Here is a 111,209-nt window from a genome sequence, read left to right as displayed (position 1 = left end):
CGGCCAGGCCAAGATCAGCCAGTACACCCGCTACCTGACCGTCGGCCTCGCCCTGCTCAACGCCGGCACCGTCGTCACCCTCGCCCGCGCAGGCCGGCTCCTGCCCGGCTGCGCCCGGCCGCTGCTGCGCGACCCGGGGCTGCTCAGCGTCACCGTGATCGTGCTGACCATGGTGGCGGGCGCCTGTGCGGTCATGTGGATGGGCGAGCTGATGACCGACCGGGGGATCGGGAACGGGATGTCGCTGCTGATGTTCACGCAGGTCGTGGCGGTCTTCCCGGGGTACATGTCGCGGATCTTCGTCATCAGCCCGGTGAGCTTCGCCGTCATGCTCGCGGCCGGGCTGTGCCTGGTGGCCGCCGTGGTCTTCGTCGAGCAGGCGCAGCGGCGGGTGCCCGTGCAGTACGCGCGGCGGGTGGTGGGGCGGCGGTCGTACGGGGGGACGAGCACGTACGTCCCGCTCAAGGTGAACCAGGCCGGCATCGTGCCCGTCATCTTCACCTCGTCCCTGCTGTACCTGCCGACGCTGGTCGCGCCGATGCTCCCGGACGCGGCGCGGACCTGGGTCGAGATCAACCTCACCTCCGGGGCGCATCCGCTCTACATGACGGCGTACGTGGTGCTCATCGCCGCCTTCGCCTACTTCTACGTGTCGATCACCTTCAATCCCGCCGAGGTGGCGGACAACCTGCGGAAGTTCGGGGGGTTCGTGCCCGGGATCCGGCCGGGGCGGCCGACCGCCCAATACCTCGGGTTCCTCGTCTCCCGGCTCACCGCGCCCGGGGCCGCGTACCTGGCGGTGCTGGCGCTGCTGCCACTGATCGCGTTCGCCATCCTGCGCGATCCTGGGACGCAGCAGAACTTCCCGTTCGGCGGGACGAGCGTGCTCATCATGGTGGGGGTCGGGCTCGACACGGTGAAGCAGATCGAGTCGCAGCTCCAGCAGCGCAACTACGAGGGCTTCCTGCGCTGACCCTTGCGCGGGGTCAGGTGGGCAGGGCGAGGCCGGCGCGCATCGCGAACACCACCAGCTGTGCCCTGTCCCTCGCGTGCAGCTTCACCATGGCGCGGCTGACGTGGGTGCGTACGGTGTCGGGGCTGATCGTCAGCTCCTTGGCGATCTCCTCGTTCGACCGGCCCGTCGCCACCCACGCCACCAGCTCTCGCTCGCGCGGCGTCAGCGTCTCGACCCCCTCCACCGGGCCGCCCCCGTGCCGCCCGAACAGGCCGATCACCTTCCTGGTGATGGCGGGCGACAGCAACGCCTCACCAGCGGCGACCACGCGTACGGCGTTGACCAGCTCGTCGGGGGCGCTGTCCTTGAGCACGAAACCGCTGGCGCCGGCCTGGAGTGCGGCGAAGACGTACTCGTCGACGGCGAACGTCGTCACCACGACCACCTTGGTGCCGCGCAGGCCGGGGTCGGCGGCGATGGCCCGCAGGGTGTCGAGGCCGTCCATGCCGGGCATGCGGATGTCGAGCAGCAGCACGTCGGGACGGACCCGCCGCAGCAACGCCAGCGCCTCCCGCCCGTCGGCCGCCTCCCCGGCCCAGCTCACCCCCTCGGCGCGGTCGAGCAACGCCCGCAACCCCATCCGCACGACAGCCTGATCATCAGCCACCGCCACCCGCACCACCGCAGCCGCCTCATCCGGCGCGGCGGTCATGAGGACACCTCAGCGGTCATGGGGGCGGGGCGAGGGTGCGGGCGCTTCGCCCAGCGGGAAGGTCGCGCGGACGCTTCACCCGAAGCGGCGGTCGCGCGGACGCCCGGGAGAGGCGGGCCACCATCCGGAAGCCGCCGCTCTCGCGAGAGCCCCAATGTGGAGATCATGTGGATGTCTGGGGGAAGTGGGCCAGCACCTGGAAGCCGCCGCCCTGTCGGGGGCCGGTTGTGAGGTGGCCGCCTGCCTCAAGCACGCGGGCGCGCATTCCGGACAGGCCGCGTCCTTTCACATCCCCCGTCCGTGGGCCGGTGCCCCGGTCGGCGATCTCCACCACGAACGTGTCCGCGCTCTCGCTCGCGCGGACGAGTGCGCGGGTGGGGCCGGCGTGGCGGAGCACGTTGGTGAGTGACTCGCGGACCACCTGATAGACGGTGTCCTGGAGGTGGGCGGGGACGGTCAGGCGTGGGGGATCGAGGTCCACCGGCAGGCCCGCCGCGCGTACGCCGTCGATGAGCCCGGCGAGGTCGCCGCCCGGTGGGTCGATGCCGTCGAGCGCCGCCCGAAGCTGCGCCAACGCGGTCGTGCTGGTCTCCTTGATCGCCAGCAGTGAGGCCCGCGCCTGCTCGGGGTCGTCGTCGAGCGTGACGAGCGCGACACCCGCCTGCATCGCGATCGCCGCCAGCCCGTGCCCGGCCACGTCGTGTACCACCCCGGCGATCCTGGCCCGCTCCACCGCGACGGCGTCCGACGGGGCTGCGGCGAAAAGGGCGGCGTCCGACGGGGTCGTGCCGGTAAGGGCGGTGTCCGACGGGGTCGTGCCGGCGAGGGCGGCGTGCGTCGGGGCGGCGCTCACCGCAGCGGCATCGGCTGTGCCCGCGGGCCGGTCGACTGCCCGGATGGTGCCGGCTTGTGCGGCGGTGTCGGCGGTGGGTGAGGGCGGGTCGAGCGCGCGGATGGTGCCGACCGGTGCCGTGTGCGCGGCCGGGATGCCCCAGGTCGCCTGCCGCGCGTCGGCATCCGCGAGGGACGCGTGCTCGGGGCGGGTCAGAGCGGCGACGGAAGGCGCGGAGCCCGCGGGGAAGCGGGATGCCGTGCTGCCGGCGGTCGCTACTTCCGAGTGGCCGGGGGAGCGGGATGCCGCGCCGCCGGCGGTCGCATTCTCCGAGGGGCGGGTGGCGGCGGGCTGGTGGTGGGAGGGGTCGGCGGCGGCTGCGGCGTAGGCGGCGCGGGCCTGGGCGAGGCCGCTGAACGACCACGGCACCGCGAGCCACCCGGCCCACGCCAGCATGACCACGACCGGCACGTCGCCCGCCCTGCGCAGGCGCGACAGCGCGGCGAGCGGCCTACGCCACCGCCCGTCGCCGCGCGTGTGCCGCAGCCGGGAGTCCTCGGTCGCCATCCCCCACCCGATCAGGCTTGTCGTAGCCCCGATCTTAGCGAGCTTTCAGGGGGTGCGGCTCTGCCGGTCGCCGTCCAGACCCCACGAGATGATCTTGGTCGGCGTGATCCTGATGACCTCGCGGGAGAAGAACGGCAGCGGCGGATCCACGTCGGCCAGCGCCTGCGCGGTGCCCCTGATCTCGATCCCGCGCACCACCCACGGGTCCACGGAGGCCAGGTCGTCCACCACGAGCGAAACCGTGCTGCCCCGCCGCACGTTGCCGAACTTCTTCGACGCGCCCATCGCGTGCCCGCCGATGGTGATCGTGCCGGTCCCGGCGTCCAGGAAGTAGCCGACCGGGTTGTTCTGCACCTGCCCGCCGGGGGCGACCGTGGCCAGCCGGCCGAGGTGCTGGCCGGTGAGATAGTCCTGTTCTGCGGCTGTGAAGATCATGCGCCTCAGTCTGCAACCTTGACATTGGTTGAGGTCAAGGGCGGGCCTTCAGGAGGCGCTCAGGGACTCGGTCAGCCAGCGCAGCGGGTTGGCGTGGGTGATCGTGTGGAGGACGTCGTCGCCGACGCCGGCCTCGCGCAGGCGGGGCAGCAGCGCCTCGAAGAGGTCGGCGTAGCCGGGGCCGCCGTACCTGCGCACCTGGGCGACCCGGCTCAGGCCGGTGCTGAGCAGCAGGCGGCCGGCGTGGCCGTCCTCGATGAGGCCGAGCGCGAGCCTGGCCGCCTCGTCGGCGCCCAGGGCGAGGGAGCCGAGGCCGACGTACGCCCCCGCCTCGGCGATCTTCCTTGCTGTGCCGAGGTCGCCGCCCGCGTAGCCGACGGCGACGCGGGAGGCGGGCAGGTTCTGGCCGAGCAGGATCTCCAGCAGCGCGAACGCGTTCCTGCCGTGCGTGGCGACCGGCAGCCTGGTACGCAGGGAGGCGCGCGCGGCGGCGACCAGGCAGCGTTCCTCGGCGGCGGTGGGCTCGGCGCCCCAGCAGCCGACTTCGCCGATCACGCCGGGGAAGACGCCGGTGCCGTCCACGCCGCTGAGGATCTCGTCCATGAGGCGGGCGGTGAGCGTGTCCACGTCGGCGTCACCGACGTGGCAGAACGGGCCGGCGTACAGGCCGGTGGCGGCGATCACGGGGACGCGGCTGCCGGCCGCGATGCGGGCGAGCGCGGCGGCGTCGCGGCCCATGCCGAGACAGGTGAGGTCCACGACGAGCCCGAGCCGTCCTGACTGGCGGAGTTCGCGGAGCTCGGCGGTGACGGTCTGCTCCTCGTCGAGCCACCGGTGCGGGTCGGAGTCGATGCCGACCGCCCACCGCATGTCGGTGCGCAGATGCTCATGGGCGAGTACGACGCCGTCGATGGCGGCCGCGCGTACAGGGCCGGTGACGGTACGGAGCAGAACCTCGGGCATAACAGACATTAACCGATGTTTGCCTGCCATAGCCTGCTTGAGCAGCAAATTTTACGGAGAATGGTGTTTGTTGACTTGTTAGTCGGCTGCAAGTGAGCCCGCAGACCGGGCCGTATCCTGGGGTGCACACCGACTGCCGGGGGGAAATGTGCAGATTCAGAACTCCGACACCGGCGAAGCCGACGTGATCAAGGACGAGGCCGCCGCGCGCTCCGGCATGCCCGCACGCCGCAGGGGCATCCAGGGCCGGCTCGACGGCATCAGGGCCACCCGCACCGGCGCGCTCACGCTGAAGATCGTGGTCGGCATCATCGGGGCGGTCATGGTGGTGGGCGGCCTGATCATGGTGCCGTTCCCCGGGCCCGGCTGGCTGGTCGTGTTCGCGGGGCTGGCGGTACTGTCGACGGAGTTCCACTGGGCGCGCAAGCTGCTGGAGTTCGGCAAGCGCACGCTGCACGCCTGGACGGAGTGGTACAAGCGGCAGGGCTGGACCGTCCGCATCCTCGTGCTCATCGTCACCCTGGCCGCCGCCGGGGCGATCGTCTACGCCGGGCTGCGCACGCTCGGCATCGACGTCATCGAGATCGGCCTGAACTTCGTCCAGACCCGATAGGCATCGCTCGGGAAGTCCGGCGATCGGCTGCATAGTCTGCGGGGCGTGATCGCTCACCTCGCCGCCGCCCTGTCCTTACTCGTACCCGCCGCTCCCGCGGTGACCGCCGCCGGTCTGCCCCTGCCCGGCACGGGCGGCATGACGTACCAGGAACGGAAGGGCGATCCCGTCCGCCTGTCGGCCTACGGGCTCGGCACCAAGCGCACCTACCTGCGATCGGCCACCGGCAACTCCTTCACCTGGGAGAAGAGCCTGTCGGAGGTGTCGGTGTCGCCGGGCGGCACGCTGACGGCGGGGGTGCCGGTGGCGTACCGGTCCGGCTACGACGCGCTGCAGGTCACCGACCGCGCCACCGGACGCATCACGACCATCCGCACCGTCAAGAAGCCCTTGACGGCCTCCTACGCCTCCTGGTCCCGCGACGCCAAGCGGGTCGCGCTGACCGTCGAGCAGAAGGTGCGCGGCGCCTGGCAGGTGCTCGGCTTCACGGTCGTCGACGTGGCCGCCAGGCGGGCCCGCACGGTCCGCGTCGCCGGGCTCAGCCGCAAGGCGGGCTTCTGGTGGAGCCCCGACGGCAATCTGGTCTCCAGGCACGGCGCCGGCCTGCGCGTCTACCGGCCGTCGGACGGGAAGGTGCTGCGCACGCTCGCCGGCGCCGGCCTGCCCACCGGCCCCGAGGACGCGTACTCGCCGTCGGGCCGGCGGCTGGCCACCTGGTGCCCGGCCCGCTTCAAGGAGCAGCTCTGCCTGGTCGACCCGGCCACCGGCGCGATCGCGCGCCGGGTGGCGGCCCGGCCGGAGGCGGTCTTCGGCTGGTGGGACGAGAGCCACCTCATCGCCGTCACCGCGCACGGGCGCGCCTACCGGCTGGCGGTCATCGACTTCAGCGGGAAGGTGACGCGGGTGCTGGCCGGCGTGCCCGCCGCGACGTGGCGCGCGGACCTGTGGCTCTCCTTCGCGCGTACGAGGGCGAAGACGTCGTAGGAGAGGGGCGGGTCAGAGGTAGAGGCCGGTGCCGTGGTCGGTCTCCTGGGTGGCCACCGCGTGCAGGTCGCGCTCGCGCATCACCAGATAGGTCTGGGCGTGCACCTCGACCTCGAACTGGTCCTCAGGGTTGAACAGCACCTTGTCGCCGACCTTGACCGAGCGCACGTTCGTGCCGACGCCGCAGACCTCGCCCCAGGCCAGGCGGTTGGCCATCTTGACCGTCGCGGGGATGACGATCCCGGAGCCGCTGCGCCGCTCCTCGGCCTCCTGCTCCAACCTGATCATCACCCGGTCGTGCAGCATCTGAATCTCGAACTTGGGCTCTACCACGCGCTCAAGTTTACGAGCAGACGGACGCGCCGGACTCCAGGACGATTCGTCGCGCACCCGTGAGAAGGTGTGCTCCATGCACGACGTGGAAGCCCGGGTCCTCGATGCCATCGACGCGCCCGAGACCGTGAACCTGCTGGCCGAGACCGTGAAGGTCCCCAGCGTGACCGGCACAGACGCCGAGTCCGAGCTGCAGCACCGCTTCGCTCGCCTGCTCACCGAAGCCGGCATGGACGTGGACGTCTGGAAGCTCGACCTGCCCGACCTGACCAGCCGCCCCGGCTTCCCCGGCACCGAGGCGCCGCGGAGCGAGGGGTACGGCGTGGTCGCCGTCACCTCCGGCGGCGAGGGCCCGCCCGCCCTCGCCCTCCAGGGCCACGTGGACGTGGTGCCGACCGGCGACCTCGCCAAGTGGGCGGGCAGCGACCCGTTCGCCGCCCGCATCACCGGCGACGTGCTGCACGGCAGGGGCGCCTGCGACATGAAGGCCGGCCTGGTCGCGAACCTGGCGGTGGCCCGCGCCGTGCACCGCGCCGGGATCCGGCTGGCCAGGCCGCTGGCCGTGCACTGCGTGATCAGCGAGGAGGACGGCGGGCTGGGCGCGTTCGCCACCCTGGCCAGAGGGCACACCGCCGAGGCCGCGGTGATCAGCGAGCCCACCTCGGGCGCGGTCATCACCGCGAACGCGGGCGCGCTGACGTTCCGGCTGGAGATCGCCGGGCGGGCCGCCCACGGCGCCACCAGGAACGAGGGGGTCAACGCGATCGAGGCGTTCTGGCCGGTGTTCGCCGCGATCAGGCGGCTGGAGGCCGAGCGCAACCGCGACGTGCCCGAGCTGTTCGCCGGGAACGCGCTGCCGTACCCGATCGAGGTCGGGACGGTCCGCGCCGGCGACTGGGCCAGCACCGTGCCCGACCTGCTGGTCGCCGAGGGGCGGCTCGGGGTGCGGCTGGACGAGGACCCGGCGCGGGCGCGGGCGGCCTTCGAGGAGGCGGTCGCCGACGTCGCCGACCCCTGGCTGCGGGCCAACCCGCCGGTCGTCACGTGGCCGGGCGGGCAGTTCGCCAGCGGGCGGCTGCCGGCCGGGCACGAGCTGCTCACGCAGGTGCGCGACGCGGTGGCCGCCACGACGGGCGCGACGCCCGCCGAGACGGCGGCGCCGTACGGGAGCGACCTGCGCCTCTACACGGCGGGCGGCATCCCGACCCTGCACTACGGCCCCGGCGACGTCCGGTTCGCGCACGCCCCCAGGGAGCAGGTGCGGCTGAGCGAGCTGCGCGACGTCACCCGCGCGCTGGCCCTGCTCGCGGTCCGCCGCTGCGCCGCCTACTGAGCCGCCTACCGAGCCGCCTACTGAGCCGCCTACCGACCAGGCCCGGGGCGGCCCCACGCCGCCCCGGCCACAACCGTCGAAGCCGCCCACCAGGCGGTGGCGGTCAGGCGGAGGCGGCGACGCGGAGGCGGCGGCGGGACTCGGGGACGATGAGCGGGGTGCCCGACTGCGGGTCCTGGATGATCTCGCAGCGCAGGTCGAACACCTCCCGCACCAGCTCGGACGTGACGATCTCGGCCGGATCGCCCGAAGCGACGATCTCGCCGCCGCACATCACGATCAGGTGCGTGGCGTACCGGCTGGCCTGGTTGAGGTCGTGCAGCACGGCCACCATGGTCCGCCCTGCCTCGTGCAGGTCGGCGCAGAGGTCGAGCACCTCGATCTGGTGGGAGATGTCCAGGAACGTGGTGGGCTCGTCCAGCAGCAGGATCGGCGTTTCCTGCGCCAGAGCCATGGCCAGCCACACCCGCTGCCGCTGCCCGCCCGACAGCTCGTCCACGATGCGGTCGGCGAGCCCGGCCACGTCGGTGGCGCGCATGGCCTCCGTCACCGCCGCCTCGTCGGCCTTCGACCACTGCCGCATGAGCTTCTGGTGCGGGTAGCGGCCACGGGCCACCAGGTCGGCCACGGTGATGCCGTCCGGCACGATCGAGCTCTGCGGCAGCAGGCCGAGCCGCCGCGCCACCTCCTTCGACGGCAGCGACGTGATCACACTGCCGTCCAGGTGCACGGCGCCGGACTTCGGCTTCAGCATCCGCGCGAGCGCCCGCAGCAGGGTGGACTTGCCGCACGCGTTCGGGCCGATGATCACGGTGAAGGACGCGTCGGGGATCGCCACGCTGAGGTCGGAGGCCACGACGCGCTGGTCGTAGGCGAGGGTGAGGCCGGTGCCGGACAGGCGGGAGGAGACCATCAGTGGCGGTCCTTTCGCAGGAGCAGGACGAGGTACGTGCCGCCGATCGCGGCGGTCAGCACGCCGACGGGAAGCTGGGTGGGGGCGAGCAGCCGCTGCGCGGCCAGGTCGGCGGCGATCAGCAGCACGGCGCCCATCAGCGCCGACGCCGCCAGGGTGACGCCGGGGGAGCGGGTGAGCCGCCGGGCGAGCTGCGGCGCGGCCAGCGCGACGAACACGACGGGCCCGGCGGCGGCCGTGGCCACCCCGGCCAGCAGCACCCCGGCCGCGATGGCCGCCGCGCGGACGACCTCGACCCTGATGCCCATGGCCTTGGCCGCGTCGTCGCCCATCTCGATCACGCGCATCGGCCGCGCGATGGCCGCGCACACCGGCAGCAGCACGACCAGCGCGAGCGCGACGGGCCCCGCGTGGTCCCAGCCGCGCCCGCTCAGGCTGCCGGTGAGCCAGGCGCCCGCGGTGGCCGCGTCGTTGATGTTGGCCCTGGTCAGGATGTACGAGTTGACGGCCAGCAGCAGCGCGTTGGCCCCGATGCCGACCAGGACGAGCCGGTAGCCGGCCACGCCGCCCCGGTAGGCCAGCGCGTACGCCAGGGTCGCCGTCACCACGCAGCCGAGCAGCGCGCCGCCGGCGATCATGATGGCGGAGCCGCCGGCGACGACGGCGATGATGCCGCCCGTGGAGGCCCCCGCGGTGAAGCCGATGAAGTCGGGGCTGCCGAGCGGGTTCCTCGTCAGGCTCTGGAAGATGGCCCCGCTCAGCCCGAACGCGGCCCCGACCAGCAGCCCGGTCACCACGCGCGGGGCGCGCAGCTTGCTCACGATCAGCTCGGCGACCGGCGTGCCCTGGCCGAACAGGGCGTCGATGATGTCGGGCACCGGCACGGTGAACTCGCCGGTGGACAGCGCCGCCACGCTCACGGCGAAGCCGGCGAGGACGAGGAGCGCGGTGACGAGCAGGGCGCGCGGCGCGAGCCGTACGGACCAGGATCCGACGCGGACGTTCACAGCGCCGCCACCCGCCTCCGCCTGGCCATCAGGATGAAGATCGGCGCGCCGATCACCGCCCACACGATGCCCACCTGCACCTCTCCCGGCCGGGCGATGAGCCGCCCGACCACGTCGGCGCCGAGCAGCAGCACGGGCGCGGCCAGCGCCGAGTACGGCAGCACCCACCGCTGGTCGGGCCCCACCGCGGCGCGCACCGCGTGCGGCACGATGAGTCCGACGAACCACAGCGGCCCCGCGGCGGCCGTCGCCGCGCCGCACAGCAGCGTGACGGCGATGCCGGTGAGTATCCGCGTGCGGTTGACCGCGACGCCGAGCGCCTTGCCCGCGTCGTCGCCGAGCGCCAGCATGTTGAGCGGCCTGGCCAGCAGCAGCCCCATCACCAGCCCGGCGACCATGAACGGCGCCAGCCGCACCAGCGTGTCGGCCGTCTGCCCGGCCAGGGAGCCGGTCAGCCAGAACCGCATGCGGTCGAAGGTCTGCGAGTCCATGCGCAGGATGGCCGAGGCGACCGCGGTGCACACCATGCCGAAGGCGACGCCGGCCAGGGCCAGGCGTACCGGGTTCGATCCCGAGCGGCCCGACGAGGCGAGCGCGTAGACGACGAACGAGGCCAGGGCGGCGCCGCCGAAGGCGAACCAGACGTACACGGTGGGGTCGCCGAGCCCGAACACGCCGATCGCCAGCGTGACGCCCAGCGCGGCGCCCTGGTTGATGCCCAGCAGGCCGGGGTCGGCGAGCGGGTTGCGGGTCAGGCTCTGCATGAGCGCGCCGGCCAGCCCGAGCGTGGCGCCGACGCCGAGGCCCAGCAGCGTACGGGGGACGCGCAGCTCGCGGATGACCGTGTGGTCGCTGGAGCCGTCGGGCGCCAGGAACGCGTCGATCACCGTGCCGAACGACACCGACCGCGCGCCCAGCGCCACGCTGGCCAGCGCGACCAGCACCAGAACGGCGAACGTGACCACCAGCCCGGCGACCAGCACGGACGGGCGCCCTCCGGCCCTCCCCTCGGCCCTCCTCGCGGCGGTTCCGCTCACGGCCACCTGGGCCGTGTCCTCTGCCGGGCGCACCCGACCCCCTCTCGTCGTCAGTCAAACTTAGGCAAGGCTAATCTAATGGTCCAGCAAGCAAGCAAGGCCAGGCAACCTTTAGGAGATGCACATGTCGGGACCGGTACTGCCTCGCAGGGGCTTCCTCGCGGGCGCGGCGGGACTCGCGGCGGCCCTGACACTGGCGGCGTGCGGCGACGGCGGCGGCGAGGCGGCACCGGCCGGGTCGCCCGCCGGGTCGCCCGCCGGGTCGGGCGCGCCGTCCGGGCAGGGCTGGACGTTCACCGACGACCGTGACAAGAAGCTCGACCTGCCCAAGGTCCCCGCCAGGATCGTCGCGCAGGTCGGCGCCGCCGCCGCGCTGTGGGACTTCGGCGTGCGCCCGATCGGCGTCTTCGGCCCCCACAAGCTCGCCGACGGCGGCAAGGACCCGCAGGTCGGCAACGTCGACATCACCAAGGTCACCGGCCTCGGCAACGTGTGGGACGAGTTCAACGTCGAGCAGTACATCGCGCTGCAGCCCGACCTCCTGGTCAGCAGCATGTACGTCAAGGGCACCCTCTGGTACGTGCCCGAGAAGTCGAAGGACACCATCGAGCAGGTCGCCCCGACCGTCGGCGTCATGCTCACCGGCAAGAGCGCGACCGAGGTCATCGGCACGTACGAGCGGCTCGCCCAGTCGCTCGGCGCCGACATGGCGGGCGTGCCGGAGGCCAAGGCCCGCATGGAGGCGGCCACCGCGAAGCTGGCCGAGTTCAAGAACCTCAAGGTGCTCATGGTGTCGGGCGGCGCCGACGCGTTCTGGATCGTCAACCCGCCCGAGTACCCCGACATCGTGCACCTGACCAGCGCCGGCCTCGACGTCGTCAAGCCCGACAAGGTGGACGACGGCGGCTTCTTCCAGACGCTGAGCTGGGAGAACGCCGACACCTACGACGCCGACGTGATCCTCTACGACACCCGCACGCAGGCGCTCAAGCCCGAGGAGATGATGAAGAAGCCCACCTTCGCCAAGCTCCCCGCGGTCGAGGCGGGCCAGCTCTACCCGTGGAACGCCGAGGCGCCCTTCAGCTACCAGGGCTACGCCGACTTCCTGGAGGGCCTGGTGGCCAACCTGGCGAAGGCCAAGCCGCTGAAGTAGCGGGGCTCAGTAGGCCCCCCGCACCTCGACGATCTCGGCGAGCGGGAACTCCAGGTAGTCGCCCGCCTCCTCGCACCAGGCGTCGAGCGCGCCGCCCTTGAGCTCGCCATGGCTGATCGTGGCCGTCAGCCCGTCGGCGAGCGTGATGCCGGCCCGCACGCCGCGATCGACCACGAACCCGAGCAGCGACTGCTGCGCGGTCGGCAGCCGGGTGGCCATGCGGCCGATGATGGCCCAGGTGCGGCCGCTCCTGTCGTCCTCGGGCCGGCCGGCGGCGAGCAGCCTGCGGGCGTGCTCGTACGGGTCGGGCGCGGGCTCGGCCAGCATGTAGGGGGGCGTCTCGATGATGCCGGGGAAGTCGGACAGCTCGGCCACCTGCCCGCCGGGCAGCAGGATGAGCTTGCCGCCCGCCGGCTCCTCCGGGCGCGCCCGGTGGATGGTGATCTCCCCGGTGTCGGAGACCGGCACGGGGGAGTAGCCGACCTCGCGCAGCGCCGACAGCGTGCGGTCGGCGGGCGCCCTGCTCACCAGCACCGTCGGCGCGAGCAGCCGCAGCCCGAGCCGGCCGAGGCGCCGGTGCGCGGCGATCTCGGCGAGCAGCGCGGTGTCGGTGGCCTGGACGACGCAGCCGACCGTGGTGACCGTCACCTCGCCGTGGCGCCGCGCGGTGTCGCGGACCAGGTATTCGAGCGGCTGCGGGATCGTGCCGACCGCGGCCAGCTCGTCGAGCAGCGTGTCGGCCTCGTAGCCCTGGTCGAGCGCGCGGCGCACGCTCTCGGTGGTGAAGCGCCACACCGAGGCCGCGCCGCGCGACTCGCGCTCGGCGGTGCGGTCGAGCAGCGCCGCGAGCTCGGCCGAGGGCGGGCCGGTGACGACGGCGGTCAGGTCGGGGCCGAACAGCGCGCTCCTGCGGACGCTGGCCAGCGCGCGGGTGGCCGCCTCGGCCAGCATGGGGTCGTGCTCGACCATGGGGACGGCGTCGTCGTTCTCGTCGCCGGGCCGCGCGGTGAGCCCGGCCAGCGCCCTGCCGAGGTCGGTCAGCGCGTTGTTGGCCAGCAGCCCGAGCAGGCGGGCCTCGTCGAGCACGGCGGGCGCGCACGAGCGCAGCAGCCGCACGTCGAGCAGCGGCGCGTGCCAGTGGACGCCCCCGATGAGGCTGTCGCGGTCGGCGTACGCGGTGCCGGCGGGCAGGCCGGCCAGCACCGACAGCACGGCTCTGCGGATTTCGGCCAGCGTGCCGCCGATGGGGTCGTCGCCGAGCACGGTGCCGTACTTGCCGTCGATCTTGCGCAGGGAGGAGCGCTCCATGCGCCACCAGGCGGCCAGCAGCACCCGCAGCCGGGCCGAGCCCTCGTCGAGCCGCCAGCGGTCGAAGCGCTCTGTGGGGATCATGCCGCCGGACGGCTCGTCCCAGGCCAGCAGCCTGGCCACGGCGCAGATCTCCAGCAGCAGGCGGGTCTCGTCCTCGTCGCAGCCGGTCTCCTTGGCCACCCTGCGGACCTCGCGCACGCCGACGCCGCCGGTCTTGAGCAGCGGCAGCGGCGTCTTGGAGGTGTTGTCGAGCAGTGCCGCGCAGCGCTCGACGACGTGCGGCGCGGCCAGCGTCATGAGGTGGTCGACCTCTTCTGGATCGACCGGGATGGTGGCGATCTCGGGGGCTTCCGGCCGGTAGGGCGGGTGGTAGCCGGGGCCGCGCAGCCGGATCGCCACCTCGCGGGGGATCTCGGCGACGTTCCAGCTCGGCCGGAAGAGCAGGCCGTGGTCGGCGCACCACTTCTCGGGCGTGCCGGGGGTGACGAACGTGCCGCCGTCGACGTCGAGTGCGGGGCCGTCCCAGGCGAAGCGGTCGAGCAGCGGGACGGTGCCGGTGGGGGCGCCGGCGATGAGCGTGCGCAGGCGCTCGGCGTCACTCAGCGTCTCGATGACGCGGGCGATCGTGCGGCGCTTGTTGCCCTGGGCGGGCAGGCCGAGCGAGCGGGCGAGCGCGTGGAGCGCGTCGTTGCTGATCGACCAGGAGTTGAGGTAGTGCTCAAGCGGCTCGCCCAGGCTGAGCGGGGCGGACCAGTAGCGGGTGACGCCCTCGGCGAAGTGGATGACGTCGTCGTCGCCCGGCCAGGCCAGGGCGTGGTCGCAGAGGTGTTCGAGCCAGGGGGTGACGTCTTCCGCGCCCCTGTTGAGGAAGCGGGCCAGCGAGCCGGGGGTGGGGCGGGTCATGGCCAGGGCGGCCTCGGCGAGCTGCAGGCAGGGCAGCGGCAGCCGGCGCAGGGTCTCCATCACGGCGAAACCGTTGCCCAGGCGCTGGGCGAGGGTGTCGAGGCGCCGGGGCCAGGGCGCGGCGATGGCGTCGGGCCTGTTCGCGAGGATGCGCCCAAGCCTGTCCTCGTCTAGTGTTCGTAGCCAGCCGAGCAGGTGATCTTCCATCTGTCAGCACTCTCATGGGGTCGCGCGCGGGACTCACCGTGAGCCATGACCATCCACGGTAATGCAGATCACCCCCGGTCAGGAGAGGACTGCCCAGACGATCTTTCCGTGGGGCGCGAGTGCGGACCAGCCCCAGCGGAGGCTGAGCGATTCGACGATGTGGAGTCCGAGGCCGCCGGTGTCAAGGGGGCCAGGGTATCGCAGCACCGGCACCGAGGAGCCTGGATCGGTGAAGGCGCTGGTGACGAGGGGGCCGCGGCGGACGAGTGACATGTGGACCGTGCGCTGCCTGCGCGGGTCGTCGAGGCACAGGCCGTGGCGCAGGGCGTTGGTGGCGAGCTCGGAGACCACCAGCTCCATGTTCTCGGCCAGCTCGGTCAGGCCCCAGCCGGCCAGCGTGCCGGCGGCGAAGCTGCGGGCGGAGTGGACCGAGGACGCCTCGGGCGGGAGCACGTACGTGGCGCTGGCCGACGGGCCCGGGACCAGGAGATCGCGAGCCGCCTCAGGCCACCAGCCGATCGGGGGCCACCAATCGAACGTGGTCCACTGGCCGTGCGCCGTGGTGGATTGCACGTGATCATTCTGCGACAAACTCTCGTGCAGGTGCAAGAGCGAATGCACGTGCAGACAACTCGTGCACGCGCTACGGTTTCCCCCAAAAGGTCAATATGGGGGAAAGGGGATCTTGTCCGCGGCCATGATCTTTCGGCCGTGAAGTGACACACTTGTGGCAAGGAAACGACCAAGGAGCAAGCACGTGTCGATTGATCCGCCCGGGACCGGTTCGACCGTTCGGCGCATCATGCTGGGGGCGAGCCTCAGGCGTCTCCGTGAGCGCAGCGGGCTCGACCGGGCACAGGCCGGATTCCACATCCGGGCGTCCGAGTCCAAGATCAGCCGCATGGAGCTCGGCCGCGTCGGCTTCAAGACACGTGACGTGGAAGACCTGCTCACCCTGTACGGCGTCGTCGACGATGCCGAACGCCGTGCCCTGCTGGAGATGGTGCGCGAGGCCAACACCCCCGGGTGGTGGCACAAGTACTCGGCCGTGCTGCCGACGTGGTTCACCACGTACATCGGCCTGGAGGAGGCCGCGAGCGTGATCCGCACCTATGAGGTGCAGTTCGTGCCCGGTCTGCTGCAGACGGCCGCCTACGCGCGTTCCGTCTATCAGCTCGGCAACCCCGATGCGACCCCCGAGAGCATCGAGCGGCGCGTGCACATGCGCATGCAGCGCCAGGAGCGCTTCACCCGGAAGGACGGGCCCAAGCTGTGGGCCGTCATCGACGAGGCGGCGCTCAAGCGGACCATCGGCGGGCGGGAGGTCATGTCCGAGCAGCTCCAGCATCTGCTGGAAGTCGCCGCCCTTCCCAACATCACCATCCAGGTGATGCCCTTCAGGTTCGGCAAGCACGCCGCTGAAGGGGGCGCGTTCAGCATCTTGCGGTTTCCCGAGTCCGACCTGTCGGACGTTGTCTACGTCGAGCAGCTCTGGGGTGCCCTGTACCTGGACAAGCGTGAGGACGTCGACCCGTACCTCACGGCCATGGAGCAGTTGTGCGTGGAGAGCACCACGCCAGGAGGCACCGTCGAGCTCATCGGCGGTCTTCTCAGAAAGATGTAGATGAACCAGACCTACAACGGCATGCCTGCGGCCGACCTGACCGAGGTCGCCTGGCGCAAGAGCCGCTACAGCAACTCGCAGGGCAACTGCGTCGAGCTCGCGGAGCTCCCCGACGGGGGCATCGCGGTGCGCAACTCACGCTTCCCCGACGGGCCTGCCCTGATCTATACCCGTGACGAGATCCGGGCTCTGGTGCTCGGGGTGAAGGACGGAGAGTTCGACGGCCTGCTCGTGTAACACCGTGTTAACCTCCGGCGCGTCCGCTTAACGGCGGCGCGCCGGGGGTGTAACCGCCCGGCCTCCTCCTCCGGCGAGGATCGGGGTCATGCTCGACCAGATGACCCTGTATCCGATCGCCGACGACGTGCTGTTCGCACCCGGCGGCAAGGTCGTGATCCGCACCTATGGTGTCGCGCCCGCGACCGGCGGGGCCACCACGACGACCCCGGCCAGCGTCTCCTACCGCACGTGGGTGACCGGCATCAGGGACCAGCCGCGCTACTGGCACTGGGGCCATTTCGAGGACGCCGCCTCCGGGCATCGCAAGGTCCTCGAGTGGCTCACCGGGCGCGGCCCGCAGCCTTCCCAGGCACTCGTCTGATCGCTATCCTCGAAGCCAAGCAATCGCTTGGTAGAGGAGGCGCCGTGCGGCGCGCGATCCACCTGATCGAGGAGGTCGACTTCCGGCCGATGAACTCCAGGCGGCCGCTCGACTACCTCACCTGGCTGACCCGCTACAAGCGCGAGGACGAGAGCCGCACCGCGCCCACGCTCACCTCCGGCATGTCCATCAGGTCCCGCGAGATCGACCTGGTGGGCGCCTTCTACGCGGTCGGCATCACCGGCCACCCGCAGTTCAAGGCCGTCACGCTGTGGGACTGCCACGGCGGCTGGGACGGCGGGTGGCGGCAGATGATGGAGATCTACCAGGGCGTCGATGCCCGGCTGTTCCTGTCCGACATCGACGACCTGCGCTTCTCCGCCTTCTCCCGGCCGCTCGGCGCCGTGCCGGGCTGCCCGCCGCTGTCCGCGGCGCCCGCCGCCGAGCTCTACCTCTTCGAAAGCGCCCGCGTACGCCCCGGCGCCGCCCTCGACTACCTGCACGCCGTACGCACGGAACGCGCCCCGCTGCTCGCCGAGCACGGCCACACCCTGGCCGGCCTGTACGAGGTGCTGTTCTGCGACACCGAGGCGGTCACCCTCTGGGCCGTCTCCCTCGACGACCACCTGGCCACGCAGCGCGCCCGCGACGCCGCACTCGGCCTCGACGACGAGGCGAAGCCCGACCCGCGGCTGCTCGCGTGGGCAAAACGCGCCCGCGACTATCTCGAAGGCCCCTGGCGTGAGACGCTGCTCGCACCCTTCCCCGGCTGCCGCCTGGCTCCGGGGGGCCCGCCGGGTTAGCGTCGGCTGCGGAGGTGGCCATGACGGACTCGTACCTCTTCGACGGGCGGCGCCCCGACGACCACGTCGCCTCGTGCCCTGACTGCACCGCGGCGATCGCGCTGCTCGATCAGCCCGAGGCCGCCGCCGAGCCGCCGCCCGGGCTGCGCGAGGCCGTGCTGTCCGGGGCGAGCCGCCGCCGCACCCCCGCCGCGATGGGCGTGGCCACCGTCGCCGTCCCGTACGCCGAGCAGGTCGCGCTCATGGACGACCTGCTGGCCGAGCTGAGCCCGGCCCAGTGGGAGTCGCCGGTCCCCAAGCACGGCACGGTCAGGGGCATGGTCGAGCACCTGACGGCCAACGATGCCACCGTGGCCAGGTTCATGGGCGTCCAGGGAGCCCTCGCGCGGACCGCGCACCGGCGCTGGCGCGAGCAGGCCGGCTCGCTGCTGTCGCGCGTGTCGGCGGGCAGCGAGGTGCTGCTCGGCGTGGAGGTGGCGCTGGCGGGCGCGCGGCCGGCCCGCGCGCCGCTGCGCCAGGCCATGATCCAGCGCACGTTCGAGACCTGGACGCACGCCGACGACATCAGGGCCGCCACCGACCGGGCCGGGGCCGCGCCGAAGCCCGAGCACGTGCACATGGTCGCCGAGTTCGGGCTGGCGCTGCTGCCGCGCGCGCTGCGCGGGCCGCGCCGCGACGTCTCGGCCACCATCGTGCTCACCGGGCCGGGCGGCGGCACCTGGACGATCCCGCTCTCGCCCGCCTCCGACCACGTCGCCGTGCTCATCTCGGCCGACGCCGCCGGCTTCTGCCGGCTGCTGGGCAACCGGTGGCCGCCCGGCGCCTTCCCGTACGCCGCCGAGGGCGACCCCGCGCTCGCCCGAGACCTGATCGCCGCCGCCGCGACCCTGGGATGCGACTGATGAGCGACGTGACTCCTCCGTTCCGTGAAGGGAGCGGCTTCTCGCTAGGCCGCTTCCGCAGCCCGGCGAAGGGCAAGCCCTGCCCTGAGGATGTTGATGGCCGCGTTGACGTCGGCGTGCGTGGCATGCCCGCACGCCGTGCAGGCGAACGCGGCCTGGGTGACGCGGTTCTCCTTCGCGCAGTGCCCACAACGGGCACACGTGCGGGAGGTGCCGGCAGGGTTGACTGCGATCAGCTCTCGACCGGCGCTTTCAGCCTTGTGCGCGAGGATCGTCAGGAACACCCCCCAGCCCGCGTCCAGGATGCTGCGATTCAAGCCGGACTTGGCCGCGACGTTGCGGCCGGGAGCGTCGATCGTGCCGGACGCCGAGCGGGTCATGTTCGTGATCCGCAGGTCCTCGTGCACGATCACGTCGTAGCCGCGGACCAGCACGAGCGCGGTCTTGTGCGCGTGGTCGAGGCGCTGGCGGCGGACCTTGCCGTGCATGGCGGCCACCCGTGCGACGGCCTTATGGCGGCGCTTGGAGCCGCGTTTCTTGCGGGCCAGGTCGCGCTGCGCGGCGGCGAGACGATCAGCGGTCGCGGCCAGGTGGCGCGGATTGGCCACGTGCGCACCACCGGAGGTGGTGACCAGCGAGGCGACGCCCAGGTCGATCCCGGCCACCGCACCCGTGGCGGGCAGCGGCCCGGTCGGCACGTCGTCGCACGACAGGACCACATACCAGCGCATGCCTTCCCGCTTCACGCTGATCGTCTTGACCCGGCCCCGGATCGGGCGGTGCTGGTGGACGCGGACGTGCCCGACACCCTGGAGCCGCACGAACGTGGCCGAGGGGTGTTCGGGCTGGGAGTCCCACCGGCAGCCGTCACCGTCCCTGGGCCACTCCACGCTGTCGAACCGGCCACGCCCCTTGAACCGTGGAAACCCCGGCGTACGCCCGGCCTTGACGCGGTCGAAGAACGCGCGGAACGCCTTGTCGAGCCGCCGCAGCGTGGCCTGCTGCGAGGAGAACGACCACCGGCCCTGCCCGCCCGCATCGTCGGCACGGATGTACTTCAACTCGGCCGACTGGTCTGCGTACCGGACGCTCACCCCCGCCTTGGCGTAGGCCGTACGCCGGTGCTCCAGCGCGGCGTTGTACAGCGTGCGATGATCCTCCAAGCAGGCGGCGAGTGCGGCGGCCTGCTTGACCGTGGGACGCAACAGGAACGTGAACGCCCTACGCACCGCCACCACCCTTGGACGGCCGCTCGCCCCGCCTCTCGATACAGCGCCGCACCGTCTCGGCCGACCCCGCGCCCGGCACCGCACCGGCCGTGGCCACGCAGCAGGATCGCGACCACAGCATGGGCAACCAGGAACGCACATGGCCGAACTCGGCACGCAGGTGATGGAGGTGAAGTGTTCGTCGGCCTTGACGCACACGATCGTTATAACAGCGCGGTCCACCTCATGCGCGACGAAACGGAGATCTCTCATGCGCAGACCAGGCAGATCAATGCACGCTGGGGACTTGACGGCCTTCCCGCTCCCGATTCCACCGTCGCCTGAAGGCGACGGGCCCCTCGGGAGAACCTGATGGACCTGTGCGCGCGCCTGACCGCCGGCGACCTCGACGCGCTGGCCGACGCCTACGACCGGCACGGCCCGTACGTGTACGGCGTCGCGGTCGCGGTCACCGGCAGCCAGGCGCACGCGGAGGAGGTGACGCAGAGCGTGTTCGTCGCCCTCTGGGAGCAGCCGCTGTCGTACGACCCGGCGCTCGGGTCGTTACGCGGCCGGCTGGTGAGCAGGGCGCTGCACGAGTCGGCCCTGCGCGCGAAGGTCGGTTAACTCACAGGGGCGTTCCAGGTCAGCAGCACCGGCTCGGCGTGCTCGTACCCGAGCCGCGAGTACGTGCCGGTGTCGAGCTTGAGCAGCCGTCCCTCCTCGGGCGCCAGGCCCAGCCAGCGGGCGGCCAGCACGCGCAGGAAGTGCCCGTGCGCCACCAGCGCCACCCGCCCGTCCACCGCGCGGGCCCGCTCGATCACCCGGTCGGCGCGCACCGCCACCTCGGAGGCGCTCTCGCCGGGATGGTCGGCGTCGCCGGGGATCACGCCGTCACGCCACAGGTACCAGCCGGGCCGCGTCTCGCGGATCTGCGGCGTGGTGATGCCCTCATAGCCGCCGTAGTCCCACTCCCACAGGTCGGGGTCCACCTCGTACCCGCTCAGCCCGGCCAGCTCGGCCGTGCGTCCCGCGCGCTGGGCGGGGGACACCAGCACCAGCTGGAAAGGCTCCTTGACCAGCGGCGCCAGCGCCCTGGCCTGCTCCTCGCCGTGCTCCGTCAAAGGCAGGTCCGTACGGCCGGTGTGCCTGCCCGCCTTGCTCCACTCGGTCTCTCCGTGCCGGAGCAGCAGCATCTCGTTCATGGCCCCCATCATCCGCTACGGCCCCGGGCCGCCCGCCGTCAGGTGCCCGCCAGCTCCTCGGCGACGGGCTCGAAGGCGGGCAGATCGCGCTCGTGGTGCAGCACGAAGTAGGACAGGTCGTGCTCGTCCCGCCAGTGGCGGAGCTGGTCAGCGATGTCCTGCCGGGTGCCGAGCAGGAGTTGCGGGGTGCCCTCCAGCGGCGCGGTCCGCGCGGCGCTCCACGACTCGTCGGCCTTGAGCTCGCCCACCGCCATCACGCTCGTGCCCAGCTCCAGGCGGGGGTAGCGGTCACCGGCCGCCTCCTTGACGACGGCCAGCCTGTTCTCGAGCGCGGCGGGGCCGCCGTCGCGTACGTCGGGGCCGCTCCCGTCGGGCAGCACCCGCAGGGCGAGGTTGACGACGTCGGCCTCCCGGGCGGCCAGGCGGAGCATCCTCGCGCCGCCCGCGCCGATCACCAGCGGCGGGCGGGGCCGCTGCACGGGCTTGGGGCGCTGGTCGAGGCCGGTGACGCGGTAGTGCCGCCCGTCGAAGCTGAACGGGCCGTCGCCCCAGAGCCCCTTGAGCACGGTCAGGGCCTCGCCCAGCCGCTCGACCCGTACGCCGGGAGGCTCCAGCCGCAGCCCCGCGCCCGCGTAGTCGGCGGCCATCCAGCCGGTGCCGATCCCCACCTCGAGCCGCCCGCCCGACAGCACGTCCAGCGTGGCGGCCTCCTTGGCGAGCACGGCGGGATGCCGGAAGTCGTTGGCGAACACCAGCGTGCCGACCCGCAGCCGCCCGGTGGCGCACGCGGCCGCCGTCAGGGCCGCGATCGGCGCGAACCTGTCGCCGGTGAGGTGGTCGGGCACCAGCAGCACGTCGAACCCGGCGCCCTCCAGCCGCCTGGCCTTCTCCGCCCACGCGCGCCCCGACTCCGCCTGCCTGATCACCGCGCCGAACCTGAACCGCCGCATGGCCCCGAGTGTAGACGGAGGTCTTACCAAGCGCTTGCTCTGGTGCGAGACTGTGCCCATGGAGATCCCGGTACGGGAGGCGACCGCCGCCGAGGCGGGCTTCTTCGCCGCGCACGGCTGGGTCAGGCTGAGCCGGCTGATCGACCCCGCCACCGCCGCCGCACTGCGCGAGCGCGCCCTGGAGCACCTGAGCGAGCGGTCCAGGGAGCATCGCGGCCCGGTGGACGCGGCGTTCGGCCAGTCCAGGGACGTCGCCGCGACCGACGAGGCGTTCGCCGCCCTCGCCCTGCACCCCCAGATGGGACGCAACGCCGTCCGGCTGCTGCACGGCGTGCGGGCCGTCCGCGTGCAGGTCACCAACCTGCTCGTCAAGGAGGCGGGCGAGCACGGCGCCACCGAGTTCCACCAGGACTTCCCCTGGATGCCGATGGACCGCTCGGCCATGCTCACCGTCTGGCTCGCCCTCGCCGACGTGCCCGCCGGCATGGGCGCGCTGCGCTTCTACGCGGGCTCGCACCGCCACGGCCTGCTCGGTCGCAGCTTCACCCGCCCGGATGACGACCAGCTCACCCAGCACCCCTGGCTGAAGGAGCTGGAGCTGTCGCCGCCGCTCGACCTCGAAGCCGGCGACGCGACCGTGCACCACGCGCTGACCGTGCACGGCGCGCCCGCCAACCGCCACGACCGCCCCCGCCTGTCCTTCACCGTCACCTACTTCGACGCCGACGCCCTCTACACCGGCCTGCCCTACGCCCAGACCGACGGGCTCGGCCTCCAGGTCAACCGGCCGTTCGAGCACGAGAGGTTCCCGTGCCTGCAACCGTGACGGGCCCGGTCGCCGAGCTCGGGGCGACGCTCATGCACGAGCACGTCTTCGGGCTCAGCCCCGAGATCCTGTGGAACTGGCCGGACATCCCCGAGGGCTGGGACCTGGAGACGCGCGCCCGCGAGGCCGCCGCCAAGCTCGACGCGCTCAAGGCGGCCGGGATCGACACCGTCGTGGACCTGACCGTGGTCGGCCTCGGCAGGTACGTCCCCGCCGTGCAGCGGGTGGCCGAGCTGACCTCGGTCACCATTGTGGCCGCCACCGGGCTCTACACCTACGACGCGCTGCCGCCGTACTTCGGCAACCGCGGGCCGGGCTCGCTGTTCGGCGGGCCCGACCGGCTGGCCGAGTTCTTCGTCCGCGACCTCACCGAGGGTATCGGCCGGACCGGCGTCAAGGCGGCCATGCTCAAGTGCGCCTCCGACCGGCAGGGCATGACCGACGGTTGCCGGCGGGTCTTCAGGGCGGTCGCCGAGGCCCACCTGACCACCGGGGCGCCCATCACCACCCACTCGCACAGCGCCTCCAGGGGCGGGCTTGAGCAGCAGAAGCTGCTCGCCTCGCTGGGCGTGGACCTCGGCCGGGTGGTCATCGGCCACGCCGGCGACTCCACCGACCTCGCCTACCTGGAGGAACTGGTGGCGAACGGCTCCTACCTCGGCATGGACAGGTTCGGGATCGACACGATCTGCCCGTTCGACGACCGGGTGGCGGTCGTGGCCGCGATGTGCGAGCGCGGCCACGCCGGGCGCATGGTGCTCGGCCACGACTCCTACTGCTTCAACGACCGGTTCGACGCCGCCGTCGTACGCCGCCGCCACCCCCGCTACCACCTGCTCCACATCTCCCAGGACGTGCTGCCCGCGCTGCGCGCCAGGGGTGTCACCGAGGAGCAGATCCACCAGATGCTCGTCGGCAACCCGCGGAGGATCTTCGGATGACCGAGCACGCGACCCTGGGCGACTTCGACGTGAGCGCCGCCTGGCACGTGGCCGGCCCGTACCCGTTCCTGGCCAGGCTGCGCAGGGAGGCGCCGGTGTTCCGCAGCGCGCAGCTGGGGGCGTACGTGCTGACCAGGTACGCCGACGTGCGCGCGGCCTACGGCGACCCGCGCCGCTTCTCCTCCAAGGGCTCGCTGACGATCTCCCGCAGCCTCACCCAGGAGACCCGCGACAAGCTGGGCGAGCACGGCTCGTTCCTGTCGAGCTTCGTGGCCAACGTGGATCCGCCCGACCACACCCGCCTGCGCGGGTCGGTGTCGCGGGCGTTCACGCCGCGCGCGGTGGCCGCGCTGGAGCAGGAGTTCCGGCGGCTCAACGAGGACCTGCTCGACCGCCTCGCCCCGTGCGGCGCCGCCGACTTCGTCACCGAGATCGGGCACGAGCCGTCGGTCAAGCTGACCGCCCGCTTCATCGGCGTGCCGGAGGAGGACGAGGCGTTCGTGCAGGCGCACGTCAAGGACTGGTTCCAGCTCTTCCTGTCGCCGCAGCCGCCGCAGCGCCAGCTCGAGCTGGCCGCGAGCTTCCTCGACTACCTCGCGTACGTGGACCGCCTGGTGGCCGAGCGCGCCGCGCGCCCGCGCGACGACTTCACGTCCCTGATGACCTCGCTCATCGGCGCCGAGCTGACCCACCGCGAGGTGGTCGAGCTGATCTCGACGATCCTGCTCGGCGGCAACGACACCGTGCCGAACCAGCTCGGCAACACCGTGCTGCGGCTGCTCAGGGAGGGCCGCTGGCCGGTGCCGGAGCCGCTGCTGGCGGGCGCGTCGGAGGAGTGCATGCGCATCGACGGAGCCTCGCTGGGCTCGTTCAGGTACGCCACCGACGACGTCGTCCTGCACGGCGTGACGATCCCGGCGGGCTCGCTCGTGCTGCTGTCCACCGACTCGGCGGGACACGACGAGAGCGTCTTCCCCGAGCCCGAGCGGTTCCTGATCGACCGGCCCAACGCGGCCGACCACCTGGTCTTCGGCTACGGCATCCACTTCTGCGTCGGCGCGGCGCTGGGCCGGCTGCAGCTGCGCACGGCGCTGGAGGTGCTCGGGCGGCGGCTGCCCGGCCTGCGGCTGGTTCCCGGGCAGGAGATCGCGTACCGCAGGTCGCTCGTGGGCCGCGGGCTGACGGGCCTGCTCGTGAAGTGGTGATCTTCTCCTCTATGGTGGGAAATATCCTGATTTCCTGAGGAGGACGTGCATGGAGCCGGTGGCGGTCGGACTGATCGGGGCGGGACCCTGGGCGCGCATGGCGCACGCGCCCATGCTGGCCGAGAGCCCGCACACGCGGCTGGCCGGCGTCTGGGCCCGCCGCCCCGAAGCCGCCGCCGAGCTGGGCGCGCCGGTGTTCGAGCGGGTCGAGGAGCTGTTCGAGCACTGCGAGGCCGTCGCGTTCTGCGTCCCGCCCGCCGTCCAGGCCGAGTACGCCGTCCGCGCCGCCCGCGCGGGCAAGGCGCTGCTGCTGGAGAAGCCGCTCGCCGACTCGCTCGACGCCGCCCAGCGCGTCGCGGACGCCGTCGCCGAGTCCGGCGTCGCCTCCCAGATGGTCTTCACCATGCGCTACACCGCCGCCACCCGCGCCTTCCTGGCCCGCTGCGCCGAGGTCGAGCCGTTCGGCGGCCACGCCGCCAACATCTCCGGCGCGCTGCTCGGCGACCACCCCTTCGCCACCCCCTGGCGGCTGGAGCGCGGCGCCCTGCTCGACGTGGGACCGCACGTGATCGACGTGCTCGACGCCGCGCTCGGCCCCGTCACCGGCGTGCGCGCGCACGGCCACCCGCTGCGCTGGATCGGCCTGCTGCTGGAGCACGAGGGCGGCGCGGTCAGCGAGGCGTCGCTGAGCATGGCCGCGGGCGGCGACGTGCCGCCGTCCACCATCGCCGTGTACGGCCGCACCGGCAACGCCGTCCTGCCGCCCCGCGACGGGGACGACGACCACTTCGCCAGGGTCGCCGAGGAGTTCGCCGCCACCGTCCGCAAGGGCGGCGGCCACCCCCTGGACGCCGCGCACGGGCTGCGCATCCAGCGGATCATCGCCGAGGCGGAGGCCCAACTCGCCCCTTGACGCGGCGGGCGTATGAGGGATTGATAGCGTTTGCCCGACGCGCAGAGCGCAGCGAAGTCCGGTGAGAGTCCGGCGCTGTCCCGCAACTGTCATAGCCAGGTCGCCTGCCTCCGCGCCGACGCACATCAACCCTCGTGGAAAAGGGTGATCCGTCACTACCAGCGGGTCTCTCGGTTCCAACAGTGTGAAAGGACTACTCGTGAGGCCCGTACGCACGGCCTTCGCGGGCGCGCTGCTGGGAACGCTCGTCCTGGCCGGTTGCGGCCAGACCGGCACCACAGCCGGCCCCGGCGCAGCCCCCACCTCAGCGTCCGCCGCCCCCTCCGCCGCCCCCTCGGCCGCCGGCTTCCCCGTCACCGTCGAAGCGGCCAACGGCAAGGTCACCATCCCCAAGCGGCCCGAGCGCATCGTCTCGCTCTCGGCCACCCACACCGAGACCCTCTACGCCATCGGCGCGGGCTCCCAGGTCGTCGCCGTCGACGACCGCTCCAACCACCCGCCTGAGGCCCCCAAGACCGACCTGTCCGGCTTCAAGCCGAACGTCGAGGCCATCGTCGCCCAGAAGCCCGACCTCGTCATCCTGTCCGACGACCTCGACGACGTCGTCTCCGAGCTGGGCAAGGTGAACGTGCCCGTGCTGCACCAGCCCGCCGCCACCGGGCTGGACGAGGCGTACGAGGAGATCTCCGAGCTGGGCGCGGCCACCGGGCACCAGGACGAGGCCGACAAGGTCGTCACCGGCATGAAGACCGCCATCGAGGACCTCGCCGCCAAGGCGCCCAAGGACACCGAGCTCACCTACTACCACGAGCTCGACCAGACCCCCTACGCCGTGACGTCCAAGACGTTCATCGGGCAGATCTACGGCCTGTTCGGGCTCACCAACATCGCCGACAAGGCGCCCGACGCGGCCGGCGGCTACCCCAAGCTGTCCGCCGAGTTCGTCGCCCAGGCCGACCCCGACCTGATCTTCCTCGCCGACGTCAAGTGCTGCCAGCAGAACAAGGACGCGCTGGCCGCCCGGCCCGGCTGGAAGAACCTGTCCGCCATCAAGGACGACCGGGTGACCGAGCTCGACGACGACATCGCCTCCCGGTGGGGGCCGCGCGTGGTCGACCTGGCCAGGAGCATCGGCGAGGCCGTCACCAAGGCCTCGGCGAAGACCGACGGCACGGGCTGACGATGGCGAAACCCGCCGGCCCCGCCCGACCCGACGGGGCGGCACCGGCCGGCTCCGCGCGGGCTGACGCGGCGGAGCGGGCCGGCCCCGCCCGGCCCCGCCCCGCCGGCGCCCGGCCCGCGCGGGCGCGGCCGCTCTGGATCGCCGGGGCGCTGGTCCTGCTGGCCGGGTGCATGATCGCCGGGCTGCTCGACGGGGCCGCCGACATCTCGCCCTGGCAGGTCGTGCTCCAGGTCGCGGACTGGCTGCCGTTCACCCACGTCGACTCGGGGCTGGCCCCGGTCGAGCAGGGGCTGCTGTTCGAGCTGCGGCTGCCGAGGGTGCTGGTCGCCGCCGTCGTCGGCGGGCTGCTCGCCATGGCGGGAGCCGGGTACCAGGGCGTCTTCCGCAACCCGCTCGCCGACCCTTACCTGCTGGGCGCGGCCGCCGGGGCCGGGCTGGCGGCGACGGCGGCCATCGTGCTGCTGCCGTCCGCCAGCGTGCCCGTGGCCGCGTTCGCGGGGGCGGTGGGCGGGGTGTTCCTGGCGTACACGCTGGGCAACACCGCGGGACGCAACGGCGGCACCGCCACGCTCGTCCTGGCCGGCGTCGCGGTCACCTCGTTCCTCACCGCGATCCAGACGTTCCTGCAGCAGTTCGAGGTCGAGAAGCTGCAGCGCATCTACGCCTGGATCCTCGGCGACGTCGGCGGCGGATGGGACCAGCTCCTGCTCGTCCTGCCGTACGCCGCCGTCTCCGCCGTCCTGCTCCTGCTGCACGGGCGCATGCTCGACGTGCTGTCCGTGGGCGACGAGGAGGCGGCGGGGCTCGGCGTACGGGCCGGGCGGGTGCGCTTCGTCGTGCTGCTCGCCGCCTCCCTGGCCACCGCCGCGGCCGTCGCGGTCAGCGGGCTCATCGGGTTCGTCGGCATCGTCGTCCCGCACGTCGTGCGGCGGCTGGCCGGCGGCTCGTACCGGATCGTGCTGCCGCTGTCGCTCATCGGCGGCGCGGCCTTCCTGGTGATGGCCGACCTCGTCGCCCGCACCGTGCTCGCGCCCGCCGAGCTGCCGATCGGGGTGGTCACGATGTTCGTGGGGGCGCCGTTCTTCGTCGCCGTCCTGCGCATGACCAGGCGGGTGGTCACGTGATCGGGGCACGCGGGCTCACCGTACGGCTGGGCGAGCGCGAGGTGCTCTCCCAGGTGGACCTGCACGTGCGGCGCGGCGAGTGGACCGCCGTCATCGGGCCCAACGGGGCCGGCAAGTCCACGCTGCTCAAGGCCGTCATGGGGCTCGTCGCGCACCGGGGCGAGGTCACGCTCGGCGGGCGGCCCGCCGCCGCGCTCAAGCCGCGCGAGCGGGCCAGGCTCGTCGCGTACGCGCCCCAGACGCCCGCCCTGCCGCCCGACATGACGGTCTTCGACTACGCGCTGCTCGGGCGCACGCCGTACATCCCCTACCTGGGGCGCGAGAGCGGGCACGACCGGGCCGTCGCCGAGTCCGTCCTGGAGCGGCTCGACCTGACCGGGCTCGCGATGCGGCCGGTCGGCGAGCTGTCCGGCGGCGAGCGGCAGCGCGCCGTGTTGGCCAGGGCGCTCGCGCAGGAGGCGCCCGTGCTGTTGCTCGACGAGCCCACCACCGCGCTCGACCTCGGCCACCAGCAGCAGGTGCTGGAGCTGGTCGATCGGCTGCGCCGTGCCGACGGCCTGACCGTCGTCACCACCCTGCACGACCTCACCGTCGCCGGCCTGTACGCCGACTCGCTCCTGCTGCTCGCCGAGGGCCGCGCCGCCGCCACCGGCGAGCCCGCCGCCGTGCTCACCGAGGAACTCGTCGGACGGCACTTCGACGCGCAGGTCAAAATCGAGCCGGGCCCCGACGGGCGGCCTGTCGTGCATCTCGTCAGGGGAGGGACATGAAGCTCACCTACCGCGTCGAGGACGGCGCCAGGCTCGGGGCGCTGCTGTGGGAGTTCGGCCCCGGGTGGCGGATGATCTCCTCCGCGCCGCTCGGCGGGGGCATCGGCGAGCGCGAGTGGGTGCTGAACGCCCAGGTCGTGGCCGGGTACGCGCGCATGGACCCGGCCGACCACCTCATCTCGCTCGGGCCCTCCCGCGGAGCCGGGGTCGGCATGATGACGGCCGCCTCCGTCGACCGGTACGTCCGCGCCACCGACGGCGGCGTACGGGCCTGGGCCACGGTCGGGCTCCGCGTCCCCACCTGGGCCGCCGCCCCTGAGGGCCACCAGGACCCGGAGCTGGCCCCCATCCGCGTCGGCACCATCAACATCGTGGTCGCCCTGCCCGTCGCCATGACGGACGCGGCCCTGGTCAACACCGTGATGACGGTCACCGAGGCGAAGACCCAGGCCATGCTCGAAGCCGGCTTCGCAGGCACCGGCACCGCCTCGGACGCCGTCTGCGTCGCGGCCCGCGCGGACGGCCCGCAGGAGCTGTTCGGCGGCCCCCGCTCGGACTGGGGCGCCCGCGCGGCCCGCGCCGTCCACACCGCCGTCCTACGCGGCGCCGAAGCGTGGCGAGACCATCACTCAAGGTCAACCTTCTTGGGTAAGTAGCATGTGCACGAGGGTCTGACTCCCGATACTGAGTGGGTGACCGCAATGGCGACGATCGAACCGGCCAAGCACGTCGCGCGGACCGAGGCGCTCAGCGCGCCGTTCACCGTCGACGACCTGCTCGAGATCCCGGATGACGGGTTCCGATACGAGCTCTTCAACGGGAGCCTGCTAGTGAGTCCTGCCCCCACCCCCGTCCATCAGGACATCATCTTCGCGCTGCAGATGATTCTGCATGCAGCCAAGCCCGCCCACCTGAAGGTGCTGTCGACAGTCAACGTGCGGGCGAGCGACAGCGACTTCTACATTCCCGATCTCGTCGTCGTGCCGAAAGTTGCGGCCAAGTCCGTGAGACTGATGTTTCGGCCGGAGGATGTGCTGCTGGCGGTGGAGGTCGTCAGTCCGGGGACTGCGGCGGTGGATCGGAACCTGAAGAATGCGGCTTTCGCAGCGGCGGGTATCCCTGCTCACTGGCGGCTTGAGCCTGGGCAGGGGCCCGCGTTGCATGTCTATGAGCTTGATGGCGACTCCTATGCCGAGCCGGTCGTGTTCCGGGCAGGTGCGCGAGCCGATCTGTCCGAGCCCTTCCCCGTCAGTTTCGATCCCGGTGATCTGACTGATCTGGCGTGAAGCCGTAGTCCTTTTCGGCGCCTCGTCGGGTGAGGTGGCCGGTGGCGAGGTCTGTTTCGATGGCCGACCTCTCGCGGGCCGTGGGTGGGCCGAGGCCGGCGCCGCCGGTTGTCTCCACGATGAAGGCTTCGCCGGCCGTGAACCGCACGTTGTTCGCCTTTGAGGGGAGGCGTTCCACGGTGCCGTCCCGGTGGCGGCGGTAGAAGCCGCCCACCCGGCCTGGCTGCCCGCCGTCGCGGCCCGGTGGCGGGAGGCGGAGGCGGTCGCCGCGCGTGGTGACGTGGCAGTCGGCCAGGAAGCGGTAGACCGTGCGGGAGCCCAGGCCGCCCCTGTAGCGGCCGGGGCCGCCCGAGTCGGGGACGGTCTCGATGGACTCCACGATGATCGGGCAGCGGCTCTCCACCGGCTCGGCCTGGGGCACCGAGTTGCGGCCGATGCCGAAGTGCACGCCGGTCGCGTCGGGCCCGTCCAGGCCGCGCCGGGCGCCGGCGCCGCCGAAGTCGTACGACAGATGGATCCAGTACGGCGCCCCGACGGCCGCGATCGAGAACGGCTGCAGGATCCCGCCGGCCGCGATGGCACGCTCGGGCACCGCGTCGGACAGCGCCTGGAAGACGGCCTCCATGGCGGCGTAGACGGGCACGTACCGGCCGCCGCAGGGGTAGGGGGAGCGGGCGTTGAGCAGGCTGCCCTCGGGCAGGTGCACGTCGATGGCGCGCAGGCAGCCGTCGTTCATGGGGATCGCGGGGTCGAGGAAGCAGCGGACGGCGAACACGGCGGCGGCCAGCGACTGCGACGCGGAGGCGTTGATCGCGGCCGGGACCTGCGGGCCGGTACCGGTGAAGTCGAGCCGCGCGGCCCCGTCGCCGAGGACGACGGCCACCCGGACGTGATGCGATTTCTCGGGATCGATGCCGTCGTCGTCGATCGGGTACGCCGCCTCCCACCGACCCGAGGGCAGCTCCGCGAGCGCCGCCCTGGTCCGCGCCTCGGTGTGGTCGAGGTAGTGGTCCACGCCTTCGGCCAGGCCGCGCACGCCGTACTCGGTGATCAGCGCCTCCAGGCGGGTCGCGGCGACGGCGGTGCCCGCCACGAGGGCCCGTACGTCGCCCACGACCTTGCCGGGGGTGCGGCTGTTGGCCCGCAGGATGGCCTCGATGGCCGGGTCGAGGCCGTCGCGGGTGGCCAGGCGCACCGGCGGGAGCTGGAGGCCCTCCAGGAAGATGTCCGTGGCCAGCGGGGCCATGCCGCCCGCCGAGAGGCCGCCGAGGTCGGAGACGTGGATCATGGTGGCGGTGAGGTACGCGGGGACGCCGTCCACGAAGACCGGGCGGTAGACGAGCAGGTCGTTGGTGTGCACGCCGCCCCGGTAGGCGTCGTTGAGCGCGTACACGTCGCCCGGTGTCATGGTCTCGGGCGGGAAGTCGCGCAGCAGCTCGGGGAGCGCGACCTTGAGCGCCATGCTGTTCATCAGCGTGGTGGCCATGGAGTGGGCGATCAGCCGCCCCCGTACGTCGAGGATCGCGGCCGAGGCGTCGGAGCCCTCCACGATGAACGTCGAGTACGCCGACCGCACGACCACGATGCCCGCCTCCTCGGCGGCGACGACGAGCGCGTTGCGCAGCACCTCGGCGGTCAGGGGGTCCATCACGGCTCGCTCCTCCTGGTGAGGTGGACGGCGCGGGTGCCGGTGAGTGCCGCGGTCCAGCCGGGCGGTACGACGATGGCCGACTCGGGGTCCTCGACGATGGCGGGACCACAGAGCGCGCCCGCGCCCCCGAGTGTCTCCCTGGTGTGCACGGGCACCTCGGCACGGCCCCCGCACTCGGGAAAGTACGCCCGCCGCGAGCCCGGCGTCCCACCCGTCGTCGCCACGGGCTCTTCCGCACTCTCCATGGGAGGGGGTGGCAGGGTGACGCGTACGCGGTAGCTGACCAGTTCGATCTCGCCCCGTTGCGCGATCCCGTACACCTCCTCGCAGCGCCGCGCGAACCGCGACTCCAGCGTGGCGCGGTCGGGGGTCCACGGGATGGTGAGCTCGTGCGCCTGGCCGCGGAAGCGGGCGTCGACCGAGCGGGTCACGGTGGCGGCGGCGAGCGGGACGTCCAGGTCGTCGGCGGCGTCGGCGGCGAGCGCGGTGAAGACGGACTCGGGGTCCGGCGCGTCGAGCCGGGTCAGCACCCGGTCGGCCGACAGCGTGCCCGCGAGCAGCCCGGCCGCCGAGGCCACCCCGCAGTACGGCGGCACCACCACGGTCGCGATCCCGAACCGCTCCGCCACCCGCGCCGCGTGCATGGGCCCGGCCCCGCCGAAGGCGACCAGCGCGAACCCGCGCGGGTCGATGCCCCGCTGCACGGTGACCACGTGCACCGCCGACGCCATGGAGGCGCTGACGATCGTGTGCACGGCGTACGCCGCCTCCTCCCGCGACACCCCGAGCGGCCCGGCGAGCCGGTCCAGGGCGGCCCCGGCGAGGCCGGGGGAGAGCGGGATGGAGGCCGACGACAGGTAGCCGAGGACGAGGTTCGCGTCCGTGACGGTCGGCTCGTCCCCGCCCAGGCCGTAGCAGGCGGGGCCGGGGGAGGAGCCGGCCGAGCGGGGCCCGACGCGCAGCGCGCCCGCCGGGTCGAGCCAGGCCACGCTGCCGCCGCCCGCTCCCACCTCGGCCAGGTCGATGGCGGGCGTCTTGATCGGCACGCCGGTGCCCGCCCGCCGCCCGCCGAAGCTGCCCTTGCCGCCGACGTGGAACTCGTGCGTGATCTCCGGCCGCCCGCCCCTGATGACGCAGGTCTTGGCGGTGGTGCCGCCCATGTCGAACGAGATCGCGTCCGCGAACCCGGCTCCCGCCGCCGCCAGCACCCCGGCGGCGGGCCCCGACTCGATGGTGGCGACCGCCCGCCGCGCTGCCAGCTCGGCGGAGAGCACCCCGCCGCCGGACTCCATCACGTGGACGGGCGCGTGGATCCCGATGCCGGCCAGCCGCTCGCGCAGCCGCGACAGGTACGCCGCCATCAGCGGCCCGACGTAGGCCGAGACGATCGTGGTGGTGGCCCGCTCGTACTCGCGGATCTCCGGCCAGACCTCGGAGGAGACGACCACGTTCTTGACCGACTCGCGCAGGATCGCCGCGGCCTGCCGCTCGTGGGCCGGGTTGGCGTAGGAGTGCAGGAAGCACACGGCGACCGACTCGATGCCGCGGCCGGCGATCTCGGCGGCGACCCGGCGTACCGAGTCGGGGTCGAGCGGCGTGAGCACCTCGCCGCGGGCCGAGACGCGCTCGGTCACCTCGAAGCAGTCGCCGGGGGAGACGGGCGGGGGCGGCGGGGTGAAGCGGAGGTCGTAGCGGTCCTCCTCGACGCGGGCGTACCGGCCGAGCGGGATCGTGGCACGAAAGCCGCAGGTCGTGACGAACGCGACGCGCACCCCGGTGCGTTCCAGTACCGCGTTGGTGGCCAGGGTCGTGGCGTGCACCACCCTCGTGACCTGGGCTGGGTCGCTCCCCGCGAGCGCGCGCGTAACGCCGGTGACGATCCCCGCGATGGGGTCGTAGTGGGTGCTCAGACATTTGGCCACGGAGATCGAGCCGGACGTGCTGCGAACGACCACGTCGGTGAAGGTGCCGCCGACATCGACGCCGATCGTGATGCCCATTCAGGTACGTTATGTCCCCGAGCAAGCGCTTGTCTACGTAGCGGTCTATTGACTTACGGCACCTGATTGGGACGCTGGTCCTAGTCGTGCGTTTGGAGCGGAGAGATGGCGCGCTTCAGAGCCCTTGCCGGTGGCATCGCGGTGGCGGTGGTCCTCATCGCACTGCCGGCGTCGGCGCACGAACATCCGAGCGGGATCACCGACCTGGTGAGCCCCGCCGTCGTACGTCTAGAGGCCGTCTCCCATGTGGAGATCACCCTGCTCGACCACGTCGGCGAGCTCAAACACGTGGAGCGGTCCTACGACATCCCGTTCGCCGCCGGGACGGGCACGGTCATCAGCCCCGACGGCACGATCGTCGCCCTGCGCCGGCTGGCCGTGAACCCCGACGACGTCGAGGTCTACGCGGCCAACAAGATCTTCGCGGAACACCACAAGGTCAAGATCCCCGCCGACTACAAGAAGCACCGCCTCGACGACGACATACTCGACCGCCACCTCCAGCAGTGCTACACGCCCGAGAGCGACACCGCCACCTGCATCATCGACGTCACCACCGAGATCACCGCCTTCCCCAACGTCTCACCGGCCAGCCCCGACGGCTTCAAGGTCACGTGCATCAAGGCAGGGCCGAAGCCCGACTCCCCGGCCGTCCTGGTGCCGGAGACCCCGTCCGCCGGCGGCGTCGGCATGCCGACCGCGCCGCTCGCCGACAAGGTGCCCGATCAGCCGGGCTCGCCCACCAACGTGGCGGGCTTCCTCGGCCGTCCTGGGCCCAAGGTCACGCACACCGTCGAGATCGCCCACCTCGGCAAGGGCGGCGCGGCGGGCGACGGCGGCCGGCCGTTCGCCGATCCCGACAACAAGGTGGACGAGCCGGTCAAGCTCGGCGGCCTGGCCGACAAGGGCATGGTCGGCGCCCCCGTGATCGGCGACAAGGACGGCCACGTCATCGGCCTGCTGGTCGGCGGCGGCAAGGAGGGCCGGATGATCGGCATCAGGGAGGTCACCGGCATCCTGGCCGAGGCCAAGGTCGTGCCGCGCAGAGGCGCGATCGACACGGCCTTCGAGGCCGCGCTCACCCGCTACCACACGCAGTACTACACCGAGGCCGCGCCCGGCTTCCAGCGCGTGCTCGAGCTCTACCCGGGCAACGTGGTGGCCGCCGAGCTGCTGAAGACCTCGCTGGCCAAGCGGGGCGGCCCCGAGGACCAGGGCACCAGGCGGACGGCGCGGCAGATGGAGCCCTCGTCCCCGCTGTGGCCGCTGATCCTGGCCGCCGCGATACTTTTCGCCGCCGCCGGCGGCGGGGCGTATCTGCTGTGGCGCCGCCGCACTCCTGAAATACCGACAGAACCGCCACAGCCCCTGGCGGCCGGCCCACCACTCGACCAAGGCTCCGACCAGACCGTGGTCGTGCGGCGGTCCCAGCCGTTCCACGTGGTCCCGCAGCAGCAGCAGGTGATGACCGCGCCCGACCCGGCGATCAAGTACTGCACCTCGTGCGGCATGAGACTCGGCCCGGCGCACCGCTTCTGCGGCTACTGCGGCCACCCCATCGAGACGTGATGCCATTGAACGAAAGATCGCTCATCGGCCAGGAGGTGGCCGGGTACTACATCGAGGACATCGTCGGCAAGGGCGGCATGGCCGTCGTCTACCTGGCGCTCGACCCCAGGCTGAGCCGCCGCGTGGCCCTCAAGATCCTCAACCCGGTGCTCAGCGTCGACGACAGGTTCAGGCAGCGCTTCATCCTGGAGTCCAGGACGGTCGCCAGCATCGAGCACCCCAACATCATCCCGATCTACGAGGCCAACGCCGACGCCGACGGCGTGCTCTACATCGCCATGCGCTACGTCGACGGCCTCGACCTGCGCCGCCTCATCCACGACCGCGGCCCGCTGCCGCTCGGCCCGGCCAACCAGATCTTCGCCCAGACGGCCGCCGCGCTCGACGCCGCGCACGCCCACGACCTCATCCACCGCGACATCAAACCGGCCAACATCCTGCTGGCCGGCGACCACGTCTACCTGACCGACTTCGGCATCACCAAGCACCGCTCGTCCATCTCGGGGCTGACGCAGACCGACCAGTTCATCGGCACGCCCCGCTACATGTCGCCCGAGCAGATCAACAAGGAGCACATCGACGGCCGCTGCGACCAGTACGCGCTGGCCTGCGTGGTCTACGAGGCGCTGTCGGGGCGGCTGCCGTTCCAGCGCGAGAACGACATCGCGCTGCTCTGGGCCCACCTGGCCGAGCAGCCGGTGCCGCTGTCGCAGATCAGGCCCGAGCTGCCGCCCCAGGTGGACGCCGTCATGAGCAGGGCCCTGGCCAAGTCGCCCGAGCAGCGCTACGCCACGTGCTCGGAGTTCGTGGCCGCGCTGCGCGACGCGATCAGCGGGCCGGCGTACGACCCGTACGGCGGGCCGGGCTCGGGGCCGCACCTCATCCCGAGGCCCAGCCCCAGCCCGCACTCGGGCCCCCACTCCGTGCCGTCGTTCGCGGCCCCCGCCCCTCGCGCCACCGCGACGGCGGGACCGGCCACGGGGCCCGGCGCCGCTCCGCCCACGAAGCCCGCCGCCGCCAGGAAGCGGCCCGGCCGGCTGCCCGTCGTGGTGGCCACGCTGGTCGCCGCCGTGGCCGCGCTCGCGCTGGTCGCCGTCGTCATCATGAACAACCGCGGCGAGACCTGGACCCGCTACAAGACCAGCGCCGCCGCCCCGCTCACCTTCGACTACCCGGGCGACTGGACCGTCCGCACCCACCAGGACCTCTTCGCCGTCGCCTCGCCGCACGCGCAGGAGCTGGAGCAGCTGTTCGTGGCCGGTCCTGGGGCCGACTGGTCGCGCATCGCGGAGATCTTCGCCGACGACCCGGAGAGCCTGTCCGGCGTGTACGTCCAGGTCTCCGACACCCTCGACGCCAGCGGCACGTCCGAGCTGATGAAACCCAAGATGGAGGCCCTGCTGCCGGGCCAGGTCGACCTCGGCAAGCCGGTGCTCGACCAGGCCGGCAACAGCCCGGCCACCCGCTTCGACGGCTCGCTGCACGACCCCGGCACCGGCACCAGGCTGGGCTTCGTCAGCTACGTGATCGACCGCGAGCCCAAGACCATGCTCGTCATGTACTTCTGTCCCCGCACCACCTGCGACGACGCCGTGCAGGCCCGCATCAGGCAGAGCGTCCACGTGCCCTGATCTTGGAACCCGCTTGCGACCGGCTTGGCACGCCCGTCCGGCGGGTGTTCAGGGGGACGCCCGGCGTCTACCCTCCGCCTGTGGGCATTCGCATCGTGATCGCCGACGACCAGGCGATGGTCAGGGCCGGGCTGCGCATGGTCGTCGAGAGCGACCCCGGAATGGAGGTCGTCGGTGAGGCCGCCGACGGGCGGGAGGCCGTCGCCGTCGCGCGGCGCACCCGGCCGGACATCGTCCTCATGGACATCTCCATGCCGCGCCAGGACGGGCTGTCGGCGGCCAGGGAGCTCCTCGGCGCGCCGTCGCCGCCGAAGATCATCACGCTCACCACGTTCGACACCGACGAGAACCTCTACGCCGCGCTGCGCGCCGGCACCAGCGGGTTCCTGCTCAAGGTGTCGCCGCCCGAGCAGCTCATCGAGGCCATCAAGGTCGTCCACGCCGGTGACGCGCTGCTCGACCCGGCCGTGACCAGCCGGGTGATCGCCACGTTCGCCGGGCGGGCCGAGCCGGTGCACTCGCCCGCGCTGGACGAGCTGACGCCGCGCGAGCTGGAGGTGCTGCGGCTGATGGCGCGCGGGCTGACCAACGCGGAGATCGCCGGGAAGCTGTACGTCGGCGAGGCCACGGTCAAGACGCACGTGGCGCGGGTGCTGATGAAGCTGTCGCTGCGGGACCGGGCGCAGGCGGTCGTGTTCGCGTACGAGACGGGCGTCGTACGGCCGGGAGCCGCGTAAGTGTCTCGCCATTCGGGAGGGATTGGCGGAGCATGCGAGAGGTGTGTGTATATTTTTCGGCATAAGGCGGTAGATACAGGAGATATTTCATGGAGTCGTTCCCCAGGGTGCTGTTCGACGAGGCGCACAGTGAGTCGTGGACCATCCGCCGTGAGCTCGCGGAGGCCGTCAATCCCGCCCATCCCGACGACACGAGCTACGCCCGCGCGGCCGGGCTGCTGCGGCACCTGGGGCACACCGTCGCCGCCCACACCGGTGGCCCGCTCGACGCGGAGACGCTGGCCGCCCAGGACGTCCTGGTGATCGCGCACCCGTCGGATCCGCGCTGGGAGCGCACGACCGGCCACGGGAGCCCGGTCTTCACCTCCGCCGAGCTGGACGCGATCGAGGCGTACGTCGGCGACGGCGGCGGCCTGGTGGTGCTGGCCGAGGAGGAGCAGGACAAGTACGGCAACAACCTCGCCGGCCTGCTGGCCCGCTTCGGCGTGCGCGTGGAGCACGCCACCGTGCGCGACCCCGGTCACGCCTACCGCGGCGTGGCGACCTGGGTGCTGGCGGAACGTTCCACGGATTCGGGGCTGCTGGCCGGCGTGCGTACGGCCTGCTTCTACCGTTCGGGTGTGCTGAGCGCGGAGGACGCCGAGGTCCTGTTCAGCAGCTCGCCGTCGGCCGCGCCGGCGAACGCGCCGCTGGCCGTCGCGCTGCGGCACGGCAAAGGCCGGGTCGTCGTGTTCGCCGACTCCGACCTGTTCGGCGACGACTCGATCGAGGACCACGACCACCGCAGGCTCTGGGGCAACGTGATCACCTGGGCCGCCCGCGTCCCCGGCGACGAGGCCGGCCGCGCCGAGCGCGACGAGGTCAAGGCCGCGAAGTTCGCCCGGCTCAAGGAGGCCGTGGAGGAGCTGCGCCCGCTGCAGGTCAAGGACGGCTCGGTGCCCGATGAGCACAAGGAGCGGGCCGGCGAGCTGGTCGCGGCCGTCGCCGAGCGGGTGGCCGGCCTCGCCCCGCACTTCCCGCACGACGCCGCCTACCTCCAGGCCGTACGCGACGACCTCGCCAAGTGGGCCGCCCAGGGCCTCGGCGTGCCCGACTTCCTCGACTCGCTCGACCTGTTCCACCCCGACACCCAGCGCGAGGACGGGCTGGAACACCTCGTCGTCTTCCCCATGTACACCCAGAACGGCAACCCCAACAGGAACCTGGAGGCCGTCTGGATCCGGACCATCTGGCCGGGCTGGCTCGCCGAGCTGGAGGCGGGCGGCTACGACAACCCGATGTTCGTGCCGATCGCGTTCGAGGACTTCACCTCCGGTTACGACACCCACTCGGCCGTGCTGTTCCCCGAGACGGTCGCCGTGCGCACCACCCCGGCCCGCTTCACCTGGGGCGGCATCTTCGCCGACCGCGAGGCCGCGCGCTTCCGCCGGGTCGCCAAGGCCGCGACCGAGACGCTCAGGCTCGACCTGCCGCCGGACGCCGAGCGGCTGCTCGACTCGCAGCGGCTGGCCCAGGACACGTACGTGCTGTGGGACCTCGTCCACGACCGCACCCACAGCCACGGGGACCTGCCGTTCGACCCGTTCATGATCAAGCAGCGGATGCCGTACTGGCTGTACTCGCTGGAGGAGCTGCGCTGCGACCTGACCGCGTTCGGCGAGGCCGTGCAGCTGGAGCGGCGCGGGGTGCCGTACGCCCGGTACGTCCAGCTCGCGATCCTGTTCGACCGGCTGTTCCGCTTCCCGATCACGGGGGAGCGGGTGCGCAACTACGACGGGCTGGGCGGCCAGCTGCTCTTCGCCTACCTGCACCGCAACGACATCGTGCGCTGGACCGACAACCGGCTCTCGATCGACTGGGAGCGGGTCGCCATCGGCGTCGCCGACCTGCGCGGCGAGGTGGAGAAGCTCTACCGCGACAGCATCGACCGGTCCAAGCTGGCGCACTGGCTGGCGGCGTACGAGCTGGTCACCGCGTACGTGGCCCCGCACCCCGCCTCCACCTGGGCCAAGGGGATCGCGGCGCTGCCCGAGGAGCAGAAGGCCAAGGTGGACGCGGTGCTGCCGGACGAGTTCCCCCTGAGCATGTTCTACGAGGCCCTGCGCCGTAAGCTGACGGACGTGGTCGAATCGACTAGGGGGCTCCGCGCATGATCATCTTGGTGACCGGGGCCGGTGGCCCCACCGGCGCGGCGGTGTCGGCTCATTTCCGCAACGGCGGGCACACCGTCATCGAGGTCGGCAGGAAGGACTGCGACCTGCTCGACCGCGCCGCCGTCAACGAGCTGGCCGTTCGCGTCGAGCGTGAGCACGGCCACGTCGACGGCGTCGTCCACCTGGTGGGCGGCTGGCGCGGCGCGCCCTCGTTCACTGAGACCAGTCTCGACGACTGGAACGATCTGCACGATCTGCTCGTCCGCACGCTCCAGCACGTCTCGCTGGCGTTCGAGCCGCTGCTGCGGCGCAGCGCCAACGGCCGGTTCGTGATCGTCTCCGCCCGGGCCGCGCAGGCGCCCGAGGCCGGCGGCGCCGCGTACGCCGCCGCCAAGGCCGCGGCCGAGGCGTGGACGCTCTCCCTGGCCGACGCGCTGCGCGGCACCGGCAGCGCGGCCGTCATCCTCGTGGTGAAGGCCCTGGTCAACGCCGCCATGCGAGCGGCGAAGCCGGAGGCGAGGTTCGCGGGGTTCACCGACGTCGACGACCTGGCAGCGGCCATCGGCGGCCTCTACGACCGCCCGGCAGAAGAGATCAACGGCACGCGATTGGACCTCACCTCTTGATTCCCCGGCACGACCCCCGGCTCAAGGCGTTCGGCAGCGACAACTACGCCGGGGTGCACCCCGACATCCTCCAGGCCATCGCCGCGGCCAACGGCGGCCACCAGGTCGCCTACGGCGACGACGTCTACACCGAGGCGATGCGGCAGGTCTTCCAGCGGCACTTCGGCGAGACGGCGCAGGCGTGGCCGGTGTTCAACGGCACCGCCGCCAACGTCGTCTCCCTGCGGGCCATGACCGCGCCCTGGGAGGCGGTCATCTGCGCCGAGTCCGCCCACATCAACACCGACGAGGGCGGCGCCCCCGAGGTGGCGGGCGGCATCAAGCTGCTGACGGTGCCCACGCCCGACGGCAAGCTCACGCCCGAGCTGATCGACCGGCAGGCGTGGGGGTTCGGCGACGTGCACCGCGCCCAGCCGAAGGTGGTCTCGGTGTCCAACGTCACCGAGCTGGGCACCGTCTACACGCCCGACGAGCTGGCCGAGGTCTGCGCGCACGCCCACGGGCTCGGGCTGACCGTGCACCTCGACGGCTCGCGCCTCACCAACGCCGCGGCGGCGCTGGACGTGCCGCTGCGGGCGCTGAGCACCGACGCGGGTGTCGACGTGCTCTCCTTCGGCGGCACCAAGATCGGCCTGCTGTACGGCGAGGCGGTCGTCGTGCTCGACCCTGACGCGGCCACCGGCGTCGACTACCTGCGCAAGACGTACATGCAGCTGTCGTCGAAGATGCGGTTCGTGTCCGTGCAGTTCGAGGCGCTGCTCTCCGGCGACCTCTGGCTGCGCAACGCCCGCCACGCCAACGCCATGGCCAGGCGGCTCGCCGCGGCCGTCGAAGGCGTCCCCGGCGTGCGGCTGAGCAGGGCCGTCGAGGCGAACGCGGTCTTCGCCGTGCTGCCCGCCGACGTCGCCGACCGGCTGAGGAAGCGCTTCCGCTTCTACACCTGGGACGAGTCCACGGGCGAGGTGCGCTGGATGTGCGCGTTCGACACCACGGAGGAGGACGTGGACGCCTTCGCCGCGGCCCTCGCCGAGGAAGCCGCCGCCTCGCCCTCCTGAGGCGTCACCGCCCGGTGCGCCGCCCGCCCCGCCGCTGTCGTCCTGGCCGGGACGGGACGGTCAGGGCCGCAGGGCCAGGCGGGCGGCCTGCCAGCCGCCCATGCCGTGCACCCCAGGCCCCGGCGGCGTGGCCGACGAGCACAGGAACACCCCCGGCAGCGGGGTGCGCCACGGCGCCGGGGACCAGACCGGGCGGCGGACGAACTGGCCGAGGCTCGCGAGCCCGCCCGAGATGTCGCCGCCCACGAGATTGGCGTCGGCCGCCTCCAGCGCGGCCGGGCCCATCGCGTGGCGGGCCAGCACCCGGTCGCGGAAGCCCGGCGCGTAGCGCTCGATCTGCGTCTCGATGGCGTCGGTCATGTCCCTGGCAGAGCCGTTGGGGACGTGGCAGTAGGCCCACAACGTGTGGCCGCCGCGCGCCGGGTCGGCCGTGTGCGGCTGGACGAGCAGCACGTACGGGCGGGGCGAGTGCCGCCCGGCGGCCGTCTCCGCCTCGCTCAGCGCGATCTCCTCCAGCGTGCCGCCCAGGTGCACGGTGCCCGCGCCCGCGACGGCCGGATCGCGCCACGGCACCGGGCCGTCGAGTGCCCAGTCCATCTTGAACACGCCCGGCCCGTGGCGATAGCGGGCCAGCCGCCGCCGGTAGCCGCCGGGCAGGTCATCGGTCATGGCGAGGAACTGCCGGGGCGTCACGTCGAGGACGACGACGGGCGCGTCGAGCTCGGCCAGCCGGCGTACGCGATGACCGCTCACCGCCTCGCCTCCGAGCGCCCGCAGCTCGGCCACCAGCGCGTCGGCCAGCACCTGGGATCCGCCGCGCACCACCGGCCACCCCACGAGGTGCGCCAGCGAGGCCAGCATGAGCCCGTAGCCCGTGGTGAGCGGCGCACGCAGGTCGAGCAGCGAGTGCGCCGCCATGCCGGCCAGCAGCGCCCGCCCCTCGACCGTACGGAACGCCGTCCGCGCGAACGTGGTCGCCGGCAGCGCCGCGACGGCCCCGAAGGCGGCCGCTCGTACGAACGCGGACAGCGGCAGGGACCCCCACGGACCCAGGGGTTTGAGAAGCAGCTCGGCGAGGGGGAGACCGCCGCGGGCCACCGCGCCCGCACTCGCCAGCCAGGCGGGCCCGTCGCGGCCGAGCCCCCGCGCCGTACACCGCACGTCGCGGTGCACCAGCACGGCGGGCCGGTCGTCGAGCGGGTGTGCGGCGGGCAGCGGCGGGTGCGCGAACTCCACCCCCTTGAGCCCCAGCTCACGGAAGGCCGGCGAGGCCAGCGCCATCGCCATCACGGTCGCCCCGACGTCGTGGACGCGCCCCGGCAGCGTCAGCTCGGCGGACCGCAGCCCGCCGCCGAACCGATCGGCCGCCTCCAGCAGCGTCACCCGCAGCCCGGCGCGGGCCAGCAGGACGGCGGCCACCAGCCCGTTGGGCCCCGACCCCACGACGACCGCGTCGGGACGCATCGCGCCTACTGCGGCTTCAGTATCGAAGGCAGAGGCTGGGCGCCCCGCTTGCCGAGCAGGTCGGTCATCAGCTTGATCTCCCCGGTCTGCCCGTCGATGATCTTTTGCGCCATGCCGACGACCTCGCTGCGCGTGGACAGCTGCCGCAGCCCCTCGGCCATCTGCACCCCGCCCTCATGGTGGCGGATCATGAGCTGCAGGAACAGCACCTCGGCCTGCTGCCCCTGAGCCTGCTTGAGCTGCGTCAGCTCCTGCGTGGAGGCCATGCCGGGCATCAGGCCGCCCTGCAGGCCGGGCACGGCGGCGGCGTTGTGGCCGTGGCCGCTCATCCAGGCCATCGGCCGCTGGTCGGTGGCCTGGCCCAGCCCCCACTGCTGCAACCAGCCGAGGAACATGCCCCGCTGGTTGGCCTGGGTGTTGATGATGTCGAAGGCCAGGCTGGAGATCTCTTTGGCGGGCCCCTTGTCCCTGATGGTGAACGCCATGTCGACGGCCTGCGCGTGATGCGCGGCCATGTCGCGGGCGAACCCGGCCTCGGGCGAGGTGTCGCCCGGCGTGCCGGAACGGCCGAACAGCAGGAACGCGGCCGCGGCGAGCACCAGCACACCGCAGATGATCAGGACGGGTTTCCTCACGGGCTTTTCCATGGCCCGTCCAGCGTACCCACCTGCGCGCGGAGCTGTGATCGCATGCTTATGCGGGCCTTATTCTCCACATACGCCCGGAGGGCATAGGGTGACCCGGAGTTGGTACGCCGATGGAGGAACGATGACGAAGGAGAAGGCGCAGGCGCGGCGCGAGCATCTGCAGAAGATGCGGGCCGAGCAGCGGCGCAAGCAGCGCCGCGCGGCGCTGCTCATGTGGGGCACAGGCGGGCTCATCATCGTGGTGCTTGTCGGCGTGGTCGGCTTCTACCTCGTCAAACGCGCCCAGGAGACCTCGCTCGACGCGGTGAGCAGCGTCAAGTACGACGCCGGCCAGCACGTCTGGAACGCGGTCTCCTACAAGGAGACGCCGCCGGTGGGCGGCGAGCACAACAACTACTGGCAGCAGTGCGCCATCTACGACAAGCCCATCCACAGCGAGCACGCGGTGCACTCGCTGGAGCACGGCGCGGTCTGGATCACCTACCGCCCCGACCTCGCCAAGGCCCAGGTCGACAAGCTCAAGGAGGTCGCGGGCTCGACGGGCCAGCAGGACTACATGCTGATGAGCCCGTTCCCCAACCTGCCGGCGCCGATCGTGGTGTCCTCCTGGGGCCACCAGCTCAAGCTGACCGACCCGGCGGACCCGAAGCTCGAGGCGTTCATCAAGCGCTACCAGAACGGCCCCGACACGCCTGAGCCCGGCGCCACCTGCGGCGGCCCCGACGCGATCACCACGACCGCCGACCAGGCCCCGCTGCCGCCCGAGCCCACCGGCCAGCAGCAGACGCCGATGGAGACCCTGGCGCCGTCGCCCAGCGAGTCCCAGCAGTAAGAGGCGTCACCCGAGCACCTCGCCGAGGGCCGTCCACTCCAGCCCGTGCGCCTGCGCGACCGGGCGGCTGGTGAGACGGCCCTCGTGCGTGTTCAGGCCCAGCGCGAGCGCGGGGTCGGCGCGCATCGCCCGCTGCCAGCCCTGGTCGGCGATGGCCAGCGCGTACGGCAGCGTCACGTTCGTCAGCGCGAACGTCGAGGTGTGCGGCACCGCCCCCGGCATGTTGGCCACGCAGTAGAAGATCGAGTCGTGCACCCGGTACGTCGGCTCCTCGTGCGTGGTGGGCCGCGAGTCCTCGAAGCAGCCGCCCTGGTCGATGGAGACGTCGACCAGCACCGAGCCCGGCTTCATCCGGCTCACCAGGTCGTTGCTCACCAGCTTCGGCGCCTTCGCGCCCGGCACCAGCACCGCGCCGATGACCAGGTCGGCCTCCAGCACGGCCCGCTCGATCTCGAACGTGTTGGACGCCACGGTCTGGCAGTGGCCCTGGTAGATGAGGTCGGCCTGGCGCAGCTTGTCGATGTTCTTGTCGAGCAGCAGCACCTCGGCCTGCATGCCGAGGGCGACGGCGGCGGCGTTCATGCCGGACACCCCGGCGCCGATCACCACGACGTGCGCCGCGTGCACGCCCGGCACGCCGCCCATCAGCACGCCCCTGCCGCCTGACGAGCGCATCAGGTGGTAGGCGCCGACCTGCGCGGCCAGCCGTCCCGCCACCTCCGACATGGGCGCGAGCAGCGGCAGCGCGCCGCCCGGCGCCTGCACGGTCTCGTACGCGACGGCGGTGCACCCCGAATCGAGCAGCGCCCGCGTGCAGCCGCGCGAGGCCGCCAGATGCAGGTACGTGAACAGCACCTGCCCCTTGCGCAGCCGGTGGTACTCCTCGGGCTCCGGCTCCTTGACCTTCATCACCAGGTCGGCCTCGCCCCACAGCTCGTCGGGCTCGGGCACCAGGACGGCGCCCGCCGCGGCGTACTGCTCGTCGGGAATGGCGGACCCGGCACCCGCGTCGCGCTCCACGAACACCTGGTGCCCGTGGCGGACGAGCTCGTGCACCCCGGCCGGGGTCAGCGCCACTCGATACTCGCTGTTCTTGACCTCTCGCGGCACTCCGACCTTCATCGCGCAACTCTTTCGCCGAACGTGCGATCCTGCCCCCATTCTTGCTCCCTTCCCCCGGTTAGGCGTGGAACATCCGCTTGATTACCCCGGTGTGGCTTCCTCTCGATAGGCTCACCCGCAGCCCGACCCGTCAGAATGGGCCGTCAGGATGGGAACGTCATCGATGGACAAGCCGGAAGAGCCGCCGATCGCGGATCCGGGGGAGCCGAAGGCCAGCAGACTCACCACCATCGTGCTGATCGTGTCGCTCGTCCTCGTCGTGCTCGTCGCGGGCGTGCTCGGCACGGTCGCCGTCCTGATGACGCAAAACCCTGACACGCCGCTGTTAGGCGGCAAGCCGCCGCAGCATCTCGCGGTGCCGATCCACTTCGCGCCCGTCACCGAGACCAAGCCCGCGCCCTGCCCGGGCGACCCGGCCGTGCTCGACAGCGCCAAGACCACCTGCTATCTCCTCGAAGACGGCATCACCGTGCAGTCGGTGCAGCGCATCGAGCCGCTGCGCGAGCGCGACGGCCAATACTCCGTCCGCATCGCGGTCGCGCCGGCGTTCAAGGAGCGGCTGATGGAGCTGATCGACGAGCTGGCGCTCGACCAGCGGTCGGTCGCGATCGTGCTGGCGCCCGAGCAGGCCGACCAGCCCAAGACGGTGCTGGCCGCGCCCATCGTCACCCAGCCGATGGAGGGCGACAGCGTCAGCATCGCGGGCTTCACCAAGGAGGACGCCGAGTCGCTGGTGGCCCGCATGCTCGGCGGCTCTCCGACCGGCGCCCCCACGGACCCGGCGTCCCCCGGCGCGACGGACCCCGGCACCCAGCAGCAGACGCCGCCTGGGACGCAGCAGACGCCTCCCGGCACCGGTCAGACCCAGCCAGGCACGAACCAGACGCAGCCAGGCACGAATCAGACGCAACCGGGTCAGACCCAGACCGGTACGGGCCAGACCCAGCCCGGCGCCCAGCAGACGGGCGTCTCGGGCCGGGTCCCCGACAAGCGCTTCCCGAGCTGCAAGGAGGCCGGGGCGGCCGGCTACGGCCCCTACCACAAGGGCCGCCACGAGGAGTACGCCTGGTACACCGACCTCGACGGCAACGGCGTGGCCTGCAACAGCGGCGACATCCGCTAGGCGAACAGCTCCTGCAGCCAGTCGATGGCGAAGTAGGCGAAGAAGACCAGCGAGACGATCCAGAGCAGCACCGGGATCTCGGAGAAGCGCCCCCTGACGGCCTTGATGAGCGTGTAGACGATCACCCCTGCCCCCACGCCGTTGGTGATCGAGTAGGTGAACGGCATCAGCGCGATGGTCAGGAACGCCGGCACGGCCAGCTCCAGGTCGTCCCAGGGCACGTTCCTGCTCTGCGTCATCATGAGCGCGCCGACCAGCACCAGCGCGGGCGCGGCGGCAGCGGCGGGCACCACGCCGGCGAGCGGCGTGAACAGCAGCGTCAGCCCCATCAGCGCGCCGGTCACCACGCTGGCGAGCCCGGTACGCGCCCCCTCGCCGACACCGGCCGCCGACTCGACGAAGACGGTGTTGGCCGAGGAGCTGACCGTGCCGCCCACCACGCCGGCCACGCCGTCCACCGTGAGGATGCGGCCCAGCCTGGGCACCCGGCCCTTGTCGTCCACCATCCCGGCCTCGTCGCTGACGCCGATGATCGTGCCCATCGCGTCGAAGAACCCCGACAGCACCAGCGTGAACAGCACGACCGTGGCCGTCAGCGCCCCGGCGGTGGCGAACCCGCCGAACAGGTCGAACCGCCCGACCAGCCCGAAGTCGGGCGCGGCGATCAGGGACTCGGGCAGGTGCGGGGTGACCACGCCCCACGCGCCCGGCTCGACCGTGGCCGTCTCGTTGACGATGATGGCGAGCAGTGCGGTGATCGCGATGCTGATGAGGATGGCGGCGGGGACCCTGCGCACGTACAGCAGGATCATCAGCAGCAGGCCGAAGCTGAACACCGCGACGGGCCAGCCCGTGAGGTGGCCCGTCGCGCCGAGCTGCACGGGCGTGCCGGAGCCCGGCGCGACGAAACCGGCGTCCACGAGCCCGATGAGCGCGATGAACAGCCCGATCCCCACGCTGATCGCGTGCTTGAGCGCCAGCGGGATCGCGTTCATGATCAGCGTACGCAGTCCCGACACGGCCAGCACGATGATGACGACGCCTTCGAGCACCACCAGGCCCATGGCCTCGGGCCAGGTCATGCGCGGGGCGGCCTGGTAGGCGACCACGGCGTTGAGCCCCAGCCCGGCCGCCAGCCCGAACGGCGCGTTGCCGACGAACGCCATCAGCAGCGTCGAGATCGCGGCGGCCAGGGCCGTGGAGGTGGTCAGCTCCACGATCGACAGGCGGGCACCGGTGACGTCCCTCGCGCCGGCCAGGATGATCGGGTTGAGCAGGATGATGTAGGCCATCGCCATGAACGTGGTCAGACCACCACGCACCTCGCGGCCGACGGTGCTCCCCCGCCCGGTCAGCTCGAAGAACCTGTCGAGCACCGGCACCACTCCCTCGTGATCGACGGGGGAGTGCCCGGTTGCTACCCAAGGGCGGGTGAGATCACGCCTTCTCGTGGCGGCCGTGACCGACCAGCGCGATGAACTCCTCCAGCTTGATGGAGCCGTCGCCGTCGCTGTCGGCGGAGGAGATGAACGCCTCGATCTCGCTCTCGGAGGCGCCCTGCCCGCCCAGCGCCTCGTTGGCCTTCCTGATCTCCTCGGCGGTCAGCAGGCCGTCGCCGTCGGTGTCGAAGCGCCGGAACTCCGCCTCGGCCGCCTCGCGCGCGCTTGCCATGAAATGCCCCCTCGTCATGCCGTCATTCGGACAAGGCGATATCTTCCGGCCTGATGGGAACGCGAGTCAACCGAAGCCCCGTGGCCGCTCTGACGGCGGCGGCGACGGCCGGGGTGGAGGAGAGCGTGGGCGGCTCGCCGGCGCCGCGCAGCCCGTACGGGGCCGCCGGGTCGGCATTTTCCAGGATCTCCAGCTTCATGGGCGGCATGTCGAGGATCGTGGGGATGAGGTAGTCGGTGAACGACGGGTTCAGCACCCGCCCGTCGCGCACCTGGATCTCCTCCATCAGCGCCAGCCCCAGCCCCTGAGCCGTGCCGCCGTGGATCTGGCCCTCCAGCGCCTGCGGGTTCAGGATGCGCCCCACGTCCTGCACCGCCGCCAGCTCGACCACCTTGGCCAGGCCCAGCTCGACGTCCACGTCCACGACCGCCCGGTGCACGCACAGCGCGAGCTGCGTGTGCGAGTCGCCCTGCCCGGTGACCGGGTCCAGCGGGTACGTCGGCCGGTGCCGGTACTCCCGCGTCTCCTCGATCGGCCCGAACCGCTCAAGCGCCTGCTTCGCCGGCAGCCCCTGGAACCGCTCGCGCACGGCCTGGCAGGCGGCCCTGACCGCGCCGCCCGTCACGTACGACTGCCGCGACGCCGACGACGAGCCCGCCGAGCCGACCGAGGTGTCGGCCGTGGCCACGGTGACGTTCGCGACCCCCAGCTCGGTCCGCGCGATCTGCGCCTGCACGGTCACCAGACCCTGCCCCACCTCGGCCGCCGCCGTGTGCACGGTGACGTGCGGCTCGCCGCCGACCAGCTCGGCCCGCACCCGCGCGGTCGAGTAGTCGTCGAAGCCCTCGGAGAAGCAGATGTTCTTGATCCCCACGCCGTAGCCGACGCCGCGCCGCACGGACTCGCCGTGCGTGGTCTGCGAGACGCCGCCGGGCAGTGACCGCAGGTCGGCGTCCGTGCGCTCCGGCGGCAGCGGCATCGACTCCAGCCGCTTCAGCATGTCCGCCAGCGGGGCCGGCGCGTCGATCACCTGCCCGGTCGCCAGCCGCGAGCCCTGGGAGACCGCGTTGCGCATCCTGATCTCGACCGGCGACAGCCCGCACGCCTGCGCGAGCAGGTCCATCTGCGACTCGTAGGCGTAGCACGCCTGCACCGCGCCGAAGCCGCGCATCGCGCCGCACGGCGGGTTGTTGGTGTAGACGCCGGTGGCGTCGACGTGCACGTTCGGCACCTCGTACGGCCCCACCCCCAGCGACGCCGCGTTGCCCACCACCGCGAGCGAGGACGAGCAGTACGCGCCGCCGTCCAGCAGGATGTCCGCCTTGACGTAGACCAGCCGGCCGTCGCGGGTGGCGCCGTGCTCGTAGCGCATCCGCGCCGGATGGCGGTGCACGTGGCCGAAGAACGACTCCTCGCGGCCGTAGGAGATCTTGACCGGGCGGTTCAGCCGCAGGGCCAGCATGCAGGCGTGGATCTGCATCGACAGGTCCTCGCGGGCCCCGAACGCGCCGCCGACCCCGGACAGCGTCAGCCGTACCTTCTCCGGCGGCAGGCCCAGGCAGGGCGCGAGCTGGTCGCGGTCCACGTGCAGCCACTGGGTGGCGATGAACAGGTCCACGCCGCCGTCCTCGGCCGGCACCGCGAGGCCCGCCTCGGGGCCCAGGAACGCCTGGTCCTGCATGCCGACCTCGTACTCGCCGCGGACCACGACCTCCGCCTCGAACGTGTCGCCGCGGCGTACCGGCTGGTGGCGGACGAACCGCTGCGACTCGCGCGGGTCGGTCACCGCCGGGCGGACCTCGTAGCCGACCTCGATCGCCGCCGCCGCCCTGCGCGCCGTCTCCGGATGGTCGGCCGCCACCAGCGCCACCGGCTCGCCCTGGTAGCGGACCTCGTCGACGGCCAGCACCGGCTGGTCCTTGTGGTCCAGCCCGAAGTACTTCTCACCCGGCACGTCCTCGTGCGTCAGCACCGCGCGCACGCCCGGCATCCGCAGCGCGGGGCCCACGTCGATCGAGCGGATCCACGCCGACGGGTGCGGGCTGCGCAGCGTCGCGCCCCACACCATGCCCTCCAGCCACAGGTCGGAGGCGTAGGCGAACTCGCCGGTCACCTTCAGCGTGGCGTCGGGCCGCCGCGCGCTCGCGCCGATCCCGTGCAGGATCTCGCCGGCCCTCTCGTCAGCCGTCTGCGTCATCCTCCGAGTAGAGCACCGGCCGCCCGGCCGCTCCTATGCGCACGACGTGAAATGTCGGTCAGCGGTTGTCCTGCCCGCCTTGTACATTCCTACAGGTGCGCCTCTCCGACCTGCTGGCCATCGAGGACCTGCGCCTGACCCTGCTCACCGGCGACCCCGCCCGTGAGTTCGCCGGCGTGTACGTCACCGACCTGCCCGAGCCGGGCCGCTACCTGGCCGGCGGCGAGCTGGTGCTGACCGGGCTGACCTGGTGGCGCGAGCCGGGCGACTCCGACCGGTTCGTGGCGGCGCTGGCCGAGTCGGGCGTCGCCGCGCTGGGCGCCGGGCAGGCGCTGCTCGGCCACGTGCCGGACGACCTGGTCGCCGCCTGCGAGCGGGCTGGGCTGCCGCTGCTGGAGGTGCCCGTCGAGGTGTCGTTCCGCACCCTGGCCGAGCTGGCGGCGGGCCGGCAGGCCGGCGACGCGCGCGACGCGCTCGGCCGCCACCATAGGCTCGTCGCCGCGCTCGCCGAGGGCGCCGGGCTGGCCGAGCTGTTCGAGCTGACCGCCGCCGAGCTGGGCGTCACCGGCGCCGTCCTGTCCGCGTCGGGCGAGGTCGTGGTGGGCGCCGCCGACGATCCCGCGGGCCTGGCCAGGACGTACCTGACCGCGCCACGGCTGCCCGTCCTGGCCGGGAAGCACACGATCTTCGCCGTCGGACGCGGACACCGCGCCGCCGGCTGGGCGCTGGCCTGCGACGGCGACCTGATGGACCGGGCCGACGTCGGCTACGAGCTGGCCGCCTGCGTCGGGCTCGAACGCAGCCGCGTCGAGGAGGGCCGCCGCGTCGAGCGCCGCCTGGCCGAGCAGCTCATCGTCGCCGCGCTGGCCGGCGCCGACCCGGCCGAGCTCAACGCCAGGCTGCGGACCTGCGGGATCGGGGCGTCGGAGCCGTACGCGGTGGTCAACGCCGTCGCCGTCAGACCCGGCGCCACCCGCGGCCCCGACCCCGCCACCCTCGGCGGCCGGATCGTGGAGGAGCTGCTCGGCCGCGAGATCGTCGCCGCGGCCGGCGCCGACGGCGCGGTGGCCGTCGTGCCCCTGCGCGAGGGTAGCAACGGGAGCGGAGACGGGAGCGGAGACGGGAGCGGCACCGGGGGCGGCACAGGGGGCGGAACCGCCGAGCTGGCCGCCCGCCTGCGCGCCGGGGCCGAGGTGGTGGCCGCGCTGCCGGACACCCGCCTGTGCGTCGGCCTCAGCGGCGCCCTGACCGGCGCCGCCGCCGTCAAGGGCGGCGTCGAGGAGGCCGGGCACGCCCGCCGCCTGGCCGAGGACCGCGCCGGCGGCGTCGTCACCAGCGACGAGATCTACACGCACGCGCTGCTGCTCGCCACCGTGCCCTCCGACGTGCGCCGCTCCTTCTCCCGCCGGCTGCTGTCGCCGCTGCTCGACTACGACCGCAGGCACCAGTCCGACCTGGTACGCACGCTCGGCGTCTTCCTCGACCGGGCCGGCTCATGGAACTCCTGCGCCGAGCAGCTCCACGTGCACGTCAACACCGTGCGCTACCGCGTACGCAGGATCGAGGAGCTGACCGGCCGCGACCTGTCCACGATGGCCGACCGCGTGGACTTCTTCCTGGCGCTCAGAGACACCGCGCCGCCGCTGTGAGTCAGCCGCGGCGACGCGTCCGGGCCGGGCGCTGCCCTGACGCGGCCTCGTCGCGCTCGGCGATCGCCCGTTCGAGCCAGTACGAGCTGCCGGCCCGCTCGGCCACCGCCACCGCCTCCGCGCTGCGCCGCACGGCCTCGCCGAGCTGCCCCAGCAGGCGGTGCACCCGCGTCAGGTGCACCAGGCACGCCATCTCCGTCGTCCTCGACGTGCTCCTCGCCGGCTCCAGCGTCTCGCTGAGCACCGAGAACGCCGTGTCGAGCCGCCCCATGTCGATCAGCGCCCTGCCCTGCCACACCGCGAACTCCACCCGGCTGTGCGGGTCGCCCGCCCGCTCGGCCATCGCCGCGCCCTCCTCCAGCACGCCCGCGGCCTCGTCGAACCGCCCGAGCTCCAGGTAGGCCCGCCCGGCCACCAGCAGCGCGTAGCGCTCGCCGACGTCCGAGCCGATCTCGCAGGCGATCACGCGCTGCGCCAGCGCGTGGTCCAGCGCCTCCTCGAAGCGCTCCCACTTCAGCAGCGTGGAGGACAGGTTGCCGTGCGCCCGCTGCTCGTTGAAGCGGTCGCCGAGCCGCTTCGCGAGTGCCAGGTGCCGCTCGTTGTGCGTGACGGAGGCCGGGTCGCCCTTGAAGTAGAGGCCCGTCGCCAGGTGCGCGTGGCCGTGCATCGCGATGACCTGGTCCTGGAGACGCTCGCCGGTGGCGACCAGCCGCTCGCCCGTCGCGACGAGGTGACGTACCCGGTAGGACTTCTGCTGGTACCACCACAGCGCCGCGCCGATCGCCGCGCCCGCCCTGGCCACGCCGTCGTCGGGGTCCGCCATGGCCTGGACCGCGGCGGCCAGCAGCGTGGCCTCCTCCGTACGCAGCCAGTCGTCCGCCTCCGCCGCGTCCCGGAACGAACGCCCGGCCGCCTGGACCGGCGGATGCAGGCAGTGGACGCGGTGCGGGTCGCTGGTCCGCGCCGCGGTCCTGACCGACTCGGCGTAGAAGCCGAACGCCCGCAGCAGCGGCGCCGTCCGCTCGCCCGCGGGCAGCAGGTCGCTCGCGAACAGCCGGACCAGGTCGTGCGGGTGGTAGCGGCCCGGCTCCCCGGCCTCCAGCAGGTGGGCGTCGCACAGGCGCTCAAGCGCCCGCTCCACGTCGGTCTCCGAGCCCCCCGACAGCGCCGCGGCCGCCTCCAAGGTGATGTCGGGCACGTGCAGGAGGCCCAGCAGGGCCAGCAGCCGGGCCGCCGCCGCGTCGATCTCGCGGGCGCTGCCGCTGAGCGCCGTCCAGCTGGCCGCCAGGCTCGACCGTACGGCCAGCTCGCCCGCCTCCAGCTCCCGCAGCCTGCGCCGCTCGTCGGTGAGCCGCTCCGTCAGCGCCCCCACGCTCCAGTCGGGACGGTCGGCCAGCCGGGCCCCCGCGATGCGCAGCGCCAGCGGGAACCCGTCGCACAGCCGGACCAGCCTGCCGGTCTGTCCGAGGTCCGCGGCCACCCGGTCGGCGCCCGCCAGGTTGGCCAGCATGGCCGTGGCCTCCGCGTCCGACAGCGGGCCCAGGCGCACCTGCGCACGGTCGGCGCCGGTCACCAGGGACTCCCGGCTCGTGACCAGGACCGTGGTGCCGGGCGGCGCCGCCGTGAACGGCCTGACCTGCGCGAGCCCGGCGGCGTCGTCGAGGAGCACGAGCAGCCGGCGGCCGTGCAGCGCGCTGCGCAACAGGGCGGCGGCCTCGTCCTCGTCGGCGGGGACCGCGTTGTCGGGCGTGCCCAGGCCGCGCAGCAGCCGGCTCAGCACCTCGTACGCGGAGGGGCGGGGCACGTTCGGCGTGCCGCCGCGCAGGTTGACGTAGAGCTGGCCGTCGGGGAAGCGGTGGCGTACGGCGTGGGCGACCCGTACCGCCAGCGTCGACTTGCCGACCCCCGGCGCCCCGCAGATCACCACGAACGGATGCGGCGCCTCATCACCCCACGGATCCAGCAACGACGTGAGCCGCACGATCTCCCGCGTCCGCCCCACGAACCCCGCCAGCGCCCGGGGAAGCTGCCGCGGCACGAACTCCTCGCGCGAAGGAGAGGACGCCCGCGCATCGGCCTCATGCGATGGAGCGGCTCCGTGCTCGCCGGCCCCGCGTGGGGGAGCGGCTCCGTGCTCGCCGGTCTCGCGTGGGGGAGAGGCCCCCTCCGCACCGCTCTGCCCGTGGGGCTCGTTCCGGGGAGAGGCGGGCTGCGCGCCGGGTGGCGCTTGCCGGGGGCGGGTGGGGTGCGGCTGGCGGCGGTCCTGGGGCGGGGGACCCTGCGCGGGCATTCGGCCGCCGTCCGGCGCAGGGGGCTCCTCGGGGGGCGTCAGGGCGAGCCGGTGGGCGCGGCGCAGGCCCTCGCCGGGGTCGGCGCCCAGTTCGTCGGCCAGGACGCGCCTGGCCTCCTCGAAGACCTGCAGCGCCTGCGCCTGGCGGCCGGACGCGTGCAGGGCCAGCATGAGCAGTTCGCGGGGGCGTTCGCGGAGAGGGTGGCGGCGGGTCAGGTCGTGCAACGCGGCCAGCGCGTCCTCGGGGCGGCCGAGCCCGGTCAGGACCTCGGCCCTGGCCTCGACGGCGAGCACGTGGAGCTCGTCGAGCCTGGCCCGCTCACCGTCCGCGAACAGCCCCGGAACGCCGCTGAGCGCCGGCCCGCGCCATAACACGAGCGCCTCGTCGAGGGTGCGTAACGCGGAGGGCAGGTCGCCGGACCTGCGGGCCTGGTCCGCCGCCTCCAGGCGGGCGGCGAAGAGGTGCACGTCGGTCCGCAGGGGATCGAGCCGTAAGAGGTAGCCGCCCGGCGCCTTGACGACCGTACGGGGCGGCTCACGCCGGCCGCGGCCCGGCTCGAAGGCGCGCCGCAGCCCGGCGACGTAGGTGTAGACGCTCTGCTGGGCGCTGGGGGGAGGATCGTCACCCCAAAGGCCCTCGATCAGCTGCGGCAGGGTCACCACCCGGCCGGATCGCGTGGCGAGCATCGCCGCGATCGCCTGCTGGAGCGGCGGGCCCAGATCGAGCGGCACGCCGTCGCGCACCCCCACCACCGGCCCCAGCAGACCTAAGACCAGGCCGGATGCCAGAAGAGCACGGTGATCGTCGGAGGGATGCACGGGGGGACGCACGGGGGAAGCCTCATCGCGATGCCGGGAGGGGGGAGGGCCCACGTGGCGTGTAGCTGGAATGTAGATGCGGCCGGTAGCTTGTCAACCGGCCGTCTCTGGTGTGTATTGATTCACGTGGGCCCCTGATCAGTGACTCAGGCGGTGACGCGCGGCCTGCGGGTGACGGGACCACACGAGTCCGACACCAGCGTTACGAGCGTGCCCGCACGACGACCGGGCCAGGCGTGTGCGGTGCCTGCCCGAAAATCGTGCGCTGCCCGAGCGTTCTACTTCGACGGCCCGCTTCGGCGCCGTCGTGACGTCAGCAGCAGCCGACGTCGGCGGTCGCGCTCGTGATGGAGCTCGTGAGGGAAGACGTAGAGGCACTCGCGGTCGTAACATTACCTGCAAGGGCTACCGCGGCGCCGATCGCGACGGCCAGGACTGACAGGGCAATGCGCTTACGCATGGGGGTTCTCCCTCGCCTATGTGGGTTGCTCGGACTTCATCTTCTCAGGGAGTGGCAGCTGTGACCACATCGGACCTAGTCGGACTCCGTATCAAGACGGTTAGGCGGCAACGCGGCCTTTCTCAGGCTCAGCTGGCACATCCCGAGTTGTCGGACAGTTACGTCTCGTTGATCGAGAGCGGCAAGCGTACTCCCACCCCTGCGGTCTTGGAGCTGCTGGCCACGAAACTGGACTGCTCGCTGTCCTATCTGATCAACGGGGTCACCGCCGAGCAGATGGAGGACATCGAGCTGGCCCTCGGCTACGCGCGGCTGGCACTCGAGAACGGCGAGGTCGCCGAGGCCCGCACGCGTTTCGCGGAACTCCTGGGAAACAGTAACTTGGCAGGTTTGACATCGCTTCGTCAAGAAGCCGAGTTCGGCCTGGCGCTGGCCACGGAGGCCGCGGGAGACCTCGACGAGGCGATCGCGATCATGCTGCGGCTGCGCGAGGAGGAGCTGCCCTCCGAGCGCGCCCTGGAGGTGGCCGTCGCGCTGTGCCGGGCCTACCGCGAGAGCGAGCAGCTGCACCTCGCCGTCGAGGTGGGCGAGCAGCTGCTGATCGGCAACGCCCGCGAGCCCTGGACCGATCAGCGGGTCGAGCTGGCCGCCACCCTGCTCATGGCCTACTACGAGCGCGGCGACATGCTGCGCGCCAGGCAGTTCGCCGCCGAGCTGCTCAACGCCGCCGACGCGCTGGGCACCCCACGCTCCATCGTGGCGGCCAACTGGAACGCCGCCATCGTCGCCCGCGCCACCGGCCACCACGACGAGGCGGTCGCGTTCATCGAGCGGGCCCTGGCCGTCCAGCTTGAGCACGGGCAGCCGCGCAACACCGCGCGCATGCGCCTGCAGGCCGCCCGCACCCGGCTGCGCACCGGCGCCCAGGACCCGGCGAGCGTCCGCAACCTGCTGCGCTCGGCGATCGAGGAGTTCGAGCAGACCTCGACCAGCACCATCGACCAGGCCACCCTCTACCTCGAGCTGGCCTGCGCCGAATACATGAGCAACGACCTCGACGACGCCGGCCGCCACGCCGTGGCCTGCCGCAACCTGCTGCCCCAATACGGCCACGTGGCAGGCGCCGAGGCCAACCTGCTGCTCGGCCGCATCTACGGCGCCGCCGGCAAGACGGAGGAGGGCCGCGACCACGCCGCCGCCGTCGAGCGGTGGCTGCAGCCGCTGCCCGACACCCGCCGCTCGGCCTCCCACTGGTACGCCACGGCCGAGACGATGGAGCAGCTCGGCGACACCGACGGCGCGATCGACGCCTACCAGCGGGCGCTGGCCTGCGCCGGCCTCTGAGGCCGTTGCCGTCGCCTCCCGTCCCCATCCCCGGCCTGTCCCTAAGGCCGGGGATGAGCCAGAAAGGGGCAGGGTGGGCGAATTGTAGACCCGGGTTCGAGGAGCGGGGTCCGGACCGGGCGGGGGCGTCGGTAGCCTGGGGGTTGCCATGAACAGATCCCCGCTCGCGGCCCTCACCGCGATTCTCGCCGCCGCCCTGTTCGTGTTCGGCACCGCCGCCCCCGCGCTGGCGCACGACACGCTCAAGAGCAGCAGCCCGGCCAAGAACGCCGAGGTGGAGTCCCTCGACGAGATCAGGCTCGAATTCAGCGCCAAGGTGCGGCTGCCGTTCGTCATCGTCCGCGGCGACGGCGACGCCCAGCATCAGAGCGGCAAGCCCGAGGCTGACGGCGCCGTGGTGACGCAGGCGGTCAAGGGGCCGCTGCCCGACGGGAAATACACGATCGCCTATCGCGTCGTGTCGTCGGACGGGCACCCGATCGAGGGGGAGATCCCGTTCCGGGTGAAGGGCGCGGAAAAGGCCGCTCCCAGCGCCGAGCCGTCCGATACCGCGTCCGATACCGCGTCCGACGCCGCGACGGCGGGCGCCGGTGAGACGCCCGCGCCCGCCGAGACCGCGGCCTCGCCACCGCCTGAGCAGTCATCCGAGCAGCCGGCGGCGGCGCCGAGCGGCGACGCCACGATCGAGGCCGACACGGCCGCGGCCGAGCAGGACGTCACGTTCCCCGTCTGGCTGATCATCGTCGTCGGCGCGCTCGTCGGCATCGGCATCGGCTTCCTGCTCAGCGCGCGGAGAAAGCAGCCATGACCCGATCGGTGCGCCTCGCGCTCGTGACCACGGTGGCCGCCGTCGCCGCCCTGGTCATCGGCATGATCGCGGGCGGCAGGGCGTTCCCCAGGATCATCCCAGGGCTGCCCGACTCCGGCGCGGTCGTCCGGTGGGGGCTGCCGATCTCGAAGCTGCTCATGGACGCCGCCGGCGTCGTCACCGTCGGCCTGCTGCTCATGGCCGCCCTGCTGCTGCCCAACGACAAGGGCGTGCTCGGCAAGAGCGCGGTCGACTACGTCAAGGCCAGCTCGTGGGCGGCGCTGACGTGGGCCGGGGCGGCGTTCCTCGCGATCCTGTTCGGCGCGGCCGAGACCATCGGCCGCACCCTGCCCCAGATCCTCGACCGCGTGATCCTCACCAGCTACGCCACCCAGACCACGCAGGGCGTGGCGCTGACGCTCGTGGTGCTGTTCGGGGTGGCCATCGCGCTGTTCTCGCGCGGCGCGATCACGGCGGGCGCGGCGGCGGGGCTGCTGGTGTTCGCGCTGGTGACGATGCTGCCCGCGCCGCTGACCGGCCACACCTCCTCCTCGCCCAACCACGACCTCGCCACCTCGTCGGTCGCGCTGCACCTGCTCTCGCTCGCCCTGTGGGTGGGCGGGCTCGGCGTGCTCGCGCTGCACGCGCTGCGCAAGCAGCCGCAGCTGGAGCTCGCGGCCGAGCGCTTCTCCCGGCTGGCGCTGTTCTGCTACGCGGGCGTAGGGCTGTCCGGCGTGTTCGCGCTGGTCGCCCGCCTCGGCGCGGTCTCCGACCTGTGGACCACCGAGTACGGCCTGCTCGCCCTGGCCAAGATCGTGGCCTTCGTGCTGCTCGGCTACGTCGGCTACTGGCACCGCCAGCGCACGCTGGCCGACCTCAAGGCGGGCAAGCCCCGGGCGTTCACCCGGCTGGCCGGCGGCGAGACCGTGCTCATGTTCGCCACCATCGGCGTGGCCGTGGCGCTGTCGCGGACGCCGCCGCCCGACTTCAGCATCCCGGCCGACCGGGCGTACGAGCTGCTCGGCTTCCCCATGCCGCCCGCCCTCACGCTGGGCAACGTGTTCACCCTGTGGTGGTTCGACCTGTTCTTCGCCGTGGTGGCCGCCGTGCTGGCCGGCCTCTACGCGCTCGGCGTGATCCGCCTGCGGCGGCGCGGCGACACCTGGTCGTGGGGGCGCACCGCCTCCTGGTACGTCGGCGTCGCCCTGCTGGTGTTCGCCACCCAGAGCGGGCTGGCCCGCTACGCCAAGGTCATGTTCGACATCCACATGATCGAGCACATGACGCTGTCGATGGTGGTGCCGATCTTCCTGGTCCTCGGCGGGCCCGTCACGCTGGCCCTGCGCGCGCTCAAGCCGGCCGCCAGGCGGGGCGACAGGGGGCCGCGCGAGTGGATCACCACGATCCTGCACAGCCGGTTCACCAAGGTCATCACGCATCCCGTGGTCGCCACGGCGATCTTCGTCGCGTCCACGTACGCCCTCTACTTCACGCCGCTGTTCGAGTCGGCCATGAACGAGCACCTCGGCCACATCTGGATGACCCTGCACTTCCTGCTCAGCGGCGCGCTGTTCTTCTGGGTGATCATCGGCGTCGACCCGGGCCCCAACCGGCTGCCGCACGTCGGGCGGCTGCTGATGCTGTTCGTCACCATGCCGTTCCACGCCTTCTTCGGCATCGCGCTGATGATGATGGGCACCGTGATCGCGTCCGGCTGGTACGAGCAGCTCGGCCGCACCTGGGGCGACACCCTGCTGCAGACCCAGCGCGACGGCGGCGCCATCGCGTGGGGCTTCGGCGAGATCCCGACGCTCATCGTGCTGCTGGCCATCGCCATGCAGTGGTACCAGGACGACGACCGGCAGGCCCGCCGCGCCGACCGCAGGGCCGACCGCACCGGCGCGCGCGATCCCGAGCTCGACTCCTACAACGCCTACCTCGCCCGCCTCAACCGCGCCGACAAGGCCGACAGGGCCGACAGGGCGGACAAGGGCGAATAGGGGCTCTGGCCTCGGGTGCGTAGCCGATCGGACATGGCCTTCTACCTTCCCACTACAAGCCCATCGACCGGCAGGTAGCCTTTCTCCCAGGGGAGACGGGTATAACCCCGTCAGGCAGCGTGCGTGGCCTTGAGGGGGGATGCGCACCGCGTCGACGGGAGCGCCGGAGTGGGGACCGGCGTGTGGCCCGGGGTGCCGAGAAAGGCGATGACCATTGTCGGAAGAGACACGGATGCGCGGGGGGCAGAGCCTGGCCGAGGCGCTGGAGAGCTGCCTCGCCGAGTGGTCGGAGCGCACCGGAATCGCAGTGGAGACCTGGGCGCTGCCGGCGACCGACGTGCCGTCAGGCGTCTCCAGCTGCGTCATGGCCACCTTGCGTGAGGCGCTGTCCAACGTCGAGCGGCACAGCAGGGCCCGCACGGTGTCCATCGCCGTGACGGTGGGCAAGAGCGGGCTGCGCATGACCGTCAGCGACGACGGGCAGGGCTTCATCGCGTCGGGGCCCGGGGGCGGCATCGCCCGCATGCGCGCGGCGTTCGCCGAGGCCGGGGGGAGCCTGTCGGTCAACAGCGTGCTCGGCGAGGGCACCACGGTGTCCGGCGTGGTGCCGGCGTCGCGCCCCTGACCGCCCCGCCCGCACAGGGCGGCGTCCTCGCTGAGGCCGCCGGCCCGGACGAGGCGGCCGGTCCTGCGCGCCCCCGCCTGCGGGCCGGGACGAGGCGGCCGATCCTGTGGCGGCCCGCCCCCGTGACCGGGGCGGGTCAGGGCAGGGTGAGGATCTCGCTGCCGGTGTCGGTGACCACGATCGTGTGCTCGAACTGGGCGGTGCGCTTGCGGTCCTTCGTCACCGCCGTCCACTTGTCGGGCCAGATCTCGTATTCGATCGTGCCCAGCGTCAGCATCGGCTCGATGGTGAACGTCATGCCCGGCACCAGCTCCACCCGCAGCGACGGGTCGTCGTAGTGGGGCACCATGAGGCCGGAGTGGAAGGTGGCGCCGATGCCGTGTCCGGTGAAGTCGCGCACGACGCCGTAGCCGAAGCGCTTGGCGTACGCCTCGATGACGCGGCCCACGACGTTGAGCTGGCGGCCCGGCGCGACGGCCTTGATGGCCCGCATCATCGACTCGCGGGTGCGCTCGACCAGCAGCCGCGACTCCTCGTCGACCTCTCCGGCCAGGAACGTCGCGTCGGTGTCGCCGTGGACGCCGCCGATGTAGGCGGTGATGTCGACGTTGACGATGTCGCCGTCCCGCAGCACGGTGTCGTCGGGGATGCCGTGGCAGATGACCTCGTTGATCGAGGTGCACAGCGACTTCGGATAGCCCTTGTAGCCCAGCGTGCTGGGGTAGGCGCCGTGGTCGAGGAGGAACTCGTGGCCGATCCTGTCGAGCTCGTCGGTGGTGACGCCCGGCCGGACGTGTCTGCCGACCTCCTCGAGAGCCTGGGCGGCGATCCTGCCCGCCACGCGCATCCGCTCGATGATCTCGGGGGTCTTCACGTCGGACTCGCCGGTCTTGGGGCGCTTCTTGCCGACGTACTCCGGCCGCTCGATGTGGGCGGGAACCTTTCGCATGGGCGAAACTCGCCCTGGCTGGAGCAGTGTCGTCATGAAACACGAGTCTACGGGGCAGAATTGACCTCGTGAGCGAAGGCCAGTGGTGGTTCTGTCTCAAGCACATGCGGGTCGAGCCCGATCAGGGCTGCCCCAACAAGGATCGGATGGGCCCTTACGCGTCGGAGCAGGAGGCGGCAGGAGCGTTGCAGCGTGCCGCCGACCGCAACAAGGCGTGGGACGAGGCCGATCAGGACGACGACTGACGTCCTGCCGCCCTCGGCACCGCCCTGGCCAGCTTGACCAGGGCGGTGACCCCGATGGCCGCCCAGATCAGGTTGAGCGCCGCCGACGGCCAGGCGGCGCTGTACGCGCTGTTGATCATCAGCCCGACGGAGCCGCCGAGGTTGATCAGCTGGTACGCGACCCCGTCGCCCGACAGACGGGCGGACGAGACGAGGGCGTAGCCGGCCAGCAGCAGGGCCGCGCCGGCCCAGCCGACGGCGTCGAGCAGGAGATCCATGAGCGACATTCTGCGCACTACGGGCACTGAAGCACAATTAAAGAAACCTTCACTCCGGGCCTAAGCTGCCCTACATGGAGATCGACCCCCGGCGATTACGCGTCCTGCGTGAGGTGGCCAGGCGCGGCGGTGTCGCGCGGGCCGCCGAGGCGCTGCATCTCACCCCGTCCGCCGTCTCGCAGCAGCTGGCCCAGCTCGAACGCGAGGTCGGCCTGCCGCTCATCGACCGCTCCCAGCGCAGCGTCTCGCTGACCCCCGCGGGGCGGGTGCTGGCCGGGTACGCCGACCGGGTGGAGGAGGAGCTGACCGAGGCCAAGCGCGAGCTGACCCGCTTCACCGAACGCCTGGCCGGTCCCGTGCGCATCGCCGCGTTCCCCACGGTGATCACCCATGTGCTGGTGCCCGCGATGCGGGAGCTGGCGCGGCGCCATCCGCGCATCACGCCGGTCATCCGCGAGATCTACGGGCAACCGGCGCTGCAGGAGCTTCGGCTGGGGTCGGTGGACGTGCTCATCACCGAGCAGGACATGGGCCTGCCGCCGCTGTCGCTGCCGTCGCTCACCACCCGCCTGCTCTACGTCGACGAATACCGCGTCGTCGTGCCGCCCTCCTGGCCCGATCCGCCGTCCACGGTCGAGGACCTGATGCGCCGGCCGTGGGTGGCGGGCGACCCCGCGCAGGCGTGCGGGCAGGCGCTGGAGCGGCTGGCGGGGCTGCACGGGTCCGAGCCGCGCAAGGTGCACGTCATCACCGAGTTCGGGCCGACGCTCGCGCTGGTCGCGGCCGGGCACGGGGTGGCGATCGTGCCGGAGCTGGCGTTGCTCGACGTCCCCGAGGGCGAGGTACGCGTGAGCGACATCCGCGACATCGGCGCCCGCCGCCTGGACACCGTCACCCGCGTGAGCCGCACCCGCTCAGGCGAGCCCGACCCGGTCCAGGCCGTGGTCATCAAGGCCATCGAGGAGGCCACGGCCGCCCTCGCCCCGGCCCTGCGCGCCCGCCTCTCCGGCCACCCCGCCGCCGACCCCTCCACCCCGCCCCACGACCGCTGTCCCGGCGGTGGGGGGTCGTGAGGTGAGGGGAGCGCGACCGCCGTGCCGGCGGTTGGGCGAGGTGAGGTGGGGGAGCGCCACTGCTGTGCCGGCGGTGGGGGTGTGAGGTGGGGAGCACGACCGCTGTGTCGGCGGTGGGGGGTCGTGAGGTGAGGGGAGCGCGACCGCCGTGCCGGCGGTTGGGCGAGGTGAGGTGGGGGGAGCGCGACCGCCTCACGACGGTGAGGTGTTGTGAGGCGGCGGTCAGTCGGTGAGGCGGGGGCCGCTGACTTTGTCGAGGAGGCGGGCGAGGCGTTCGCGCAGCCCAGGGCGCTGGTCGGCCTCGCCGGCCGCCGCGCTCACCAGGTGCTGAGCCCCGTCGAACGTCACCAGCCCGTCGCGCGGCACCGCGATCGCGTCGTGGGCCAGCCCGGCCAGCTCGCGGTCGCCGCCCTCGATCGCCAGGATCGTCGCCCCCGTACGGCGCGCGTCGTCCACGCGTTCGAGCAGCGGCACCGGAGCCTGCTGCTCGGCCAGCACGAACAGCGTCTCCCCGCGCCCCGCCTGCTCCAGCCGGTCGAGCCCGACCCGCAGGTGCGGCGGCGCGTCGGGCGGCGGGGCCCAGCGCAGCAGCGTGGGCGTGAGCTGAGACAGCCCGGAGAACCTGGCCTCGTCGGCGAGGTGGGCGGTCAGGTGCCAGGGCTCGTCGTCGGGGGTGCCGACCAGCAGCAGCCCGCCGGGCGAGCGGGTGGCCCGCAGGGCCAGGCCCAGCTCGCGGGCGCGTTCGAGCCAGCCGGTCTCGGCCAGGAGTTCGCGCAGGAGGGCCACCGATCCTGAGTCCATGCCTCCATGGTGCCTGACGGACCAGGCGCGGGGTGTCTGGTTCCCCTGTGACGTATTGACATGGAACGTGTTTCTCCGTCATTTCGGGCCTTGACATGGAGTTACCCTCGGGTAACGATCGGGCTCGCGGCGCCGCCCTCCCCCAAGCGCAGACCTCACGGAGAGGGGCGGCACATGACCTTACGTGTGCGCGTCAGCATGTTCCTGACCCTGTTATCGATCATGTCGTTCGTCGCGGCGCCCGCCCGCGCCGCGGCACCGGGAGACGTCGTCTCCGCCCAGCCCACCACGGTCTACCTGCTGCCGGGCAAGCTGCTCGAAGTCCCGGTCAACGCCTGGCACCTGCGCTACACCTCCACCTCCGCCATCGGCACGCCCAACACGGTCTCCGGCACCCTGCTCGTGCCGAAGGCGTCGTATCCGCTCGGCCGCCGCCCGATCATCGGGTACGCCGTCGGCACCCACGGACTCGGCGACCAGTGCGCGCCGTCCGTCAGCATGAGCCAGGGCCGCGAGGCCGAGCTGGCGCTGGTCAGCCTGTTCCTGCTGAAGGGATACGCGGTCGCGATCACCGACTACGAGGGGCTCGGCACGCCGGGGCAGCACACGTACATGGCGGGCGTCTCGCAGGGGCACGCCGTGCTCGACTCGATCAGGGCCGCCACCCGGGTGCCCGCCGCGGGGCTGTCCGCCCAGGCGCCGGTCGGCATCATGGGCTACTCCCAGGGTGGCGCGTCCGCCGGGTGGGCGGCGCAGCTCCAGCCGTCGTACGCGCCCGAGCTGCGGCTGCGCGGCGTCGCCGCGGGCGGGGTGCCCGCCGACCTCGGCGCGGTGGCCCGCAATCTCGACGGCGGCCCGAACTTCGGGCTGGCCGCCGCGGCAGGGGTGGGGCTCGACGCCGCCTACCCCGAGCTGGACCTGGAGGCCGACCTCAACGACCGGGGCAGGGCGCTGCTCGCCGACGCGGCCGACGACTGCGTGGGCGACCTCAGCAAGCTCGCCGGGCTGCGCTTCGCCGACATCAGCCCGATCGACCTGATGAACCAGCCCAAGTGGCTCGCCCGCCTGGCCGAGAACCGGCTCGGCGGCACGCCGCCGCGGGTGCCGGTGTTCCTCTATCACGGGCGCGGCGACGAGATCATCCCGCTCGCGGTCGGGTCGGCGCTGCGCTCGGAGTACTGCCGGGCCGGCGTGAACGTGCGCTGGGCCTCGCTGCCCGCGCCGAACCACGTGACGGGCGCCATCGAAGGCGGCCCGCTGGCCACCGAGTGGCTGGCCCTGCGCATGCTGGGGCTGCCCGCGTTCGGCAACTGCTGATCCGATTCGTCCCGGCCCCCGCGCGGGGGCCGGGACACGGAGTGCCCGGCACGCCGACGGGAAGCGATCCTGACATGATCTGGTTATGGCAGACGTGAACAAGCTTTCCATTGGAATCCTCGGCGGCACCGGCGACCAGGGCAAGGGGCTCGCCCGCAGGTTCGCGCTGGCCGGGCACCCCGTGCTCATCGGCTCCCGCAACGCCCAGCGCGCCCAGGAGGCGGCCGAGTCCATCGGGGCCGGCGCGAGCGGAGGCGAGAACGCCGACGTGGCCACGAGGGCCGACATCGTGATCATCGCGGTGCCGTACGAGGGGCACAAGGCGCTGCTGGAGTCGTTGCGGAGCGAGCTGGCCGGGAAGATCGTCGTCGACTGCGTCAACCCGCTCGGCTTCGACAAGAAGGGCGCCTACGCGCTGCCGGTCGAGGAGGGCAGCGCCGCCGAGCAGGCCGCCGCCGTGCTGCCGGACAGCCGGGTGGTGGCCGCGTTCCACCACGTGTCCGCCGTGCTGCTGCTCGACCCGGCCGTCGAGAAGGTCGATCTCGACGTGCTGGTGCTGGGCGACGACCGCGAGGCCACGGACGCCGTACAGGCGCTGGCCGAGGCCATCCCCGGGGTGCGCGGCGTGTACGGCGGGCGGCTGCGCAACGCCTTCCAGATCGAGGCGTTCACCGCCAACCTCATCTCCATCAACCGCCGCTACAAGGCCCACGCCGGCATCCGCATCACCGACATCTGAGCCGACACATCCGGGTCGACATCTGAGCCGACATCCGGGCCGGCATCTGGGCCGGCGCCTCGCACGGCGCCTGGCACGGAGCCTGGCGCGGCGGTCTACAGCCAGCCGGCGTCCTGGGCGATGCGGATGGCGTCGATCTTGTTGCGGGCGCCGGTCTTGGTGATGGCGCCCGTGAGGTAGTTGCGCACGGTGCCGGGCGACAGGTGCAGGCGGGCGGCGATGTCCTCGGCGGAGGCGCCCCTCGCGGCCTCCTTCAGCACGGTCGTCTCCCTGGGCGTCAGGGGGCTCTCGCCGTACTCCATGGCGGCCGAGACCAGCTCGGCGTCCAGGACGCGCAGCCCGGCGGCGGTACGCCGGATCGCGTCGGCGAGCCGGTCGCCGGGGGCGTCCTTGACCAGGAACGCCTCGATGCCGGCGGCCAGCGCCCTGCGCACGTTGCCCGGCTGCCCCATGGCGGTCAGCACCAGGATCCGGCAGGACGGCAGCCGCTCCCTGAGCGTCGCGGCGGCGGTGATGCCGTCGACCACCGGCAGGTCGATGTCCACGACCGCGACGTCGGGCCGCACCCGCAGCGCCTCGGGGACGATCTCGTCGCCCTTGGTGACCTCCGCGACCACCTCGATGTCGCTCTCCAGCCGCAGCAGCGCGGTGAGCGCGGCGCGGATCATGTGCATGTCCTCGGCGAGCAGCACCCTGATCACGCGCTCACCTCCATCGCGAGGACGAAGCCGCCGTCGGTGGGCGCGGCGGTGCAGGTGCCGCCGGCCTGCGCGGCCCGCTCGGCGAGCCCCGTCAGCCCACCACCCGCACCCGTCAGCCCACCACCCGCACCCGTAGCCCCACTGGCAGTCCCACCGGCAGTCCCAGCCCCGGCACTAGCCCCAGTCCCGGCACCAGCCCCAGCCCCAGGCTCGGTCGCCGGAACAAGCCCGCCACCGGCCGCGCCGGGTCCTGGGGGCTCGGCGCCGTCGTTGGCGATCTCCAGCCGGGCCGTCCCCTCGTGGACGGACGTGGTGATCGTGCAGGTCGTGGCCCGGCTGTGCCGCAGGACGTTCGTGACCCCTTCGCGCACCCCCCACGCCAGCGCCTGCTCCGACCTGCCCGGCAGCGCCGCGTGCGCCAGGTGGGCCTGCACGCTCACCCCCGACGACTCCAGCAGCGCCACCGCCCGGTCCACCTCGCCGGACAGCGACATCGCCCGGTAGCCCCGCGCCACCTGCCGCACGTCCTGGGCCGCCTCCCTGGCCACCTGCACCAGCTCGCCGACCTCGGTGCGGGCGGAGGCGGGGTCGCGCTCGATGAGGCGGCCGGCCAGGTCACCCTTGAGCGCGATGGCGGTGAGGCTGCGGCCGAGCCCGTCGTGCAGGTCGCGGGAGATCCGCAGCCGCTCCTTGAGCACGGCGGCGTCCGCCAGCTCGGCCCTGGCCTCCTGCAGCTCGGCGGTGACGCGGGTGAGCCGGACCAGCGCGTACGTCATGGCCCCCGTGGTCGGCACGGTCATGACGTAGAACGCGGTGAGGAAGGCGAACCCGGGGCCCGCCCAGAGCGCCCAGCCCTCGTACAGCATCATGAGGACGATCAGCGCGCTGCCCCACGGCAGCGGCAGGAACACCAGCAGCGCCCCGGCCAGCAGCGGCGCGGCCAGCGCCGACCCGCCGCCGGGCAGGATCAGGTCGGGCAGGTAGGTGAGGACGGCCTGGAGCACCAGGGGCAGCGGATGGAGGGGCGGGCGTTCGTCGCGCAGGCCCGCCCGCATGTTGACGAAGTGGGCGGCGAGCACGGCGACCATCGTGGCGGCGGCCGGGAGTCCGTACGCCACACCGTTCTGGAAGTGGGTCAGCGTGATCACCGTGTAGGCGCAGGCGACGGCGGTGATGAGCCACCTCGCCAGCCGCTGGGCAGCGGAGGGGAGCACGCCTTAGACCTTAGGACCTCCGCGGTTCCCAGCGAAACCAGAGGCGCAGCACGACGAGCCCGAGCACCGTCCACGCGGTGAGGTCGAGCAGCGGCACGAGCAGGTCGCCCGTCCTGACGGCCTGCACGACGGCGGTGGTGGGCAGCAGGTCGAGGGCCGCGTACAGCCACCCGGGCAGCGGGATCGGCCCCATCGCGCCGGCCGCGACCCCGCAGAGCAGGAAGACCGGCATGGTGAAGACGGCGGCCAGCTCGGCGCGCGGCACGAGCACCGTGTACGCCGCTCCGAGCAGCGCCAGCACGACGGACCCCGCGAGCGTCGCGACGGCGAAGGCCACCGGATGGGCGGGCAGCGGGACGCCGGCGGTGAACCGCACGGCCACCGTGCACAGCACGATCATCGCCATGGTCTGCGTGGCCGTGCTGGCGATCTGGCCCGCCAGGATCTGGCCGTCGGTGAGCGAGGTCGCCCGCAGCCGCTTGAGCACGAGCTGGTCGCGGCGGGCGGTCAGCGCCACGGTGACGCTCATGAACGCGGTGATCGCCAGCAGCAGCGCGATCGTGCCCTGGAAGGTCGTGGTGGCGTGTTCCGCCGAGGCGACGCGCGTCATCAGGGTGGGCAGGCCGACGGCCAGGCCGACCGGCGTGACCACCGAGGCGAACAGGGTGGCGCGGTCGCGCCAGAACAGGCGGGTGCCGAGGCGGTAGGTGGCGGCCAGGCTCATCGCGGGTCCTCCACGCTGTTCTGCACGGCGTTCTGCACGGCGTTCTCCACGGCGTTCTCCACGGCGTTCTCCACGGCGGTCGTCACGGCGTTCTCCACGGCGGTCTCCACGGCGGTCGTCACGGTGCTCTTCACGCCGGTCTTCATGGTGCTCTTCACGGCGCTCTCCATGAACAGGTCTTCGAGCGTGGCCTGGCGCACCTCCAGGCCCTCCAGGCGCAGGCCGCGCCCCGCGGCCCAGGTCAGCAGCGTCTGCGCGGCCAGGTCGGGGTCATCGGCGCGGCAGACCGCCCGCCCGTCCTCGACGGTCACGGGCAGCGGCAGGTCATCGGGCGCCACGTGGGCGGGCAGCAGGAACGTCACCCGCCCGCCGGCCGCCGCCAGCGTCTCGGCCATGCCGCCGGCGGCGACGATGCGCCCGGCGTCCATGATGGCCAGCGCGGACGCCAGCCGCTGCGCCTCCTCCAGGTAGTGGGTGGTCAGCAGGATCGTGGTGCCCTGCCGGGCGAGGTCGCGGATGACGGCCCAGGTGGCGGCGCGCGCCTCCGGATCCATGCCGGTGGTGGGCTCGTCGAGGAACAGCAGGTCGGGGCGGCCCAGCAGGGCCAGCGCCAGGTCGAGCCTGCGTTTCTCGCCGCCGGAGAGCTGGCGGACGCGGGTGGCGGACCTGGCGGTCAGGCCCGCCAGCTCCAGCGCCTCGTCGCCGGGGCGGGGCGCGGCGGTGAAGTCGCGCCAGGTGTCGACGGTCTGGGCGACCGTCAGGTCAGGGAAGAACCCGGCCTCCTGGAGCATCACGCCGACCCGCCCGCGTACGGCCGCGCGGTCGGTGACGGGGTCGAGGCCGAGCACGCGTACGGTGCCCGCGTCGGGCCGCTGGAAGCCGGCCAGCACCTCGATCGTGGTGGTCTTGCCCGCGCCGTTCCTGCCCAGCAGCGCGAAGATCTCCCCCTCCGCCACCTCGAACGAGATGTCCTTCACCGCCTCGAAACCCTGGTGGCTCTTGCGGAGCCCGCGCACGTCGATCGCATTCATGCCGTCCACCTTCGCGGGCGGCCTGAGCGGGCGGCAGTGAGGAATTCACGACTTCCTGGAGAGCTTCAGCAGTGCGTCGGTGACCCCGTCGGGATCGATGAGCTGATGGAGGTGGAGGCCGGGCAGCCGGGTCACCGGCCAGCCGCGCTCGGCCGCGCGCTCGGCGGCGGCGGAGTAGCCGGGGCTGTACCACAGGCACGAGCATCTGACCTCGTCCCACCCGGCGGGGACGGGGATGGGCTGGGTGTAGTAGTCGAGCGGCAGGCGGGGCTGCTCGCCGGCCACCCGGATGCGGACGGCCGGGTCGGGCAGCATGGCCACGACGTCCTCCTCGTCCCACCAGTCGGTCCAGCGGGGGAGCACGCCGTCGGGGCCGGCGAGGTCGCGCAGGAACGGCAGGAACTCCTTCTCGGCCGTCGTGATCAGCCCCTCGCCCGGCGGGACGTGCGCGTCGGCGAACACGCAGGCCACCACCCGGTCGCCGAGCCCCTCCTTGATGACGGGGAGGAAGAACCCGGCGTTGCTGTGGGCGACGAGCACGACGGGCCCGTCGGACGGGGTCGCGGCGCGTACGGCATCGACCACGCGCGGCCAGTAGGGGGCGCCGCCCGCGCTGATGCCGGTCAGGTCGGGCACCACGGCCGCGTGCCCGCGCCGCTCCAGTGACTCGGCCACGGGCGCCCACGTCGAGGGGCCGACGGAGGGGCTGTGCACGAGTACGAACGTCGTCTGCATGCCCTCCACCCTTGCAGAGGCCCGGGACAGGGCGGGACGCCAGGACGGTGGACGCGCAGCGTGGGCAGGGTGTTCACCGCTCGCGAAAAGCAGCGGGACCACATCTCCCACCCCGGGTCTGCCATCGGCATGCCCGACAGGGGATCCTGCTGGTATGAACGATTTCCGCCCCGAGGCGCAGTCCCAGGCCGCATCTGCTGATAAGTCCGAAATGTCATCTGATATGCGGCCAGAGACGAGGACCGTGCACGTGCCGCACGTCCCCGTCGAAGGCAGCCGTCCCATCGCCGTGCCCATCTACCAGACCTCTGGGTTCGTCTTCGACGACCCGGCCCTGATGGCCGAGTCGATGGGCCGCCCGGACAAGTCCTTCTTCTACGGGCGCTACAGCAACCCGACCGTGCGCTCGCTGGAGGAGGCGGTGTCCGGGCTGGAGGGCGGCGCGGGCGCCATCGCCACCGGCTCCGGCATGGGCGCGATCAACACCGTGCTGCTCGGCCTGCTCAAGCCCGGTGACCACATGGTGGCCCAGAACTCGCTGTACGGCGGTACCGCCGCCATGCTCAACGAGCTGGTCGCCAGGTTCGGGATGGAGGTCTCGTACGTGCCGGAGAACGACCCGGCCGCGCTGCGGGCCGCCGTACGGCCGCAGACCAAGCTCCTCTACATGGAGACCATCAGCAACCCGATGACGCTGGTCGCCGACCTGCCCGCGATGTGCGCGACGGCCCGCGAGCTGGGCATCCTGTCGGTGGTGGACAACACGTTCGCCTCGCCGCTGCTGTGCCGGCCGATCGAGCACGGGGCCGACATCGTGGTGCACTCCTCGACCAAATACCTGTCCGGGCACACCGACGTGGTGGGCGGCATCGCGGTCTTCGCCGACGAGGAACTGTACCAGCGGGTCTGGCGGTTCAACATCGAGCTGGGCGCCTCGCCCGACCCGTTCGCGGCCTGGCTCACCCTGCGCGGCATGCAGACGCTGGCGCTGCGCATGGAACGCCACTGCGCCAACGCCCGCATCCTGGCGACCCGGCTGGAGGAGCACCCGGCGGTCGCCGCCGTGCACTGGCCCGGCCTCGCCTCGCATCCGTCGTACGAGCTGGCCGGCAAGCTGCTGTCCGGCTGCGGCGGCGTGTTCTCGTTCGACCTGACCGGCGGGCGGGAGGCGGGGGAGCGGTTCATGAGCTCCGTACGCCTGGCGCTGCTCGCCCCCTCGCTGGGCGGCGTCGAGACGCTGGTCCTGCACCCGGCGACCACCTCCCACCGCTCGCTCAACGCCGAGGAGCTGCGGCGCAGCGGCATCGGCGAGGGCACGGTCCGCATCGCCGTCGGCATCGAGCACCCCGAGGACCTGTGGGCGGACCTCCAGCGGGCCCTGGCATAGCCTGGAACGCGACGATCAAAGGGGGAATCGTGACCACAGTCACCCACGCGGACGTCGCGGCGGCCGCCGCCCGGATCTCCGGGCACGTCCTGCGCACACCCGTGATCGAGGTCGCTCCGCGGCTCTGGCTCAAGCTGGAGCTGCTGCAGCACTCCGGTTCCTTCAAGGTGCGCGGGGCCTTCAACCGCATCATGTCCGCCGGTGACCTGCCCGCCGCCGGGGTCATCGCGGCCAGCGGCGGCAACCACGGGCTCGCGGTGGCGTTCGCGGCGCGGGCGCTGGGCGTGCGGGCGGAGATCTTCGTCCCGACCGTGACCAGCCCGGTGAAGGTGGCCGGGCTCGAGCGGCTGGGCGCGCACATCACCCAGACCGGCGCCATCTACGCCGAGGCGGCCGAGGCCGCCGCCAAGCGGGCCGCCGAGACCGGCGCGCTGTCCGTGCACGCCTACGACCAGCCCGAGGTGGTGGCCGGTCAGGGCACGACCGGGCTGGAGCTGATCGAGCAGACCGGCGCCGTCGACACCGTGCTGGTGGCGGTCGGCGGCGGCGGTTTCGCGGCCGGCATCACGGTGGGCACGTCGGTGTCGGGGCCGCGCATCGTGGCCGTCGAGCCCGAGCGCATCCCCACGCTCAACGCGGCCCTGCGGGCCGGCGAGCCGGTGCCGGTCGAGGTCAGCGGCGTGGGGGCCGACGCATTGGGGGCCAGCAGGATCGGCGGGCTGGCGTTCCAGATCCTGAACGACCCCCGGGTGGAGAGCGTGCTGGTGAGCGACGAGGCCATCATCGCGGCGCGGCGCACCCTCTGGGAGCGCCACCGGGTGGCGGCCGAGCACGCCGGCGCGGCCGCCTACGCGGCGCTGCTGTCGGGCGCCTACCGGCCCGAGCCGGGGGAGCGCGTGGCGGTGGTGGTGTGCGGCTCCAACACCGACCCCGCCACGCTCACCGCCGAATAGAAGATCAGCTGTACGTGTGCTCGGGTGCCGGGAAGGCACCCGACACCACGTCGCCGGCGAACTCCCGCACCGCCCGGTCCAGCTCGGCGCCGAGGTCGGCGTAGCGCTTGACGAACTTGGCCGGGCGCGGCGTCAGCCCCATGAGGTCCTGCCAGACCAGCACCTGGGCGTCGGTGGCCGCACCCGCGCCGATGCCGATCGTCGGGATCGCGAGCGAGGTCGTCACCCGCTGCGCGAGGTCGGCCGGCACGCATTCGAGCACGATCGAGAACGCCCCGGCCCGCTCCAGGTCCTTGGCGTCCGCCATCAGCTCGTCACCCGCCTGGCCGCGCCCCTGGACGCGGTAGCCGCCCATCACGTTGACCGACTGCGGGGTCAGTCCGAGGTGCGCCATCACCGGGACGCCGGCCGAGACCAGCGCCTCGACCTGCGGCAGCACCCGGCGCCCGCCCTCCAGCTTGACCGCGTGCGCCCCCGCCTCCTTCATGAACCTGGCCGCCGACTCCAGCGCCTGCTGCGGCGAGCCCTGGTACGACCCGAACGGCAGGTCGGCCACCACGAGCGCGCGCGACGAGCCGCGGACCACGGCCGCCGTCAGCGGCAGCAGGTCGTCCATCGTCACCGGCAGCGTGGAGTCGTAGCCGTAGACGACCATCGCCGCCGAGTCGCCGACCAGCAGCACGGGGATGCCGGCCGCGTCGAACACCTTCGCCGTCATGGCGTCGTAGGCGGTGACCATGGGCCACCGCTCTCCGCGCTGCTTGGCGGCCGTGAGGTCGCGGACGGTGACGCGGCGGCCGGACGCGCCGCCGTACAGCGAGGTTGAAGAGGACATGTGACAACCCTCCAGAAACGTCTCGAGGCGCCCTGCTGCGTCCCCGGACTCCCTCGATGATGGCACGCGGAAAACCGGTGGCGGAAACGTCGGTGGCCTTTGCCAGAATCTGTGCGGAGGTAACGAACGTTCATGGCTCTCGACCCTTACCGAAATCTGCTCAAGATCCCTGGCGTGCCCACGCTGCTCCTGGTGGGGCTGCTGGCGCGGGTGCCGTCCACGGCCACCGCGATGGCACTGACCCTGCACGTCGCCACCACACTCGACCTGGGATACGGCAGAGCCGGGGTGATCACCGCGGTCTGCACGATCGGCATGGCCATCGGTTCCCCGCTGTCGGGCAGGTTCGTCGATCGTCACGGGCTGCGTCCCGTGCTCGTCGTCACGACCGTGGCGCAGGCCGCGTTCTGGGCGTGCGCGTGGGCGCTGCCGTTCCCCGCGCTGCTCGGCGCGGCGGCGCTCGCGGGGCTGCTCGGCATGCCGGTGTTCAGCGTGACCCGCCAGTGCCTGGCCGCGATGGTGCCGGTCGACCGGCGGCACAGCGGGTTCGCGCTCGACTCGATGCTGGTCGAGGTGTCCTACATGGTCGGGCCCGCGCTGGCCGTCGCGGGCATCACCACGTTCGGCAGCGGGGTGACGATGGCCGCGATCGGCGCCGGGCTCACCGTGGCCGGGCTGGGGCTGATCGCGCTCAACCCGCCCACCAGGTCGGCGGAGGAGGACGCCGCGGCGCAGGGCGTGCGGGTGCCCAGGCGGCAGTGGCTCACGCCGGGCTTCGTGGCGCTGCTCGGCACGGTCGCCGCCGCCACGTTCGTGCTCACCGCGTCCGAGCTGTCGCTGGTCGCCACCATCAACGAGGCGGGCCAGACCGCGTGGGTGGGCCTCGCGGTGGCCGTCTGGAGCGGCGCCTCGCTGGTCGGCGGCTTCGTCTACGGCGGGCTGTCGCGGGGGTTCTCGCCGCTGGTGCTGATCGGCGGCATGGGGGCGCTCACCATCCCGGTCGGGCTGGTCGGCGGCGGGTGGCACTGGGTGGTCCTGGCGCTGCTGCCGGCGGGGCTGCTGTGCGCGCCGTCGTTGTCGTCCACGGTCGACGCGCTCAGCCGGTGGGTGCCGAGCGCGGCCAGGGGTGAGGCGATGGGCCTGCACGGCACGGCGCTGCTGATCGGCGGCGCGGTCTCGGCGCCGATCGCGGGCGCCGTCATCGACGGGGTGGGCCCGTCGTGGGCCTTCGCGGTGGCCGGGCTGGCCGGCGTGGTGATGGTGCTCATCGCCCTGCCCTTCTGGCGCCGCCACCCGTCGGAGCCCACCGTGCTGACCGTTCCCATCTCGGAGATGTCGGTGGAGAAGGTCGTGGCCACCGAGCCCGATCCGGTGTGAGTGTTCTCACGCTCGCTGCCGCGGCCGGGGCCTCGTGAACCTCGGCCGCGCTCTTTCCCGGGGCTGTGACCTGCGACTTCACCCTTCGGCTCGCCGGGATGAGGGCCGCCGTTCACATGCTAGTTACGAAACGGGACCGTTGCGTATCGGAAATAGCTCGCGATACGGTGGCGTTGCGAAACTCTGTCGTATCGAAATTTAAGGACTTTCTTCATGGACCCGATGACGGGACATCCACGCCGATGGGGCATCCTCGGCGTGCTGGTGTTCAGCCTGCTGGCGGTCGTGCTGGACAACACGATCCTGAACGTCGCGATGAAGACCATCGCCGACGAGACCGTGGGGCTGGGCGCCACTCAGAGTGAGCTCGAATGGGCGATCAACTCCTACACCCTGGTGTTCGCCGGACTGTTGTTCACCTTCGGCGTGATCGGTGACAGGACCGGTCGCAAGCGCATGTTGTTCATCGGCATGGCGCTGTTCGGCCTGGCCTCACTCGCCAGCGCCTACGCCCAGGACCCGATGCAGCTGATCCTGGCCAGGGCGGCGATGGGCATCGGCGGCGCGGCCATCATGCCGGCCACCTTGGCGATCATCTCCAACGTGTTCCCGCCCGGCGAGCGCGGTAAGGCGATCGGCGTGTGGGCCGGCGGCGTGGGCCTCGCCGTCGCGATCGGGCCCATCACCGGCGGCCTGCTCATCGAGCACTTCTGGTGGGGCTCGGTCTTCCTCATCAACGTGCCGATCGTGATCGTCAGCATGATCCTCATCGCGACCCTCGTGCCGGAGTCGCGCGACCCCAAGCCGTCCAGGCTCGACCCCGTCGGCGTGGTGCTGTCGATCATCGGGCTCGTGGCCATCGTGTACGGCATCATCCGCGGCGGCGAGCTGGCCACCGTCGCCAGCGCCGAGGTGCTGGTCCCGACCCTGTTCGGCGTGGCGGTGCTGGCCGTCTTCGTCTGGTGGGAGCGGCGCATCGACCACCCCGTCTTCGACGTGCGCAGCTTCACCAACGTCCGGTTCAGCTCGGCCATCGGCATGATGGGCATCGTCTTCTTCGCGATGATGGGCGGGATGTTCTTCCTGACGTTCTACCTGCAGATCGTGCTGGGCTTCACGCCGGTGCAGGCGGGCGCGCTGATGATCCCGTTCGCGGCGGCGCAGCTCATCTTCGCCCCGCTCAGCCAGCGGGTCACCGAGCGGCTGGGCGCCAAGCTGTCGGCCACGCTGAGCATGATCGTGGTGACGTTCGCGCTCGGCAGCTACGCGTTCATGGACCAGAACACCCCGATCGTGCTCATCGAGGTCATCTTCTTCGTGCAGGGCGCCGCGATGGCCAACATCATGCCGCCGGCGACCACCGCCATCATGGAGTCGCTGCCCCGCGAGAAGGCCGGCGTCGGGTCGGCCATGAGCAACACCGTCCGCCAGGTGGCCGGCGCGCTCGGCGTGGCCGTGCTCGGCTCGGTGCTGTCGTCCAGCTACCGCGGCGAGATCGCGCCCGCGCTGGCCGTGCTGCCCGAAGGCGCGCGGCACGCCGCGGGCGAGTCCATCATGGCGACCATGGGCGTCGTGCAGGAGCTCGGCGAGCGCGGGCAGGCGCTGGTGCAGCCGGCCTTCACCGCCTTCGTCGACGGCATGCACGTGACCGCGCTGGTCTCGGCGGCGATCGGGCTGCTCGGCATCGTCGTGGTGGCCGTGTGGATGCCGGGAAAGCCGCGGCTCGCCAAGCACGCCGAGAACAGGGAGCCGGTGCTGTCGTCCTCGGGAGGATGACGGACATGTCGGTGGGCACGTACCGTTTATCACGGGAAGGGGTAGGAGGAGGCTTTTGTGCCTCCTCCTACCCCCGAGAGCGGCGCGGTGCTGATGGCGCCCGCGCCGGAGATGTATGGTGAGGCCGCGATGTCGATCCAGCAAACCGGGACCGCCCGCCCCGCGGGCCGTCCGCGCAGCGAGAAGGCCGAGAAGGCGATCATCGAGGCGACCCTCGACATGATCGCCGAGGGCCTGGGCATGTCCGATCTGACCATCGAGGCGATCGCCGCGCGGGCGGGAGTCGGCAAGACCACCATCTACCGGCGCTGGGCCAACAAAGAGGACCTCGTCGCCGACGCCCTGTCCACGCTCAAGACGCCGGTGCCGCCGCTGCCCGGCACGTCCGTGCGCGACGACCTGATCGCGCTGGTCGACAGCATGAGCAGAGACGGCAGCGACGCACGCAACCGGTGCGTGCTCAACATCGCGATGAGCGAGGCCGACCGCTACCCGCGCCTGATGGAGCGCTTCGTCAAGCGGGCCGTCGAGCCGCGGCGGGCGGCCATCCGCGCGGTCATCGAGCGCGGCATCGCCACCGGCGAGCTGCGCCGCGACCTCGATGTGCACATGGCGCTCGCCATCATCTCCGGCACGATGATGTACCAGACGAAGCGCAGCCCGGCCGAAGGGCTGCCGCCCGACCTCGGGCAGCGCGTCGTCGACACCGTGCTGGCCGGCCTCGCACCCTAGCGGCCGGCCGTCCTGCGGCGGAACAACACGGCCGCCACCGGCAGCGCCGCCGCCACCGCGCCCGCCAGCCACGCCGCCGCCACCCCGCCCGACGCGCCCATGGGCTGGTCGAGCAGCAGCGCCCGCAGGGCCGTGATGATCGGCGTGAGCGGCTGGGCGAGCGCGAAGTCGCGCAGCACCCCGGGCATCGTCTCGGCGGGCACGATGCCGTCCGACAGGTACGGCAGGAACAACACCACGAAGCTGAACGCTCCCGCCGCCTGCGACGACCTGACCAGCAGCCCCCACACGGCGGCCAGCGCCGACAGGGCCAGCACGTAACCCGTCACCAGGGCCAGCACCAGCGCCCAGTCGGCAGGGGAGGCGTCCGGGCGGAAGCCCAGCAGCAGCGCCGCGGCCAGCGCGATGGCCGACGCGGCCACGTTGCGGATCACCGAGGCCACCACGTGACCCGCCGGGACCACCCAGCCGCCGATCGGCAGGGTGCGGAAGCGGTCGATCATGCCGGCCGTCATGTCCTCGCAGATCGTCACCGCCGTGAGCGCGGCGCCGTAGCCGCCGGACATCAGCAGCACGGCGGGCACGACGAAGTCGACGTACTCCAGGCCGCTGGAGCCGGTGGTGATGGCGCCGCCGAAGACGTACACGAAGAGAATCATGATCATCACGGGCAGGGCCGTGCTGATGATGAGGCCGTCGAGCACGCGCAGGTCGCGGCGCAGGTCGCGGACCACCAGGCGGCGCAGGTCGCCCGCCGCGTCGATCATCGGGGTGCTCATGCGGCCTCCGTCAGTTCCAGGAAGACGTCGTCGAGGGTGGGGGTGCGCAGGCGTACGCGCTCGACGGCGACGCCGGCCCGGTGCAGCGCGTCCAGGGTGCGCCGCAGGTGGTCGGGGTCCTGGAGGGCCAGCGTCAGCTCGCCCGCCGCGTCAGGGTGCGCGCCGGGCAGCGCGGCGCACGCGCGGCCCAGGTCGGCGGGGTCCGCGGGACGCAGCGCCAGCCGTTCGACACCGACCTGACGCTTGAGCGCGGCGGGGGAGCCGTCGGCCACCACGCGCCCGCCGTTGAGCAGCACGACGCGCTCGGCGAGCTGGTCGGCCTCCTCCAGGTACTGCGTGGTGAGCAGGATGGTGGTGCCCTGGCCGAGCAGCTCCCTGATGACCGTCCACAGCTCGGCCCTGCTGCGCGGGTCGAGGCCGGTCGTGGGCTCGTCCAGGAACAGGATCGGCGGTGCCGACACCATCCCGGCGGCGAGGTCGAGGCGGCGGCGCATGCCTCCCGAGTACGTCCCTGTCCGCCGGTCCGCCGCCTCCACCAGGCCGAAGCGCTCCAGCAGCTCGGCCGTCCGCTCGCGTGCCCGTCGCCTGCCCAGGTGGTGCAGGCCGGCGAACAGCTCCAGGTTCTCCCTCCCCGTCAGCAGGTCGTCCACGGTGGCCTGCTGCGCGGTCAGCCCGATCGCGCGGCGCACCGCCGCCCCGTCGGTGCGCACGTCGTGGCCCGCCACCGTGGCCGTGCCCGCGTCGGGGGCGAGCAGCGTGGTCAGGATGCGCACGGTCGTCGTCTTGCCGGAGCCGTTCGGGCCGAGCAGCGCCACTAACGAGCCCGCCGGCACCGTCAGGTCGACGCCGTCCAGCACCCTCTTGCCTTCTCCGAAAGTCTTGACGAGTCCCCTCGCGCTAATTGTGTATGGCGTACTGTGTATGACGTTCATAGTTTTCAGAGTAATGCAGAATCCTAGGGAGGCGTCAAGGAGGAGGGCCGGATGGCGGAGGAGCGGTCGTTGCCGCCGATGCTGCGACGCATGTGGGGGCGCGAGCCGGTGCCCCGACGGGGGCCGCGTCCCCGGCTCGACCTGGCCACGATCACCGCCGCCGCCATCGAGATCGCCGACGCCGAGGGCCTGGCCGGCGTCTCCATGGCCGCCGTCGCCTCGCGGGTCGGGGTGGCGACCACGGCGCTCTACCGCTACGTCGACAGCAAGGAGGACCTGCTCACCTGCATGGCCGACGGCGTGGCCCCCGAGCCGCCCGACCCGGCGGGGCTTTCCTGGCGCGACTACCTCGCCCTGTGGACCCGCGCCCAGCGCGACATCCTGCTGCGCCACACGTGGCTGCTGTCGATCACCCAGTACGCGCCGCCGCTCGGCCCCAGGCGGCTGCTTTGGCTCGACCGGGCGCTGGCCGCGCTGGCCGGCACCGGGCTCGACGACGGCGAGAAGATGAACGTGGCCAGCACCCTGACCGGCTACGCGCTGACCGACGCGGCCCTCGCCAGGGCCGCCGAGTCCGGGTTCCCCGAGCTCGACCAGAGCGGCGTCGAGGGCGCGGACGACTACGGTGAGCTGCTGGCCGAGATGCTCGACCCCGCCACCTATCCGGCGCTGTCGGCCGCGATGCGGGGCGGGGCCATGCGGGGGGCCGCCGGGTGGACCGACGACGCGGACTTCACGTTCGGGCTGGGCCTGCTGCTTGATGGGGTGGAGCAGCTGATCAGCCGCCGCTCCTCCTGACCCACGCAGCTCTTCCACCTGCGCCTGGGGACCCCCGCGCCTGCGTCCGGTGGCCCTACCGCCTGAGCCGGTGGCCCTGCCGCCTGAGCCGGTGGCCCTGCCGCCCGCGTCTGCCCCGCTTGACGTCGGCGGGCGCGGGGGCTTGCGGCAGGGTGCCTTTTGCGAGGTCAGGTGAGGTCGGTCGGGAGGAGGTGTTCGGTGAGCAGGCGGCGTGTCCGCTTGGGGCCGGTCGCCCAGCGGCGCACCAGCTCCCATCCGTGGAAATATCCGAATATGTACGGACTCATCGGCGACGGCTGGAGGATGCCCAGCGCCCCCTTGGCCTCCTCCTCGGTGACGAGCGCCCAGCGCCGCAGGTAGGCCGCCAGCTCCGCCTCGCCACGTCCCTCCGCCGCCATGAACGCGACATTCCCCCACACACCCCACAGCACGTTCTTGGCGTGATGCACGGCGGCCAGGTCGCCGTCGATGGGCGGGAGCCCGGCCATGGGCAGGGCGATGGCGTTCAGCCAGTCGCGGGCCTCGTTCTCCGGGAACAGCAGCTCCTCGGCCGCCAGCCCCAGCCCCTCGCTGAGCGCGAACGACGGCGACAGCATGAACCGCACCTTCTCGCCCTTGAGCATCGACTCGGCGATGTGCCCGGGATGGCCCTCGTGCGCGACCAGATAGAGCAGGTCCGCGAGGTTGAACGGGATGTCGGTGTTGATGTGGATCGTGGACCTGTGCCCGCCCTCGTACGCCCCGGCCCCGTGAAAGGCCACCCCGCTCACCAGCCTGCACCGCACCACCTCGTCCGGCGGCAGCGGCACGATCCGGGCGTTCGTCCGCGCCCTGGTCTCGGCCACCGCCGGCTCCACCAGCTCGGGCAGGAGCTCGATCGGATCCAGCCGGTACGCCGCCTGCCAGCCCCGCCACCGCTCCGCCAGCGAGCCCCGCGTACCCGGCAGCGCCCGGTCCAGCTCGTCGTGCGCCCGCCCGAACACCTCCTCCGGCACCCACCGCGGCTCCAGGCCCAGGCACTCCCGCGCGTACTCGGCCAGCGGCGCCCGCTCCCCGCCCACGTACCGGGCGGCGGCGCGCATCGCCCGTACCTGGGCGGCCAGGTAGGCGTCAGGCGCCGACTCCAGCAGCCGCTCCGCCGCCTCCTCGAGCGCGCCGGCGGACGCGGGCGGCTCCCCGGCGACCTGCTCGCGCCATGCCTCAGGGCCCTCGTAGATGAGCGCGGTGCCCGTCACGCCGCCGGTCAGGAGCCGGTTGAGCCGCAGCGCCAGCAGGGCGTGCTCTCGCCGCCAATCCATGACGTCCCTTCCTTCCTGTCGGGATCTCACGAGGGCGGCCTACGCTAGCCGTACGGTTTTCCGTACAGTGCACGGAAGGACGTGCCGATGCCGGAGAGCATCTGGTTCCGCGACGACGCCCGCCCGCGCCGGCCCCGCCTGTCCCGCGAGCGCATCGTGACCGCCGCCGTCGGGCTCCTCGACGCCGAGGGCGTGGCCGGCTTCTCGATGCGGGCACTCGCCGCCCGTCTCGGGGCGGGGACGATGTCGCTGTACGAGTACGTCCGCAGCAAGGAGGACGTCCTCGACCTCGCCCTCGACGAGGCCGTCGGCGAGATCGGCGAACCTCCCGCGGACGGCCCGTGGCGCGACCTCCTGACCGATCACCTGGCCAGGAGCCGGGCCGTCATGCGCCGCCACCCGTGGATGCCCGCCCTCATCGCCACCCGACCTCTGCTGGGCCCGAATGCGCTCGCCGGCTCCCGCGCGATCTACGGCGCGCTCGCCCGCGAGGGCCTGCACGGCCCCGAGCTGACCGCCGCGATCGGCACGCTCTCCTCCTACCTGTACGGCTTCGTCGCGGCGGAGAACACCTGGTGGGCCACGGTCCGCACCCCGGCCGCCGACGCCGAGCTCCGCGCCCGCGTAGCCGACCACCTGCACCGCCACGAGGCCGAGCTCGGCCATCAGGCCCAGGTGGACGACGGCGACTTCGACACCCAGTTCCGCCTGGGCCTGAACCTGATCCTCGACGGCTTGTCCACCCGCCTGAAGGAAAACCCCCGTGAGTGACCGGAGCGCGGCCGCTACGCTGACGAGATCATGTGCACCTACGCGATGGTCCACTACAAGGTCCACTACGTGTGCCTGCCATGCCGGCGCAGCTTCAAGCAGCCCTGGCGGCGCCAGGACCCCCGCTGCTCCGGCTGCCAACGGCCGATGCACTACGCCGGCCACGACTTCGCCGCACCCCGCCGTGGTGACGAGCGCCGATGGCGAGCGGTGGAGGCAGTGCTGACGGCGGGCCTCCGCTACGACGGCTTCGAACCCTGCGGCTGCGGCCGCCAACCCAAGCCCCGCCCCCGCACGAGCGCCGAGGTCCGCACCCGCCGCCGCCTCGCCACCCGCACCACCCTCTCAGACCCCGAAGCCCTGTCCCTACGCCTGTAACCGCCCCCCCACGCCCGCGCCGAAAGCCCGCCACCCGCCGAGCGGGTGCCGCGCCAGGAGCCCGTCACCGCGAGCGGGTGCCGTGCCGAGAGCCGGTCACCGCGAGCGGGTGCCGTGTCGAGAGCCGGTCACCGCTGAGCGGGTGCCTGTGTCGTGGGGTGCGTCCACCGGTATGTGTGGAGTGCACCCACATGCGCGTGAAGGGTCGTTGCTCGGAGGAGGGGCGCCGGTGGGCGGGATGCTGTCGGTCCTGGCGCAGAGGCTGGGCGTCGGGGCTCGAAATGTTCGGTGGTCGGGGTCGCGAGCGAGGGTCAGGGAGTCAGTTTCCAGAGGTGGCCGATGAGGCGGAGGCCGAGGCGTTCGGCGACTCGTTGGGAGGAGCGGTTGTCGGCGCTCGTGCTGTAGTACAGCCGGACGCCCGGCAACAGGCTCGCCCAGGCGGCGGTGGTGGCGGCGGCGTGGCCTCGGCCGCGGTGGGCGGGGGAGGTCCACGTGCCGGCCTCGGCGCCTCCTGGGGTGTTGCGGGCGGTGTGGCAGATCGACACCACCTCGCCGTTCTCCACGATCATCGCCCACGGGGCTCCTTCGCCGCCCGCGACCAGCTCGTCCCACTCGTCGGGCGCCCATTCGGCGGGGCGCAGCGGACGTACGAGCCGGGCGTGCGCCCCCGACGCCGACGTGACCACCTCCGCGGGTACGTCGAACCGCACCGGCCCCTCCACCACATAGCTGAACCCCTCCGACAGGGTGACCCGGTCACCGCCGAGCATCGCCCTGCACGTGGCCAGCACCTCCGGAAAGCGCCCGCCTCCCGACGACACGACACCGAGCAGGCGCTCGGCCAGCTCGCCGGGGAGGTGGCCCGCCACGGCGGCGGTCAGCCCGCCCGTGTGGAGGTGCTCCGGCACGGCGGTGTCCGGGCTGTAGGAGGAGACGTCATCCGGCGCGGGGGTGGCCGCCGCCCCGTAGGGCTGGGCACGGTCTGCTGCGGGAGCGGTCGGATCGGTGACGGGCACGCCGGTGGTGGTCGGGCCGAGGGTGGTCGGGCTGGTGGCGGTTGGGCCGAAGGCGGTTGGGCCGGGGGCGGGCATGCTGGTGGTGGCCGGGCCCGTGGTGGGGACGCCGATCACCATGTCTTCGGGGCCCGGGAGGCGGCCGCGTGCGTCGAGGCGCCAGATGACGCCCAGTTCGATGCGGAGCAGGTCGGTGTCGGTCAGGTGGGGTGTCCGGGGAGCGTGGCCGGCCGAGCGTCTGTCGTCAGGGTCGCTGTCGTCTGAGGTCATGGCGTTCGAGCCTAGGCCGTCACGGGCGCGGGCGTCAGGGTGAAGGGGATGGTGGCGGCTACGCGGCCGTTGACGATGACGTCGAGCTCTCGGGCGCCCGGTGGCTCGTCGCGGGTGGTGACCGGACGGAACGAGTGGCTCTTGCGTACGGTGAACCGCGCTCCTGGTTCTTCGGCGTCGCGCTGACCCAAATGGAAGACGCGGCGCGAGCCCGCTCGCCTGATCGCGTATTTCAGCAGCACAGGACCCGACGCGCCCGCCGTCACCGTGATCGCGAAGGCCAGCTTGCCGCCCACCGCCACCGTGTCGGACTCCAGCACCAAGGTGTCCACCGAGCCGCTGCCCGGGGTGGCGCCCACCAGGGCCAGGGCCTCGGGGTGGCCGGCGCGGAGCAGGCCGCGTACGGCGTGACGCAGCACCCGCTCCACGTGCGAGCCGCCGTCGGAGCGCCAGCGGGCCAGCAGGCCGAGCGCGACCTCGGGATGGTCTTTGGCGAGGTCGTTGACGTGGTTGGCGACCGAGCGGCGGACGTATTCGCTCGGGTCGTCGCGCAGCCGGTCGAGGAGCGGGAGCGTCGGCCCCGGCGTCATCAGCCAGGACACCCGCGTGGCCCACGGCAGTCTCGGGCGGGAGCCCTCGGAGGCCAGGCGGCGCAGGTGCTCGTCGGGGGACTCGGCCCACCCGTGCATGATCGTGAGGGCGTCGTCGCGGTGACGCTCGAGGAAGGGGCGTACGGCGAACTCGCCCGTCGCGTACGGCGTCAGCACGGCCAGCGTGCGCATCCCGTCGTCGAGATGGCCGAGGCCCCGCTGGGCGGTGTGCTCGGTGGCGGGCCAGCCGCTCCACATGTCGAGCCTCACCCGCCCTGCCGCCTCGCGGACGATCTCCGCCGCCCGCGGGTAGGGCAGCGGCAGCGCCTCGTCGAGCGCGGCGGCGACGTGGGTGACCCGGGCCTTCAGCTCCAGGCCGTCGAGCCCGTGGACCGCCCGCTCTACGAACCGCTCGCGCGGGAACGCCGCCCATGCCGCGGACAGCCCGTCGGCCAGCACAGACACCGACCCATGGTTGATCATTTCCTTCAGAGGTTGAGCCACGGGAAGACCTTGCCAGGCGCCACCGACAATTCCCGGTCGAAGCGAGAGCACGGCCCCGCCGGCAGCGGGGCCGTGAGGGCCGGATCAGGTGGTCTCGCGCCAGCGGTTGGTGATGGGGAGGCGGCGGTCGCGGCCGAAGTTCTTCGGCGTGATCTTGGGGCCGGGCGGGTACTGGCGCCGCTTGTACTCCGCCAGGTCCACCAGCCGGATCACCCGCGTCACCAGCGCGGGATCGTGCCCGGCCGCGATGAGCTCCTGCGAGCCCATGTCCTTCTCCACGTAGTCGTCGAGCAGCCGGTCGAGCACCTCGTACGGCGGCAGCGAGTCGGTGTCGCGCTGGTCGGGGCGCAGCTCGGCGCTGGGCTCCTTGGTGATGGAGTTCTCGGGGATGGGCCGCTCGGCGTCGAGCAGGAACCCGGGGAGCGTGTGGGCGTTGCGCCACCTGGACAGCTCCCACACCATCGTCTTCGGCACGTCCTTGATGGGCGCGAAGCCGCCGGCCGAGTCGCCGTAGAGGGTGGAGTAGCCGGTGGCCAGCTCGCTCTTGTTGCCGGTGGTCAGCACCAGGTGGCCGTGCTCGTTGGACAGCCCCATGAGCAGCATGCCGCGTACCCGCGCCTGGAGGTTCTCGGCGGCCAGGCCGGACAGGTCGATCTCCTTCTCGTACGCGTTGACGATCTCGGCGATCGGCACCACGCGTGCGTTGATCCCCTGCCTGCGCACCAGCTCTTCGGCGTCGGCCAGGGAGTGGTCGGAGGAGTAGCGGGACGGCATGAGGACGACGTTGACCCGCGAGGGACCGATGGCGTCGGAGGCGATGGTGGCGGTCAGCGCGGAGTCGATGCCGCCGGACAGGCCGAGGATGACGGACTGGAAGCCGTTCTTGGCGACGTAGTCGCGCACCGCGAGCACCAGCGCGGCGTAGACCTCGGCGTGCGGGTCGAGGCGCGGCGCCACGGTGGCGGGCTCGGGCGGGTAGGGGGCGAGGGGCTCGTCCGACAGCACCAGGCGCTCGACGGTGATGGTGGAGCCGTCGCCCGCGTCGTACGGGTACGTGCCCGGCTCGGCCTGCGACACCGGCAGCCCGTCGAGGTCGGCGATCAGCAGCTCCTCCTTGAACTGCCCGGCCCGCGCCACCAGCTCGCCGGCCTCGTCGACCACGATGGAGTCGCCGTCGAAGACCAGCTCGTCCTGCCCGCCGACCTGGTTGACGTAGACGAGCGCGCAGCCGGCCTCGCGGGCGCGCCGCGCGCACAGCTCCAGCCGTACGTCGTCCTTCTCCTTCTCGTACGGCGAGGCGTTCGGCGAGATCAGCAGCCCGGCGCCGGCCTGACCGACGACGGACACGGGGCCGCCCTCCTGCCAGAGGTCCTCGCACACCGCGATGGCCACGTCGACGCCGTGCAGCCGGAAGATGGGCAGCCGGTCGCCGCGCACGAAGTAGCGGTATTCGTCGAACACGCCGTAGTTGGGCAGGTGGTGCTTGGCGGTCCTGGTGACCACCTCGCCCTTGTGCAGCAGGGCGGCGGCGTCGAGCGGGGCGCCCTTGGGCTGCCCGACCCGGGGCGCCAGGCCGGCGCGGTCGACGTAGCCGACCACGACCGGGAGGTCGCCGAGGCCCTCGCCGGCCAGCCTGCGCGCCACCTCCTCAAGCGTCCTGATGCTGGCGTCCACGAAGGACGTGCGCAGCACCAGGTCCTCCACCGGGTAGCCGGTGAGGAACATCTCGGTGAAGACGACGAGATGGGCCCCGCGCCCGGCAGCCTCGCGGGTCCACGCGATGAGCCGGTCGGCGTTGGCGCTCAGGTCGCCCACGGTCGGATTGGTCTGTGCCAGGGCAATGCGCAGTTGTGCCACGCGACCAGCCTAGTACGCCATGATCTTTATCGTCAAAGAGACGAAAAGTGGGTCATCTCACTCCCGGAGTGACCAGGCCCGACTCGTACGCGGCCATCACGAGCTGCGCCCGGTCCGTCAGCCCCAGGTGCTCCAGCAGCGACGTGACGACGAGACCCACCTCCTCCTCGCGCAAGGAGAGCGTCCGCCCGATCTGCTGGTTGCTCAGCCCGCGGGCCACGAGCTTCAGCACGTCCAGCCGGTCGTCGGGCAGCCCGGCCAGCGCGGGAGGCGAGCCGGGGTCGCTGCGTCCGGCGAACGCCGAGATCAGCCGCATCGTCACCGCCGGGTCGATGAGCGCGTCACCGGCCGCCGCCGCCCTGATCGCGGCCACGAACTGCTCCGGCGCCGACGTCTTCAGCACGAACCCGCTCACTCCCGCACGCAGCGCCGCATAAAGGTTCTCGTCGCTGCCGAACGTGGTCATCATCACGACCTTCGGCGGCGTCGGCGCGGCGAGGATCCTGCGGGCCGCGGCCAGGCCGTCGAGGTGCGGCATCCGGATGTCGAGCAGCACCACGTCGGGCCGCGTCTCCAGGACGGCGGCGATGGCCTCCTCGCCGTCGGCCGCCTCGCCCGCGGGGGTCAGCCCGGGCTCGCCCTCCAGCATCGCGCGCACGCCCGTCCGCACGAGCGCCTGGTCGTCGGCCACCAGCACCCGCAGCTCCCGCCCCGCCTCGCGCACCGGCTCGTGAATCACCGGCGGCGGGTCATCCAGGCGCTGGGCCAGCATGTCGGCCTCCAGACCGGTGAGCGTGGCCGACAAGTCGAGGCCCAGCTCATCCCGCCAGACGGCGCGCGCCCGGCGCAGCGCCGCCAGCGCGTCGCCCTGACGGCCCAGCCGGTAGAGCGCGAGTGCGAGCAGCCGCCACGCCTCCTCGCGCAGCGGGTACGCCGACGCGTGCGCCTCCAGGTCCGCGACCAGCGAGCGCGCCCGGCCCAAGGCCAGCCCGGCCTCGGCCCGCCGCTCGACCGCGATCAGCCGCAGCTCCTCCAGCCGGCTCGCCTCCGTGGCCGCCCAGCTCAGCTCGGCGAACTCGGCCAGCGCCGGTCCACGCCACAGCCCCAGCGCGCAGTCCATGTCGGCCCAGACCTGCGCGGGCGGGCCGTCCGCCTTCACCAGCGACTCGAACCGCCAGGCGTCCACCTGCTCGACGGCGGCGCGCAGCGCGTACCCGGGCGGCGCGGACACCAGCACCGACGCCTCCTCGCGGGGGGCGCGGCCGGGTTCGAGCGCCCGGCGCAGGCGCGAGACGTACCCCTGGATGGTGGACAGGGCCTGCGGCGGCGGCGCGCCCGGCCACAGCTCGTCGATGAGGGTGGACACGGGGACGGCGCGGCCTGCGGCGACCAGCAGCCGGGCGAGCACCGCCCGCTGCCGCTGCCCGCCGAGGTCGATGGGGGCGCCGTCGGCCCAGGCCTGGAACGGTCCGAGAGCGGTGAAGATCAGCATGTCAGGCGTAACTGTAGAGGGAGAGCGCGCCGCCGGTATATGGCGAAACTTCACATCTCACTTGGTACGCCGGAGAGCCGGGAAGCGGTCACCGGCGGCGGACGGCGGGGCCGAGGAGCAGCATGCCGGCCGCCGCCGTCGCGCCCACCCCGCCGATCGTGAACCACAGTGCCTTGGAGCCCAGTTCGAGCAGCACCCCGCCGAGCGTCGGCGCCAGCACGGCCGCCAGCGACCAGGCGAACCCGAACAGCCCGGAGTACCGCCCGCGCAGGTGGGACGGGGCGAGCCGGGCCACGATGGAGCCGGGGATGCCGGCCGTGATGATCTCGCCGGCCGTCCACACCACGATCGTCGCCACCAGCCCCCACGCGGTGGTGACGAACGCGGTCATCGCGAACCCGGCCGCCATCACCACCAGCCCCAGCGCGAACGTCCTGGCCGGGTCCCGCCGTCCCAGCCACCCCGACACGAGCGGCTGGACGATGACGATGAGCACCCCGTTCAGCGCCATGGCCAGGCCGTACGTGCCGAGCGGGAGCTTGACCACCTTCGTCATGGCCACCGGCAGCATGGAGAGCGTCTGGGAGTAGACCACCGCGTTGCCCAGCACGACCAGCGTGAACCCGAGCATGACCCGGTCGCGCAGCACCACCCCGAACCCGCCGGTCGACTCGTGCCCCTGCGGCCTGGTCTCCGGCACGGCCCGCCACACCAGCACGGCGAAGATCAGGCAGGACACCGCGTCGATCCAGAACAGCCACAGGAAGCCGAGCTGCGCCAGCCACCCGCCGGCCGTCACGCCGATGGAGTAGCCGAGGTTGACCCCCCAGAACAGCAGCCCGTACGCCCGCGGCCGCTCCTCCGGCGAGACCAGGTCGGCGACCATGGCGTTCGAGGCCGGCCGGTAGATGTCCATGACCAGGCCGAGGCAGAACATCGAGGCCAGGATCGCGGGCAGCGACGTGCTGTAGCCCAGCGCCAGCATGAACACCGCCGTCGCCACCATGCCGCCCGTGAGCGTGACCCGCCGCCCGATGCGGTCGGTGAGCACCCCCGAGATGAACTGCGACAGCAGCGACCCCGCACCGAACACGCCCATCACCAGGCCCGCGGCGGCGAGCGACATGCCGCGGCTCTGGGTCAGGAAGACGCCGGTGAACGGCATGACCATGGTGCCCAGGCGGTTCACCACGGTGCCGCCCCACAGCGCCCAGAACGGGCGGGGCAGCCCGCCGACCATGGACCGGACGAAGGAGGGCTTCTCGGCAGTTGTGCTCGACACGCTGGACAGCGTGAGGGGTCGGATGCCGCGGCGCGAACGATTTAGGCCACACTAAAAGCATGTCCATCGCCTGGCGGCTCAGCCCTGAGGACGTCGCGCGCCTGCGCTTCGCGTTCTCCCCGATGTGGGAGCTGGTGGCGAGCCTCCGCACCCTGCGCGCGCCCTCACAGCAGTCGATCCACCTGCCCTGGATCAAGGCCGTCCGGCCCCGTCTGGACGGGCTCGACCTGGCCGAGCTGTTCGCGCTGGTGCCGCCGGCCGGCTACCTGGCCGACTTCATCACCCCGCCGCCCGACACGCCGCTGCCCGACTTCGCCTCCGAGCTCCACCGGGTCAGGCGCAGCGACCCCGAGCGGGTCAGGCACGAGGCGGCGCGGCTGCGAGCCGGCGCGCCCGAGGTGATCGACCGGTTCATCGCCGACCCCGAGGCGGGCGTCGCACGGGTGGCCGACACGCTGGAGGCGTACTGGGAGCGGTGCTTCGCCGAGTTCTGGCCCCGCGTGTACGGGCTGCTCGAACGCGACGTGCTGCGCCGCTCGCGCGAGCTCGCCCAGGGCGGTGCCCACGCGCTGTTCGCCGGCCTCGGCCCCGAGGTGCGCTGGACGGGGGAGCACCTGCTCATCGAGCGGCCCTCATGCGTGCTCGACGGGCCGCACGGCGACGGGCTCGTGCTCGTGCCGAGCGCCTTCTACTGGCCGTCCGTGGCCGTGATGTCGGCCCCGTACCAGCCGATGCTGGTCTATCCCGTGCAGGGCGTCGGCACCCTGTGGGTGCAGGGGCCGCCGCCCGCGCCCGACGCGCTCGCCGCGCTGATCGGCAGGAGCCGCGCGCGCATCCTGCTCGCGCTCGCCGAGCCCGCCACCACCTCCGCGCTGGCCGCCCGCATGGAGCTCACGCCCGGCGCGGTCAGCCAGCACCTGAGCGTGCTCAGCGGGGGCGGGCTCGCCGTGGGGATGCGGCTCGGCAAGCAGGTCGTCTACCGCCGTACGCCGGCCGGCGACATGCTCGCCGGCACCCGCTGACCACGCGCGGGGCCGGCGGGCCGGCAGCTCAGGCGTAGCGCTTCGACTCCAGGAGCCAGTCCAGGTGGGCGCGCGGCGCCGCCAGGTACGCGCACGCCACCTTGCTGACGTCCCGCGCCGCGGCGGGCGCCAAATCGTCCAAGGGGAGCCGCCTGGCCGCCTGGCGCATGTCCTGGCAGCGCGCCGCGATCCGGTCGAGCACCCACGCCGTCGCCGCCCGCTCGCCCAGCCCGAGCTGCCGCATCGCCAGCACCACGAAGTTGTGCACGTCGCCGCGCTCCTTGGGCCGCGAGGCGACGTCGTTGCACCAGGCCGTCACGTCGCTGCAGGCGTCCACGAGCTGCCGCCACGGCTCCGACTCGTGCACCCAGGCCGGCACCTCGACCCGCAGGCACGGCTCGACCAGGTCGTACAGGTAGGGCCCCACCGTGCCCCTGCGCAGCTCCGGATACTCCTCGATCGTCGGCATCCGCCCCGCCGCGCGGTTGTCGGCCTCGGTGCGGCAGGCGTCGTACTGGCGCTGCAGCCCCACCGCGAACCTGGCCCGCCACCGGTCGCTCATCCGCACGCTGGTCACCCGCCACAGGTCGGCGAAGGCCGCCTCCAGCGGATGACGGGCGGTGCCCGCCAGCATGCCGTGGAAGACCTCCAGGGGCCCCGACCGCTCGTCCAGCTCGTCGTCCAGGTGGAACAGCCAGGTCAGCCACTGCGCGAACAGCGCCGCCGCGGCGGCGTCGAACTCGGCGAACGCGCGGCCCGCCATCCGGTGGTAGCCGACGCCGGGGTCGGCGGGCAGGCCCGTACGCCTGGCCCAGTCGATGACGGCGGCCTCGATCGCGTACACGGCCGGGTGCATCCGGCACGGCGCCGCCATGGCGGGCACCCGCTCGGTCAGCGGCAGCAGCGCCGTCGCGGGCGAGCCGCCCCTGCGCGGCAGCGGCAGCAGCGACGACAGCGCCGTGCGCAGCGCGGTCCGCACCGTGGACAGCACGGTGCCGGACGGGGTGCCGGACGGGCTGACGGAAGGGCCGCCGGACGGGACGGCGGGTGGGCCCGACGGCGCGTCGGCGGGCGCGGGCTCCCCACTGTCCGAGGGACTGTTGACTGTGCTCTTCATGGGCTCTTCACCGTGTTCTCTGCGTTCTCCGCGCTCTGCGTCTCTTGCCGTAACTCCTCACAGCACCCTTGACAGTGCTCTTCACAGAGGGCCGAAAAGCCAGTTTCCGGTCGCGTTGGGATCGTCGCTGCGGTAGTAGTCGGCGGCCGCGAGGACCAGCTCCTCCACCGTGAGCAGGCCCCTCGCCTCCCGGTCGAGCCGGTCGAACGCCTGGTCCACGTCGTCGTAGGCGACACCGAACGCCGACAGCAGCGTCCGGAACTCGCCCATCGCGACCTCGCCGTCGCGGTCGCCGTCGCACAGCTCCGCCACCGCGACCGTGGCGGGACGGAACACCGGGTCGTAGTGCTCGCCGGTGACGAACGCCGCGGTCATCCCCTTGAGGAAGTCGGGGCGCGCGACGCCGGAGTCGCCGTCGCGTTCGAGCGCGTCGGACAGGGTGAACCAGATGCGGTCGAAGCTCTCGACGAGACGCGCCCCGGTGACCGAGGTGGGGGACTCGCCGAAGCCCACCAGGATGCGGGCGCCCAGCCCCAGCAGGTCCTCACGCTCGACGACGCCGTTGCCGTTCGCGTCGATGTGGTCGAACGCCCGATCGAGCTTGTGATTGAGCAGGTCGATGGCCACCCTTGCCTCCCCCGAGACTGACTGCGTTGATCACAGTAGGTCGGGGCGGGCCCTTTGTCAGCGAGGCTCGCACCGGCGACCCCCGTAACGTGTGCGAAACACGGACACGGCATGCTGGTAGGTGACCTGTACTTTCGTCGAACGAGGGGATGCTGTGGACCGCCAGCAGGAGTTCGTGCTCCGCACGCTCGAGGAACGCGACATCCGGTTCATCCGGCTGTGGTTCACTGACGTGCTCGGCTTCCTCAAGTCCGTGGCCATCGCGCCGGCCGAGCTCGAGGGCGCGTTCGCCGAGGGCATCGGTTTCGACGGCTCGGCGATCGAGGGCTTCGCCCGCGTCTACGAGTCCGACATGCTGGCCAAGCCCGACCCCGCGACGTTCCAGATCCTGCCCTGGCGCAGCGAGACACCGGGCGCGGCGCGCATCTTCTGCGACATCCTCATGCCCGACGGCTCGCCGTCCCACGCCGACCCGCGCTGGGTTCTCAAGCGCACGCTCGCCAAGTGCGCCGACATGGGCTTCACCTTCTACACCCACCCCGAGATCGAGTTCTTCCTGCTCAAGAACAGGCCGGAGGCGGGCGAGCGGCCCGAGCCCATCGACTCGGGCAGCTACTTCGACCACACACCCCACAGCTCGGGCCATGACTTCCGCCGCCAGGCGATCATGATGCTGGAGTCGATGGGCATCTCCGTCGAGTTCAGCCACCACGAGGGCGCCCCCGGCCAGCAGGAGATCGACCTGCGCTACGCCGACGCGCTCACCACGGCCGACAACATCATGACCTTCCGCCTGGTCATGAAGGAGGTCGCGCTGGAGCAGGGCATCTGGGCCTCGTTCATGCCCAAGCCGTTCACCGAGCACCCCGGCTCCGGCATGCACACCCACATGTCGCTGTTCGAGGGCGACAGGAACGCCTTCTACGAGGCCGGCTCCGACTACCGGCTGTCCAAGGTCGGCCGCTCGTTCATCGCGGGCCTGCTCAGGCACGCCGCCGAGATCACCGCCATCACCAACCAGTGGGTCAACTCCTACAAGCGGCTGTGGGGCGGCGCCGAGGCCATCGCGGGGCAGGGCGGCGAGGCCCCCTCCTACGTGTGCTGGGGCCACAACAACCGCTCGGCGCTGGTCCGGGTGCCGATGTACAAGCCGCACAAGGGCGGCTCGACCCGCATCGAGTTCCGCTCGCTCGACTCCGCCTGCAACCCCTACCTCGCCTTCGCGCTCATCCTCGCGGCGGGCCTGAAGGGCATCGAAGAGGGCTACGAGCTGCCCGCCGCCGCCGAGGACAACGTCTGGACCCTCACCAGCGCCGAGCGCCGCGCCCTGGGCATCCAGCCGCTGCCCGGGTCGCTCAACGACGCCATCGAGGTCATGGAGCGCAGCGAGCTGGTGGCCGAGACGCTGGGCGAGCACGTCTTCGACTTCTTCCTGCGCAACAAGCGCAGCGAGTGGCGCGAATACCGCCGCCACGTCACCGAGTTCGAGCTCGGCCGCTACCTGCCGATCCTCTGAGGCGATCCGGCCCCGCTACCGATGATGCCCGCAGTGCTCCGGCTTTCAGGCCGGGGGTGAAGCGGGCGTCCCGCGTAGCGGGGCGGGGAGAGGTGAATCGCCGTCAAGGCGATTCACCGTGTGCCTGGTCGGCGGCGAGCGCGGTCTCAAGCAGGTGCACGATCTGAGAATTCAGGGATCGCCGCTCGGTCTCGGCGCGGGCGACCACCTGGGCGTGCACGTCATCGGGAAGCCGGAGCGTAATCCTGATCATGACACCATGCTGGAGTACAAGGCCGCCCGGTACGGCCGCACCCTGGTGAAGATCGACCGCTGGTTCCCCAGCTCGAAACTCTGCTCGGCATGCGGGACGGTCGCCGGGTCGATGCCGCTGAACGTCCGATCGTGGGCCTGCCCGTGCGGGGCGGTTCACGACCGGGACGTCAACGCCGCCGAGAACATCCTCGCCGCCGGACGGGCGGCGAGGCTGAACGCCTGCGGAGGGACCGTAAGACCCGCCGCCTAGCGGAGGGCAGGACCCGGTGAAACAGGAAGCCACAGAGGTGCCGCACACGCGGCACGGGCTGAATCCCCGGCCTTCAGGCCGGGGAGCACGTCAACCGCCGATCCGCTCGGCGTGTGGCGGGCGCCGCCGTGCCGGGCGGGCGGGCTCGTCCGGGAGCGCGTCGAACACGATGGCCTCCAGCAGGCCGGCCTGTGCCCGGTCCACGACGCGGGCGCCGGTCGCGGGGGCCGGGTCGCCGCCCTTGACGCGGGCCAGCAGGCGCTCCACGCCCCGCCGGTGGCGGGCGAACGTCCGCGGCGCCACCACCCGTCCCCGCGCACGCTGCCCGGCCAGCGCCTCCTCCGCGGGCGCGTCCAGCAGCAGCAGGTGGAAGTGCGCGCCGTGCCGGCGGGCCAGCCAGGCGAAAGCGCGCAGCACGTACGGGCCGCAGCCCCGGTTGTGCGCCACCACCGGCGCGCCCCGCGCCAGCGCCCGCCTGATGCGGCTCACGTGGGTGACGAACACCACGGCCCGCCGCACGGGGTAGGGCGCCCAGGTGAGCCTGCCGTCCCAGTGCCGCCGCGACTGCGCGGAGTCGATCACCACGACCGTCCCCGCGGTCAGGGGGCGGCTCTCGGTGCCGCGCAGGCCGTACAGGCGGCGCAGCAGCGTGGTCTTGCCCGCCCCTGGCAGCCCTGTCAGGATGACCAGGGATCCCGGCGGGTACCGCAGCATCGCCCCGGGCACGCTCCCCACCCCCGCCCCGTCTCGTCCGGCCGATCATGTACGCCGCGCCAGCATAGGCCCGTTGCACTCCAGACTCTGCGACTACGGCCGAACTCGCGCACCCCATCACGCCGCCGAAAGGTCCGCCAGGGCGCTGACCTGCGGAGATCGGATCCAGCTCGGCCTGCTTTGACGGGCTCCCCGCCGGATTCGGCAGATTGGTACGCGGCAACCGGGAAACCCCGTTAAGGTACTCCCGACGCCTTGATCGGCCTCACTCCCGGAGCGGTTCGGAGTGAGGCCGATTTTCGTTGCTTCTGACGCCCGGGACACGTCCCCGCGATGCGCGACCTCTACCGTCGTGTATCCCCGGGCGCGGGGAAGTTTCGGGCCCGTTCGAGGCGTTATGGAGAAGCACTGAGCAACCGCCAGGACCCCCGTCCCTAGGTAAAACGGGCGTCCGATAAAATCGGCCTGCTCTTTATGATATTTCCGGACTTTCGCCGAGTGGGGCGATATAGGAGGGTGTGGCATGACGACGGCTGCCTTGCAGACCGTGTTGACCGTTCCCAAGCGCTTCCGCGGTCCCGTGGGCGTCGCCAACGGCGGCTGGATCGCGGGCACCATGGAGGAGGCGCTGAACGGTGGCCGATCAGGCAGCCGATCAGCCGTCGAGGTCACCCTCCATGCCCCCACGCCGCTGGAGACCGAGCTGCGCCTCGACCACGTGGCCAACTCCGTCTCCCTCTCCCACGGCGACAAGCTGCTGGTCGAGGCCATCCCCGTGGCCGAAGACCTCGAGGGTCCCGGTTTCGTGCCGTTCAACGACGCGGCCCGCGCCGAGGCCGGGTTCGCGGGGCTGCGCAAGCACCCGTTCGCCGAGTGCTTCGCCTGCGGCCTGCGCGAGCCCGGCGACGGGCTGCGGATCTTCCCCGGCCCGGTGGAGGACACTGACCTGGTGGCGGCCGGCTGGCGGGTGCCGCACACGGTGAGCGGCGAGGACGGCGTGCCCGCCTCCATCGTGGGCGCGGTGCTCGACTGCATCACCGGCTGGGCGCACTTCAGTCCTGGTGAGAGCGCGCTGCTCGGCCGGCTGGCCGTGCAGATCAACGGCTCGATCCTGCCGGGCGGCCGCTACTCCGTGGTGGCCCGCCCGACCGGCCGCGACGGCCGCAAGCTCTACGGCCAGAGCGCCATCTACGAGATGGACGGCACGCTGGTGGCGGCGGCCCGCGCCACCTGGATCGCTCCACGCTGAAGCGCAGGTGAAAGGGGCCTCCGGGATCTTTCGGGGGCCCCTTCGCAGGTCCGGGCGTCGGGAACTCGCCCGGAGCGTGAGCCGCTCGGGCGTCAGGACGTGAGGCGGGCCGCCACGATGTCCGCGCAGCGCTCGTCGAACAGGATCGTGTAGTGGTTGCAGCCGGGCACCAGCTCGTCGCGCAGGCCGGGCAGCCGCTCGATCCAGGGCGCCGCGAGGTCGTCGGGCAGCAGGCCGACCGGCTGGTCGAGCAGCCCGCGCGGCGCCCTCAGCAGCACCAGCGGCGCGGTGATCCGCTCCAGCGCGGCCCCGATGCGGTCGCGCTCCACGCGCATCCACCGGCCGTCCGCCAGCACCGCCTCCCCGACCGCCCGTGACGTCAGCGCGCCGTCGGGCCCGGTCAGGTCGTACCGCACGTACGCCTCCACGTCGGAGGTCCAGTTGCCGGCGAAGGCGGGGTGGGCCTTGAAGAAGTCCACGTACGCCTCCGGCGAGGCGAACGTCTGCCGCAACCGCTCCAGCGCCGGACCGAGCGTGGCCTGGGTGGCCGCGTCCGGGTCCACGTCGTCGGGCAGAGGAGGCAGCGGGAGACCGCCGTCCACCAGCACGACCTTGGCGAACGCCCGCTGCCCGGCGGCCAGCGCGGCCACGTACGCGCCCATGGAATGGCCGGTCAGCACCGCGTCGGGGCCCGCGCCGACGTGCTCGGCCACCCGCAGCACGTCCTCGGCGTGCCTGGGCAGCCCGTACGGGCCCGGCAGGGACGCGCTGTGCCCCCGCCCGCGCAGGTCCATGGCCACCAGCGACCAGCCGTCGGGCAGCCGCCGGCCGACCGTGGCCCACGCCATCAGCGAGGCCGTGATGCCGTGCACCGCGACGATCTTGCGCGGGCCGGTGCCGAACGTGGCGATCCGCTGCCCGTCCACCTCATCGAATTCGACTGTCATGAGGGGAGCATAGGGACCGGACATCTCACGACAAGCCGGATAATTGACGACATGCGGATCACGGTCATCGAACACGAGGCCGAAGCCGGTCTCGGGTACCTCGCCGGCTGGCTCGGCGTCCCCTGCGACGTCGTGCGGCCGTACCTCGGGGACGAGGTGCCCGTACGCGCGGCGGACGGGCTCATCGTGCTCGGCGGCGCGGCGGCGGCCTGGGAGGACGAGCGCAGCCCCTGGCAGCCCGCCACCCGCGACCTGCTGCGGCGCGCCGTGGACGAGGGCACGCCCACGCTCGCGATCTGCCTGGGCGCGCAGCTGCTCACCATGGCCTGCGGCGGCACCGTCGAGCGTGGGGCCGCCGGCCTGGAGGTCGGCGCCTGCGAGGTGACCACGCTGCCCGCCGCCGCCTCCGACCGCCTGTTCGGGGGAGTGGGCGAGCGGGCGGTGGCCGTCCAGTACCACCAGGACGCGATGACCCGCCTGCCCGACGGCGCCGTGCCCCTGCTCACCGGCGCCCGCTACCCGCACCAGGGCTACCGCCTGGGAGAGGCGGCCTGGGCGGTCCAGTTCCACCCGGAGGCCACCCCCGAGATCTTCGCCGCCTGGACGGCCCAGCCGGAAGGCGGCGACCCCGCCGGCGGCCTGAGCGCCCACGGCTACAGCGCCGAGGACCTCAACGCGGAGGTGAAGGCCGCGGAACCCGCCCTGGTGAGAACGTGGCGCCCGGTGGCGGAAGCCTTCGGCGACGTGGTCAGGAGCTCCTGAGCAGCCACACCGGAAGATGGGTCAGGACTGCTGAGCGGCCGTGCTCGGGGGTGAGGGCCGGCCGGTCGCCGCACAGGAGCCGCACGAGAGGCCGATCACTCCAGGGGGAGCGGCCTTGAGGGCTGGGGCGGCGGCGGCTCGTCAGGGCGTGGGCCAGGGCGTGCACGCCGGCCAGCACCAGGGGGAGCGCCAGGAGGCCGCTCGGCTTCGACGTCGTCGGCACCCCGGCGGCCCTGAGCCGCCGCCAGGCCCACACCGCGTACGGGAGCACCACCAGGGGAGCGGTCACCACGCCCGGCGTGTAGCCCCTGAACAGCGCCGCCTGCGCCAGATGCACCATCCCGTGCACCCCGAACCCGGCGAGCGCGGCCTGGAAGGACGGGCTGTGCCCGCCCGTGCGCGCCCCCATCGCCGCCGCGCCCGCCACGACCGCGCCCATGAGCCCGATGGCCGTGGCGGCGTGCGCCTGCGACACCTCCAGCCGCTCCCACGGCACCCCGGGGAAGCGCGACTCCAGCAGGGGCCGCGCCTCCCGCGTCCACCGCGCCATCGTGACCAGCTCCTCGGCGTCGTGCACGACCCAAGCCCCCAGCAGCCCCCAGGCCACCCCCGCCGGCACGCGCCCGGAATCCCCGCTCATGACACCCTCCCGAAAAGCGAAACGCAACGCAACGTTGCGTTCGCATGCTACGGCGGATCATGCGGGAGCTGTCAAGATGGAAGGGTGCCCAGGATCGAATCCACCGCGGCCCGGCTCGCCAAACTCGGTTTCGCCGACGGCGCCAGGGCCGCCCAGCTGATCCGTCAGTCCCCGGCCGACCTCGACGACATCCTGGAGGCCCTGGTCGCCGTCGCCGACCCCGACCAGGCGCTGGTCTCGCTCACCCGGCTGATCGAGCGCGAGCCCGCCGTCCTCGGCACCCTGCGCCACGACGAGGGGCTGAGAAACCGCCTGCTCGCCGTGCTGGGCGTCAGCGCGGCGCTCGGTGACCACTTCGTCCGCCACCCCTCCCACGTCGCGATGCTGGCGGAAGACCGCCTCGGCGACGCCAGGGCCGAGCTGCTGCGCGCCGTCGGCGCGGAGCCGGGCGAGAGCGAGCCGCGCGCGGAGAGCGGCGGCCACGACGCGCTCACGGCCCTGCGGGTGGCCTACCGCGGCCGGCTCGCCCACCTCGCCGCCCGCGACCTCACCGGCCGGATCGGGCTGCAGGACGTCACCTCCGAGCTGTCCGAGCTCGCGGGCGCCGCGCTGGAGGCGGCGCTCGCCGTCGCGCGTACGGAGGTCGGCGCGGAAGACGTCCGCCTCGCGGTCATCGGCATGGGCAAGTGCGGCGCGAGGGAGCTCAACTACATCAGCGACGTCGATGTGATCTTCGTGGCCGAGCCCAGGGAGGGCGCCGACGAGGCCAAGGCGCTGCGCACGGCCACCCGCCTGGCCCAGGCCATGATGCGCGGCTGCACCACCACCACGTCCGAGGGCTCGCTGTGGGAGGTCGACGCGGGGCTGCGGCCGGAGGGCCGCTCCGGACCGCTGGTCCGCACGCTGGAGAGCCACCTGGCCTACTACCACCGCTGGGCCAAGACGTGGGAGTTCCAGGCGCTGCTCAAGGCCCGGCCGGTCGCGGGCGACCTGGAGCTGGGCGCCGCCTACGTCGCGGCCGTCAACGACATGGTCTGGTCGGCGGCCACCCGCGAGCACTTCGTGGAGGACGTCCAGGCCATGCGCCGCAGGGTCGAGGCCCACGTGCGCGCCGAGGGCGACCGGCAGCTCAAGCTCGGTCCAGGGGGGCTGCGCGACATAGAGTTCGCGGTGCAGCTGCTCCAGCTCGTCCACGGCAGGCTCGACCCGCTGCTGCGCCGCAGGGCCACGCTGCCCGCGCTGGCCGCGCTCTCCCGCGGCGGCTACGTCGGCCGCGAGGACTCGCGCTCGCTCGCCGAGGCGTACACGTTCCTGCGCCAGGTCGAGCACCTGCTGCAGCTGCACCGGCTGCGCCGCACCCACGTCGTGCCCACCGACGAGGCCGACCTGCGCCGCCTCGGGCGGGCGCTCGGCATGCAGGCCGACCCGGTGGGGGAGTTCACCACCCGCTGGCGCCGGCACGCGATGGAGGCCAGGCGGCTGCACGAGAAGCTGTTCTACCGGCCGCTGCTCGAGGCCGTGGCGCGGCTGCCGGAGTCGGAGGCGCGGCTGTCCGCCTCGGCCGCCGCGGCCCGGCTCGAGGCGCTCGGCTACGTCGATCCCACCGGCGCGCTGCGCCACATCGCGGCGCTGTCCACCGGGGTCTCGCGGCGGGCCGCGATCCAGCGCACGCTGCTGCCGGTGATGCTCGGCTGGTTTGCCGACACGCCCGACCCCGACGCGGCGCTGCTCGGGTTCCGGCAGGTCAGCGACAAGCTGGGCACCACGCCGTGGTACCTGCGGCTGCTGCGCGACGAGACCGCGGTGGCGGCCAGGATGGCGCGGGTGCTCGGCACCAGCCGCTACGCCACCGGCCTGCTCATGCACGCCCCCGACGCGGTGGCCATGCTGGGCTCCGACGACGAGCTGACCCCGCGCCCGCCCGATTCGCTGCTCGGCGAGGCGTCGGCCGCGGTCTCCCGGCACGCCGGCGACCCCGAGACCGCCGTCACCGCGGTGCGCGCGCTGCGGCGCAAAGAGCTGTTCCGCACGGCCGTGGCCGACATCTCCGGCCTCATCGACATCGAGACCGTCGGCACCGCGCTGTCCCGGCTCAACGACGTGACCCTGCAGGCGGCGCTCGACGCGGCGCTCGGCAAGGCGCGCGAGGTCACCTCGTTCGCGATCATCGCGATGGGCCGGCTCGGCGGCATGGAGTGCTCCTACGCCAGCGACGCCGACGTGATGTTCGTGCACTCGCCGCTGCCCGGCGTCGACGAGCGCACGGCCACTGACGCCGCGTTCGCCGTGGCCAACGAGGTGCGCAGGCTGCTGTCGCTGCCCGCGCCTGACCCGCCCCTGCTCATCGACCCCGACCTGCGCCCCGAGGGCCGGCAGGGCCCGCTGGTGCGCACGCTCGCCTCCTACCGCGCCTACTACGCGCGCTGGTCGTCGCCGTGGGAGGCGCAGGCGCTGCTGCGGGCCAGGTTCTCGGCGGGCGACGCGGAGCTGGGCGCGGCGTTCACCGCCATGATCGACGAGCTGCGCCACCCGCCCGACGGGCTGAGCGGCGACGCGGTCAGGGAGATCAGGCGGCTGAAGGCCCGCATGGAGGCCGAGCGGCTGCCGCGCGGCGCCGACCCCGCCCTGCACACCAAGCTCGGCCCCGGCGGGCTGTCCGACGTGGAGTGGGTGGCGCAGCTCCTCCAGCTCCAGCACGCCGGCCGGCTGCCGGTGCTGCGCACCACGCGCACGCTGGAGGCGCTGCGCGCGGCCGTGGCGGAGGACCTGCTCGCGCCGGAGGACGAGGAGGTGCTGGCCGAGGCGTGGCGCTTCGCCTCCCGCGTCCGCGACGCGATGATGCTGGTCAAGGGCCGGCCCGGCGACAGCATCCCGAAGGACACCGCCGAGCGCAGGCAGGTCGCCCGCACACTCGGCTACCCGCCCGACGGCTCCGAGGACTTCCTCGACGACTACCGCCGGGTCACCCGCCGCGCCCGCAAGGTGGTGGATCGCGTCTTCTACGGCGGCTGATCAGCATATGACGTGACTTTTGATGCGCTGCGTCATTGCGCTGTCACGCCCAGGGGTGTTTCATGGCGGCCGTGTTATCCGTTTACGTGGACCTCGCCCTCGGCCTGGTCGTGGCGTTCCTGCTGCTGTCGCTGCTGGTGAGCGGGCTCAACGAGGCCGCCGTGCGGGTGCTGTCCATCCGCAGCAAGTTCCTGTGGGCCTACCTCAGGGACACCATGGACGGCGCGGGCCCCAAGGGCTCGTGGCTGCCCGCCAAGGTGCTCGACGTGTTCAGGGCGATGCCGTTCGCCCGCGACCCGCGGCCCGTCCACGACGACAGGCCCGCGCCCGCCAGCGCCGGCGAGCTCCCCGAGGCGGGCACCGGCGCCTCCATGATCAACCTGCTGTACGAGCGGGTCAGGGAGATCGACCACGCCAAGCGGGGCAGGACGAGCATCGCCGAGATCCCGCCCGCCAGGTTCGCGGTGGCCGTCATGGAGCTGACGGCCGAGAACGGCGACGTCGAAGGCTTCCTGGCCCGGCTCAGGCAGATGAACAGCCCGCTCTACGGCCATCTCAAAGGCGTCTGGGAGGCCGCGCAGGGCGACCTCGACCGGTTCAGGCGCGGCGTCGAGACCTGGTTCGACGGCGAGATGCAGCGCCTGTCGATGCTCTACAGGCGCTACGTCAAGTGGGTCGTGGCCGCGCTGGGCGTCGCGGTGACGCTGCTGTTCAGCATGGACGGGCTGGAGTACGCCAAGACGCTGCTGCGCGACAACGCCTACCGCGCCTCCGTGACCGCCGTGGCGGGGACGGGGCAGGGCGCGTACGACGAGCTGAAGCAGCTGTGCACGGGCGGCGACCCGGTGCCGTGCGTCACCGAGACGCTCAGCCAGCCCGCGCTGGTCAAGCTGATGGGCCAGGCGCTGGTCAGCATCTCGATCCCGGCCGAGGGCGAGCCCGACGTGCGCTGGAACGGCGCCGCCTGGTGGGAGCGGGTCAGCGCGCCCAGCCACTGGCCGGGCTTCCTGCTGACGTACGTGGCGCTGCTGTTCGGCGCGCCCTTCTGGTGGGACGTGCTGCGCCGCATCACCGGCGTCAGGTCGCGGCGCTGACCCCGCGCCCGGCGGCCAGCGCGACGACGTCGGCCAGCTCGGCCAGCTCCGCCGGGTCGTCGGTGAGCCGGGCCGTCGCCAGGCGCAGGTGGGGCCGGGCGGCCTGGTCGATGACGTACCGGCTGCCGGGGGCGACCGAGATGCCGTGCGCGGCCAGCGTGACCAGGGCGGCGGGCTCGTCGCGTACCGGCACCCAGAGCACCAGCCCGTCGCCGCCGCCGGTGCGCACGCCGCGCGCCGCCAGCTCCGCGGCCAGCCGCGCGCGCCGCCCCGCGTAGACCTCGCGGGCGTGCGCCACGCGCGCTTCCACGTCCGGGTCGGCGAGCAGGTGGGCCAGCGCGTCCTGGAGGATCCTGCTGGTCCAGCCGGTGCCGAAGCTGCGCAGCACCCGGACTCGCTCGACCGCGTCGGCCGCGCCGCCGATGACCGCGATGCGCAGGTCGGGGCCGTGCGACTTGGAGTACGACCGGACCAGCACCGTACGGCCGGGAAAGCGCGTCCCCATGCTGACCATCGGCGACACCGACAGCTCGCCGATGCCGTCGTCCTCCACGATGAGCGTCTTGGCGGGCTCCAGCAGCGCCGCCAGCTCCGCCGAACGCTCCGGCGTGACCGCGTGCCCGCACGGCGACTGCCCCCGCGGCTGGTAGACGAACGCCACCGGCCGCGCCTTGAGCGCCTTGGCCAGCGCGGCGGGCAGCGGCCCCTCCTCGTCGCAGGCGACCGGGACGATCTGGACGCCGATCGTCTCCAGGATGTCCAGCAGCCGCGCCCCGGTCGGCTCCTCGATGGCGATGCGGTCGCCGGGCAGCGCCGCCGTCTGGCAGAGCAGCTGGACGGCCTCGTACCCGCCGCCGACCGCGAGCCAGCTCTGCGCCTCGAACGGCCAGGTGGGTTCCACGGCGGCGCGCAGGCGCGGGGTGATCGTCGCGCGGGCGTAGTCGTTGAGCCCGTCGGCGCGGGCGGCGGCGGCCAGCGCGGCCTCCAGCGGCGGCAGCAGCGCCGTGTCGGGGGAGGCGATGGTCAGGTCGATGGCCAGGCGGTCGCCCCAGTGGCCGAGGCGCTCGTACCGGATGGGGCGCGGCACGTCGGGCGGGCCCAGCACCACCGTGCCGCGCCGCCGGTCGGTCCTGATCATGCCGTGCCTGCGCAGCTCGGACCAGGCCTCCGCGACCGTTCCCGAGCTGACGCCCAGCTCTCTGGCCAGGCCGCGGACCGTGGGCAGGCGCGTCTGCGCCGTCACCGTCCCCTCTCTGATGAGGTCGGTCAGGGCGGCGGCGATACCCCGTGCGCTCGGGTCCCCGATGCGCTGCGCCAGCCAAGCGGCGTCCACTTTGTCCCCCTGTAAATCTTTGTTCAGCAACAAAGATCTTCTTGTGCAGTCTGCTCCGCTGAACATATGGTCTGTGGCTATTAACGGCAAGTACGTACTTTTTGGGGGATTTGTGGCGACCGTTCGCCTTGCGCTGCGAGATTGGGACCATCTCGTGCCGATCGTCACCGGCGCCGTCCGGGCCGAGGGGTTCGAGCTGGACCTCGACTCCAGGGCCGTCACGCCGGACGTGCTCAGCGAGCCGGGACTGGACGGCGGCGAGACCTCCTTCAGCCGCTACGTGCTCGGCCGCGCCGCGGGCGACGACCGGCTCGTGGGCCTGCCCGTGTTCGTGATGCGCGGGTTCCGCCACCGCTGCGTGCTCGTCCGCCGCGACAGCGACCTGACCGCGCTCGGCCAGCTGAAGGGCGCCCGCATCGGGCTCACCGGCTGGCCCGACTCCGGCAACACCTGGACCCGCGCCCTGCTGCGCGCCGAGGGCGTGGACCTGACCGGCGTCACCTGGACGGTCGGCCCGCTCGTCGCGGGCGAGACCGGCAAGGACCGCGTCGGCCCCGTGCCGTTCCCCGACAACGTCTCGCTCACCGACGACGGCCTGGCCGAAGGGCTCGCCGAGGGCCGCTACGACGCCATCATGACTCCGTTCATGCCGGAGGAGTTCTTCACCCCGGACAGCCGCTTCCGCCACCTGCTGACCGACCACCGCGCCGCCGAGCTGGCCTACTACCGGCAGACCGGCTTCGTGCCCGGCATCCACCTGGTGACGCTCAAGCGTGAGAGCGTCGAGCGGAACCCGTGGCTGCCGCAGGCCGTCACGGAGCTGTTCGAGCGCTCCAAGCGGCACTGGCTGGCCCGCCGCCGCCTGCTCGCCGACACCACGCCGTGGCTGCTCGCCGACCTCACCGGCACGGCCGCCACCTTCGGCGCCGACTGGATGCCGTACGGCGCCGCCCCCAACGCCGCCATGGTCGCCGCGTTCTGCACCGAACTGCACGCCCAGGGCATCGCGAACCGCCGCATCGAAGCCGAGGAGGTCTTCGCCGCATGACCGACCTGAGAATCGCCGTGGGCCAGTTCGCCTCGGCCGAGGACTGGACCGCCAACCTCAAGACCTGCAAGGAGCTGATCGACGGCGCCGTCGCCGGCGGAGCCGACCTGCTCGTGCTGCCCGAGGGCGCGCTCGCGCTCTTCGTGGACGAGCCCGTACGCATCCGCGAGGCCGCCCAGCCCCTGGACGGCCCGTTCGTCACCGGCCTGGCCGAGCACACCCGCGGCTCGTCCACCACCGTCATCGCCGGCGTGCACGTGCCCGCCCCCGACGGCCGCGTCTCCAACGTGCTCGTCGCCGCCAGGGACGGCGAGATCGTCGGCACGTACGTCAAGCTCCACCTGTACGACGCCTTCGGCCGCCGCGAGTCCGACAACGTCGTCCCCGGCGCGAACGCGCCCGTCGTCATCGACGTCGCCGGCTGGAAGGTCGGCCTGATGACCTGCTACGACGTGCGCTTCCCCGAGATGGCGCGACTGCTCGCCGACCAGGGCGCCCAGGTGCTCGCGCTGCCCGCCGCCTGGGTGCGCGGCCCGGCCAAGGAATGGCACTGGGAGGTCATGGTCACCGCCCGCGCCCTGGAGAACACCTGCTACGTCGCCGCGTCCGGCGAGTGCGGCCGCCGCAACATCGGCGCCAGCATGATCGTCGACCCGCTCGGCATCACCAGGGCCCGCCTCGGCGACGCGCCCGGCCTGCTGTGGTCCGACGCCTCCGCCGCCGAGCTGGAAGCCGCCCGCACGACGCTGCCCGTCCTCGAGAACCGGCGCTTCGCCGTGGACCCGCGATTGGAGCCGCATGCCTAAGCACGCGACCGCGCTGCTCGCCACCGCCGCACTCCTGCTGGTCGGCTGCGGCGCCAACCCCCCGGAGGCCGAGGGCGTGCTGGAGCCCACGGGACAGTCCTCCGCCGCCGCCCAGACCAAGGACCAGGCCCTGCACGACCGGCTGCCCGACAAGGTGAAGCAGGCCGGCAAGCTGATCTCGGTCAACAACGGCTCGTTCCCGCCGTACGAGATCGCCGGCCCCGACGGCAGGTCGCTGACCGGCGCCGCCGCCGACATGGCCGACGCGCTCGGCCAGGTGCTCGGCGTCAAGATCGAGCACGTCACCGTGGACGGCCTGCCCAGCTCGCTGACCGGCATCGCCTCCGGCCGCTACGACTTCGCCATCGGCCCCGTCGGCGACTTCCCCGACCGGCAGAAGGCCAACGACTTCATCGACTGGGTCAAGGAGTACGTCGTCTTCGCCGTGCCCAAGGGCAACCCCGACGGCATCGGCTCGGTGGCCGACACCTGCGGGCTGAAGATCTCCGTCATGGCCGGCGGCTCCGCCGAGGCGGTGATCAAGGGACAGTCGGCGGCCTGCGTCAAGGAGGGCAAGCCGAAGATCACCGTGCAGTCGTACAAGGACCAGCCGACCTCCGTGCTGGCCGTCAGCTCGGGCCGCGCGGACGCGTTCTTCTCCTCGCAGGCGCCGCTCACGTACTTCGTCGACCAGGCCGGCGGCAAGCTGGAGCTGGCCGGCAAGGGCCAGCCCAACGGCTTCGACGACCTCTACCAGGGCGCCGTCGTGGCCAAGGACTCGCCGCTGCGCGACGTGCTCAAGGACGCCTTCCAGCAGCTCATGGACAACGGCACCTACGACCGGATCATGGCCAGGTGGAAGACCAGCGACAACAAGCTGGACCAGGCCGGAATCAACCTGGCGAAATCATGACTCAGCCCCCCGAGATCGACGTCGCGGGCGCCGCGCGCACCCGCCATCCGCTGCGCTGGGTCGCCTCGGTCGTCCTGCTCGTCCTCGCCGCCCAGCTCGTCAGCCTGCTGGTCACCAACCCCAACTTCCAGTGGGACGTCGTCGGCAGCTACGTCAACGCGCAGATCATCGGCCAGGGCATCTTCACCACGCTGCTGCTCACCGTCATCGCCATGACGGTCGGCGTGGCGCTGGGCGTGCTGCTGGCCGTCGGCCGCCTGTCGGAGAACCCCGTCGCCCGCGCCGCCTGCGGGCTCTACGTCTGGTTCTTCCGCGGCACGCCGGTGCTGGTGCAGCTCGTGCTCTGGTACAACCTGTCGTACCTGCTGCCGGAGATCTCCTTCGGCATCCCGTTCGGGCCCCAGTTCGTCACCGCCGACACCAACGTGCTCATCACGCCCCTCCTGGCCGCCATCCTCGGGCTCGGGCTGAACGAGGGCGCGTACATGGCCGAGATCATCCGCGGCGGCCTCATGTCCGTCGACCCCGGCCAGAGCGAGGCCGCCGCCGCGCTCGGCATGAGCGACGGCCGCACCTTCCGCCGCATCGTGCTGCCCCAGGCCATGCGCTTCATCATCCCGCCCACCGGCAGCCAGGTCATCAGCATGCTCAAGGCGACCTCGCTGGTGAGCGTCATCGCGCTGGCCGACCTGCTCTACACCGTGCAGTCCATCTACAACCGCACCTTCCAGACCATCCCGCTGCTGATCGTCGCGTGCGTCTGGTACCTGATCATCACCTCGATCCTGTACGTCGGCCAGTCGTTCATCGAGCGCCACTACGCCCGCGGCGCCACCAGGAACGCGCCGCAGAGCTTCTGGGCCTTCGCGACCTTCCGCCGCCGCCGTCCTGCGGCTGATCCCACGGAGGTGTCCTCATGAGCATGCCCATGGTGCACGCCCGCGCCGTACGCAAGCACTTCGGCCACCTGGAGGTGCTCAAGGGCATCGACCTCGACGTCCAGGCCGGCGAGGTCGTCGTCGTCCTCGGGCCGTCCGGCTCCGGCAAGTCCACGTTCCTGCGCTGCGTCAACCACCTGGAGACCATCGACGGCGGCGCCATCCACGTGGACGGCGAGCTGATCGGCTTCGAGGCGCGCGCCGGCAAGGTCCGCCACCTGCGCAAGCGCGACATCACCCGGCAGCGCAGGGAGATCGGCATGGTCTTCCAGCAGTTCAACCTCTTCCCGCACATGACCGTGCTGCAGAACGTCATGGAGGCCCCCGTCGGCGTCCGCCGCGAGCCGCGCGAGCAGGCCAGGGAACGCGCGCACGCGCTGCTGCGCCGCGTCGGCCTGGAGGACAAGGCGGGCAGCTACCCCCGCCAGCTCTCCGGCGGCCAGCAGCAGCGCGTCGCGATCGCCAGGGCCCTGGCCATGCGGCCCAAGCTCATGCTGTTCGACGAGCCCACCAGCGCCCTCGACCCCGAGCTGGTCGGCGAGGTGCTGGCCACCATGAAGGGCCTCGCCGAGGACGGGCTCACCATGATCGTGGTGACCCACGAGATCGGCTTCGCCCGCGAGGTGGCCGACCGGGTGGTGTTCATGGACGGGGGAGTGGTCGTCGAGTCCGGCACCCCCGCCGAGGTGCTGGACAACCCCGCCAGCGAGCGGACCAAGGCGTTCCTCAGCCGCGTACTGTAGATCGGATGGAGACAGAACGGTTGATCATGCGCCGATGGCGCGAGGAGGACAAAGAACCCTTCGCCGCCATGAACGCCGACCCCGAGGTCATGGAGCACTTCCCCGCCCTGATGACCCGCGAGGAGAGCGACGCCTTCGTGGATCGGATCGAGCGGCAGTTCGACGAGCGCGGCTACTCGCTCTGGGCACTCGAAGTGCGTGACAGCGGCCGGTTCATCGGGTTCACCGGGCTGGCGCTGCAGACCTTCGACGTGCCCTTCCTGCCCGCCGTCGAGATCGGCTGGCGGCTGACCCGCTCCGCCTGGGGCCACGGCTACGCCATCGAGGCCGCCAGGCGCGCCGCCCGCTACGCCTTCGAGGAGGCCGGGCTGGACGCCATCATCTCGATGACGGCCGTCCAGAACCGGCGCTCGCGCTCGGTCATGGAACGCCTCGGCATGACCCGCGACCCGGCCGAGGACTTCGACCACCCCAGGCTCCCGAAGGACAGCCCCATCCTCCGCCACGTCCTGTACCGCCTGCACCGATAACGCGCGGCCCCGCTATAGGCTGCCGGGAAACGACCCCGGCAGCCTTCCAGCGGAATGAGGACCGATGCGCTTGCAGCATTCAGCCGCCATCTGGACCGACTTCCCGGCCCTCGTCCCCATGGCCCTGTACGCCGAAGGCATCACGCCGGACGTCTCCGTACAGGACCGCGTAGTGGCATACACCGAACGGGCCGCCGCCAGGCTCGCCACCGCCTCCGAGAGCGACCTGCCGGAGATCCAGGCGTGGCGGCGCGCCTTCTCCCGCATGGGGCTCAAGCCCACGCAGTACAGGTGCGCGTCGGAGTCGCTGCTGCGCCGCTTCAGGAAGGAGGGCGCGCTCCCGTCCCTCCACCCCCTGATCGACCTGTGCAACGCCCTGTCGATCGCGTACGCCGTCCCGATCGCGGTCTTCGACGTCTCCAGAATCGCCGGCTCCATCGAGGTCCGCTACGCCAAGGGCGACGAAACATACCTCACCTTCGCCGGCGAGACGGAGCACCCGCCCGCCGGCGAGGTCGTCTTCGCCGACGCCGAGGGCCGCGCCCACGCCCGCCGCTGGACCAACCGCCAGAGCGGCCTGTCGGCCGTCCGCGACGAGACCTCGAACGCCCTGATCATCGCCGAAGCCCTGCACGAAACGGCCGAAGCCGACCTGACTGATCTGCTGTCCACACTGACGACCGAACTCACCACCCTCTGGCCCCTCACCCCGAAATCGGCCCTCCTCACGCCGACCTCCCCGGCCTTCACCGCCTAGCCGGCGGCGTCCTCGGGCCGTTTGAGCTTGTAGACCCCGTACAGGGTCTCCAGGCCGCCGAGGACCATCAGGACGACGCCGATCTTGGACGGGGTGAAGATGACGATCTCCTCATCGAGCCCGAACAACCAGAGCGCCAGCCCCACCACGAAGGTGAGCGAACCGGTGAACAGTGTCTTCCGGGCAGAAGCCATGGGCAGTCCTTGCATCGCGTACGGATCTTGGCGAAAAGCCTAGTCAGGCACCGTCCGCGCGGCCTCCTGCCGCTGTGGGAGATCGCCCTACATCTTTCGGCTGACCCGCGCGGCTAGGACATGCAGGCGCCGGCCCGGGCGATGTCGCGCTGGTCCACCCAGAAGCGCGTGTCGCCCACCACCGTCGTCGTCTTCACGACCACGAGCCCGTCGGCGATCTTACGGGTCTCGCCCTGGTAGACCCTGACCGTGCTGCCCTTCCTGAAGAAGTTGCTCCAGCCCCACCCGGTCTTCGTCGGGAAGTGGCGCCGGGTGCTCCTGACGACCTCCATCGGGCAGATGACCGCCGCGGCCTGCTTCGCCGCCGTCGCGGATGAGCTCGTCGCGGACGAACTCGCCGCGGATGAACTCGCCGCGGCGAAGGAGGTCGCCGGCGTGATGAGGGTGAGGGTGGCGGCGGCGGTGACGGCGGTGACGGTGGTGACGGTGGTGACGGTGGTGGCGGTGGCCGACCTGGTGAATGCCATGCGATTCCCTTTCCTGCCTGTTCGGACGTTCCACAGGACAGGAGAAGGGACGGCCTGTTTCCGCGGCGTTTCCGCGACACGAGAAAGGCCCGGCATCGGGAAGCGATGCCGGGCCGTTCTGAGAAGCCGCGTGTTTACACGTCGTAGTAGAGCTCGAACTCGTGCGGATGCGGGCGGAGGCGGATCGGGTCGACCTCGTTCTCCCGCTTGTACGACACCCACGTCTCGATCAGGTCAGGCGTGAAGACGCCGCCCTCGAGCAGGTAGTCGTGGTCGGCCTCCAGGGCGGCGAGCACCTCGGGCAGCGAGCCGGGCACCTGCGGCACCTGGCGCGCCTCCTCCGGCGGCAGCTCGTAGAGGTCCTTGTCGACCGGCTCCGGCGGCTCGATCTTGTTGCGGATGCCGTCGATGCCGGCCATCAGCATGGCCGAGAACGCGAAGTACGGGTTGCACGACGGGTCGGGCACCCGGAACTCGATGCGCTTGGCCTTCGGGTTGGAGCCCGTGATCGGGATGCGGACGCAGGCCGACCGGTTGCGCTGGGAGTAGACCAGGTTGACCGGAGCCTCGTAGCCCGGAACCAGACGGTGGTAGGAGTTGACCGTCGGGTTGGTGAACGCCAGCAGCGACGCGGCGTGCTTGAGCAGGCCGCCGATGTAGTAGCGGGCGGTGTCGGACAGGCCCGCGTAGCCGACCTCGTCGTAGAAGAGCGGCGAGCCGTCCTTCCACAGCGACTGGTGGCAGTGCATGCCGGAGCCGTTGTCACCGAAGATGGGCTTCGGCATGAACGTCACCGTGTGCCCGTATTCGAGGGCCGTGCTCTTGATGACGTACTTGTAGAGCATGAGGTTGTCGGCCGTCTTGAGCAGCGTGCCGAACTTGAAGTCGATCTCCGCCTGCCCGGCCGTGCCGACCTCGTGGTGCTGCATCTCGACCTCGATGCCGGCCTCGATGAGGTTGCGGACCATCTCGGAGCGCAGGTCGGTGAAGTGGTCCATCGGCGGCACCGGGAAGTAGCCGCCCTTGTAGCGCGGCTTGTAGCCGAGGTTGCCGCCCTCGGTGGCCTTGCCGGTGTTCCAGGCGCCCTCGATGGAGTCGATGTAGTAGTAGCCGGCGTTCTGCTTCGTCTCGAA

The 111,209-nt window shown here is 72.4% G+C and carries 107 protein-coding genes and 1 pseudogene (2 of these 108 running past the window's edge); 59 read left to right on the top strand and 49 right to left on the bottom strand.

Annotated elements, in window-relative coordinates; genetic code table 11:
* Positions 1-973, top strand: partial view of a preprotein translocase subunit SecY gene (gene secY / locus ACFFR3_RS16180; protein WP_379483354.1) — the 3' portion only. 317 nt of this gene lie to the left of the window's left edge; only the last 973 of its 1,290 coding nucleotides appear in the window; the start codon falls outside the window, past its left edge; it ends in the stop codon at positions 971-973.
* Between the two features lie 13 nt (positions 974-986).
* On the opposite strand, the gene ACFFR3_RS16175 is transcribed toward secY, so the two are convergent.
* The 4 genes from ACFFR3_RS16175 to ACFFR3_RS16160 all read right to left on the bottom strand — a co-directional run bounded on the left by ACFFR3_RS16175 (position 987) and on the right by ACFFR3_RS16160 (position 4,464).
* On the bottom strand, positions 987-1,667 hold the full coding sequence (locus tag ACFFR3_RS16175; RefSeq protein WP_379483353.1) for a response regulator: 681 nt from the start codon (positions 1,665-1,667) through the stop codon (positions 987-989).
* Positions 1,668-1,830: 163 nt separating this feature from the next.
* On the bottom strand, positions 1,831-3,066 hold the full coding sequence (locus ACFFR3_RS16170) for a sensor histidine kinase (protein WP_364383456.1): 1,236 nt from the start codon (positions 3,064-3,066) through the stop codon (positions 1,831-1,833).
* A gap of 45 nt (positions 3,067-3,111) precedes the next feature.
* Positions 3,112-3,501, bottom strand: coding sequence for a PPOX class F420-dependent oxidoreductase (locus ACFFR3_RS16165; protein ID WP_364383459.1), 390 nt, complete (start codon positions 3,499-3,501; stop codon positions 3,112-3,114).
* 48 nt (positions 3,502-3,549) lie between these two features.
* On the bottom strand, positions 3,550-4,464 hold the full coding sequence (locus ACFFR3_RS16160) for a phosphotriesterase family protein (protein WP_345400585.1): 915 nt from the start codon (positions 4,462-4,464) through the stop codon (positions 3,550-3,552).
* 148 nt (positions 4,465-4,612) lie between these two features.
* On the opposite strand from ACFFR3_RS16160, the gene ACFFR3_RS16155 reads away from it, so the two are divergent.
* Entirely contained in the window at positions 4,613-5,077 is a 465-nt protein-coding gene (locus ACFFR3_RS16155; protein ID WP_345400588.1) for a TIGR02611 family protein, read from the top strand.
* A gap of 45 nt (positions 5,078-5,122) precedes the next feature.
* Positions 5,123-6,061, top strand: coding sequence for a TolB-like translocation protein (locus ACFFR3_RS16150; RefSeq protein ID WP_364383464.1), 939 nt, complete (start codon positions 5,123-5,125; stop codon positions 6,059-6,061).
* Between the two features lie 12 nt (positions 6,062-6,073).
* Here the strand turns inward: ACFFR3_RS16150 and ACFFR3_RS16145 are convergent, their stop codons facing one another.
* Positions 6,074-6,394: a GroES family chaperonin gene (locus tag ACFFR3_RS16145; RefSeq protein ID WP_345400594.1), complete on the bottom strand. Its 321-nt coding sequence runs from the start codon at positions 6,392-6,394 to the stop codon at positions 6,074-6,076.
* Between the two features lie 76 nt (positions 6,395-6,470).
* Between ACFFR3_RS16145 and ACFFR3_RS16140 the strand changes: the two genes are divergently transcribed.
* Positions 6,471-7,727: an ArgE/DapE family deacylase gene (locus ACFFR3_RS16140; protein WP_364383467.1), complete on the top strand. Its 1,257-nt coding sequence runs from the start codon at positions 6,471-6,473 to the stop codon at positions 7,725-7,727.
* Positions 7,728-7,830: 103 nt separating this feature from the next.
* On the opposite strand, the gene ACFFR3_RS16135 is transcribed toward ACFFR3_RS16140, so the two are convergent.
* From ACFFR3_RS16135 to ACFFR3_RS16125, 3 genes are read right to left on the bottom strand one after another with little or no spacing between them, the layout of a single operon-like run.
* The gene (locus ACFFR3_RS16135) at positions 7,831-8,640 is read right to left on the bottom strand and encodes an ABC transporter ATP-binding protein (RefSeq protein ID WP_345400600.1); all 810 of its coding nucleotides are present in this window, start codon (positions 8,638-8,640) and stop codon (positions 7,831-7,833) included.
* Positions 8,640-9,647, bottom strand: a complete 1,008-nt coding sequence (locus tag ACFFR3_RS16130; RefSeq protein ID WP_379483352.1) for a FecCD family ABC transporter permease — start codon at positions 9,645-9,647, stop codon at positions 8,640-8,642. Before ACFFR3_RS16130 ends, ACFFR3_RS16135 begins: the two co-directional genes overlap by 1 nt.
* Positions 9,644-10,717 carry a FecCD family ABC transporter permease gene (locus ACFFR3_RS16125; RefSeq protein WP_345400606.1) on the bottom strand — a complete coding sequence of 358 codons (1,074 nt, stop codon included), beginning with the start codon at positions 10,715-10,717 and terminating at the stop codon, positions 9,644-9,646. Before ACFFR3_RS16125 ends, ACFFR3_RS16130 begins: the two co-directional genes overlap by 4 nt.
* Before the next feature lie 91 nt (positions 10,718-10,808).
* Here ACFFR3_RS16125 and ACFFR3_RS16120 point away from each other — a divergent pair, with 91 nt between their 5' ends.
* Positions 10,809-11,837, top strand: a complete 1,029-nt coding sequence (locus ACFFR3_RS16120) for an ABC transporter substrate-binding protein (protein ID WP_379483351.1) — start codon at positions 10,809-10,811, stop codon at positions 11,835-11,837.
* A gap of 6 nt (positions 11,838-11,843) precedes the next feature.
* Here ACFFR3_RS16120 and ACFFR3_RS16115 read toward each other — a convergent pair whose 3' ends face one another.
* Positions 11,844-14,258: a helicase-associated domain-containing protein gene (locus ACFFR3_RS16115; RefSeq protein WP_379483350.1), complete on the bottom strand. Its 2,415-nt coding sequence runs from the start codon at positions 14,256-14,258 to the stop codon at positions 11,844-11,846.
* A gap of 78 nt (positions 14,259-14,336) precedes the next feature.
* Complete coding sequence (locus ACFFR3_RS16110) at positions 14,337-14,831, bottom strand: ATP-binding protein (RefSeq protein WP_364383480.1); 495 nt, start codon at positions 14,829-14,831, stop codon at positions 14,337-14,339.
* 184 nt (positions 14,832-15,015) lie between these two features.
* Between ACFFR3_RS16110 and ACFFR3_RS16105 the strand changes: the two genes are divergently transcribed.
* The 5 genes from ACFFR3_RS16105 to ACFFR3_RS16085 all read left to right on the top strand — a co-directional run bounded on the left by ACFFR3_RS16105 (position 15,016) and on the right by ACFFR3_RS16085 (position 18,188).
* Positions 15,016-15,882: a Sco1979 family transcriptional regulator gene (locus tag ACFFR3_RS16105; protein ID WP_512699775.1), complete on the top strand. Its 867-nt coding sequence runs from the start codon at positions 15,016-15,018 to the stop codon at positions 15,880-15,882.
* Positions 15,883-16,119: a DUF397 domain-containing protein gene (locus ACFFR3_RS16100; protein WP_345400620.1), complete on the top strand. Its 237-nt coding sequence runs from the start codon at positions 15,883-15,885 to the stop codon at positions 16,117-16,119.
* 88 nt (positions 16,120-16,207) lie between these two features.
* Entirely contained in the window at positions 16,208-16,483 is a 276-nt protein-coding gene (locus ACFFR3_RS16095) for a hypothetical protein (protein ID WP_345400623.1), read from the top strand.
* 44 nt (positions 16,484-16,527) lie between these two features.
* Positions 16,528-17,286 (top strand): hypothetical protein, encoded by a 759-nt coding sequence (locus ACFFR3_RS16090; protein ID WP_345400626.1) that lies wholly within the window; start codon positions 16,528-16,530, stop codon positions 17,284-17,286.
* Positions 17,287-17,306: 20 nt separating this feature from the next.
* Positions 17,307-18,188: a maleylpyruvate isomerase family mycothiol-dependent enzyme gene (locus ACFFR3_RS16085; RefSeq protein WP_345400629.1), complete on the top strand. Its 882-nt coding sequence runs from the start codon at positions 17,307-17,309 to the stop codon at positions 18,186-18,188.
* 44 nt (positions 18,189-18,232) lie between these two features.
* Here the strand turns inward: ACFFR3_RS16085 and ACFFR3_RS16080 are convergent, their stop codons facing one another.
* A complete protein-coding gene (locus ACFFR3_RS16080) occupies positions 18,233-19,417 on the bottom strand; it encodes an RNA-guided endonuclease InsQ/TnpB family protein (protein ID WP_379483349.1) in 1,185 nt (394 codons plus the stop codon).
* Between the two features lie 351 nt (positions 19,418-19,768).
* On the opposite strand from ACFFR3_RS16080, the gene ACFFR3_RS16075 reads away from it, so the two are divergent.
* Positions 19,769-20,023 (top strand): sigma factor, encoded by a 255-nt coding sequence (locus tag ACFFR3_RS16075; RefSeq protein WP_345400638.1) that lies wholly within the window; start codon positions 19,769-19,771, stop codon positions 20,021-20,023.
* Here the strand turns inward: ACFFR3_RS16075 and ACFFR3_RS16070 are convergent.
* Both ACFFR3_RS16070 and ACFFR3_RS16065 read right to left on the bottom strand, forming a co-directional pair.
* On the bottom strand, positions 20,020-20,601 hold the full coding sequence (locus ACFFR3_RS16070) for a histidine phosphatase family protein (RefSeq protein ID WP_345400641.1): 582 nt from the start codon (positions 20,599-20,601) through the stop codon (positions 20,020-20,022). The genes ACFFR3_RS16075 and ACFFR3_RS16070 overlap by 4 nt on opposite strands.
* A 38-nt stretch (positions 20,602-20,639) precedes the next feature.
* Positions 20,640-21,551 carry a TIGR03621 family F420-dependent LLM class oxidoreductase gene (locus tag ACFFR3_RS16065; protein ID WP_379483348.1) on the bottom strand — a complete coding sequence of 304 codons (912 nt, stop codon included), beginning with the start codon at positions 21,549-21,551 and terminating at the stop codon, positions 20,640-20,642.
* Positions 21,552-21,609: 58 nt separating this feature from the next.
* Between ACFFR3_RS16065 and ACFFR3_RS16060 the strand changes: the two genes are divergently transcribed.
* The 9 genes from ACFFR3_RS16060 to ACFFR3_RS16020 all read left to right on the top strand — a co-directional run bounded on the left by ACFFR3_RS16060 (position 21,610) and on the right by ACFFR3_RS16020 (position 29,799).
* Positions 21,610-22,377: a phytanoyl-CoA dioxygenase family protein gene (locus ACFFR3_RS16060; protein ID WP_364383495.1), complete on the top strand. Its 768-nt coding sequence runs from the start codon at positions 21,610-21,612 to the stop codon at positions 22,375-22,377.
* On the top strand, positions 22,362-23,318 hold the full coding sequence (locus ACFFR3_RS16055; RefSeq protein ID WP_379483347.1) for a phosphotriesterase family protein: 957 nt from the start codon (positions 22,362-22,364) through the stop codon (positions 23,316-23,318). Before ACFFR3_RS16060 ends, ACFFR3_RS16055 begins: the two co-directional genes overlap by 16 nt.
* Complete coding sequence (locus ACFFR3_RS16050; protein WP_379483346.1) at positions 23,315-24,523, top strand: cytochrome P450; 1,209 nt, start codon at positions 23,315-23,317, stop codon at positions 24,521-24,523. Before ACFFR3_RS16055 ends, ACFFR3_RS16050 begins: the two co-directional genes overlap by 4 nt.
* Before the next feature lie 49 nt (positions 24,524-24,572).
* Positions 24,573-25,436: a Gfo/Idh/MocA family protein gene (locus ACFFR3_RS16045; protein ID WP_364383504.1), complete on the top strand. Its 864-nt coding sequence runs from the start codon at positions 24,573-24,575 to the stop codon at positions 25,434-25,436.
* Between the two features lie 199 nt (positions 25,437-25,635).
* Positions 25,636-26,616: an ABC transporter substrate-binding protein gene (locus ACFFR3_RS16040; protein WP_379483345.1), complete on the top strand. Its 981-nt coding sequence runs from the start codon at positions 25,636-25,638 to the stop codon at positions 26,614-26,616.
* A 2-nt stretch (positions 26,617-26,618) separates the two neighbouring features.
* Positions 26,619-27,743, top strand: a complete 1,125-nt coding sequence (locus ACFFR3_RS16035; protein WP_379483344.1) for a FecCD family ABC transporter permease — start codon at positions 26,619-26,621, stop codon at positions 27,741-27,743.
* A complete protein-coding gene (locus ACFFR3_RS16030; protein ID WP_345400661.1) occupies positions 27,740-28,513 on the top strand; it encodes an ABC transporter ATP-binding protein in 774 nt (257 codons plus the stop codon). Before ACFFR3_RS16035 ends, ACFFR3_RS16030 begins: the two co-directional genes overlap by 4 nt.
* Positions 28,510-29,169: an adenosylcobinamide amidohydrolase gene (locus tag ACFFR3_RS16025; protein ID WP_364374630.1), complete on the top strand. Its 660-nt coding sequence runs from the start codon at positions 28,510-28,512 to the stop codon at positions 29,167-29,169. The genes ACFFR3_RS16030 and ACFFR3_RS16025 overlap by 4 nt, the downstream gene beginning before the upstream one ends.
* Positions 29,170-29,214: 45 nt before the next feature.
* Positions 29,215-29,799, top strand: coding sequence for a Uma2 family endonuclease (locus ACFFR3_RS16020; RefSeq protein ID WP_364374627.1), 585 nt, complete (start codon positions 29,215-29,217; stop codon positions 29,797-29,799).
* On the opposite strand, the gene ACFFR3_RS16015 is transcribed toward ACFFR3_RS16020, so the two are convergent.
* Both ACFFR3_RS16015 and ACFFR3_RS16010 read right to left on the bottom strand, forming a co-directional pair.
* Positions 29,762-31,447, bottom strand: coding sequence for a hydantoinase B/oxoprolinase family protein (locus tag ACFFR3_RS16015; RefSeq protein ID WP_364374645.1), 1,686 nt, complete (start codon positions 31,445-31,447; stop codon positions 29,762-29,764). The genes ACFFR3_RS16020 and ACFFR3_RS16015 overlap by 38 nt on opposite strands.
* Positions 31,447-33,450 (bottom strand): hydantoinase/oxoprolinase family protein, encoded by a 2,004-nt coding sequence (locus tag ACFFR3_RS16010; RefSeq protein ID WP_379483343.1) that lies wholly within the window; start codon positions 33,448-33,450, stop codon positions 31,447-31,449. The genes ACFFR3_RS16015 and ACFFR3_RS16010 overlap by 1 nt, the downstream gene beginning before the upstream one ends.
* A gap of 105 nt (positions 33,451-33,555) precedes the next feature.
* On the opposite strand from ACFFR3_RS16010, the gene ACFFR3_RS16005 reads away from it, so the two are divergent.
* The 6 genes from ACFFR3_RS16005 to ACFFR3_RS15980 all read left to right on the top strand — a co-directional run bounded on the left by ACFFR3_RS16005 (position 33,556) and on the right by ACFFR3_RS15980 (position 41,221).
* The gene (locus ACFFR3_RS16005; RefSeq protein ID WP_345400674.1) at positions 33,556-35,019 is read left to right on the top strand and encodes a zinc ribbon domain-containing protein; all 1,464 of its coding nucleotides are present in this window, start codon (positions 33,556-33,558) and stop codon (positions 35,017-35,019) included.
* Positions 35,019-36,650 (top strand): serine/threonine-protein kinase, encoded by a 1,632-nt coding sequence (locus ACFFR3_RS16000; RefSeq protein WP_379483342.1) that lies wholly within the window; start codon positions 35,019-35,021, stop codon positions 36,648-36,650. The genes ACFFR3_RS16005 and ACFFR3_RS16000 overlap by 1 nt, the downstream gene beginning before the upstream one ends.
* Before the next feature lie 80 nt (positions 36,651-36,730).
* A complete protein-coding gene (locus tag ACFFR3_RS15995; RefSeq protein ID WP_345400680.1) occupies positions 36,731-37,387 on the top strand; it encodes a response regulator in 657 nt (218 codons plus the stop codon).
* A gap of 89 nt (positions 37,388-37,476) precedes the next feature.
* On the top strand, positions 37,477-39,540 hold the full coding sequence (locus ACFFR3_RS15990) for a DUF6421 family protein (protein ID WP_345400683.1): 2,064 nt from the start codon (positions 37,477-37,479) through the stop codon (positions 39,538-39,540).
* A complete protein-coding gene (locus tag ACFFR3_RS15985; RefSeq protein ID WP_345400686.1) occupies positions 39,537-40,166 on the top strand; it encodes an SDR family NAD(P)-dependent oxidoreductase in 630 nt (209 codons plus the stop codon). Before ACFFR3_RS15990 ends, ACFFR3_RS15985 begins: the two co-directional genes overlap by 4 nt.
* A complete protein-coding gene (locus ACFFR3_RS15980; protein ID WP_364374612.1) occupies positions 40,163-41,221 on the top strand; it encodes a threonine aldolase family protein in 1,059 nt (352 codons plus the stop codon). The genes ACFFR3_RS15985 and ACFFR3_RS15980 overlap by 4 nt, the downstream gene beginning before the upstream one ends.
* Before the next feature lie 60 nt (positions 41,222-41,281).
* Here ACFFR3_RS15980 and ACFFR3_RS15975 read toward each other — a convergent pair whose 3' ends face one another.
* Entirely contained in the window at positions 41,282-42,685 is a 1,404-nt protein-coding gene (locus tag ACFFR3_RS15975) for a phytoene desaturase family protein (protein WP_379483341.1), read from the bottom strand.
* Positions 42,686-42,690: 5 nt separating this feature from the next.
* The gene (locus ACFFR3_RS15970) at positions 42,691-43,320 is read right to left on the bottom strand and encodes a DUF305 domain-containing protein (protein WP_364374606.1); all 630 of its coding nucleotides are present in this window, start codon (positions 43,318-43,320) and stop codon (positions 42,691-42,693) included.
* A 133-nt stretch (positions 43,321-43,453) separates the two neighbouring features.
* On the opposite strand from ACFFR3_RS15970, the gene ACFFR3_RS15965 reads away from it, so the two are divergent.
* Positions 43,454-44,164: a thioredoxin-like domain-containing protein gene (locus ACFFR3_RS15965; RefSeq protein WP_345400701.1), complete on the top strand. Its 711-nt coding sequence runs from the start codon at positions 43,454-43,456 to the stop codon at positions 44,162-44,164.
* A gap of 6 nt (positions 44,165-44,170) precedes the next feature.
* Here ACFFR3_RS15965 and ald read toward each other — a convergent pair whose 3' ends face one another.
* On the bottom strand, positions 44,171-45,286 hold the full coding sequence (gene ald, locus ACFFR3_RS15960) for an alanine dehydrogenase (protein WP_345400704.1): 1,116 nt from the start codon (positions 45,284-45,286) through the stop codon (positions 44,171-44,173).
* 163 nt (positions 45,287-45,449) lie between these two features.
* Here ald and ACFFR3_RS15955 point away from each other — a divergent pair, with 163 nt between their 5' ends.
* Complete coding sequence (locus ACFFR3_RS15955; protein WP_345400707.1) at positions 45,450-46,409, top strand: excalibur calcium-binding domain-containing protein; 960 nt, start codon at positions 45,450-45,452, stop codon at positions 46,407-46,409.
* Here the strand turns inward: ACFFR3_RS15955 and ACFFR3_RS15950 are convergent.
* The 3 genes from ACFFR3_RS15950 to ACFFR3_RS15940 form a co-directional block, all read right to left on the bottom strand.
* Complete coding sequence (locus ACFFR3_RS15950; RefSeq protein WP_364374598.1) at positions 46,406-47,785, bottom strand: NCS2 family permease; 1,380 nt, start codon at positions 47,783-47,785, stop codon at positions 46,406-46,408. The genes ACFFR3_RS15955 and ACFFR3_RS15950 overlap by 4 nt on opposite strands.
* 61 nt (positions 47,786-47,846) lie before the next feature.
* Positions 47,847-48,080: an EF-hand domain-containing protein gene (locus ACFFR3_RS15945; protein ID WP_345400716.1), complete on the bottom strand. Its 234-nt coding sequence runs from the start codon at positions 48,078-48,080 to the stop codon at positions 47,847-47,849.
* 22 nt (positions 48,081-48,102) lie between these two features.
* The gene (locus tag ACFFR3_RS15940; protein ID WP_379483340.1) at positions 48,103-50,277 is read right to left on the bottom strand and encodes a molybdopterin cofactor-binding domain-containing protein; all 2,175 of its coding nucleotides are present in this window, start codon (positions 50,275-50,277) and stop codon (positions 48,103-48,105) included.
* A 95-nt stretch (positions 50,278-50,372) separates the two neighbouring features.
* Between ACFFR3_RS15940 and ACFFR3_RS15935 the strand changes: the two genes are divergently transcribed.
* Complete coding sequence (locus tag ACFFR3_RS15935; protein WP_345400719.1) at positions 50,373-51,926, top strand: PucR family transcriptional regulator; 1,554 nt, start codon at positions 50,373-50,375, stop codon at positions 51,924-51,926.
* Position 51,927: 1 nt separating this feature from the next.
* On the opposite strand, the gene ACFFR3_RS15930 is transcribed toward ACFFR3_RS15935, so the two are convergent.
* Positions 51,928-54,969, bottom strand: coding sequence for an AfsR/SARP family transcriptional regulator (locus ACFFR3_RS15930; protein ID WP_379483339.1), 3,042 nt, complete (start codon positions 54,967-54,969; stop codon positions 51,928-51,930).
* A 544-nt stretch (positions 54,970-55,513) separates the two neighbouring features.
* On the opposite strand from ACFFR3_RS15930, the gene ACFFR3_RS15925 reads away from it, so the two are divergent.
* The 4 genes from ACFFR3_RS15925 (at position 55,514) to ACFFR3_RS15910 (ending at position 60,272) form a co-directional block, all read left to right on the top strand.
* Positions 55,514-56,839 (top strand): helix-turn-helix domain-containing protein, encoded by a 1,326-nt coding sequence (locus ACFFR3_RS15925; protein WP_379483338.1) that lies wholly within the window; start codon positions 55,514-55,516, stop codon positions 56,837-56,839.
* Positions 56,840-56,987: 148 nt separating this feature from the next.
* The gene (locus ACFFR3_RS15920) at positions 56,988-57,647 is read left to right on the top strand and encodes a copper resistance CopC family protein (protein WP_364374578.1); all 660 of its coding nucleotides are present in this window, start codon (positions 56,988-56,990) and stop codon (positions 57,645-57,647) included.
* Positions 57,644-59,647 (top strand): bifunctional copper resistance protein CopD/cytochrome c oxidase assembly protein, encoded by a 2,004-nt coding sequence (locus tag ACFFR3_RS15915; protein WP_379483337.1) that lies wholly within the window; start codon positions 57,644-57,646, stop codon positions 59,645-59,647. Before ACFFR3_RS15920 ends, ACFFR3_RS15915 begins: the two co-directional genes overlap by 4 nt.
* A gap of 232 nt (positions 59,648-59,879) precedes the next feature.
* Positions 59,880-60,272 (top strand): sensor histidine kinase, encoded by a 393-nt coding sequence (locus ACFFR3_RS15910; RefSeq protein ID WP_379483336.1) that lies wholly within the window; start codon positions 59,880-59,882, stop codon positions 60,270-60,272.
* A 136-nt stretch (positions 60,273-60,408) separates the two neighbouring features.
* On the opposite strand, the gene map is transcribed toward ACFFR3_RS15910, so the two are convergent.
* Entirely contained in the window at positions 60,409-61,257 is an 849-nt protein-coding gene (map, locus tag ACFFR3_RS15905) for a type I methionyl aminopeptidase (protein WP_345400731.1), read from the bottom strand.
* A gap of 32 nt (positions 61,258-61,289) precedes the next feature.
* Here map and ACFFR3_RS15900 point away from each other — a divergent pair, with 32 nt between their 5' ends.
* The gene (locus ACFFR3_RS15900) at positions 61,290-61,466 is read left to right on the top strand and encodes a hypothetical protein (RefSeq protein ID WP_185112781.1); all 177 of its coding nucleotides are present in this window, start codon (positions 61,290-61,292) and stop codon (positions 61,464-61,466) included.
* Here the strand turns inward: ACFFR3_RS15900 and ACFFR3_RS15895 are convergent.
* A complete protein-coding gene (locus tag ACFFR3_RS15895; protein ID WP_345400734.1) occupies positions 61,451-61,723 on the bottom strand; it encodes a CBU_0592 family membrane protein in 273 nt (90 codons plus the stop codon). The two genes, ACFFR3_RS15900 and ACFFR3_RS15895, sit on opposite strands and share 16 nt — an antisense overlap.
* A 74-nt stretch (positions 61,724-61,797) precedes the next feature.
* On the opposite strand from ACFFR3_RS15895, the gene ACFFR3_RS15890 reads away from it, so the two are divergent.
* On the top strand, positions 61,798-62,796 hold the full coding sequence (locus ACFFR3_RS15890; protein WP_379483335.1) for a LysR family transcriptional regulator: 999 nt from the start codon (positions 61,798-61,800) through the stop codon (positions 62,794-62,796).
* A gap of 222 nt (positions 62,797-63,018) precedes the next feature.
* On the opposite strand, the gene ACFFR3_RS15885 is transcribed toward ACFFR3_RS15890, so the two are convergent.
* Positions 63,019-63,597 (bottom strand): hypothetical protein, encoded by a 579-nt coding sequence (locus tag ACFFR3_RS15885; RefSeq protein ID WP_364559474.1) that lies wholly within the window; start codon positions 63,595-63,597, stop codon positions 63,019-63,021.
* 174 nt (positions 63,598-63,771) lie between these two features.
* Between ACFFR3_RS15885 and ACFFR3_RS15880 the strand changes: the two genes are divergently transcribed.
* A complete protein-coding gene (locus tag ACFFR3_RS15880; RefSeq protein WP_345400737.1) occupies positions 63,772-64,914 on the top strand; it encodes a lipase family protein in 1,143 nt (380 codons plus the stop codon).
* A gap of 85 nt (positions 64,915-64,999) precedes the next feature.
* A complete protein-coding gene (npdG, locus tag ACFFR3_RS15875) occupies positions 65,000-65,653 on the top strand; it encodes an NADPH-dependent F420 reductase (RefSeq protein ID WP_345400743.1) in 654 nt (217 codons plus the stop codon).
* 95 nt (positions 65,654-65,748) lie between these two features.
* Here the strand turns inward: npdG and ACFFR3_RS15870 are convergent, their stop codons facing one another.
* From ACFFR3_RS15870 to ACFFR3_RS15850, 5 genes are read right to left on the bottom strand one after another with little or no spacing between them, the layout of a single operon-like run.
* On the bottom strand, positions 65,749-66,354 hold the full coding sequence (locus ACFFR3_RS15870) for a response regulator transcription factor (protein ID WP_364374556.1): 606 nt from the start codon (positions 66,352-66,354) through the stop codon (positions 65,749-65,751).
* Positions 66,351-67,568, bottom strand: coding sequence for a sensor histidine kinase (locus ACFFR3_RS15865; protein WP_379483334.1), 1,218 nt, complete (start codon positions 67,566-67,568; stop codon positions 66,351-66,353). Before ACFFR3_RS15865 ends, ACFFR3_RS15870 begins: the two co-directional genes overlap by 4 nt.
* A 10-nt stretch (positions 67,569-67,578) precedes the next feature.
* Positions 67,579-68,292 carry an ABC transporter permease gene (locus ACFFR3_RS15860; protein ID WP_345400749.1) on the bottom strand — a complete coding sequence of 238 codons (714 nt, stop codon included), beginning with the start codon at positions 68,290-68,292 and terminating at the stop codon, positions 67,579-67,581.
* Positions 68,289-69,323, bottom strand: coding sequence for an ABC transporter ATP-binding protein (locus ACFFR3_RS15855; protein WP_345400752.1), 1,035 nt, complete (start codon positions 69,321-69,323; stop codon positions 68,289-68,291). Before ACFFR3_RS15855 ends, ACFFR3_RS15860 begins: the two co-directional genes overlap by 4 nt.
* 45 nt (positions 69,324-69,368) lie before the next feature.
* On the bottom strand, positions 69,369-70,058 hold the full coding sequence (locus ACFFR3_RS15850; protein ID WP_379483333.1) for an alpha/beta fold hydrolase: 690 nt from the start codon (positions 70,056-70,058) through the stop codon (positions 69,369-69,371).
* A gap of 223 nt (positions 70,059-70,281) precedes the next feature.
* On the opposite strand from ACFFR3_RS15850, the gene ACFFR3_RS15845 reads away from it, so the two are divergent.
* Both ACFFR3_RS15845 and ACFFR3_RS15840 read left to right on the top strand, forming a co-directional pair.
* Positions 70,282-71,445 carry a trans-sulfuration enzyme family protein gene (locus tag ACFFR3_RS15845; RefSeq protein ID WP_345400757.1) on the top strand — a complete coding sequence of 388 codons (1,164 nt, stop codon included), beginning with the start codon at positions 70,282-70,284 and terminating at the stop codon, positions 71,443-71,445.
* Between the two features lie 29 nt (positions 71,446-71,474).
* Entirely contained in the window at positions 71,475-72,398 is a 924-nt protein-coding gene (locus ACFFR3_RS15840) for a serine/threonine dehydratase (RefSeq protein ID WP_364374544.1), read from the top strand.
* Positions 72,399-72,402: 4 nt separating this feature from the next.
* Here the strand turns inward: ACFFR3_RS15840 and panB are convergent, their stop codons facing one another.
* A complete protein-coding gene (gene panB, locus ACFFR3_RS15835) occupies positions 72,403-73,233 on the bottom strand; it encodes a 3-methyl-2-oxobutanoate hydroxymethyltransferase (protein WP_364374541.1) in 831 nt (276 codons plus the stop codon).
* 132 nt (positions 73,234-73,365) lie between these two features.
* Between panB and ACFFR3_RS15830 the strand changes: the two genes are divergently transcribed.
* From ACFFR3_RS15830 to ACFFR3_RS15820, 3 genes are all read left to right on the top strand, one after another.
* A complete protein-coding gene (locus tag ACFFR3_RS15830; protein ID WP_364374538.1) occupies positions 73,366-74,610 on the top strand; it encodes an MFS transporter in 1,245 nt (414 codons plus the stop codon).
* A 213-nt stretch (positions 74,611-74,823) separates the two neighbouring features.
* Complete coding sequence (locus tag ACFFR3_RS15825) at positions 74,824-76,386, top strand: MFS transporter (protein WP_345400762.1); 1,563 nt, start codon at positions 74,824-74,826, stop codon at positions 76,384-76,386.
* 57 nt (positions 76,387-76,443) lie between these two features.
* Positions 76,444-77,118, top strand: a complete 675-nt coding sequence (locus tag ACFFR3_RS15820) for a TetR/AcrR family transcriptional regulator (RefSeq protein WP_364374535.1) — start codon at positions 76,444-76,446, stop codon at positions 77,116-77,118.
* On the opposite strand, the gene ACFFR3_RS15815 is transcribed toward ACFFR3_RS15820, so the two are convergent.
* Complete coding sequence (locus tag ACFFR3_RS15815) at positions 77,115-77,897, bottom strand: ABC transporter permease (RefSeq protein ID WP_364374532.1); 783 nt, start codon at positions 77,895-77,897, stop codon at positions 77,115-77,117. The two genes, ACFFR3_RS15820 and ACFFR3_RS15815, sit on opposite strands and share 4 nt — an antisense overlap.
* Complete coding sequence (locus ACFFR3_RS15810; RefSeq protein WP_364374529.1) at positions 77,894-78,829, bottom strand: ATP-binding cassette domain-containing protein; 936 nt, start codon at positions 78,827-78,829, stop codon at positions 77,894-77,896. Before ACFFR3_RS15810 ends, ACFFR3_RS15815 begins: the two co-directional genes overlap by 4 nt.
* Before the next feature lie 51 nt (positions 78,830-78,880).
* Here ACFFR3_RS15810 and ACFFR3_RS15805 point away from each other — a divergent pair, with 51 nt between their 5' ends.
* Positions 78,881-79,627 carry a TetR/AcrR family transcriptional regulator gene (locus tag ACFFR3_RS15805; protein ID WP_364374526.1) on the top strand — a complete coding sequence of 249 codons (747 nt, stop codon included), beginning with the start codon at positions 78,881-78,883 and terminating at the stop codon, positions 79,625-79,627.
* Between the two features lie 167 nt (positions 79,628-79,794).
* Here ACFFR3_RS15805 and ACFFR3_RS15800 read toward each other — a convergent pair whose 3' ends face one another.
* Entirely contained in the window at positions 79,795-80,925 is a 1,131-nt protein-coding gene (locus tag ACFFR3_RS15800; RefSeq protein ID WP_364374523.1) for a DUF885 domain-containing protein, read from the bottom strand.
* Between the two features lie 87 nt (positions 80,926-81,012).
* Here ACFFR3_RS15800 and ACFFR3_RS15795 point away from each other — a divergent pair, with 87 nt between their 5' ends.
* Together ACFFR3_RS15795 and ACFFR3_RS15790 are read left to right on the top strand one after the other, a co-directional pair.
* Entirely contained in the window at positions 81,013-81,696 is a 684-nt protein-coding gene (locus ACFFR3_RS15795) for a TetR/AcrR family transcriptional regulator (RefSeq protein WP_364374520.1), read from the top strand.
* Between the two features lie 30 nt (positions 81,697-81,726).
* Positions 81,727-82,074: a hypothetical protein gene (locus ACFFR3_RS15790; protein WP_364374517.1), complete on the top strand. Its 348-nt coding sequence runs from the start codon at positions 81,727-81,729 to the stop codon at positions 82,072-82,074.
* A gap of 311 nt (positions 82,075-82,385) precedes the next feature.
* Here ACFFR3_RS15790 and ACFFR3_RS15785 read toward each other — a convergent pair whose 3' ends face one another.
* The 5 genes from ACFFR3_RS15785 to ACFFR3_RS15765 form a co-directional block, all read right to left on the bottom strand.
* Positions 82,386-83,357 carry a GNAT family N-acetyltransferase gene (locus ACFFR3_RS15785; RefSeq protein WP_379483332.1) on the bottom strand — a complete coding sequence of 324 codons (972 nt, stop codon included), beginning with the start codon at positions 83,355-83,357 and terminating at the stop codon, positions 82,386-82,388.
* Between the two features lie 11 nt (positions 83,358-83,368).
* Positions 83,369-84,412: a YhaZ family DNA alkylation repair protein gene (locus ACFFR3_RS15780; RefSeq protein ID WP_345400786.1), complete on the bottom strand. Its 1,044-nt coding sequence runs from the start codon at positions 84,410-84,412 to the stop codon at positions 83,369-83,371.
* 123 nt (positions 84,413-84,535) lie between these two features.
* Positions 84,536-86,308: an NAD+ synthase gene (locus tag ACFFR3_RS15775; RefSeq protein WP_364374508.1), complete on the bottom strand. Its 1,773-nt coding sequence runs from the start codon at positions 86,306-86,308 to the stop codon at positions 84,536-84,538.
* 52 nt (positions 86,309-86,360) lie between these two features.
* Positions 86,361-87,800 carry a BTAD domain-containing putative transcriptional regulator gene (locus ACFFR3_RS15770; protein WP_345400789.1) on the bottom strand — a complete coding sequence of 480 codons (1,440 nt, stop codon included), beginning with the start codon at positions 87,798-87,800 and terminating at the stop codon, positions 86,361-86,363.
* Positions 87,801-87,888: 88 nt separating this feature from the next.
* Positions 87,889-89,082, bottom strand: a complete 1,194-nt coding sequence (locus ACFFR3_RS15765; RefSeq protein WP_364374502.1) for an MDR family MFS transporter — start codon at positions 89,080-89,082, stop codon at positions 87,889-87,891.
* Positions 89,083-89,141: 59 nt separating this feature from the next.
* On the opposite strand from ACFFR3_RS15765, the gene ACFFR3_RS15760 reads away from it, so the two are divergent.
* Positions 89,142-90,104, top strand: a complete 963-nt coding sequence (locus tag ACFFR3_RS15760; protein ID WP_379483331.1) for an ArsR/SmtB family transcription factor — start codon at positions 89,142-89,144, stop codon at positions 90,102-90,104.
* A gap of 28 nt (positions 90,105-90,132) precedes the next feature.
* Here the strand turns inward: ACFFR3_RS15760 and ACFFR3_RS15755 are convergent, their stop codons facing one another.
* Positions 90,133-91,221 (bottom strand): terpene synthase family protein, encoded by a 1,089-nt coding sequence (locus ACFFR3_RS15755; protein ID WP_345400801.1) that lies wholly within the window; start codon positions 91,219-91,221, stop codon positions 90,133-90,135.
* An 81-nt stretch (positions 91,222-91,302) separates the two neighbouring features.
* Positions 91,303-91,848: an EF-hand domain-containing protein gene (locus tag ACFFR3_RS15750; protein ID WP_345400804.1), complete on the bottom strand. Its 546-nt coding sequence runs from the start codon at positions 91,846-91,848 to the stop codon at positions 91,303-91,305.
* A gap of 154 nt (positions 91,849-92,002) precedes the next feature.
* Between ACFFR3_RS15750 and glnA (ACFFR3_RS15745) the strand changes: the two genes are divergently transcribed.
* A complete protein-coding gene (gene glnA, locus ACFFR3_RS15745) occupies positions 92,003-93,364 on the top strand; it encodes a type I glutamate--ammonia ligase (RefSeq protein ID WP_345400807.1) in 1,362 nt (453 codons plus the stop codon).
* A gap of 103 nt (positions 93,365-93,467) precedes the next feature.
* On the opposite strand, the gene ACFFR3_RS15740 is transcribed toward glnA (ACFFR3_RS15745), so the two are convergent.
* Positions 93,468-93,617, bottom strand: coding sequence for an Arc family DNA-binding protein (locus tag ACFFR3_RS15740; protein WP_379483330.1), 150 nt, complete (start codon positions 93,615-93,617; stop codon positions 93,468-93,470).
* A gap of 6 nt (positions 93,618-93,623) precedes the next feature.
* Here ACFFR3_RS15740 and ACFFR3_RS15735 point away from each other — a divergent pair.
* Positions 93,624-93,869: pseudogene (locus tag ACFFR3_RS15735) on the top strand (zinc ribbon domain-containing protein); the annotation flags it as partial.
* Between the two features lie 90 nt (positions 93,870-93,959).
* On the opposite strand, the gene ACFFR3_RS15730 reads toward ACFFR3_RS15735, so the two are convergent.
* Positions 93,960-94,595, bottom strand: coding sequence for an AAA family ATPase (locus ACFFR3_RS15730; protein ID WP_379483329.1), 636 nt, complete (start codon positions 94,593-94,595; stop codon positions 93,960-93,962).
* A gap of 511 nt (positions 94,596-95,106) precedes the next feature.
* On the opposite strand from ACFFR3_RS15730, the gene ACFFR3_RS15725 reads away from it, so the two are divergent.
* Positions 95,107-95,832 carry a hotdog fold domain-containing protein gene (locus ACFFR3_RS15725; protein WP_364374489.1) on the top strand — a complete coding sequence of 242 codons (726 nt, stop codon included), beginning with the start codon at positions 95,107-95,109 and terminating at the stop codon, positions 95,830-95,832.
* 92 nt (positions 95,833-95,924) lie between these two features.
* Here the strand turns inward: ACFFR3_RS15725 and ACFFR3_RS15720 are convergent, their stop codons facing one another.
* Positions 95,925-96,779: an alpha/beta fold hydrolase gene (locus ACFFR3_RS15720; protein WP_345400813.1), complete on the bottom strand. Its 855-nt coding sequence runs from the start codon at positions 96,777-96,779 to the stop codon at positions 95,925-95,927.
* A gap of 51 nt (positions 96,780-96,830) precedes the next feature.
* Here ACFFR3_RS15720 and ACFFR3_RS15715 point away from each other — a divergent pair, with 51 nt between their 5' ends.
* Entirely contained in the window at positions 96,831-97,541 is a 711-nt protein-coding gene (locus tag ACFFR3_RS15715) for a type 1 glutamine amidotransferase (protein ID WP_379483328.1), read from the top strand.
* Here the strand turns inward: ACFFR3_RS15715 and ACFFR3_RS15710 are convergent.
* Positions 97,528-98,181: an HXXEE domain-containing protein gene (locus ACFFR3_RS15710; RefSeq protein ID WP_379483327.1), complete on the bottom strand. Its 654-nt coding sequence runs from the start codon at positions 98,179-98,181 to the stop codon at positions 97,528-97,530. The genes ACFFR3_RS15715 and ACFFR3_RS15710 overlap by 14 nt on opposite strands.
* An 84-nt stretch (positions 98,182-98,265) precedes the next feature.
* Between ACFFR3_RS15710 and ACFFR3_RS15705 the strand changes: the two genes are divergently transcribed.
* Together ACFFR3_RS15705 and ACFFR3_RS15700 are read left to right on the top strand one after the other, a co-directional pair.
* A complete protein-coding gene (locus ACFFR3_RS15705) occupies positions 98,266-101,193 on the top strand; it encodes a bifunctional [glutamine synthetase] adenylyltransferase/[glutamine synthetase]-adenylyl-L-tyrosine phosphorylase (RefSeq protein WP_379483326.1) in 2,928 nt (975 codons plus the stop codon).
* A gap of 62 nt (positions 101,194-101,255) precedes the next feature.
* The gene (locus ACFFR3_RS15700; RefSeq protein ID WP_345400819.1) at positions 101,256-102,287 is read left to right on the top strand and encodes a hypothetical protein; all 1,032 of its coding nucleotides are present in this window, start codon (positions 101,256-101,258) and stop codon (positions 102,285-102,287) included.
* Here the strand turns inward: ACFFR3_RS15700 and ACFFR3_RS15695 are convergent.
* Positions 102,271-103,620 carry an aminotransferase class I/II-fold pyridoxal phosphate-dependent enzyme gene (locus ACFFR3_RS15695; protein ID WP_379483325.1) on the bottom strand — a complete coding sequence of 450 codons (1,350 nt, stop codon included), beginning with the start codon at positions 103,618-103,620 and terminating at the stop codon, positions 102,271-102,273. The genes ACFFR3_RS15700 and ACFFR3_RS15695 overlap by 17 nt on opposite strands.
* A gap of 154 nt (positions 103,621-103,774) precedes the next feature.
* On the opposite strand from ACFFR3_RS15695, the gene ACFFR3_RS15690 reads away from it, so the two are divergent.
* The 7 genes from ACFFR3_RS15690 (at position 103,775) to ACFFR3_RS15660 (ending at position 109,355) form a co-directional block, all read left to right on the top strand.
* A complete protein-coding gene (locus ACFFR3_RS15690) occupies positions 103,775-104,668 on the top strand; it encodes a substrate-binding domain-containing protein (RefSeq protein WP_364374468.1) in 894 nt (297 codons plus the stop codon).
* Positions 104,665-105,474, top strand: coding sequence for a deaminated glutathione amidase (locus ACFFR3_RS15685; protein ID WP_364374465.1), 810 nt, complete (start codon positions 104,665-104,667; stop codon positions 105,472-105,474). Before ACFFR3_RS15690 ends, ACFFR3_RS15685 begins: the two co-directional genes overlap by 4 nt.
* Positions 105,467-106,387, top strand: coding sequence for an ABC transporter substrate-binding protein (locus ACFFR3_RS15680; protein ID WP_364374462.1), 921 nt, complete (start codon positions 105,467-105,469; stop codon positions 106,385-106,387). Before ACFFR3_RS15685 ends, ACFFR3_RS15680 begins: the two co-directional genes overlap by 8 nt.
* Positions 106,384-107,307 (top strand): amino acid ABC transporter permease, encoded by a 924-nt coding sequence (locus ACFFR3_RS15675; protein WP_345400831.1) that lies wholly within the window; start codon positions 106,384-106,386, stop codon positions 107,305-107,307. The genes ACFFR3_RS15680 and ACFFR3_RS15675 overlap by 4 nt, the downstream gene beginning before the upstream one ends.
* On the top strand, positions 107,304-108,068 hold the full coding sequence (locus ACFFR3_RS15670; RefSeq protein WP_364374456.1) for an amino acid ABC transporter ATP-binding protein: 765 nt from the start codon (positions 107,304-107,306) through the stop codon (positions 108,066-108,068). Before ACFFR3_RS15675 ends, ACFFR3_RS15670 begins: the two co-directional genes overlap by 4 nt.
* A gap of 5 nt (positions 108,069-108,073) precedes the next feature.
* Positions 108,074-108,598 carry a GNAT family N-acetyltransferase gene (locus tag ACFFR3_RS15665; protein ID WP_379483324.1) on the top strand — a complete coding sequence of 175 codons (525 nt, stop codon included), beginning with the start codon at positions 108,074-108,076 and terminating at the stop codon, positions 108,596-108,598.
* 64 nt (positions 108,599-108,662) lie between these two features.
* A complete protein-coding gene (locus tag ACFFR3_RS15660; RefSeq protein WP_345400834.1) occupies positions 108,663-109,355 on the top strand; it encodes a B3/B4 domain-containing protein in 693 nt (230 codons plus the stop codon).
* Here the strand turns inward: ACFFR3_RS15660 and ACFFR3_RS15655 are convergent.
* The 3 genes from ACFFR3_RS15655 to glnA (ACFFR3_RS15645) all read right to left on the bottom strand — a co-directional run.
* Positions 109,352-109,549, bottom strand: coding sequence for a DUF5708 family protein (locus ACFFR3_RS15655; RefSeq protein WP_345400837.1), 198 nt, complete (start codon positions 109,547-109,549; stop codon positions 109,352-109,354). The genes ACFFR3_RS15660 and ACFFR3_RS15655 overlap by 4 nt on opposite strands.
* A gap of 113 nt (positions 109,550-109,662) precedes the next feature.
* Positions 109,663-110,076 carry a hypothetical protein gene (locus tag ACFFR3_RS15650; RefSeq protein WP_345400840.1) on the bottom strand — a complete coding sequence of 138 codons (414 nt, stop codon included), beginning with the start codon at positions 110,074-110,076 and terminating at the stop codon, positions 109,663-109,665.
* Positions 110,077-110,210: 134 nt separating this feature from the next.
* Positions 110,211-111,209 carry the 3' portion of a type I glutamate--ammonia ligase gene (gene glnA / locus ACFFR3_RS15645; protein ID WP_345400843.1) on the bottom strand. It continues 426 nt past the right edge of the window, so the window shows 999 of its 1,425 coding nt (coding positions 427-1,425); the start codon falls outside the window, past its right edge; the stop codon is at positions 110,211-110,213.

The organism is Nonomuraea salmonea, from assembly GCF_042428605.1.
GTDB lineage: Bacteria > Actinomycetota > Actinomycetes > Streptosporangiales > Streptosporangiaceae > Nonomuraea > Nonomuraea salmonea.
The sequence above is the reverse complement of the archived record's forward strand: the minus strand, read 5'-3'. Positions and strand labels throughout refer to the sequence as shown.

Bases quoted from the DNA above. Each gene is read 5' to 3' on its own strand.
- ACFFR3_RS16175 (WP_379483353.1), bottom strand. From the start codon at position 1,667: ATGACCGCCGCGCCGGATGAGGCGGCTGCGGTGGTGCGGGTGGCGGTG.
- ACFFR3_RS16170 (WP_364383456.1), bottom strand. From the start codon at position 3,066: ATGGCGACCGAGGACTCCCGGCTGCGGCACACGCGCGGCGACGGGCGG.
- ACFFR3_RS16165 (WP_364383459.1), bottom strand. From the start codon at position 3,501: ATGATCTTCACAGCCGCAGAACAGGACTATCTCACCGGCCAGCACCTC.
- ACFFR3_RS16160 (WP_345400585.1), bottom strand. From the start codon at position 4,464: ATGCCCGAGGTTCTGCTCCGTACCGTCACCGGCCCTGTACGCGCGGCC.
- ACFFR3_RS16140 (WP_364383467.1), top strand. From the start codon at position 6,471: ATGCACGACGTGGAAGCCCGGGTCCTCGATGCCATCGACGCGCCCGAG.
- ACFFR3_RS16135 (WP_345400600.1), bottom strand. From the start codon at position 8,640: ATGGTCTCCTCCCGCCTGTCCGGCACCGGCCTCACCCTCGCCTACGAC.
- ACFFR3_RS16120 (WP_379483351.1), top strand. From the start codon at position 10,809: ATGTCGGGACCGGTACTGCCTCGCAGGGGCTTCCTCGCGGGCGCGGCG.
- ACFFR3_RS16115 (WP_379483350.1), bottom strand. From the start codon at position 14,258: ATGGAAGATCACCTGCTCGGCTGGCTACGAACACTAGACGAGGACAGG.
- ACFFR3_RS16100 (WP_345400620.1), top strand. From the start codon at position 15,883: ATGAACCAGACCTACAACGGCATGCCTGCGGCCGACCTGACCGAGGTC.
- ACFFR3_RS16095 (WP_345400623.1), top strand. From the start codon at position 16,208: ATGCTCGACCAGATGACCCTGTATCCGATCGCCGACGACGTGCTGTTC.
- ACFFR3_RS16085 (WP_345400629.1), top strand. From the start codon at position 17,307: ATGACGGACTCGTACCTCTTCGACGGGCGGCGCCCCGACGACCACGTC.
- ACFFR3_RS16075 (WP_345400638.1), top strand. From the start codon at position 19,769: ATGGACCTGTGCGCGCGCCTGACCGCCGGCGACCTCGACGCGCTGGCC.
- ACFFR3_RS16070 (WP_345400641.1), bottom strand. From the start codon at position 20,601: ATGAACGAGATGCTGCTGCTCCGGCACGGAGAGACCGAGTGGAGCAAG.
- ACFFR3_RS16065 (WP_379483348.1), bottom strand. From the start codon at position 21,551: ATGCGGCGGTTCAGGTTCGGCGCGGTGATCAGGCAGGCGGAGTCGGGG.
- ACFFR3_RS16060 (WP_364383495.1), top strand. From the start codon at position 21,610: ATGGAGATCCCGGTACGGGAGGCGACCGCCGCCGAGGCGGGCTTCTTC.
- ACFFR3_RS16050 (WP_379483346.1), top strand. From the start codon at position 23,315: ATGACCGAGCACGCGACCCTGGGCGACTTCGACGTGAGCGCCGCCTGG.
- ACFFR3_RS16045 (WP_364383504.1), top strand. From the start codon at position 24,573: ATGGAGCCGGTGGCGGTCGGACTGATCGGGGCGGGACCCTGGGCGCGC.
- ACFFR3_RS16035 (WP_379483344.1), top strand. From the start codon at position 26,619: ATGGCGAAACCCGCCGGCCCCGCCCGACCCGACGGGGCGGCACCGGCC.
- ACFFR3_RS16025 (WP_364374630.1), top strand. From the start codon at position 28,510: ATGAAGCTCACCTACCGCGTCGAGGACGGCGCCAGGCTCGGGGCGCTG.
- ACFFR3_RS16020 (WP_364374627.1), top strand. From the start codon at position 29,215: ATGGCGACGATCGAACCGGCCAAGCACGTCGCGCGGACCGAGGCGCTC.
- ACFFR3_RS16015 (WP_364374645.1), bottom strand. From the start codon at position 31,447: ATGGACCCCCTGACCGCCGAGGTGCTGCGCAACGCGCTCGTCGTCGCC.
- ACFFR3_RS16010 (WP_379483343.1), bottom strand. From the start codon at position 33,450: ATGGGCATCACGATCGGCGTCGATGTCGGCGGCACCTTCACCGACGTG.
- ACFFR3_RS16005 (WP_345400674.1), top strand. From the start codon at position 33,556: ATGGCGCGCTTCAGAGCCCTTGCCGGTGGCATCGCGGTGGCGGTGGTC.
- ACFFR3_RS16000 (WP_379483342.1), top strand. From the start codon at position 35,019: ATGCCATTGAACGAAAGATCGCTCATCGGCCAGGAGGTGGCCGGGTAC.
- ACFFR3_RS15990 (WP_345400683.1), top strand. From the start codon at position 37,477: ATGGAGTCGTTCCCCAGGGTGCTGTTCGACGAGGCGCACAGTGAGTCG.
- ACFFR3_RS15985 (WP_345400686.1), top strand. From the start codon at position 39,537: ATGATCATCTTGGTGACCGGGGCCGGTGGCCCCACCGGCGCGGCGGTG.
- ACFFR3_RS15975 (WP_379483341.1), bottom strand. From the start codon at position 42,685: ATGCGTCCCGACGCGGTCGTCGTGGGGTCGGGGCCCAACGGGCTGGTG.
- ACFFR3_RS15965 (WP_345400701.1), top strand. From the start codon at position 43,454: ATGACGAAGGAGAAGGCGCAGGCGCGGCGCGAGCATCTGCAGAAGATG.
- ald (WP_345400704.1), bottom strand. From the start codon at position 45,286: ATGAAGGTCGGAGTGCCGCGAGAGGTCAAGAACAGCGAGTATCGAGTG.
- ACFFR3_RS15955 (WP_345400707.1), top strand. From the start codon at position 45,450: ATGGACAAGCCGGAAGAGCCGCCGATCGCGGATCCGGGGGAGCCGAAG.
- ACFFR3_RS15945 (WP_345400716.1), bottom strand. From the start codon at position 48,080: ATGGCAAGCGCGCGCGAGGCGGCCGAGGCGGAGTTCCGGCGCTTCGAC.
- ACFFR3_RS15940 (WP_379483340.1), bottom strand. From the start codon at position 50,277: ATGACGCAGACGGCTGACGAGAGGGCCGGCGAGATCCTGCACGGGATC.
- ACFFR3_RS15925 (WP_379483338.1), top strand. From the start codon at position 55,514: ATGTGGGTTGCTCGGACTTCATCTTCTCAGGGAGTGGCAGCTGTGACC.
- ACFFR3_RS15920 (WP_364374578.1), top strand. From the start codon at position 56,988: ATGAACAGATCCCCGCTCGCGGCCCTCACCGCGATTCTCGCCGCCGCC.
- ACFFR3_RS15915 (WP_379483337.1), top strand. From the start codon at position 57,644: ATGACCCGATCGGTGCGCCTCGCGCTCGTGACCACGGTGGCCGCCGTC.
- ACFFR3_RS15910 (WP_379483336.1), top strand. From the start codon at position 59,880: ATGCGCGGGGGGCAGAGCCTGGCCGAGGCGCTGGAGAGCTGCCTCGCC.
- map (WP_345400731.1), bottom strand. From the start codon at position 61,257: ATGACGACACTGCTCCAGCCAGGGCGAGTTTCGCCCATGCGAAAGGTT.
- ACFFR3_RS15895 (WP_345400734.1), bottom strand. From the start codon at position 61,723: ATGGATCTCCTGCTCGACGCCGTCGGCTGGGCCGGCGCGGCCCTGCTG.
- ACFFR3_RS15890 (WP_379483335.1), top strand. From the start codon at position 61,798: ATGGAGATCGACCCCCGGCGATTACGCGTCCTGCGTGAGGTGGCCAGG.
- ACFFR3_RS15885 (WP_364559474.1), bottom strand. From the start codon at position 63,597: ATGGACTCAGGATCGGTGGCCCTCCTGCGCGAACTCCTGGCCGAGACC.
- ACFFR3_RS15880 (WP_345400737.1), top strand. From the start codon at position 63,772: ATGACCTTACGTGTGCGCGTCAGCATGTTCCTGACCCTGTTATCGATC.
- npdG (WP_345400743.1), top strand. From the start codon at position 65,000: ATGGCAGACGTGAACAAGCTTTCCATTGGAATCCTCGGCGGCACCGGC.
- ACFFR3_RS15860 (WP_345400749.1), bottom strand. From the start codon at position 68,292: ATGAGCCTGGCCGCCACCTACCGCCTCGGCACCCGCCTGTTCTGGCGC.
- ACFFR3_RS15855 (WP_345400752.1), bottom strand. From the start codon at position 69,323: ATGAATGCGATCGACGTGCGCGGGCTCCGCAAGAGCCACCAGGGTTTC.
- ACFFR3_RS15850 (WP_379483333.1), bottom strand. From the start codon at position 70,058: ATGCAGACGACGTTCGTACTCGTGCACAGCCCCTCCGTCGGCCCCTCG.
- ACFFR3_RS15845 (WP_345400757.1), top strand. From the start codon at position 70,282: ATGCGGCCAGAGACGAGGACCGTGCACGTGCCGCACGTCCCCGTCGAA.
- panB (WP_364374541.1), bottom strand. From the start codon at position 73,233: ATGTCCTCTTCAACCTCGCTGTACGGCGGCGCGTCCGGCCGCCGCGTC.
- ACFFR3_RS15830 (WP_364374538.1), top strand. From the start codon at position 73,366: ATGGCTCTCGACCCTTACCGAAATCTGCTCAAGATCCCTGGCGTGCCC.
- ACFFR3_RS15825 (WP_345400762.1), top strand. From the start codon at position 74,824: ATGGACCCGATGACGGGACATCCACGCCGATGGGGCATCCTCGGCGTG.
- ACFFR3_RS15815 (WP_364374532.1), bottom strand. From the start codon at position 77,897: ATGAGCACCCCGATGATCGACGCGGCGGGCGACCTGCGCCGCCTGGTG.
- ACFFR3_RS15810 (WP_364374529.1), bottom strand. From the start codon at position 78,829: ATGAACGTCATACACAGTACGCCATACACAATTAGCGCGAGGGGACTC.
- ACFFR3_RS15805 (WP_364374526.1), top strand. From the start codon at position 78,881: ATGGCGGAGGAGCGGTCGTTGCCGCCGATGCTGCGACGCATGTGGGGG.
- ACFFR3_RS15800 (WP_364374523.1), bottom strand. From the start codon at position 80,925: ATGGATTGGCGGCGAGAGCACGCCCTGCTGGCGCTGCGGCTCAACCGG.
- ACFFR3_RS15795 (WP_364374520.1), top strand. From the start codon at position 81,013: ATGCCGGAGAGCATCTGGTTCCGCGACGACGCCCGCCCGCGCCGGCCC.
- ACFFR3_RS15790 (WP_364374517.1), top strand. From the start codon at position 81,727: ATGTGCACCTACGCGATGGTCCACTACAAGGTCCACTACGTGTGCCTG.
- ACFFR3_RS15785 (WP_379483332.1), bottom strand. From the start codon at position 83,357: ATGACCTCAGACGACAGCGACCCTGACGACAGACGCTCGGCCGGCCAC.
- ACFFR3_RS15770 (WP_345400789.1), bottom strand. From the start codon at position 87,800: ATGCTGATCTTCACCGCTCTCGGACCGTTCCAGGCCTGGGCCGACGGC.
- ACFFR3_RS15760 (WP_379483331.1), top strand. From the start codon at position 89,142: ATGTCCATCGCCTGGCGGCTCAGCCCTGAGGACGTCGCGCGCCTGCGC.
- ACFFR3_RS15755 (WP_345400801.1), bottom strand. From the start codon at position 91,221: ATGAAGAGCACAGTCAACAGTCCCTCGGACAGTGGGGAGCCCGCGCCC.
- ACFFR3_RS15740 (WP_379483330.1), bottom strand. From the start codon at position 93,617: ATGATCAGGATTACGCTCCGGCTTCCCGATGACGTGCACGCCCAGGTG.
- ACFFR3_RS15725 (WP_364374489.1), top strand. From the start codon at position 95,107: ATGACGACGGCTGCCTTGCAGACCGTGTTGACCGTTCCCAAGCGCTTC.
- ACFFR3_RS15720 (WP_345400813.1), bottom strand. From the start codon at position 96,779: ATGACAGTCGAATTCGATGAGGTGGACGGGCAGCGGATCGCCACGTTC.
- ACFFR3_RS15715 (WP_379483328.1), top strand. From the start codon at position 96,831: ATGCGGATCACGGTCATCGAACACGAGGCCGAAGCCGGTCTCGGGTAC.
- ACFFR3_RS15710 (WP_379483327.1), bottom strand. From the start codon at position 98,181: ATGAGCGGGGATTCCGGGCGCGTGCCGGCGGGGGTGGCCTGGGGGCTG.
- ACFFR3_RS15700 (WP_345400819.1), top strand. From the start codon at position 101,256: ATGGCGGCCGTGTTATCCGTTTACGTGGACCTCGCCCTCGGCCTGGTC.
- ACFFR3_RS15685 (WP_364374465.1), top strand. From the start codon at position 104,665: ATGACCGACCTGAGAATCGCCGTGGGCCAGTTCGCCTCGGCCGAGGAC.
- ACFFR3_RS15680 (WP_364374462.1), top strand. From the start codon at position 105,467: ATGCCTAAGCACGCGACCGCGCTGCTCGCCACCGCCGCACTCCTGCTG.
- ACFFR3_RS15675 (WP_345400831.1), top strand. From the start codon at position 106,384: ATGACTCAGCCCCCCGAGATCGACGTCGCGGGCGCCGCGCGCACCCGC.
- ACFFR3_RS15670 (WP_364374456.1), top strand. From the start codon at position 107,304: ATGAGCATGCCCATGGTGCACGCCCGCGCCGTACGCAAGCACTTCGGC.
- ACFFR3_RS15665 (WP_379483324.1), top strand. From the start codon at position 108,074: ATGGAGACAGAACGGTTGATCATGCGCCGATGGCGCGAGGAGGACAAA.
- ACFFR3_RS15660 (WP_345400834.1), top strand. From the start codon at position 108,663: ATGCGCTTGCAGCATTCAGCCGCCATCTGGACCGACTTCCCGGCCCTC.
- ACFFR3_RS15655 (WP_345400837.1), bottom strand. From the start codon at position 109,549: ATGGCTTCTGCCCGGAAGACACTGTTCACCGGTTCGCTCACCTTCGTG.
- ACFFR3_RS15650 (WP_345400840.1), bottom strand. From the start codon at position 110,076: ATGGCATTCACCAGGTCGGCCACCGCCACCACCGTCACCACCGTCACC.